The 115,343-nt window shown below is 43.6% G+C and carries 110 protein-coding genes, 1 other RNA gene and 3 pseudogenes (1 of these 114 running past the window's edge); 93 read left to right on the top strand and 21 right to left on the bottom strand.

Annotated elements, in window-relative coordinates; translation table 11 throughout:
* From BM049_RS07070 to pepF, 14 genes are all read left to right on the top strand, one after another.
* Positions 1-195, top strand: partial view of an ISLre2 family transposase gene (locus tag BM049_RS07070; RefSeq protein WP_091529876.1) — the final stretch only. 1,215 nt of this gene lie to the left of the window's left edge; the window shows 195 of its 1,410 coding nt (coding positions 1,216-1,410); its start codon lies off the left edge, out of view; the stop codon is at positions 193-195.
* Between the two features lie 232 nt (positions 196-427).
* Positions 428-772, top strand: a complete 345-nt coding sequence (locus BM049_RS07065; RefSeq protein WP_091486657.1) for a DNA replication initiation control protein YabA — start codon at positions 428-430, stop codon at positions 770-772.
* Between the two features lie 265 nt (positions 773-1,037).
* Positions 1,038-1,271: a glutaredoxin-like protein NrdH gene (gene nrdH / locus BM049_RS07060; RefSeq protein ID WP_091529875.1), complete on the top strand. Its 234-nt coding sequence runs from the start codon at positions 1,038-1,040 to the stop codon at positions 1,269-1,271.
* 3 nt (positions 1,272-1,274) lie between these two features.
* Complete coding sequence (gene nrdI, locus BM049_RS07055; RefSeq protein ID WP_091529874.1) at positions 1,275-1,658, top strand: class Ib ribonucleoside-diphosphate reductase assembly flavoprotein NrdI; 384 nt, start codon at positions 1,275-1,277, stop codon at positions 1,656-1,658.
* Entirely contained in the window at positions 1,633-3,819 is a 2,187-nt protein-coding gene (gene nrdE, locus BM049_RS07050; RefSeq protein ID WP_091529873.1) for a class 1b ribonucleoside-diphosphate reductase subunit alpha, read from the top strand. The genes nrdI and nrdE overlap by 26 nt, the downstream gene beginning before the upstream one ends.
* Positions 3,820-3,888: 69 nt before the next feature.
* Complete coding sequence (gene nrdF / locus BM049_RS07045; protein WP_091529913.1) at positions 3,889-4,851, top strand: class 1b ribonucleoside-diphosphate reductase subunit beta; 963 nt, start codon at positions 3,889-3,891, stop codon at positions 4,849-4,851.
* 134 nt (positions 4,852-4,985) lie between these two features.
* Positions 4,986-7,181 (top strand): anaerobic ribonucleoside-triphosphate reductase, encoded by a 2,196-nt coding sequence (gene nrdD, locus BM049_RS07040; protein WP_091529872.1) that lies wholly within the window; start codon positions 4,986-4,988, stop codon positions 7,179-7,181.
* A complete protein-coding gene (gene nrdG / locus BM049_RS07035; RefSeq protein WP_091529871.1) occupies positions 7,171-7,731 on the top strand; it encodes an anaerobic ribonucleoside-triphosphate reductase activating protein in 561 nt (186 codons plus the stop codon). The genes nrdD and nrdG overlap by 11 nt, the downstream gene beginning before the upstream one ends.
* An 879-nt stretch (positions 7,732-8,610) precedes the next feature.
* Positions 8,611-9,363 carry a tRNA1(Val) (adenine(37)-N6)-methyltransferase gene (locus tag BM049_RS07030; RefSeq protein ID WP_091529870.1) on the top strand — a complete coding sequence of 251 codons (753 nt, stop codon included), beginning with the start codon at positions 8,611-8,613 and terminating at the stop codon, positions 9,361-9,363.
* The gene (locus tag BM049_RS07025; RefSeq protein ID WP_091529869.1) at positions 9,356-9,703 is read left to right on the top strand and encodes a GIY-YIG nuclease family protein; all 348 of its coding nucleotides are present in this window, start codon (positions 9,356-9,358) and stop codon (positions 9,701-9,703) included. The genes BM049_RS07030 and BM049_RS07025 overlap by 8 nt, the downstream gene beginning before the upstream one ends.
* The gene (rsmI, locus tag BM049_RS07020) at positions 9,681-10,559 is read left to right on the top strand and encodes a 16S rRNA (cytidine(1402)-2'-O)-methyltransferase (RefSeq protein ID WP_091529911.1); all 879 of its coding nucleotides are present in this window, start codon (positions 9,681-9,683) and stop codon (positions 10,557-10,559) included. Before BM049_RS07025 ends, rsmI begins: the two co-directional genes overlap by 23 nt.
* A gap of 20 nt (positions 10,560-10,579) precedes the next feature.
* Positions 10,580-10,942: a hypothetical protein gene (locus BM049_RS07015; RefSeq protein ID WP_091529868.1), complete on the top strand. Its 363-nt coding sequence runs from the start codon at positions 10,580-10,582 to the stop codon at positions 10,940-10,942.
* Between the two features lie 71 nt (positions 10,943-11,013).
* Positions 11,014-11,964: an NAD(P)-dependent oxidoreductase gene (locus BM049_RS07010; protein ID WP_091529867.1), complete on the top strand. Its 951-nt coding sequence runs from the start codon at positions 11,014-11,016 to the stop codon at positions 11,962-11,964.
* A gap of 228 nt (positions 11,965-12,192) precedes the next feature.
* On the top strand, positions 12,193-13,995 hold the full coding sequence (gene pepF / locus BM049_RS07005) for an oligoendopeptidase F (protein WP_091529866.1): 1,803 nt from the start codon (positions 12,193-12,195) through the stop codon (positions 13,993-13,995).
* Positions 13,996-14,480: 485 nt separating this feature from the next.
* On the opposite strand, the gene BM049_RS12205 is transcribed toward pepF, so the two are convergent.
* Positions 14,481-14,663 carry a PspC domain-containing protein gene (locus BM049_RS12205; RefSeq protein ID WP_091529908.1) on the bottom strand — a complete coding sequence of 61 codons (183 nt, stop codon included), beginning with the start codon at positions 14,661-14,663 and terminating at the stop codon, positions 14,481-14,483.
* A gap of 30 nt (positions 14,664-14,693) precedes the next feature.
* On the bottom strand, positions 14,694-15,968 hold the full coding sequence (locus tag BM049_RS06995; RefSeq protein WP_091529865.1) for a BaiN/RdsA family NAD(P)/FAD-dependent oxidoreductase: 1,275 nt from the start codon (positions 15,966-15,968) through the stop codon (positions 14,694-14,696).
* A gap of 179 nt (positions 15,969-16,147) precedes the next feature.
* On the opposite strand from BM049_RS06995, the gene BM049_RS06990 reads away from it, so the two are divergent.
* The 22 genes from BM049_RS06990 (at position 16,148) to ssrA (ending at position 38,674) form a co-directional block, all read left to right on the top strand.
* The gene (locus tag BM049_RS06990; RefSeq protein ID WP_091529864.1) at positions 16,148-17,581 is read left to right on the top strand and encodes a 6-phospho-beta-glucosidase; all 1,434 of its coding nucleotides are present in this window, start codon (positions 16,148-16,150) and stop codon (positions 17,579-17,581) included.
* A 131-nt stretch (positions 17,582-17,712) separates the two neighbouring features.
* On the top strand, positions 17,713-18,900 hold the full coding sequence (locus tag BM049_RS06985; protein WP_177188627.1) for a GNAT family N-acetyltransferase: 1,188 nt from the start codon (positions 17,713-17,715) through the stop codon (positions 18,898-18,900).
* 174 nt (positions 18,901-19,074) lie between these two features.
* Positions 19,075-19,683, top strand: a complete 609-nt coding sequence (locus tag BM049_RS06980) for a DUF1819 family protein (protein WP_091529860.1) — start codon at positions 19,075-19,077, stop codon at positions 19,681-19,683.
* A 231-nt stretch (positions 19,684-19,914) separates the two neighbouring features.
* Positions 19,915-20,511 carry an ATP-dependent Clp endopeptidase proteolytic subunit ClpP gene (clpP, locus tag BM049_RS06975; RefSeq protein ID WP_091529859.1) on the top strand — a complete coding sequence of 199 codons (597 nt, stop codon included), beginning with the start codon at positions 19,915-19,917 and terminating at the stop codon, positions 20,509-20,511.
* Positions 20,512-20,664: 153 nt separating this feature from the next.
* The gene (locus BM049_RS06970; protein ID WP_091529857.1) at positions 20,665-21,201 is read left to right on the top strand and encodes a thioredoxin domain-containing protein; all 537 of its coding nucleotides are present in this window, start codon (positions 20,665-20,667) and stop codon (positions 21,199-21,201) included.
* A 157-nt stretch (positions 21,202-21,358) separates the two neighbouring features.
* Positions 21,359-22,393, top strand: coding sequence for a sugar-binding transcriptional regulator (locus BM049_RS06965; protein WP_091529855.1), 1,035 nt, complete (start codon positions 21,359-21,361; stop codon positions 22,391-22,393).
* 35 nt (positions 22,394-22,428) lie between these two features.
* Positions 22,429-23,421, top strand: a complete 993-nt coding sequence (gene gap, locus BM049_RS06960; protein WP_091529854.1) for a type I glyceraldehyde-3-phosphate dehydrogenase — start codon at positions 22,429-22,431, stop codon at positions 23,419-23,421.
* A gap of 220 nt (positions 23,422-23,641) precedes the next feature.
* Positions 23,642-24,829, top strand: a complete 1,188-nt coding sequence (locus tag BM049_RS06955) for a phosphoglycerate kinase (RefSeq protein ID WP_091529852.1) — start codon at positions 23,642-23,644, stop codon at positions 24,827-24,829.
* Positions 24,830-25,220: 391 nt separating this feature from the next.
* Complete coding sequence (gene tpiA / locus BM049_RS06950; protein ID WP_091529850.1) at positions 25,221-25,976, top strand: triose-phosphate isomerase; 756 nt, start codon at positions 25,221-25,223, stop codon at positions 25,974-25,976.
* Complete coding sequence (gpmI, locus tag BM049_RS06945) at positions 25,977-27,509, top strand: 2,3-bisphosphoglycerate-independent phosphoglycerate mutase (RefSeq protein WP_091529848.1); 1,533 nt, start codon at positions 25,977-25,979, stop codon at positions 27,507-27,509.
* A 109-nt stretch (positions 27,510-27,618) separates the two neighbouring features.
* Positions 27,619-28,920 carry a phosphopyruvate hydratase gene (eno, locus tag BM049_RS06940; RefSeq protein ID WP_091529846.1) on the top strand — a complete coding sequence of 434 codons (1,302 nt, stop codon included), beginning with the start codon at positions 27,619-27,621 and terminating at the stop codon, positions 28,918-28,920.
* A 195-nt stretch (positions 28,921-29,115) separates the two neighbouring features.
* Complete coding sequence (locus BM049_RS06935) at positions 29,116-29,589, top strand: immunoglobulin-like domain-containing protein (RefSeq protein WP_091529844.1); 474 nt, start codon at positions 29,116-29,118, stop codon at positions 29,587-29,589.
* A gap of 21 nt (positions 29,590-29,610) precedes the next feature.
* Positions 29,611-30,120, top strand: coding sequence for a cofactor assembly of complex C subunit B (locus tag BM049_RS06930; protein ID WP_091529843.1), 510 nt, complete (start codon positions 29,611-29,613; stop codon positions 30,118-30,120).
* A 71-nt stretch (positions 30,121-30,191) separates the two neighbouring features.
* Positions 30,192-30,422, top strand: coding sequence for a preprotein translocase subunit SecG (gene secG / locus BM049_RS06925; RefSeq protein ID WP_091486574.1), 231 nt, complete (start codon positions 30,192-30,194; stop codon positions 30,420-30,422).
* A gap of 292 nt (positions 30,423-30,714) precedes the next feature.
* The gene (locus BM049_RS06920) at positions 30,715-31,089 is read left to right on the top strand and encodes a hypothetical protein (protein WP_091529841.1); all 375 of its coding nucleotides are present in this window, start codon (positions 30,715-30,717) and stop codon (positions 31,087-31,089) included.
* A gap of 243 nt (positions 31,090-31,332) precedes the next feature.
* Positions 31,333-32,085 (top strand): alpha/beta hydrolase, encoded by a 753-nt coding sequence (locus BM049_RS06915; RefSeq protein ID WP_177188626.1) that lies wholly within the window; start codon positions 31,333-31,335, stop codon positions 32,083-32,085.
* Entirely contained in the window at positions 32,082-34,469 is a 2,388-nt protein-coding gene (gene rnr, locus BM049_RS06910) for a ribonuclease R (RefSeq protein WP_091529838.1), read from the top strand. The genes BM049_RS06915 and rnr overlap by 4 nt, the downstream gene beginning before the upstream one ends.
* A gap of 17 nt (positions 34,470-34,486) precedes the next feature.
* Positions 34,487-34,948 (top strand): SsrA-binding protein SmpB, encoded by a 462-nt coding sequence (smpB, locus tag BM049_RS06905; RefSeq protein WP_091486563.1) that lies wholly within the window; start codon positions 34,487-34,489, stop codon positions 34,946-34,948.
* A 169-nt stretch (positions 34,949-35,117) separates the two neighbouring features.
* Positions 35,118-35,798: a histidine phosphatase family protein gene (locus tag BM049_RS06900; RefSeq protein WP_091529836.1), complete on the top strand. Its 681-nt coding sequence runs from the start codon at positions 35,118-35,120 to the stop codon at positions 35,796-35,798.
* 262 nt (positions 35,799-36,060) lie between these two features.
* Positions 36,061-37,107 carry a PTS sugar transporter subunit IIC gene (locus BM049_RS06895; protein WP_091529835.1) on the top strand — a complete coding sequence of 349 codons (1,047 nt, stop codon included), beginning with the start codon at positions 36,061-36,063 and terminating at the stop codon, positions 37,105-37,107.
* A gap of 20 nt (positions 37,108-37,127) precedes the next feature.
* Positions 37,128-38,069 (top strand): 2-dehydropantoate 2-reductase, encoded by a 942-nt coding sequence (locus BM049_RS06890; protein ID WP_091529832.1) that lies wholly within the window; start codon positions 37,128-37,130, stop codon positions 38,067-38,069.
* Positions 38,070-38,305: 236 nt separating this feature from the next.
* Positions 38,306-38,674, top strand: a transfer-messenger RNA (tmRNA) gene (gene ssrA, locus BM049_RS06885).
* Positions 38,675-38,729: 55 nt separating this feature from the next.
* Here ssrA and BM049_RS06880 read toward each other — a convergent pair.
* Both BM049_RS06880 and BM049_RS06875 read right to left on the bottom strand, forming a co-directional pair.
* On the bottom strand, positions 38,730-38,987 hold the full coding sequence (locus tag BM049_RS06880) for a DUF2188 domain-containing protein (protein ID WP_091529830.1): 258 nt from the start codon (positions 38,985-38,987) through the stop codon (positions 38,730-38,732).
* A gap of 239 nt (positions 38,988-39,226) precedes the next feature.
* Positions 39,227-39,670: a PH domain-containing protein gene (locus BM049_RS06875; RefSeq protein ID WP_091529828.1), complete on the bottom strand. Its 444-nt coding sequence runs from the start codon at positions 39,668-39,670 to the stop codon at positions 39,227-39,229.
* A 282-nt stretch (positions 39,671-39,952) separates the two neighbouring features.
* Between BM049_RS06875 and BM049_RS12200 the strand changes: the two genes are divergently transcribed.
* From BM049_RS12200 to BM049_RS12100, 4 genes are all read left to right on the top strand, one after another.
* On the top strand, positions 39,953-40,123 hold the full coding sequence (locus BM049_RS12200) for a LamB/YcsF family protein (protein ID WP_091529825.1): 171 nt from the start codon (positions 39,953-39,955) through the stop codon (positions 40,121-40,123).
* Between the two features lie 36 nt (positions 40,124-40,159).
* Positions 40,160-40,939, top strand: coding sequence for a Cof-type HAD-IIB family hydrolase (locus BM049_RS06865; protein WP_091529823.1), 780 nt, complete (start codon positions 40,160-40,162; stop codon positions 40,937-40,939).
* 237 nt (positions 40,940-41,176) lie between these two features.
* On the top strand, positions 41,177-41,455 hold the full coding sequence (locus tag BM049_RS12105; protein ID WP_218147226.1) for a metal-dependent hydrolase: 279 nt from the start codon (positions 41,177-41,179) through the stop codon (positions 41,453-41,455).
* Positions 41,446-41,670, top strand: a complete 225-nt coding sequence (locus tag BM049_RS12100; RefSeq protein ID WP_218147228.1) for a metal-dependent hydrolase — start codon at positions 41,446-41,448, stop codon at positions 41,668-41,670. The genes BM049_RS12105 and BM049_RS12100 overlap by 10 nt, the downstream gene beginning before the upstream one ends.
* Before the next feature lie 87 nt (positions 41,671-41,757).
* Here the strand turns inward: BM049_RS12100 and BM049_RS06855 are convergent, their stop codons facing one another.
* Positions 41,758-42,123, bottom strand: a complete 366-nt coding sequence (locus BM049_RS06855) for a hypothetical protein (protein ID WP_091529820.1) — start codon at positions 42,121-42,123, stop codon at positions 41,758-41,760.
* Between the two features lie 923 nt (positions 42,124-43,046).
* Between BM049_RS06855 and BM049_RS06850 the strand changes: the two genes are divergently transcribed.
* Complete coding sequence (locus BM049_RS06850; protein ID WP_091529905.1) at positions 43,047-44,750, top strand: Na/Pi cotransporter family protein; 1,704 nt, start codon at positions 43,047-43,049, stop codon at positions 44,748-44,750.
* A 66-nt stretch (positions 44,751-44,816) separates the two neighbouring features.
* Here the strand turns inward: BM049_RS06850 and BM049_RS06845 are convergent, their stop codons facing one another.
* The gene (locus BM049_RS06845; RefSeq protein ID WP_091529819.1) at positions 44,817-45,713 is read right to left on the bottom strand and encodes a fumarylacetoacetate hydrolase family protein; all 897 of its coding nucleotides are present in this window, start codon (positions 45,711-45,713) and stop codon (positions 44,817-44,819) included.
* Positions 45,714-45,876: 163 nt separating this feature from the next.
* On the opposite strand from BM049_RS06845, the gene BM049_RS06840 reads away from it, so the two are divergent.
* The 12 genes from BM049_RS06840 to sufB all read left to right on the top strand — a co-directional run bounded on the left by BM049_RS06840 (position 45,877) and on the right by sufB (position 56,797).
* Positions 45,877-46,107 (top strand): DUF2969 family protein, encoded by a 231-nt coding sequence (locus BM049_RS06840; protein ID WP_091529816.1) that lies wholly within the window; start codon positions 45,877-45,879, stop codon positions 46,105-46,107.
* Positions 46,108-46,255: 148 nt separating this feature from the next.
* On the top strand, positions 46,256-47,302 hold the full coding sequence (locus tag BM049_RS06835; RefSeq protein WP_177188625.1) for a YihY/virulence factor BrkB family protein: 1,047 nt from the start codon (positions 46,256-46,258) through the stop codon (positions 47,300-47,302).
* A 103-nt stretch (positions 47,303-47,405) separates the two neighbouring features.
* A complete protein-coding gene (locus BM049_RS06830) occupies positions 47,406-47,759 on the top strand; it encodes an arsenate reductase family protein (protein WP_218147224.1) in 354 nt (117 codons plus the stop codon).
* Positions 47,760-47,772: 13 nt separating this feature from the next.
* Positions 47,773-48,150 carry a glycine cleavage system H family protein gene (locus tag BM049_RS06825; RefSeq protein WP_091529810.1) on the top strand — a complete coding sequence of 126 codons (378 nt, stop codon included), beginning with the start codon at positions 47,773-47,775 and terminating at the stop codon, positions 48,148-48,150.
* 225 nt (positions 48,151-48,375) lie between these two features.
* On the top strand, positions 48,376-48,669 hold the full coding sequence (locus BM049_RS06820; RefSeq protein WP_143079467.1) for a hypothetical protein: 294 nt from the start codon (positions 48,376-48,378) through the stop codon (positions 48,667-48,669).
* A gap of 202 nt (positions 48,670-48,871) precedes the next feature.
* Positions 48,872-49,666, top strand: a complete 795-nt coding sequence (locus BM049_RS06815) for an SDR family NAD(P)-dependent oxidoreductase (protein WP_091529804.1) — start codon at positions 48,872-48,874, stop codon at positions 49,664-49,666.
* 151 nt (positions 49,667-49,817) lie between these two features.
* Positions 49,818-51,263: a phospholipase D-like domain-containing protein gene (locus tag BM049_RS06810; RefSeq protein ID WP_091529803.1), complete on the top strand. Its 1,446-nt coding sequence runs from the start codon at positions 49,818-49,820 to the stop codon at positions 51,261-51,263.
* Positions 51,264-51,506: 243 nt separating this feature from the next.
* Positions 51,507-52,280, top strand: a complete 774-nt coding sequence (gene sufC / locus BM049_RS06805; protein ID WP_091529800.1) for a Fe-S cluster assembly ATPase SufC — start codon at positions 51,507-51,509, stop codon at positions 52,278-52,280.
* Positions 52,281-52,298: 18 nt separating this feature from the next.
* Positions 52,299-53,597, top strand: a complete 1,299-nt coding sequence (gene sufD, locus BM049_RS06800; RefSeq protein WP_091529798.1) for a Fe-S cluster assembly protein SufD — start codon at positions 52,299-52,301, stop codon at positions 53,595-53,597.
* The gene (locus BM049_RS06795; RefSeq protein WP_091529795.1) at positions 53,594-54,832 is read left to right on the top strand and encodes a cysteine desulfurase; all 1,239 of its coding nucleotides are present in this window, start codon (positions 53,594-53,596) and stop codon (positions 54,830-54,832) included. Before sufD ends, BM049_RS06795 begins: the two co-directional genes overlap by 4 nt.
* Positions 54,819-55,289: a Fe-S cluster assembly sulfur transfer protein SufU gene (gene sufU / locus BM049_RS06790; protein ID WP_091529793.1), complete on the top strand. Its 471-nt coding sequence runs from the start codon at positions 54,819-54,821 to the stop codon at positions 55,287-55,289. Before BM049_RS06795 ends, sufU begins: the two co-directional genes overlap by 14 nt.
* A gap of 113 nt (positions 55,290-55,402) precedes the next feature.
* Complete coding sequence (sufB, locus tag BM049_RS06785; protein WP_091529791.1) at positions 55,403-56,797, top strand: Fe-S cluster assembly protein SufB; 1,395 nt, start codon at positions 55,403-55,405, stop codon at positions 56,795-56,797.
* A gap of 361 nt (positions 56,798-57,158) precedes the next feature.
* Here sufB and BM049_RS06780 read toward each other — a convergent pair whose 3' ends face one another.
* Positions 57,159-58,028 (bottom strand): helix-turn-helix domain-containing protein, encoded by an 870-nt coding sequence (locus tag BM049_RS06780; protein ID WP_177188624.1) that lies wholly within the window; start codon positions 58,026-58,028, stop codon positions 57,159-57,161.
* A gap of 79 nt (positions 58,029-58,107) precedes the next feature.
* On the opposite strand from BM049_RS06780, the gene BM049_RS06775 reads away from it, so the two are divergent.
* The 3 genes and pseudogenes from BM049_RS06775 to BM049_RS06760 form a co-directional block, all read left to right on the top strand.
* Positions 58,108-58,287, top strand: coding sequence for a hypothetical protein (locus BM049_RS06775; RefSeq protein ID WP_091529786.1), 180 nt, complete (start codon positions 58,108-58,110; stop codon positions 58,285-58,287).
* Between the two features lie 857 nt (positions 58,288-59,144).
* Positions 59,145-60,002, top strand: coding sequence for a polymorphic toxin type 44 domain-containing protein (locus BM049_RS06765; protein ID WP_091529782.1), 858 nt, complete (start codon positions 59,145-59,147; stop codon positions 60,000-60,002).
* Between the two features lie 44 nt (positions 60,003-60,046).
* Positions 60,047-60,610 (top strand): annotated as a pseudogene (locus BM049_RS06760) (SufD family Fe-S cluster assembly protein); the annotation flags it as partial.
* Between the two features lie 267 nt (positions 60,611-60,877).
* Here the strand turns inward: BM049_RS06760 and BM049_RS06755 are convergent.
* Together BM049_RS06755 and BM049_RS12195 are read right to left on the bottom strand one after the other, a co-directional pair.
* Positions 60,878-61,447, bottom strand: a complete 570-nt coding sequence (locus BM049_RS06755; RefSeq protein ID WP_091529779.1) for an Rgg family transcriptional regulator — start codon at positions 61,445-61,447, stop codon at positions 60,878-60,880.
* Positions 61,448-61,478: 31 nt separating this feature from the next.
* On the bottom strand, positions 61,479-61,733 hold the full coding sequence (locus BM049_RS12195; RefSeq protein WP_091529777.1) for a helix-turn-helix domain-containing protein: 255 nt from the start codon (positions 61,731-61,733) through the stop codon (positions 61,479-61,481).
* 89 nt (positions 61,734-61,822) lie between these two features.
* Here BM049_RS12195 and BM049_RS06745 point away from each other — a divergent pair, with 89 nt between their 5' ends.
* From BM049_RS06745 to BM049_RS06710, 6 genes and pseudogenes are all read left to right on the top strand, one after another.
* Positions 61,823-62,002, top strand: coding sequence for a hypothetical protein (locus BM049_RS06745; protein WP_091529775.1), 180 nt, complete (start codon positions 61,823-61,825; stop codon positions 62,000-62,002).
* 466 nt (positions 62,003-62,468) lie between these two features.
* Positions 62,469-62,741 carry a class IIc cyclic bacteriocin gene (locus BM049_RS06740; RefSeq protein WP_091529772.1) on the top strand — a complete coding sequence of 91 codons (273 nt, stop codon included), beginning with the start codon at positions 62,469-62,471 and terminating at the stop codon, positions 62,739-62,741.
* Between the two features lie 826 nt (positions 62,742-63,567).
* Positions 63,568-64,257 (top strand): ABC transporter ATP-binding protein, encoded by a 690-nt coding sequence (locus tag BM049_RS06730; RefSeq protein ID WP_425426040.1) that lies wholly within the window; start codon positions 63,568-63,570, stop codon positions 64,255-64,257.
* Complete coding sequence (locus tag BM049_RS06725) at positions 64,254-64,892, top strand: ABC-2 transporter permease (RefSeq protein ID WP_091529764.1); 639 nt, start codon at positions 64,254-64,256, stop codon at positions 64,890-64,892. The genes BM049_RS06730 and BM049_RS06725 overlap by 4 nt, the downstream gene beginning before the upstream one ends.
* A 690-nt stretch (positions 64,893-65,582) precedes the next feature.
* A pseudogene (locus BM049_RS06715) lies at positions 65,583-65,930 on the top strand (SufD family Fe-S cluster assembly protein); the annotation flags it as partial.
* 209 nt (positions 65,931-66,139) lie between these two features.
* Positions 66,140-66,847, top strand: a complete 708-nt coding sequence (locus BM049_RS06710) for a fasciclin domain-containing protein (RefSeq protein WP_091529759.1) — start codon at positions 66,140-66,142, stop codon at positions 66,845-66,847.
* A gap of 477 nt (positions 66,848-67,324) precedes the next feature.
* Here the strand turns inward: BM049_RS06710 and BM049_RS12185 are convergent.
* Positions 67,325-67,531, bottom strand: a pseudogene (locus BM049_RS12185) (nuclease-related domain-containing protein); the annotation flags it as partial.
* A 300-nt stretch (positions 67,532-67,831) separates the two neighbouring features.
* Here BM049_RS12185 and BM049_RS06700 point away from each other — a divergent pair.
* The gene (locus tag BM049_RS06700) at positions 67,832-68,743 is read left to right on the top strand and encodes an EamA family transporter (RefSeq protein WP_091529753.1); all 912 of its coding nucleotides are present in this window, start codon (positions 67,832-67,834) and stop codon (positions 68,741-68,743) included.
* Between the two features lie 61 nt (positions 68,744-68,804).
* Here BM049_RS06700 and yghU read toward each other — a convergent pair whose 3' ends face one another.
* Together yghU and BM049_RS06690 are read right to left on the bottom strand one after the other, a co-directional pair.
* Entirely contained in the window at positions 68,805-69,590 is a 786-nt protein-coding gene (gene yghU, locus BM049_RS06695) for a glutathione-dependent disulfide-bond oxidoreductase (RefSeq protein WP_091529751.1), read from the bottom strand.
* Between the two features lie 104 nt (positions 69,591-69,694).
* Positions 69,695-70,099 (bottom strand): GNAT family N-acetyltransferase, encoded by a 405-nt coding sequence (locus tag BM049_RS06690; protein WP_281242205.1) that lies wholly within the window; start codon positions 70,097-70,099, stop codon positions 69,695-69,697.
* Positions 70,100-70,307: 208 nt separating this feature from the next.
* On the opposite strand from BM049_RS06690, the gene BM049_RS06685 reads away from it, so the two are divergent.
* The 3 genes from BM049_RS06685 to BM049_RS06675 all read left to right on the top strand — a co-directional run bounded on the left by BM049_RS06685 (position 70,308) and on the right by BM049_RS06675 (position 72,079).
* Positions 70,308-70,970, top strand: coding sequence for a YczE/YyaS/YitT family protein (locus BM049_RS06685; RefSeq protein ID WP_091529747.1), 663 nt, complete (start codon positions 70,308-70,310; stop codon positions 70,968-70,970).
* A 53-nt stretch (positions 70,971-71,023) separates the two neighbouring features.
* On the top strand, positions 71,024-71,824 hold the full coding sequence (locus BM049_RS06680) for an SDR family NAD(P)-dependent oxidoreductase (protein ID WP_091529745.1): 801 nt from the start codon (positions 71,024-71,026) through the stop codon (positions 71,822-71,824).
* A 69-nt stretch (positions 71,825-71,893) separates the two neighbouring features.
* Positions 71,894-72,079, top strand: coding sequence for a hypothetical protein (locus BM049_RS06675; protein ID WP_091529744.1), 186 nt, complete (start codon positions 71,894-71,896; stop codon positions 72,077-72,079).
* Positions 72,080-72,110: 31 nt separating this feature from the next.
* Here the strand turns inward: BM049_RS06675 and BM049_RS06670 are convergent, their stop codons facing one another.
* Positions 72,111-73,520 carry an aminotransferase-like domain-containing protein gene (locus BM049_RS06670; protein ID WP_091529741.1) on the bottom strand — a complete coding sequence of 470 codons (1,410 nt, stop codon included), beginning with the start codon at positions 73,518-73,520 and terminating at the stop codon, positions 72,111-72,113.
* 147 nt (positions 73,521-73,667) lie between these two features.
* Here BM049_RS06670 and pdxS point away from each other — a divergent pair, with 147 nt between their 5' ends.
* Complete coding sequence (gene pdxS, locus BM049_RS06665) at positions 73,668-74,558, top strand: pyridoxal 5'-phosphate synthase lyase subunit PdxS (protein WP_091529740.1); 891 nt, start codon at positions 73,668-73,670, stop codon at positions 74,556-74,558.
* Positions 74,552-75,154, top strand: a complete 603-nt coding sequence (gene pdxT, locus BM049_RS06660) for a pyridoxal 5'-phosphate synthase glutaminase subunit PdxT (protein WP_091529737.1) — start codon at positions 74,552-74,554, stop codon at positions 75,152-75,154. Before pdxS ends, pdxT begins: the two co-directional genes overlap by 7 nt.
* A gap of 84 nt (positions 75,155-75,238) precedes the next feature.
* Here pdxT and BM049_RS06655 read toward each other — a convergent pair whose 3' ends face one another.
* On the bottom strand, positions 75,239-75,970 hold the full coding sequence (locus BM049_RS06655; RefSeq protein WP_143079465.1) for a hypothetical protein: 732 nt from the start codon (positions 75,968-75,970) through the stop codon (positions 75,239-75,241).
* 45 nt (positions 75,971-76,015) lie between these two features.
* Between BM049_RS06655 and BM049_RS12095 the strand changes: the two genes are divergently transcribed.
* Positions 76,016-76,150 (top strand): hypothetical protein, encoded by a 135-nt coding sequence (locus BM049_RS12095; RefSeq protein ID WP_281242199.1) that lies wholly within the window; start codon positions 76,016-76,018, stop codon positions 76,148-76,150.
* Between the two features lie 37 nt (positions 76,151-76,187).
* Here the strand turns inward: BM049_RS12095 and BM049_RS11815 are convergent, their stop codons facing one another.
* Positions 76,188-76,364, bottom strand: a complete 177-nt coding sequence (locus BM049_RS11815; RefSeq protein WP_177188623.1) for a hypothetical protein — start codon at positions 76,362-76,364, stop codon at positions 76,188-76,190.
* 420 nt (positions 76,365-76,784) lie between these two features.
* Between BM049_RS11815 and BM049_RS06650 the strand changes: the two genes are divergently transcribed.
* Both BM049_RS06650 and BM049_RS06645 read left to right on the top strand, forming a co-directional pair.
* The gene (locus tag BM049_RS06650; RefSeq protein ID WP_091529735.1) at positions 76,785-78,029 is read left to right on the top strand and encodes a LysM peptidoglycan-binding domain-containing protein; all 1,245 of its coding nucleotides are present in this window, start codon (positions 76,785-76,787) and stop codon (positions 78,027-78,029) included.
* 1,169 nt (positions 78,030-79,198) lie between these two features.
* A complete protein-coding gene (locus BM049_RS06645; protein WP_091529729.1) occupies positions 79,199-80,002 on the top strand; it encodes an MBL fold metallo-hydrolase in 804 nt (267 codons plus the stop codon).
* A gap of 249 nt (positions 80,003-80,251) precedes the next feature.
* Here BM049_RS06645 and BM049_RS06640 read toward each other — a convergent pair whose 3' ends face one another.
* Positions 80,252-80,737, bottom strand: a complete 486-nt coding sequence (locus BM049_RS06640; protein WP_091529727.1) for an Lrp/AsnC family transcriptional regulator — start codon at positions 80,735-80,737, stop codon at positions 80,252-80,254.
* A gap of 268 nt (positions 80,738-81,005) precedes the next feature.
* On the opposite strand from BM049_RS06640, the gene BM049_RS06635 reads away from it, so the two are divergent.
* From BM049_RS06635 to BM049_RS06620, 4 genes are read left to right on the top strand one after another with little or no spacing between them, the layout of a single operon-like run.
* A complete protein-coding gene (locus tag BM049_RS06635; protein WP_177188622.1) occupies positions 81,006-82,484 on the top strand; it encodes a sodium:solute symporter family transporter in 1,479 nt (492 codons plus the stop codon).
* Between the two features lie 23 nt (positions 82,485-82,507).
* Complete coding sequence (gene argF, locus BM049_RS06630; RefSeq protein ID WP_091529722.1) at positions 82,508-83,554, top strand: ornithine carbamoyltransferase; 1,047 nt, start codon at positions 82,508-82,510, stop codon at positions 83,552-83,554.
* A 24-nt stretch (positions 83,555-83,578) separates the two neighbouring features.
* Positions 83,579-84,694, top strand: coding sequence for an agmatine deiminase (gene aguA / locus BM049_RS06625; protein WP_091529720.1), 1,116 nt, complete (start codon positions 83,579-83,581; stop codon positions 84,692-84,694).
* Between the two features lie 30 nt (positions 84,695-84,724).
* Positions 84,725-86,113 (top strand): APC family permease, encoded by a 1,389-nt coding sequence (locus tag BM049_RS06620; RefSeq protein ID WP_091529718.1) that lies wholly within the window; start codon positions 84,725-84,727, stop codon positions 86,111-86,113.
* Between the two features lie 153 nt (positions 86,114-86,266).
* On the opposite strand, the gene BM049_RS06615 is transcribed toward BM049_RS06620, so the two are convergent.
* On the bottom strand, positions 86,267-87,343 hold the full coding sequence (locus BM049_RS06615) for a glycoside hydrolase family 16 protein (RefSeq protein ID WP_091529716.1): 1,077 nt from the start codon (positions 87,341-87,343) through the stop codon (positions 86,267-86,269).
* Between the two features lie 223 nt (positions 87,344-87,566).
* Here BM049_RS06615 and BM049_RS06610 point away from each other — a divergent pair, with 223 nt between their 5' ends.
* The 14 genes from BM049_RS06610 to BM049_RS06540 all read left to right on the top strand — a co-directional run bounded on the left by BM049_RS06610 (position 87,567) and on the right by BM049_RS06540 (position 109,219).
* Positions 87,567-90,779, top strand: a complete 3,213-nt coding sequence (locus tag BM049_RS06610) for a hypothetical protein (protein WP_091529714.1) — start codon at positions 87,567-87,569, stop codon at positions 90,777-90,779.
* 15 nt (positions 90,780-90,794) lie between these two features.
* Positions 90,795-91,157 (top strand): response regulator, encoded by a 363-nt coding sequence (locus tag BM049_RS06605; protein ID WP_091529712.1) that lies wholly within the window; start codon positions 90,795-90,797, stop codon positions 91,155-91,157.
* Positions 91,150-94,365 carry an ATP-binding protein gene (locus BM049_RS06600; protein WP_091529709.1) on the top strand — a complete coding sequence of 1,072 codons (3,216 nt, stop codon included), beginning with the start codon at positions 91,150-91,152 and terminating at the stop codon, positions 94,363-94,365. Before BM049_RS06605 ends, BM049_RS06600 begins: the two co-directional genes overlap by 8 nt.
* Before the next feature lie 84 nt (positions 94,366-94,449).
* Complete coding sequence (locus BM049_RS06595) at positions 94,450-96,099, top strand: GGDEF domain-containing response regulator (protein ID WP_091529706.1); 1,650 nt, start codon at positions 94,450-94,452, stop codon at positions 96,097-96,099.
* Positions 96,100-96,203: 104 nt separating this feature from the next.
* The gene (locus BM049_RS06590) at positions 96,204-97,175 is read left to right on the top strand and encodes a HEAT repeat domain-containing protein (protein ID WP_177188621.1); all 972 of its coding nucleotides are present in this window, start codon (positions 96,204-96,206) and stop codon (positions 97,173-97,175) included.
* Positions 97,176-97,196: 21 nt separating this feature from the next.
* Entirely contained in the window at positions 97,197-98,642 is a 1,446-nt protein-coding gene (locus BM049_RS06585; protein WP_091529701.1) for a glycosyltransferase family 2 protein, read from the top strand.
* A gap of 394 nt (positions 98,643-99,036) precedes the next feature.
* Positions 99,037-100,023, top strand: coding sequence for a ring-cleaving dioxygenase (locus BM049_RS06580; protein WP_218147227.1), 987 nt, complete (start codon positions 99,037-99,039; stop codon positions 100,021-100,023).
* 241 nt (positions 100,024-100,264) lie between these two features.
* Entirely contained in the window at positions 100,265-101,443 is a 1,179-nt protein-coding gene (locus tag BM049_RS06575) for an SDR family oxidoreductase (protein ID WP_091529696.1), read from the top strand.
* 975 nt (positions 101,444-102,418) lie between these two features.
* Entirely contained in the window at positions 102,419-103,249 is an 831-nt protein-coding gene (locus BM049_RS06565; RefSeq protein ID WP_091529691.1) for a phosphate acyltransferase, read from the top strand.
* A 22-nt stretch (positions 103,250-103,271) separates the two neighbouring features.
* Positions 103,272-104,381 carry a butyrate kinase gene (buk, locus tag BM049_RS06560; protein ID WP_091529689.1) on the top strand — a complete coding sequence of 370 codons (1,110 nt, stop codon included), beginning with the start codon at positions 103,272-103,274 and terminating at the stop codon, positions 104,379-104,381.
* A complete protein-coding gene (gene lpdA, locus BM049_RS06555) occupies positions 104,372-105,787 on the top strand; it encodes a dihydrolipoyl dehydrogenase (RefSeq protein WP_091529686.1) in 1,416 nt (471 codons plus the stop codon). Before buk ends, lpdA begins: the two co-directional genes overlap by 10 nt.
* Positions 105,788-105,808: 21 nt before the next feature.
* Complete coding sequence (locus tag BM049_RS06550; protein WP_091529903.1) at positions 105,809-106,798, top strand: thiamine pyrophosphate-dependent dehydrogenase E1 component subunit alpha; 990 nt, start codon at positions 105,809-105,811, stop codon at positions 106,796-106,798.
* A 24-nt stretch (positions 106,799-106,822) separates the two neighbouring features.
* Positions 106,823-107,809 carry an alpha-ketoacid dehydrogenase subunit beta gene (locus BM049_RS06545; RefSeq protein WP_091529682.1) on the top strand — a complete coding sequence of 329 codons (987 nt, stop codon included), beginning with the start codon at positions 106,823-106,825 and terminating at the stop codon, positions 107,807-107,809.
* A 12-nt stretch (positions 107,810-107,821) separates the two neighbouring features.
* Positions 107,822-109,219: a dihydrolipoamide acetyltransferase family protein gene (locus BM049_RS06540; RefSeq protein ID WP_091529679.1), complete on the top strand. Its 1,398-nt coding sequence runs from the start codon at positions 107,822-107,824 to the stop codon at positions 109,217-109,219.
* 39 nt (positions 109,220-109,258) lie between these two features.
* Here the strand turns inward: BM049_RS06540 and BM049_RS06535 are convergent, their stop codons facing one another.
* On the bottom strand, positions 109,259-110,146 hold the full coding sequence (locus tag BM049_RS06535) for a LysR family transcriptional regulator (protein WP_091529677.1): 888 nt from the start codon (positions 110,144-110,146) through the stop codon (positions 109,259-109,261).
* A 144-nt stretch (positions 110,147-110,290) separates the two neighbouring features.
* On the opposite strand from BM049_RS06535, the gene BM049_RS06530 reads away from it, so the two are divergent.
* Positions 110,291-111,397, top strand: a complete 1,107-nt coding sequence (locus BM049_RS06530; protein WP_281242198.1) for a Leu/Phe/Val dehydrogenase — start codon at positions 110,291-110,293, stop codon at positions 111,395-111,397.
* 385 nt (positions 111,398-111,782) lie between these two features.
* Here the strand turns inward: BM049_RS06530 and BM049_RS06525 are convergent, their stop codons facing one another.
* Entirely contained in the window at positions 111,783-111,992 is a 210-nt protein-coding gene (locus BM049_RS06525) for a helix-turn-helix domain-containing protein (RefSeq protein WP_091529673.1), read from the bottom strand.
* A 15-nt stretch (positions 111,993-112,007) separates the two neighbouring features.
* The gene (locus BM049_RS06520) at positions 112,008-112,544 is read right to left on the bottom strand and encodes a DUF2975 domain-containing protein (protein WP_091529670.1); all 537 of its coding nucleotides are present in this window, start codon (positions 112,542-112,544) and stop codon (positions 112,008-112,010) included.
* Between the two features lie 166 nt (positions 112,545-112,710).
* Between BM049_RS06520 and pgeF the strand changes: the two genes are divergently transcribed.
* Complete coding sequence (gene pgeF / locus BM049_RS06515) at positions 112,711-113,433, top strand: peptidoglycan editing factor PgeF (protein WP_091529669.1); 723 nt, start codon at positions 112,711-112,713, stop codon at positions 113,431-113,433.
* Between the two features lie 48 nt (positions 113,434-113,481).
* Here pgeF and BM049_RS06510 read toward each other — a convergent pair whose 3' ends face one another.
* Complete coding sequence (locus tag BM049_RS06510) at positions 113,482-114,042, bottom strand: TetR family transcriptional regulator (RefSeq protein WP_091529666.1); 561 nt, start codon at positions 114,040-114,042, stop codon at positions 113,482-113,484.
* A gap of 181 nt (positions 114,043-114,223) precedes the next feature.
* On the opposite strand from BM049_RS06510, the gene BM049_RS06505 reads away from it, so the two are divergent.
* Positions 114,224-114,787 (top strand): NADPH-dependent FMN reductase, encoded by a 564-nt coding sequence (locus BM049_RS06505; RefSeq protein ID WP_091529663.1) that lies wholly within the window; start codon positions 114,224-114,226, stop codon positions 114,785-114,787.
* Positions 114,788-114,977: 190 nt separating this feature from the next.
* Positions 114,978-115,343: IS200/IS605 family transposase (tnpA, locus tag BM049_RS06500; protein WP_091529661.1), on the top strand; the 366-nt coding region annotated here is incomplete at its 3' end.

Genomic DNA, 115,343 nt, shown 5'->3' with positions numbered 1-115,343 from the left:
GGAACATTTCTCAAAGCCTTAACAGATAAAACACCTGAGCTTTTAGCGGAACTCCAGCCGGAGTTCAAAGGGGCTGTAAGAGCAGCCTTGAAGAAAAGTAAATACAGACCATCAATAGGTGTGAAAATTGGCAGAGTAGCTAATTATGGCTCCTCTTCAAGCCCAATGGGGCAATTACAGAAATTATTTAGTTAGAGAGAGATTTTAAGCTTTTAAAAGATACTAAGAACATGGTTCGAAGTGAAAAAATAAATAGTGTTTCAGATTTCTAGAATAAATTTCCGAGAATAACTTTACACATACGATATTGTGTTCATTTGGCTTTTTTATGGTAATCATGGTATGCTAGGTAAAGATGTAAGAGGACATTTCTTCGGTCCATGCATCACTAACAGATAAGCTAAGAAGAGTAAAGAAGTGGTGAAAAATGGATAAAAAAGAATTGCATGATACGTTTTCTGAGCTGGAGTCCCAAGCAGAAGCCACATTGAGTACGATCAAGAATATCAAAGAAGAATTATCTCATTTAACTGAAGAAAACAATGTGCTGCGAATGGAAAATCAACATCTCAGAGATCGCTTAGCAGAAATAATAAAACAGCAGTCGATCGAGAAGCAAATGACTGATTCAGGTATGACAAAGTCTCGCTTGAACCTTGAAAAAATATATGAAGACGGCTTTCATGTCTGTAATTTATTTTATGGCTCAAGAAGAGATGGCGATGAGCCTTGTGCATTTTGTCTGGAAGTTATCTACGGTGAACGAAGATAAATGAGCGCCAACTATTCGAAAAATTTAATTAGAACCCTTCCTTGATGCAGTATGACTGCAGTGTGAGGAAGGTTTTTTCTGTACCCAAAACACTATATGTTGTGCTTGTTATATATTATTTTGGCATATGTAGTGTGTTCCCCTTGATTTTGAAAATGACTGATGTAAAATAAGATTATCGAACAGGGAGATAGATCAGAAGGAAACTTACTGGAAACTGAAGACATCCTGTTGTCTCACAGCATGTATAACGGAGGTAATTATTATGGAAAAATCATCAGTGATCGTTTATTCAAAACCAAATTGTATGCAATGCCAGTTCACTAAAAAATATTTGGAGAACAAGGGGATACCCTTTGAAGAAAAAGATGTGGAACAGAATGGTGAAGCTATTGATGAAGTGAAAAAAATGGGGTTCAGTTCGCTCCCGGTTGTCATAGCAGAAGGCATTGAAGCTTTCAATGGTTTCAGACCCGATATACTGAACAGACTGGCTTAAAAAATGAAAGTGGTCTTTTTTACACTGACTGGTCAGACACGTAAATTTGTAGAGAAGTTAAAAATGGATGTGCTGGAATTAAATCCGGCAGATCCGTTTATTGAAATGAATGACCCTTTTATCATAGTGACCCCTACTTATGACAAAGAAGTCACTGAAATATGGGACGACTTTCTTGAAACCGGAGAGAATAGCCAATGGTTAAAAGGAGTCGCGGGCGGAGGAAACATAAACTTTGGTCAGCTGTACGTCTTCACGGCCAAAGATATCGCACAGGACTATAACGTGCCCTTGCTCCACCGATTCGAATTTCAGGGGAATGATGAGGACGTTTGGAAACTAAAGAAAGCGGTGAACGATCTTGGTATCGACAAGCACACTAAATGAAAAGTCAAAAGAAGTAACGTATTTTAAACTGAATAATGAAATCAACCGGCCTGTAGATAATCAGATCCCTCTGCACAAAGATCAGGAAGCGGTCCAGGCTTTTTTCAAAGAACATATCGAGCCAAACACTGTCCCTTTCGATAGTGTGAAAGCAAAACTGACTTACTTAATCACTCATGACTTTATCGAGAGGGGATTTATTGACAAGTATTCCGAAGCATTTCTCGATCAGTTATTTGAAGAGCTTTATGCCAGACAGTTCCGGTTCCGCTCGTTCATGGGCGCCTATAAGTTTTACACACAGTATGCGCTGAAAACCAACGACGGCAAGCAGTATCTGGAACGTTTTGAAGACCGGATCGCCTTTAATGCCTTGTATCTGGCAGATGGTGACGAGGAGCTGGCCAGTCATATTGCTGATGAGATCATCAACCAGCGTTATCAGCCGGCTACGCCGACATTCCTGAACGCCGGACGCAAGCGACGTGGCGAATTTGTTTCCTGTTTCCTGATCCAGACGATGGATGATATGAACAGTATCGGACGCACGATCAACTCGGCGCTTCAGCTGTCACGCATCGGCGGGGGTGTCGGGGTGAACCTGACGAATCTGAGAGCAGCGGGTGATCCGATCAAGCATATCGAGAATGCTTCAAGCGGCGTCCTGCCCGTCATGAAACTTTTAGAAGACAGTTTCAGCTATTCCAATCAGCTTGGCCAGCGTAATGGGGCCGGAGCAGTCTATTTGAACGTCTTCCATCCGGACATCCTGCATTTCTTATCAACCAAAAAAGAAAATGCAGATGAAAAAGTACGTGTCAAAACGCTGTCTTTAGGTCTTGTGGTACCCGATAAGTTTTACGAACTGGCTGCTCAAAACGAGGACATGTATCTTTTCAGTCCCTATGATGTCGAACGCCTCTACGGCAAGCCCTTTTCATATGTGGATATTTCCGGGGAATACGAGAAACTGGTTGCTGATCCGGAAATAAGAAAAACAAAAATCAATGCACGTGAACTTGAAAACGAAATCTCCAAGCTTCAGCAGGAATCCGGCTATCCTTATATCATCAATATCGACACAGCGAACCGGGAAAATCCAGTTCATGGCACAATAACGATGAGCAACTTATGCAGCGAGATCCTGCAGATCCAGGAACCTTCCGTCATCAAAGATAATCAGAAATATGAAGTGATGGGGACCGACATCAGCTGCAACTTAGGCTCAACGAATGTGGTCAACTTGATGAACACACCAGATTTTGAACAGTCGATCAGTACGATGGTCCGGGCGCTCACCTATGTGACTGACCATTCGAGTATCGATGCGGTGCCGACTGTGAAAAACGGGAATGACAAGTACCATACGATAGGTTTGGGCGCTATGGGGATGCACACGTTTTTTGCGTTGAATCAGATGCATTATGGTTCGCCGGAATCGATCGAATTCACGGATGTCTACTTCATGCTGCTGAATTACTACACATTGAAAGCCAGTAATGAGATGGCCAGAGAGAAACAGACGGTTTTTCATAACTTTGAAAAATCGGATTATGCATCAGGGAAGTACTTTGATACCTACACAGAAGAAACCTTCACATTTAAACACGAAAAAGTCGAGCGCCTGTTCAATGACCGCGGGATATCTGTTCCATCTAAAGAAGACTGGGTACAGCTGAAAAAAGACGTTCAAACACATGGTCTTTATCATCAGAACCGTCTGGCTGTTGCCCCGACGGGATCCATCAGTTACGTGAACGAAACGTCGGCCAGTCTGCATCCGATCACGCGTCTGGTAGAGGAACGTCAGGAAAAACTGACTGGGAAGACCTATTACCCGGCCCCCTACTTATCTAATGAAACGATGCCATATTACACCAGCGCCTATGACATGGATATGCGTAAAGTCATCGATGTCTACGCGGCGGCTCAAAAGCACGTGGACCAGGGGATGAGTCTGACACTCTTTATGCGTTCGGCGATCCCTGAAGGCTTGTATGAATGGAAAGAAGGGCGTACCAACAAACAGACGACTCGGGATCTGACGATTCTGAGACACTATGCCCATAAAAAAGGTGTGAAGTCGATTTACTATGTGCGGACCTTTACCGACGATGAAGAAGAAATCGGGGCCAACGCCTGTGAAAGCTGTACGATTTAACAGGAGAAATATTTGCGAGGAAAAGAAGAGGCTGAAACAGGTCTCTTCCTGAATGAAGGAGAATTAAGTATGACAGAAGCCTATAAAGCCATCAACTGGAATCGAATCGATGATATGATCGACAAACTGACATGGGAAAAGCTGGTGGAACAGTTCTGGACGGACACCCGGATCCCGCTTTCCAATGACTTGAGTGACTGGAACACGTTGCCGTTAAACGAACGGGAAATGATCGCCAAAGTATTTGGGGGGTTGACGCTCCTGGACACACTGCAGTCACAGGATGGGATCGAGGCCCTCAAGAAAAGCAGCCGGACTCAGCATGAAGAAGCCGTCTATAATAATATCGAATTCATGGAATCCATGCATGCCAAAAGCTACAGTGCGATTTTCAGTACGTTGAATACAAAAGCTGAAATCGACGAGATTTTTGAGTGGACGCACTCCAATCCGATGCTTCAGAAAAAAGCGCAGATCATCAACGGGATCTATCAGGACGGGACCGATCTGCAGAAGAAAGTGGCGAGTGTCCTGCTGGAGTCGTTTCTGTTCTATTCCGGCTTTTATGCTCCGCTTTATTATCTCGGAAACAGTAAGCTGACGAATGTCGCGGAGATCATCAAGCTGATCCTGCGGGATGAATCGGTCCATGGCACGTATATCGGATATAAGTTTCAGGTTGGCTATAATCAGCTGGATGAAACAGAACAGGAAGAGCTTAAGAACTGGGCTTATGACTTGCTGTTCCGACTCTACGAAAATGAAATAGAGTACACGGGTCATTTGTATGATGAAATCGGCTGGACGGACAGCGTCGGTATCTTTTTAAGATACAATGCCAACAAAGCGCTGCAGAACCTTGGCTTTGATCCCTTGTTCCCTGATACGGCACAAGATGTCGACCCGATCATCATGAACGGTATCTCGACAGGGACCAGCAATCACGATTTCTTCTCCCAAGTCGGGAATGGATATTTAGTGGGCATGGTCGAATCGATGGAAGACAGCGACTACGAGAAGTGGATGAGTTAAGCAGCATCAATGACGTTTACAGGCGTTTCTCTAAAGGGAAACGCTTGAAACTGATTTGAAGATGTACATATATTTTTTTGGATATACTTGTGAATGATTGAATAAGATAGGTTAAATCAGAGGAGGACATCAACATGCAGAACGTAAAAATGGAAAATGAAGGAACAGCAAAAGATTATGAGTTGTCAGCCGTAAAAAAACGGGACGGAAGAGTACAGACGTATGACCGCAGGAAAATCACAGAAGCCTTGTTTCAGGCTGTTCAGCAGCTGGATCTGGGTTTTTCATTCAGTGACTTGAAAGGAATCGCCCTGGAAGTCGAAAAGATCATTCTCAGCAATGATGATTCGGATATCGACACCCAAGCGATCGATTTTGTCGTTCTGGACGTTCTCAAGCAGCACGGCTTTCTGGACCTTGTCGAAGGATATATTCAACGCAGAGAAGACAAAGAGAAAAAGCGTGAGAGCAGGCGTGATGTAAATGCCATGATCGACAGCCTGCTGAAACAGGACAAAGCCATTGTCAATGAAAATGCCAATAAAGACAGTAAGGTCTTCAACACACAGCGTGATCTGACGGCAGGGATCGTGGGTAAAGCATTGGGTCTGAAACTGCTGCCTGCGCATGTCGCCAATGCTCATGAAAAAGGGGATATCCATTACCATGATCTGGATTACACCCCTTATTCTCCCATGAGCAACTGCTGTCTGATCGACTTTGAAAATATGTTTGAGAACGGCTTTCAGATCGGCAATGCGGAAGTTGATTCACCGCGGTCCATCCAGACGGCTACCGCTCAAACCGCTCAGATCATAGCGAATGTGGCTTCAAGTCAGTACGGCGGATGCAGCTTCGACCGGGTGGATGAAGTGCTGGCCCCTTATGCCGGATTGAACTATCAGAAACACTTGAAAACGGCACAGGAGTGGATCGAAGGCCAGGAGAAGCAGGAAGCTTTCGCCACTGAAAAGACGAAAAAAGATATCTATGATGCCATGCAGAGTCTGGAGTATGAAATCAATACGCTTTACACCAGTCAGGGACAGACGCCGTTCACCAGTTTAGGCTTCGGGCTGGGCAAAAGCTGGATCGAACGTGAAATCCAAAAAGCGATTCTGACGGTCCGTATCAAGGGACTGGGCAAAGAAAAACGGACAGCCATTTTCCCTAAACTGATTTTCACTCTGAAAAAAGACCTGAATCTGAATGCGGAAGATCCCAACTACGATATCAAACAGCTGGCACTGGAATGCTCCACTAAACGTATGTACCCCGATATCCTGAGCTACGATAAGATAGTGGATATCACAGGCAGCTTCAAGACGCCGATGGGCTGCCGCTCCTTCCTGCAGGGATGGAAGAACGAGCAAGGCGAAGATGTCTCTGTGGGGCGCATGAATCTCGGAGTCGTGACATTGAATATTCCGCGGATCGCGATGGAATCCAAGGGAGACATCGACCGGTTCAATGCCTTGCTGGAAGAACGTCTGTGTGTCTTGAAAGACGGCTTACTGTTCAAAGCAAACCGCGTGATGGAAGCTGAACCCGCAAACGCCCCTATTTTGTACATGCACGGGGCATTCGGTAAACGGCTGGCAAAAGAAGACGATGTGTCCGAGCTCTTTTTGAATAAACGCGCAACGGTCTCTTTGGGATATATCGGGCTCTATGAAGCAGCTACCGTATTTTACGGCAATGAGTGGGAAGACAAGGAAGAAGCGAAAGAGTTTACGCTGGACATCATGAAAACATTGAAAGGCTACGCAGATGAGTGGGGCCAGGAAAGCGGCCTGCATGTCAGTGTCTACTCCACGCCAAGCGAAAGTCTGACCGACCGTTTCTGCCAGCTGGACAGGGATAAATTCGGTGAAGTTTCTGATATAACGGACAAAGGTTACTACACGAACAGTTTCCATTATGATGTACGGAAAAACCCGACACCTTTTGAAAAAATCGACTTCGAGAAAGATTATGCTCAGTATACGGGTGGCGGCTTCATCCACTACTGTGAATACCCTAAACTGCAGACGAATCCCAAAGCACTGGAAGCTGTCTGGGATTATGCTTATGACCGCATTGGTTATCTTGGCACGAACACTCCGATCGATCACTGCTATGAATGTGGCTTTGAAGGAGAGTTCAATCCAACTGAAAATGGGTTTAAGTGTCCCCAGTGCGGCAATACCAATGCAGAAACCTGTGATGTGGTGAAGAGGACCTGCGGGTATCTGGGCAATCCTCAGAAACGGCCGATGGTCGACGGACGTCATAAAGAGATCTCATCTCGTACGAAACATATGAAGGGATCTGGTTTAGATGCCAGCTGATCCGATTGCGTGGACGTCCGAACGTTTCAGTAAAAATTATGTTGCTGACTATAAACCGTATAATTTTGTGGACGGCGAAGGGGTCAGGTGCAGTTTGTATGTCAGCGGCTGCCCCTTTGCCTGCAAAGGCTGTTACAATAAAGCCGCTCAAAACTTTTCTTATGGCAAACCGTATTCTGAAGCTCTGGAAGAACAAATTTTAGAGGACTTGAAAGCCGACTACTGCCAGGGGCTGACGCTGCTGGGTGGCGAACCATTTCTGAATACCGGTGTGACGGTTCCACTGTGCACGAAAATAAGGGAAGCTTTCGACGATGCCAAAGATATCTGGTCCTGGACAGGCTATACCTGGGAAGAACTGATGGCGGGCACAGAAGACAAGAAAGCATTGCTTCGTGTGATCGATGTTCTTGTTGACGGACGGTTCGAACAGGACAAAATGGATCTGAATCTTGCTTTTAGAGGAAGTGCCAACCAGCGGATCATTGACGTGAAACAGTCTTTAGCTTCCGGAGAAGTCATCCTCTGGAAAAACGGCGAGTATAAATGACCAGAGACTTCAAGAAGGTAGACTTCAATTCAGTCGCCTTCTTGAAGTCTTTTTTTAGTGATGACTGTCTTGTGAGGGAAAAGTCGACAAGCAGAACGAATAAGTTCCTTAAAACAGTCTGCTGAACGGGAATTCGGTAAGTTGGGAGAGAATAGGTGCATGTAACTGTCGAATATAGCCAAGTTCGACAAGTACAGTCAGAGAAATCTCATCTAATTGTCGAAGAGAGGCCCTGTTCGGTAACTAGGATAAAAGGAGCTGGGCGTACTTACCTAAGGGAGCCAGGTTCGACAGGTAGCATAAGAATAATCATATGTACTTACCGAACAAGTGGCAAGTTCGACAGTTAGGTATAAAAAAGTTCATTCAAACTACCGAATAACGCCAAGTTCGGTAGTTAGGGAGAAGAATCTTAGTGTAATGACCGAACAGGTAAGAGGGCAGCAAGCAGCATCGAGTCAAAATTATGTAAATATTGTATAGTACAGCAAAACGACTTCGTTCCTCTTACACTCAGACTGGAGCGTCCCATTTGCTTATCTCCCAGAAAATGGTATACTTGTAATTACGTTGAAAGTAAATATGAAGTATAATATAAACACGTTTTAAAGAAATTTATTCACACTGGCGCAACTATGGAGTTGTAAGGACACGATAGAGGTAGGGATCGGGTCGTATAAATGAGAAACTTAGTCATATTCATATGAATGGGAATAAAAAAGATTCACTTTAGAAATATTTATTTTTAATTATAGAAAGCCGCTCACTTGTGAGTGGCTTTTGTCAATTCTGCCGTCTTTTATATACATATCAGGATAAAACAGACGAGGATTTTTGGTATACTTAATCTAACGACAATAAAGGAAGCTAGGTATTATAATGGAGATTCAATTAAAAGGAGATGAACGCATCGACCAGCTGATGCAGTACGACCTGGAGATCATACAGAGCCCTTCAGTGTTTTCATTCTCGCTGGATGCCGTATTACTGGGTGACTTTGCAAAAGTACCGAAACATGACCGGGCTAGAGTGGTTGATTTATGTTCAGGAAACGGGGCAGTCGCCCTGATGCTGAGCCAGAAAACGAAGAGCAAAGTCATGGCCATGGAGCTGCAGGAACGTCTGGCCGACATGGCCGAGCGCAGTATCAAGCTCAACCACTTAACAGATCAAGTGGCAATGATCCACTCGGATGTTAACCATGCGACCGAACACATCAAAAAAGATTCAGTGGATGTTCTGACCTGTAACCCGCCGTATTTTACAGTCACGGAAAAGAGCCGGAAGAACCCCAATGCGCACTTGGCCATCGCGAGACACGAACTGCATCTAACGCTGAAAGAACTGATGACGGTATCTTCGGGCCTTCTGAAAACGAAAGGCAAAGCCTATTTTGTCCATCGACCCGAGCGTTTCCTGGAAATCATGGATGAGATGCGGGCAGCCGATCTGGCCCCCAAACGTATACGCTTTGTTTACCCGAAACCGGACAGAGAAGCGAACATGCTGCTGATCGAAGGCATTAAACAGGGAAAAGAAACAGGGCTGAAAATATTGCCGCCCCTGTTTGTTTTCGACGAGAATGGCGATTATTACCCGGAAGTGAGAAGGATGATCTACGGCAATGAGTGAAGCAAAGACGAGTTACTTTTACGTTTTACATTGTAAGGACGGAACGCTTTATGGTGGATATACGACAGACCTTTCCCGTAGACTGAAAGAACATAACGACGGCATAGGAGCCAAGTATACACGGCCTAAGAGACGGCGTCCGTTAAGAATGATTTATGCGGAAGCGTATGAAACGCGCAGTGAAGCAACCAAAGCAGAAGCGGCATTCAAAAAACAGGCACGCACACAGAAAAACCGATACCTGAAGGAACAAGGTGTGAAAACGCCATTTAAAAATCAGAGTGTGTGTGTCGTGAGAGAGGTGACGGGAAAACATGATCAAGACGCAGAAAAGTTTTGAACAAAAGAATCAGGGGACACTTTTCTTGGTTCCGACCCCTATAGGTAATCTGGAAGACATAACGTTCCGGGCCGTCAATATGTTAAAAGCGGTCGACCTGATCGCATCGGAAGATACGCGGAACACCCAGAAACTCCTGAATCACTTCAAAGTGGAGACCCCACAGACGAGTTTCCATGAACACAATTCAAAAGAACGGACACCGCAGCTGATCGAAAAAATCAAGGCTGGACAGTCGATCGCTCAAGTGAGTGATGCCGGCATGCCGTCCATAAGTGATCCTGGCGTGGATCTGGTGAGAGCAGCCGTAGATGCTGGCATAACGGTCGTGCCTCTGCCGGGACCTAACGCCGCACTGACAGCCTTGATCGCCTCGGGGTTATCACCTCAACCTTTCTACTTTCTGGGCTTTTTACCACGAAAGAAGAAAGACCTGACAGCTGAACTGGAAGAACTGAATAAACGAAAAGAGACCCTCGTTTTTTATGAATCACCACATCGCGTCAAGCAGGTGGTGGAGACCATGCAAGCTGTCTATGGTTCTGAGAGAAAAATCGTTCTGGCTCGGGAAGTCACGAAGCGCTTTGAAGAATTTATCCGCGGCACGATGGAGGAGGTCTGCGAATGGTTAAGTAATGAAAACATCCGTGGCGAATTTGTCATCATTGTAGAGGGTAATGAGCATGCAGAAACATTAGAAGATAAAGTGTGGGAAAGCTGGACGTTGAAAGAGCACGTGTCATTTGTCATGGAAAACGAGTCACTGCCCAGTAAAAAAGCAATCAAGGAAGTCGCACTACTTAGGGATATACCCAAGCGTGAGGTGTATGCCGCCTATCACGAACTAGAAAATTAACTAACGGGGAGGAATTTGAAATGAAAAACAGACGACTGATTTTGCCGATGCTTGCTTTAAGTCTAGGTCTGGCTGGCTGCCAGGATACCGAGGAAGATACAGGAACAGAAACACCGACGGAAGAAACTGCAGATGAAGAAGATTCAACGACAGATAGTGCCACTTCAGGGGTCAATGACGAGGAAGCCATGCCGACTGAAGGGGAACCGTCTGATCCGGACTACGTCTTATTAGAAGAGGCCAAAGATGAATACTACAGTGGAGATTTAGAGACCGCTGAAGAAAAACTGAATCAATTGCTGGGAAATGATTTATCCGGCAAAGAGCTGCTGGAAGCTGAGGCCGAAGATCTACTGGAAGAAATCAGTCAGCAGCTGGAGTGATTGGATGCTGGCGAATCCATCATCAGGGACAAACAGCAGAAGTAGAAGGTAAATCAAAGGAGAGATCGTGAGTGTCTGACAAGTTACTAAGCTACATCAAACTGACCGATGAACAGTGCAGTCAAGTAAAACAGATAGCCCCTTCGTATGAGATCATTGAATCTTTGAGTGAGGCTGACGATTTTACTGAAGTCAAAGCCATATACGGCTGGGATAAGGATGAAATGACTCAGCTGTTGAAGGGTCCGCAAAACGAACTCGAATGGGTCCAGTTATTGTCCGCCGGTGTCGATTACGTGGATCTGGAAAGACTCAATGAACTGGATGTGACCTTGACCAATGCCAGCGGGATCCATGGGAAGGGCATCACCGAATCGATTTTTGGCATGATTTTGAGTTACACACGAAAAATCGGTTATTCACTGATTAAACAGCGTCAGAGAAAGTGGGATCCGGCTCAAGAGTTATTCGAGCTGAGCGGAAAGACCATGCTTATCGTCGGCTCCGGAGCTATCGGGACCCAGACGGGTAAAGTGGCCCAGGCTTTCGGTATGAAAACGATCGGTGTGAACCGGAGCGGACAGCCGGTCGACTACATGGATGAGCTGGTAACACAGAACAAACTGGACGACGCCTTGCCGGAAGCCGATTTTGTCATCAACATTTTACCGCTGACGGATGAGACAGAGAATTTGTTCGATCTGAGTAAATTCAGAGTCATGAAAAGTTCTGCCGTGTTTGTAAACGTCGGACGCGGACAGACCGTGGTCACGAACGACCTGCTGAAAGCCCTGGATGAACAGTGGATCCAGTATGCGGCTCTGGATGTTGTGCATGAAGAACCGTTGCCGGAAGATCACCCTGTTTATAAACGGGAGGATGTTCTGCTGACGCCGCACATCGCCGGAGGACTGGAAGATTATGCCGCGAGTGTCTTCCCGATATTCATGGAGAATCTGCAGGCGTTTGCTAAGGGCGAAGCTCCTTCGAAAAATGTTGTGGATTACGAAGCCGGGTATTAACTGAATATGGTCAGAGGCCTCCTGAACTTTCTATAGTATGTTCAGGAGGCTTTATAACTCATTGTGATGATAAATCGATGATAAAACAACACGTATTTAACGAAATAAATATTAAAACACTCTCACATATCAAAGGTAATCATGCTATAATAATCCTAAGAGCAATTTTTTTTGCTGCTGATATGACACAACGTCATAAATCATTGTAAAGGTTAAGGGGAGAAAACTATGTCAGAAGAAATGAAAAAACGTGCAGACATTGCTGAAGAACTGAAGTGGGACTTGAGTGCCATTTTTCCTAGTCAGGAAGCTTTTGAAAAAGCACTTAAGGCGTTACCTGAAGAAGTAGACGCATTCGCAAACAAGTATGATGGGAATCTGACTGATGTCACTACTGTGGTAGAAGGGGTTAAAGATTACGAAGAGATTTTTGCAAAAGCCTCTCATTTGGGACAATACGGACGTCTGCCGGTATCAGTGGATATTACGGACAGTGAAGCCCAGCAACAGGCGCGCCACACATCAAACGTGCTGGCCGGTGTCAGTGCAAAAATGAGTTTCTTCCAGTCGCAAATGGAAGACTTGGATGAAGGGACATTGAATGCTGTTGTAGATATCGAGCCTGTTTATGCAGCGTATATCAGAAAAATCAAAAAGTCCAAATTAGCCAAGCTCGATCCAAAAGTAGAAGAAGCATTGGCGCAGCTTTCTCCTGTGTTTGAAGCACCGGCAGAAATCTTCGAACAGGCACGTTCGGCTGATGCAGACTACGGAACCTTTGAAGTGGAAGGCAAAGAATACCCACTCAGTTTCGTTTTATATGAAGAAGTGTACATGTACTCGGATGATCCCAAGATCCGTCGTGCGGCTTATGATAAATTCAGTGAAGTCTTAGGTCAGTATAAAAATGTGGTCGCCACAGGGTATTACACACAGCTTCAAAGCGAGAAGACGTTGGCTACGATGCGCGGGTACGATTCGATTTTCGACTATCTTTTAGAAGACCAGGAAGTCACGCAGGACTTGTACCATCGTCAGATCGACATGATCATGAACGACTTCGCGCCTGTGATGCGTAAATTCATTACACACCTGAAAGAGGTTCACGGTCTGGATAAAATGACCTATGCCGACTTGAAAGTGGATCTGGATCCGGACTATACGACCCCGGTAAGCATCGAAGAATCCAAAGATTTAGTCAAAGAAGCCATGGCTCCATTAGGTGAAGACTATGTCAACATGATCTTGCGTGCCTATCCTGAACGCTGGGTCGACTTTGCCCAGAACCACGGCAAACGTTCCGGTGCTTTCTGTTCAACGACTTATGGTAAACATCCATATGTCATGGTGTCTTACACAGGTGAGCTGACAGATGCCTATACTTTGTTCCACGAGTTCGGCCATGCCGGTCAGGGAATCTTGTCCAATGAAAACAACCCGCTGACTAGTGCCCGTCCGTCACTGTACCTCATTGAAGGACCATCGACATTCAACGAGCTGCTGCTGACTGATTATTTAAAAGATAAAGCAGACGATCCGCGTATGGAACGTAATGTGTTATCTAAAATGATTTCAAAAACCTACTTCCACAACTTCGTGACGCACCTCCTGGAAGCAGCCTATCAGCGTGAAGTGTACCGTCTGATCGATGAGGGCAAGAGTTTCGATGCCAACAAGTTGAGCGAACTGAAACGAAATGTACTGGAAGAGTTCTGGGGAGATTCTGTTGAACTGGAACCTGGTGCAGAATTGACTTGGATGCGTCAGATCCACTACTACATGGGGCTTTACCCATATACCTACTCAGCTGGTCTGACGATCGCCACTCAAGCCTTCCTCAAAATCAAGAGCGGCGAAGAAAGCGTGGACGGCTGGTTAGACTTCCTGGCTTTAGGCGGACAAAAAGTGCCTGCCGAAGCAACGAAAGTCGCCGGTGTCGACATCACGACCGATCAGCCCCTGACCGATACCATCAAGTATCTTGACGAGTCTGTCGACCGTATCATTGAACTGACAAGTCAGTTGTCATAGTTTATTGAATATAATGAAGAGTCTGGGATGTCTCAGACTCTTCATTTTTTTGTAGACAGGATTTGTTATATTTAACGAAACAACTGAATCCTTATATGCTTTGGCGTATTCGTCATGATTACATTCGCGTACAAACCGATGAACGTTAAGGTTCGGTTTATTCATACGGAAAGAAACTATGTATAGACCGAAAAGATACAAATTCGGTCTATTCCAGAGTGTATGCAAATCGAAAGAGTCGAACGTGATAGAAGTTCGGCTCTTTGGAATGAGAGAAGCGTTCGGATAGACCGAACGTCTGTAGATTCGGTGTATTTGATTGATTTAGACATCTGTATGAACCGAATTCTCTTATTCTTTGTAAAAAAAGATCAAGTATAAAAACACACGACGCTGAGGGAGAAGAAAGTCCAATTCAGGCTTTCCGTCTATCGGTTCAACGTCGTGCGTTTACTGTTCTATTCAAAGCTACCGGAAACAAGCGTCTACAGGGTTCGTTCACTTTCAGCCATCGTATTAGCGAGAATGGCGTAAATGATAACGTTGGCGGGCAAAAAGATAAAGATGAGCCGGACGGCAAAGGAGGATATTCCGAAAAAATCGGCGATGCCACCACAAACGCCGTGAATCGATTTGTCAGTCGAGGACTTTCTAAGTTTGTGCTCCATATTCAAGCTGTCCCTTCCAAAATAAGACTTTTATTTTAATGCCAAAGCCGACTCTGCGGCATGCATGCCGGCCACGCGTCCGGTAATGAAGGCGCCGGTGATGTTATAGCCGCCTGTATATCCGTTATAATCAAGGATCTCTCCAGTGAAATACAGATTTTTTTTCTTCTTGCTTTCCAGTGATTTCGGATTCACTTCTTTTGTGTGCACGCCGCCGCCGGTGACAAAGGCCTTTTCGATCGGCAGGGAACCGTGTACGTCAAAGCGGAAATCTTTCAAAAATGTAATGATTGCTTCGACTTCTTTAGGTGTGAGGGTCTTGAAGGCTTTGTCGCTGTCGATGGACTGACGTTCCAGGCCGAACAGGATGTAACGCTCAGGACCGAACTGTTTCAGAACATTTTTGATGCTCTTGTCGCCGTCGTTCTTTTTAAACTGAGCCATTTTTTGCTTCAATTCGCCTTCAGTCATATCAGGCAGCGAATCGATCGTCATCGTGGCTGCATCCGTCTTGTCGCGTTTCATCGTCTGAAGGACAAACATCGAACAGCGCAGCACGGCCGGACCGGAAATGCCTAAGTGAGTGAAGATCATGTCCATGCGGTGAGTCACGACCGATTTTTTCTTCTTATTCAACACGCTCAAATTGATATCACGTAAAGACAAGCCCTGCAGGACGCGTTCTTCAATAAAAGATTCCTGGGAAGTAATAGGCACTTCGGTCGGATACAATTCTTTGATCGTATGACCGGCTTTTTTAGCCCATTTGTAGCCGTCACCCGTCGAACCGGTTTTAGGCATGGCGCGGCCACCGGTAGACAGTATGACAGAAGTCGCTGAGAATTCTCTGCCGTCTATAAGTCTTACGCCCGTTACTTTCTCCTCGTCATACAGGACCGTCTCAACGGGAGCATCGACAAATAAATCAATGTTCAAGTCGTCGATGATCTGTTTCAGGGCATTCACGATGGTGCGCGATTTATCTGTCGTTGGAAACATCCGTCCGTGGTCCTCTTCTTTCAAGGCAATACCGCGTGAACGGAAAAAATTCATGATATCGTAGTTGTCGTACTGATAAAAGGCGCTGTATAAAAAGCGCCCGTTTCCGGGGATATGTCGGATGATTTCTTCTTTATCGCGGTTATTCGTAACATTACAGCGGCCGTTTCCTGTGACCAGGAGCTTCCGGCCGACGAATTTGTTCTTTTCAATAAGTCCAACAGTGGCGCCGTGTTCTGCTGCAGAGATCGCAGCCATCATTCCGCTCGTTCCGCCACCGATGACAAGGACATCATAGTGTGTCATCTCAATTTCCTCTTTCCTGATTACATAGTCTCAGTCACTTTACCATATTCAAGGTGAAGTGACTAGTTAACAAAAAGTGAAATAATTTTTAGAAACCGCTTGTATGTAATGGATTTCACTCTATAAACTGAAAGAGAAGAGAAAAAGAAATCAAAGCTTTTATTACAGGAGGAGAACGAATGGGACTTAGAAAAGATTTTTTATGGGGCGGAGCTACCGCCGCCAATCAGCTTGAAGGTGGCTATGATCAGGACGGAAGAGGACTGGCCAATGTCGATGTGGCTCCGGTCGGAGAGGATCGTCGAGCTATTATATCAGGAGAGAAAAAGCATCTTGATTTCGATGATGAACATTTCTATCCGGCCAAAGAAGCCATCGATCACTATAACCGATACAAAGAAGATATCGCCTTGTTTGGCGAAATGGGTTTCAAGACCTACCGTCTGTCGATTGCCTGGACGCGCATTTTTCCAAAAGGGGATGAAAAGGAACCCAATGAAGCAGGACTGAAATTTTATGAGGACTTATTCAAAGAATGTCACAAGTATGGCATCGAGCCACTCGTTACGATCACACACTTTGACTGTCCGATGCATCTGATCAAAGAGTACGGCGGCTGGCGCAACCGGAAAATGTTGGACTTTTATGAAAACTTGACCCGTACACTCTTTACGCGTTACAAAGGCCTGGTCAAATACTGGCTGACCTTTAATGAAATCAATATCATCCTTCACGCACCATTCATGGGCGCAGGCATCGTCTTTGAAGAAGGCGAAAATAAAAAAGAAGTGCTATACCGTGCTGCTCACCATGAACTGGTGGCAAGTGCAATGGCAACAAAAATCGCGCATGAAGTGGATCCGAAAAACCAGGTCGGATGTATGCTGGCAGCAGGGAAAAATTATCCCAACTCTCCGCGCCCGATCGATGTCCTGGCTGCCCAGCAGGCTGACAGACAAAACTACTTCTTCATCGACGTGCAGTCGCGCGGCGAATATCCGGCATATGCTTTGAAAGAACTGGAACGGGAAGGCATAGAGATTCCTTTTGAAGAAGGCGACAGAGAACTGCTGAAAGAACACACGGTCGACTTTATCTCATTCTCCTACTATTCAAGTCGTGTAGCTTCCGGAGATCCTGAAGTTAATGAAAAGACAGAAGGCAATATCTTTGCCTCGGTTAAAAATCCTTATCTGGAAGCGAGCGAATGGGGCTGGCAGATCGATCCCTTAGGCCTGCGCATCACGATGAACGACATCTATGACCGTTATCAGAAACCTCTCTTTATCGTGGAAAACGGCTTAGGCGCAATCGATAAACCCGACGAAAATGGGTATGTCGAAGACGACTACCGTATCGATTATCTGGCGTCACACATAAAAGCCATGAAAGAGGCTGTCGAACTGGACGGTGTCGATCTGATGGGCTATACCTCATGGGGCTGTATCGATCTGGTCAGTGCGGGGACAGGTGAGATGAAGAAGCGCTACGGCTTTATTTACGTCGACCGTGACAATAAAGGAAACGGTACGTTGGAGCGTACACCGAAAAAATCCTTCCACTGGTACAAGAAAGTCATTGAGACCAATGGTGAAGATCTAAGCAACGACTAAACAGATAACAAGTAACGACAAAAGGGTTTTCGTCCACGCACCGCTGGATGGAAACCTTTTTTCTATAAAACTAAAAAAAAGCTGTAAAAAAGGTTATAATGAAGACAAACAGCCATGCGAAGGAGAAAAATATGACGACGATCAGAAAATTGTCACAACAGGATTTGGAAGATGTTTATCGATTAAATGTTTATGCCTTCCAATTTGAAGATACAGAAGAGGCCCAGAAGAGAATGCGTCATGAATTTGACTATGGCTCAGCTTATGGTGCTTTTTCAGAGGATAAGCTGACCAGCTCGCTGATCGTCTATCCGTTTGAGGTGTATTATCACGGCAGCATGTTTAAAATGGGCGGAATAGGGAACGTGACCAGTTACCCAGAGGTAAGAGGACAAGGTTCAGTCCGTAGCCTTTTAGAAACAGCGCTGAGAGAAATGAAAGATAACGGTATATTGATTTCTTATCTGGCTCCATTTTCCTACAAATTCTATCGTAAATTCGGATACGAGATAGCGTTTGAAAGACGCCGGTACAAAATCGAATCTGGTGCATTCGGCTCGTTCGAGGCCCCTGAACAGCGTGTCGACCGTGTATTATGGGAGGATGAGAAAGAAGCGGTGAAAAGTATTTATCACCAGAAGATGAAACAAGCCATAGGTCCACTTAAAAGACATGACTGGGTATGGGAAAAGCGGATCATGTCTCCGGACAAGAAACGACTCGCCCTTTTTCGGGATGATGAAGGATGTCCTCAAGGATACGTCCTGTATGACTTCACTGGAGAAAATCGGAACGATTTTCAGATCAATGAATTGAATGCTTTGACAGGGACGGCTGAAAAGGCACTCTGGGATTTTATCGGCACGCACGCTTCGAGATCCGAGGCATTCAGCTACACCGGTCGTTCTGATCAGCGGCTGACCCATTTGTTTCATGAAGCAGACCTGGATCAGAAAATAACGTCCTACATGATGGCCCGTATCGTCGATATGGAGAACTTCCTGAAACAGTTTCCTTTCGATTCAGAAAAGAATCAGGATTTCTGGCTGGAAGTCACTGATGATACAGCAGAATGGAACAACAAACTGTTCAAGCTCTCTCTTGCCGGACAGGAAGTCAGCATTACAGTCTCAGAAAAACCTGAAGATGACTCCCGTTTTCTCAAAGCCAGTATCCAGACATGGACCCAGCTGTTCATGCAGTTCAAAACAGCTGAAGAACTGCAGTTTGAAGGCTCGCTGTCGGGATCCAAAGAATCAGCGCAAGCCCTGCAGGATCTTTTACCTCAAGGTGTCCCTGAGCTGCATGACTTCTTCTGATATAAACTGTCTCCTTCAGTTGGCATCGACCACTTGAAAAACAGTTCTTGGAACCTTGTGTCCTGAGCTGTTTTTTTCAGTTTGACCCAGAAGGCGAGCCTGCAAGAAATATGTGCCAGTGAACGATAAATGATAAACTGAACGTGGAAAAAATAACAGGAAGGCGGAAGAACCGTGACTGAAAACACTTATCTGACAACTTTAAATACTCGGGGATTTCTATATGAAGAAACACTGATCGTCGCCGGACTTCTGCATGAGGGAAAAACTTTTGAGGCTATCCTGGAAACACTGCTTGAAGAAAATCGTTTCCAGCTGCACAGCCAGGACCGGACGGTGCGCTTTTTCAATGAGATCCAAAAACGTCTGGAGCAAATGGACGTATATTTGTTCAATCAGTTTTTAGTGACAGATGCCGAGACGAGCAAAGCTATCCTCTTTTATGCCCTGCTGAAAAAAGATCAGCTGCTGTTTGAATGGATGCGGGAAGTGGTCTGGGATAAATTTCTGGTGCTGGACTGGCATCTGAGCAAAAAGGAAACGTCAGCGTTCATTGAAAAGAAGGCAAAAGAAAACGAGACAGTCGCTCAATGGACGACCGACACGAAACAACTGCTTGGAGAAGCGTATCACCGTGTCCTGAACACTGTCGGTATGGGAAAGACTGATGGGGATGATATCGAGCTCCAGCGCTTGAACATTGATCCTCACATCCGGCAATATATGATCGAGCGCAAAGAACAAAGGGTCGTGGAAGTCGTCTTGGGCGAACTGGCGGGATGAGTTTGAGGACTGTCAGATGAGGTTTTTACTGCTATTGTTATGACCAACTAAAAGGATATGACTCATCGTCATCTTTCTTTTTATCTGAAGTGGAAACAGTGTCGAATATTTTCAGGCGATCAGCAGCACGTATTTGACCTTCTTTGACCAATAGGGTATAATCATTTTAGATTCATTAAAAATACCATTTATGCTACACTTATTTAGAAAGCATTTTAAGGAGGAAGTTACATGAATTTAGTACCTACAGTTATTGAACAATCCCCGCGTGGTGAGCGTGCGTATGACATTTATTCACGTCTGTTAAAAGACCGCATCATCATGCTCGGCGGACCGATCGACGATCAAGTGGCGAACTCAGTCATTGCCCAGCTGTTATTCCTGGACGCACAAGATCCCGAGAAAGATATCTATCTTTACATCAATTCCCCAGGCGGTAGCGTCACAGCTGGACTGGCTATCTTTGATACGATGAACTTCATTAAAGCAGACGTTCAGACGATCGCTATCGGACTTGCCGCTTCAATGGGAAGTTTCCTGCTTGCAGCCGGTGTGAAAGGCAAGCGTTTTGCTTTGCCGAATTCTGAAATCATGATTCACCAGCCATTGGGTGGCGCGCAGGGTCAGGCAACGGAAATTGAAATTGCAGCTAAACATATCCTGAGAACCAGAGATCGCTTGAACCGTATCCTGGTCGAACGTACAGGACAGTCTATGGAAGTCATTGAACGCGACACAGACCGTGACTTCTTCATGACCGCTGATGAAGCAAAAGAATATGGTTTAGTGGATGAGATCATGGATACATCTGCGGACTTAACAAAATAATATCATCGACAGCGACCTGCTCATTCGAGGGGGTCGTTTTTGCATTTCTATACAGTTTATCATTTCTTCTATAAATCGTTTTACTGGTCATCGATTTATCCCCGGAGTATACTTAAGAAAGTGGAGAATTAGTGAAAGGAGTTTGATAAGGGATTGGATACGTCAGCGATTAAAACTGAAGAAGTGACAACAAAAGGAGGTCTGCTTATTGGAAACGACAAAGCACCTGTGAAAATTGTCGAGTTCATCAACTTAAGGTGTCCGTATTCCAGACAATGGTGGGAGGAATCCCTTCCTATACTAGATTCTTATGTGAAAGAAAACAAAGTGCAGCGGATCATCAAGCACTTTGACAAAGATTCGCCAGGTCTGAGGAAGGGGAATGTGCTGCATCGCTTTTTGGACCACAGCGATCCGGCTAAAGCTAAAGAGGATATCACCTTCTACTTTGCTCATTTAGACGAATGGGGCAGCTTGTCCGAAGATGACATCGCTGATTATGCAAAAGAGAAGCGACATGCTGTAGAACAGAATAATAAGGAACACACTGAAAACATAATAGAAGAAACTAAAAAAGCGCATATCACTTCAGTTCCTACGATCGTCATCCATGACACTGTTTTTGATGAAAGCATATCTGAAGAAGATTTAGATAAACGGATCAAGACGGAATTGGCTTATCAGGCGTGAAGCCAAGCGGCTGACAGGACGAAAAAAGTCCCATCATTTTGGTTTGATGGGTTGAATTCTGACCCGCTTGCTGTTATACTTTGAATGTATGCAAGACAAGTAAGAGTATCACATTCGAGTTTAATAAGTGATTTCAGGGAAAGGTGTTCGTACACGTATGCTGTCGGTAATCGAAAAAGTTGCACCAGGAACACTGCATATACTGAAGCAGCGCTATTACATTCTGAATCAGATACAGAAAGTTGGCCCCATTGGCCGTCGCGCATTAGCGAATCGCCTGGGGTTCACTGAACGTGTCTTGAGAAAAGAAGTGGAAGTCCTGCGCAGTCAGGGCTTGATCAAATCTTCTTCTCAGGGAATGGAATGCACGCCGACCGGTATTACCGTGTTTCATCAATTGGACAAACTTATGGGACAGCATGTTCAGTCGCAGGAGAAAGAAGCAAAACTGGCGAACAAACTGGGTATTCATCACTGTACTATTGTCATCGGTAATGCCGATGCAGATCTGTCCAGTGCCGGCGACATGGCACGAGCGGCTACAGAAGTGCTGGATTTTCTGCTTCCTGAAGGTGCGAGTACAATAGCTGTCATGGGTGGAACAACAATGGTCCGAGTTGCAGAAGCGATGGATGAGCAGATCGGATCGAACCGTGATTTGATGTTTGTACCGGCAAGGGGCGGACTCGGTGAATCGGTAGACATACAGGCCAACGTGATTGCTGAAAATATGGCAAAGCGTACGGGCGGCAAAAGCCGTGCGTTGTATGCGCCGGAACATGTCAGAAGCGAAACCTATTCGCTGCTGCTTGAAGAACCTGAAATCAAAGAGACGCTCGAATTAGTTGAAAATGCCTCTGTTGTTTTGTACAGTATAGGTAATGCCATCGATATGGCAGAACGAAGAGGAATGAACGAAGAAACGTTGACTGAACTCGAAAATTCCGAAGCAGTAGCCGAAGCATTTGGCGAGTTCATCAATCTGAACGGCGAGATCGTTTATAAATTGTCTCGAATCGGACTGCAGTCCTCGAAACTGCCAAGTATCCCGCATGTCATTGCTGTTGCCGGTGGTAAAAAGAAAGCCAAGGCAATTGAAGCACACATGAAAACTGCTCCTCCGCACACATGGTTAGTGACGGATGAAGCAGCCGCAAATGAGATTTTAAACGGGGGAAACCCTTTAAAATAAAAAATATTTTTTATTTCCAAGGAGGAAATTAGATTATGTCAGTAAAAGTAGCAATCAATGGTTTTGGACGTATTGGACGTTTAGCACTTCGTCGTATTTTAGAAAGTGGATCAGATTTAGAAGTCGTTGCAGTCAACGACTTGACAAGTAATGAAGACTTGGCTTATCTATTCAAATACGATACAGCTCAAGGTACTTTCCAAGGCGATGTAGAAGCTAAAGGTGATTCATTAGTAATCAAAGGTAATGAAATCAAAGCTTATTCTGAAAAAGACGCACGTAACCTTCCTTGGGGCGACTTAGGTATCGATATCGTTCTTGAATCAACTGGATTCTACGTATCTAAAGAAGCTTCTCAAGCTCACCTGGATGCAGGAGCTAAACGCGTTCTTATCTCAGCTCCAGCCAAAGGCGACCTTAAAACGATCGTATTCGGTGTTAACCATGAAGAAATCAGTTCAGACGACACAATCGTTTCAGCTGCTTCATGTACAACAAACTGCTTGGCACCTATGGTCAACGTATTAAACAACGAATTTGGTCTTGACCACGGATTGATGAGCACGATCCACGCTTATACTTCAACTCAGAGCCTGCAAGACTCACCAGGCGGACGTAAGAGCCGTGCCGGTGCAGCAAACGCAATCCCAGCTTCAACTGGTGCTGCTAAAGCCGTAGGTAAAGTTATTCCTGCAGTTGACGGTAAAGTTGACGGAACTGCTGTACGTGTTCCAACGATCACTGGTTCAATGGTTGAATTATATTCTGTATTGAACAAAGAAGTAACAGCAGAAGAAGTTAACGAAGCAATGAAAAAAGCTTCTTCAGACGCATACCTTTACAATGAAGACGAAATCGTATCTTCAGACATCATCGGTGTGCCTGCTGGATCGATCTTCGATGCGACTCAAACTAAAATCCAAGACGGTAAAAACGGCCAGTTAGTCAAGACTGTCGCTTGGTACGACAACGAGTACGGTTTCACTGGTAACATGGTTCGTACTTTAGAATACTTCGCTAACAAATAATAACCAGCGACACAGCATTCTAAAACATTCAACCAAACAGAAATAAATAAAGCGGGGGAGCAACTACTCTACTATTTAAGAGAACAGACAGATTAATGCGAAAGCAGTCAATCGAACATGTTCAATCAAATAGAGGGGATCGCGCTTCCCCCTTTTTTTGTGAAAATCTAAAATTTATATTATAAAGAAACTTTCAAATTCGAAAGGAATGATTCGACTTATGGCAAAGAAAACTGTAAAAGACCTCGATCTTAAAGGCAAAAAAGTATTAGTCCGTGCTGACTTCAACGTACCGATGAAAGACGGTAAGATCACGAACGACAACCGCATCCAGGCTGCTTTACCAACTTTGGAATATATTCTGGACCAAGGCGGAAAAGCGATCGTGTTTTCTCACCTGGGACGCGTGAAAACGGAAGATGATAAAGCAGGCTTGTCAATGAAACCTGTTTCTGAACGTTTAAGCGAGTTATTAGGCAAAGATGTGACCTTCGTTGCGGAAACACGCGGCGAAGAGCTTGAAAGTGCTGTGAACAATTTGAACGACGGCGAAATCATGATGTTTGAAAACACACGTTTCGAAGATGTCGATGGTAAAAAAGAAAGCAAAAACGACCCTGAATTAGGTAAATACTGGGCAAGCTTAGGCGATGTGTTCGTCAATGATGCCTTCGGTACAGCGCACCGTTCACATGCTTCAAATGTAGGGATCGCTTCAAACGTTGAATCTGCTGCTGGATTCTTAGTTGAAAAAGAAATCAACTTCATCGGTGGCGCCGTTGACGAACCGAAACGTCCTTTCGTTGCTATCTTAGGTGGAGCGAAAGTTTCAGATAAAATCGGCGTTATCGAAAACCTGATCGCTAAAGCTGACAAAGTTTTAGTTGGTGGCGGAATGACCTATACCTTCTACAAGGCATTAGGTAAAGACATCGGTAATTCTTTACTTGAAGAAGATAAAGTTGACTTGGCTAAAGAATTGATGGACAAGGCCGGCGACAAGCTTGTTTTACCTGTTGATTCAGTTGTTGCTTCTGAATTTTCTAATGATGTTCCGACTGAAGTCGTTGGCGAAAACATTCCTGAAGGTAAAATGGGTCTGGATATCGGACCGAAAACTGTGGAGCTTTTTGAGAACGAATTGAAGGGCGCAAAAACTGTGGTCTGGAACGGTCCTATGGGCGTTTTCGAAATGGACAACTTCGCTCAAGGAACGATCAAGGTCTGTGAAGCTCTAGCTAACTTAGATGATGCAACAACGATCATTGGCGGCGGCGACTCAGCCACAGCAGCACAGCAGTTAGGTTTCGAAGATGACTTCAGCCACATCTCAACAGGTGGCGGCGCATCACTTGAATACCTTGAAGGTAAAGAACTTCCAGGAATCGCAGCGATCTCTGATAAATAAGAAAAGCAATACAAGCCCGGTTTGATTCCTGTGAAAATTAGGAAATTTAGCCTGAATTGCTAGGAAACTGATTGCTTTAGCAATCTAGTTGAGTGTATGCGTCAGCTTGCATACTGCGCAATGGCTATATTTATCTATTTTCATCCGGAATCAGGCTTGGATTGCTGGACAAATAAAAAAAGCAATACAAGCTGGTTTGATTCTCATGAAAAATTGCTGTGATACCAGCATTTTAATGCGTAGAATCACAGTACCAGAGGAGCAAAGCGACTGTGGTTTCATTTAGAAAAGCAAGCCAGGTCAATTGCATTGGGGATCCTGGACATTTGGATCTTCAATCGATTGATCATGAACATAATAACGGAACAAACTACGAAAGAGGGATAAAAGAATGCGTAAACCTATTATTGCAGGAAACTGGAAAATGAATAAAACCTCCGTGGAAGCTGCTCAGTTTATCGACGATGTTAAAGGAAAAATTCCTTCTAACGATAAAGTCGATGCTGTTATCGGTGCACCAAGTATCTACCTTCAAAGCTTGGTTGACTTGACTGCAGATTCAGATTTAAAAATCGCAGCACAGAACAGCTTCTACGAAGACGAAGGTGCCTTTACTGGAGAAAACAGTCCTAAAGCACTCGCAGGCATAGGTGTCGAGTACGTGATCATCGGACACTCTGAGCGTCGTGAAATCTTCCATGAAACAGATGAAATGGTCAACAAAAAAGCGCACGCTATTTTCAGAAACGGCATGCTGCCGATCATCTGTGTGGGGGAAACACTTGAACAAAAAGAAGCTGGACAAACAAACGACTTAGTAGCTGGACAAGTCAAAGCTGCTTTAGAAGGTTTATCAGCAGATCAAGTGAAATCTCTAGTCATCGCTTACGAACCAATCTGGGCGATCGGTACAGGCAAAACAGCAACAGCTGAAGATGCCAACAATACGATCTCAGTCGTTCGTCAGACTGTTGCCGATGTTTATTCACAAGATGTAGCGGATGCTGTCCGTATCCAGTACGGTGGGTCAGTTAAACCGGCAAACATCAAAGAATTGATGTCACAGTCAGATATCGATGGCGCATTAGTCGGGGGAGCAAGCCTTGAAGCAGACTCGTTCTTACAATTACTGGAGGCGGCTGAATAAATGAGTAAAGCACCCGTAGCAATCATCATTCTGGACGGATTCGGATGGCGTGAAGAAGAATACGGTAATGCCGTAGCTCAAGCAAACAAGCCGAATTTCGATCGATACTGGAATGAGTACCCGCACAACACCATGCTGGCTTCCGGCTTAGCTGTCGGTTTGCCTGAAGGTCAGATGGGCAACTCAGAAGTCGGTCATACCAACATTGGTGCCGGCCGCGTGGTTTATCAGAGCATCACGCGCATCGACAAAGCGATCGAAGACAATGAATTCGAATCCAACGAAGCATTGAACAACGCGATCGATCATGTGAACGATAATGATTCTGCGCTGCATCTGTTTGGTCTTGTATCAGACGGCGGCGTGCACAGTCACCAGCGTCATCTGACTGCTCTCGTTGAAGCTGCCAAAGATAAAGGGGTAGACAACGTTTATATCCATGCCTTTACTGACGGCCGTGACGTGGCGCCTGATTCAGGTGTCCGCTTCATCGAAGAACTGCAGGACATCGTTAAAGATCTTGGCGTTGGCGAAATCGCAACGATCTCCGGTCGTTTCTATGCAATGGACCGTGACAACCGCTGGCCACGCATCAAAAAAGCTTACGATGCGATCTTCCACGGTGAAGGAAACAAAGCAACGGATCCTGTTCAGGCTATGAAAGACAGCTATGACAATGAAAAAATGGATGAGTTCGTTGAACCTGTCGTGATCGAAAAAGACGGGAAACCCGTTGCAACGGTCAAAGACAATGATGCGGTCATCTTCTTCAACTTCCGCCCAGACCGTGCGATCGAGTTGTCTCGCGCACTGACTGAAGACGACTTTGATGAATTCGACAGAGGCGACAGACCTGAAAACGTCAAGTTCGTCACGTTCACTCAATATACAGCGGACATGGATGCAGAAGTCATGTTCCCGCCGGTCTTCCTGAAAAACGTTTTGGGTCAAGTTTTAGCGGACAACGATAAGACACAGCTGCGTATTGCTGAAACTGAAAAATACCCGCACGTGACCTTCTTCATGAACGGGGGAACGAACGATGAGTTCCCTGGCGAAAACCGTATCCTTATTCCGTCACCTCAAGTAGAGACCTATGACTTGAAGCCGGAAATGAGTGCGTATGAAGTCACAGATGCCTTGCTGGAAGACGTCAAGAATGACAAACATGATGCGATTATCCTGAACTACGCTAACCCGGATATGGTTGGACACTCAGGCATGCTTGAACCAACGATCAAAGCGATCGAAGCCGTTGATGAAAACTTGGGCCGCTTTGTGGATCTGATCCATGAAAAAGGCGGAACAGCGATCATCTTTGCCGATCACGGCAATGCGGATACTGAACTGACACCTGAAGGGGAGCCACACACAGCCCATACAACGGTGCCTGTTCCTGTCATCGTGACGAAAAAAGGTGTCACTCTGCGCGGCGATGGAAAACTCGCTGACGTAGCGCCAACAATGCTCGATCTTCTGGGCATTGAAAAACCAGAAGAAATGACAGGCGAAAGCTTGATCCAGAAAGACTAATTGAATGATTTTAAATTGTTTTTTGAAAAAAGAACAAGTAAAATAAAACTACACCACCTGATACCCGGCGTTGAGTCGGGTACAGGACAAACAAAGGAGAGAATTATCAATGCCATTTATTACAGACGTAATTGCACGCGAAGTTTTAGACTCACGTGGTAACCCAACGATCGAAGTTGAAGTTTATACAGAATCAGGTGCTTTCGGGCGCGGTATGGTTCCTTCAGGTGCTTCTACTGGTGAACACGAAGCCGTAGAACTGCGTGACGGCGACAAAGACCGTTATTTAGGTAAAGGCGTAACGAAAGCTGTTGACAACGTCAACAACACGATTGCTGACGCTGTTATCGGCATGGACGTTCGCGACCAGATGGGTATCGACAAAGCGTTGATCGACCTGGACGGTACACCAAACAAAGGTAAATTAGGCGCAAATGCGATCTTAGGCGTATCTATCGCTGTTGCACGTGCAGCTGCCGACTACCTTGATCTTCCATTATACCGTTACCTTGGCGGAACAAACACAAAAGTACTGCCAACACCAATGATGAACATCATCAATGGCGGATCACACTCAGATGCACCTATCGCATTCCAGGAGTTCATGATCTTACCAGTTGGCGCACCAACATTTAAAGAAGCTCTGCGCTGGGGTGCTGAAATCTTCCACGCACTTAAAGCAATCCTGAAAGACCGCGGTCTAGAAACTTCAGTTGGTGACGAAGGTGGATTTGCTCCTCGCTTCAAAGGAACTGAAGACGGCGTAGAAACAATTCTTGAAGCCATCAAAAAAGTCGGTCTTGAACCTGGTAAAGATGTTTACCTTGGATTTGACTGTGCTGCTTCTGAATTCTACGAAGACGGCGTATACAACTACGCTAAATTCGAAGGCGAAAACGGTGCAAAACGCAACGCTGAACAGCAAGTAGACTACCTTGAAGAATTAGTCAACAAATACCCAATCATTTCTATTGAAGATGGTATGGACGAAAACGACTGGGACGGTTTCAAACTGTTGACAGATCGCTTAGGCGACAGAGTTCAATTAGTTGGAGATGACCTGTTCGTAACAAACACTGAGATCCTTGACCGTGGAATCAAAAACGGCGTAGGCAACTCAATTCTGATCAAAGTTAACCAGATCGGTACATTGACAGAAACATTCAATGCGATCGAAATGGCTAAAAAAGCTGGCTATACAGCCGTTGTTTCTCACCGTTCTGGTGAAACAGAAGATTCAACGATCTCTGACATCGCTGTTGCATTGAATGCCGGACAAATCAAAACAGGTTCATTAAGCCGTACAGACCGTATTGCTAAATACAACCAGTTACTAAGAATCGAACATCAACTAGGCGACTTGGCAGTATACGAAGGTTTACAAGCTTTCTATAACTTAGCTGACAAGTAATCTCGATCGATCAAACAGAACAGGCCGTGCTACATAAAGTAGTGCGGTCTGTTTTTTTGTCAAATAACCAATTAAAAATCCACTCCAAAAATTTATTCTTAATAAAGTGTATAAATGCGCTTACAACTGTGATAAGATTTTAGTGTACAAGAATTACAAATACATACTATCAAGAGTTGAATAAGAGGTGATGATATGATCAAATCGATTCTTTTCTTCGCGAGCATCATGCTGATTGTAGGCTTCAATGGAATGTCCGATGAACCTGTGCCTCATAATAGGATTACTGACAAAGACATAGTCGAAGAGACCATCATTTTTTCCTTTCAGGATACTAACCGTTTCAACAAGACAGATCTTGATCTGGGCGTTCCCAAACTGCAGCTAAAGAATGGAACGGTTAATGAGCTGAATACTGATTTCAGTTTGACCGTCGAGTATTACGATGAGGGGTGGACGGAGATAGATACCATCGATTATTACGTTAAAGATTATCCATACGCGTTACAAAGAGAAGAAAAGCTTACATATTCTCTTTTCACTGATCATTTTGACCAGCCTTTAGACAGTGGAAGGTACAGGCTGAAGCTGGACTATGCGCTCTTGGATGCAGCAGATAATGAGGAAGAAGAATACCAAATAGGCGCTGTTTTCTGGTTGAACAAGTAAACCTGAAGGAGGGGGAACCGTATGAACAGAAATTCTTTTCAGAGCACCTTGTTTCTCTTCATCCTGAGTCTGATCGGTTTGTTTTTATCGGGATGTCAAACAGCACGAATCAATACGGCAGTCACCCTGCCAGAGGATATTCACATGGGCCAAGGTGACGACCTGAATAATCAGATAGCGAGTTATTTTGAACGAGAATCGTATTCAAGTGAAGAAATAGATGAGATGTTTTATATTGTGGATAATCACTCGGAACAGACGATTGAAGTGAGTGAGTTTTATTTTGTTCAAAAGTGGGTAGATAAGGAATGGAAAACACTCGATAATAATGCGATCGATCAAATCGATCGGACTGTCCAGATTTCTCCAGGGGAAACGGCTGAGTTTATCTTCTGGCTATCGACGGAGTCCAGTGATATTGATGAAGGCACCTATCGCTTGTCCACGCACATGGCTTTTCTTGAAGAAGAGGAAGACAAGCAGGAAAGGAAACCATTTAATATTTTCATCCCCTTTGAAATAAATGAATAATGGGTGGAAAACTCACGCTACGTGTGCTATATTATAACGTAGGAGAATTGTCAGAAGGAGGTTACGTTTTAATGTACGATATATTACTTACAATCATGCTTATTCTATCAGTATTCATTATTATTGTTATCGCGATGCAGCCAACAAAAACACAAAGTGCATCCAATGCTTTCATGGGCGGTGCCAGTCAGCTGTTCGGAAAACAGAAAGCACGCGGATTTGAAGCCGTTCTGATCAAAACGACCGTAGTGAGTCTCATACTCTTTTTCGGTTTAGCATTTACTTTAAGCCAATTATTTTAGTCAACGAATGATTATCTAGTACTCTTGTTATCTTTAACTTACACGAGCGAAAGCTTCTGAAGTAAAGAAAACAAGAGTACTTTTTTATGCAAGGCATAGAAGGTTGAACGAGGTACAGCGTAATCATCTATGTTTAAAAAAGATTAAATCAAATCGGCTCAACATTAGTACTACTCGAATGCGAATGTCAGCGAGTATATCTAATGAGGATGCTATTCGTACTGCTCGGGCAAAAGTATGTCTGAGTACGTCAAATGCGGACGCCAATGGCATTACCCAAAGGAAAATGCCTGTGAGTACGTCGAATGCGGGTATCAATGGCATTACCCAAAGGAAAATGAAGCTGAGCACGTCGAATGAGAGCGCCATTAGCATTACTCAAAGGAAAATGCCTGTGAGTACGTCGAATGCAGGCATCAATGGCATCGCTCAAAGGAAAAAGTCTGTGAGCACGTCGAATGAGAGCGCCATTAGCATTACCCAAAGGAAAATGCCTGTGAGTACGTCAAATGCGGACGTCAATGGCATTACTCAAAGTAAAATGAAGCTGAGCACGTCGAATGAGAGCGCCATTAGCATTACTCAGAGGAAAATGCCTGTGAGTACGTCGAATGCGGACGACAATGACATCACTCAAAAGAGGATGAAGCTGAGTACGTCGATGTAGAAGCTACACAGGCAAGCTGAAATGTAAATCGCTGTGGATCTGCTGACATGGGTCCAGCATCGGTTGGATCATATTTAAATAATTCATGAGCTGGTCGAAGATCGAACCAATGAAACCAACAGACAATAACAGCGTTCTGCCTGAATGAGTTTGGTAAAGGGATATATACCCTAACTTGTGTTTCGGTATAAAATTGTCACAATTTAAGGTAAAATGGAAGAGAGTCTGAAGGAGGATTTTTTTATGAATAATCAATCATTATTTTATGAAAATGGCAAACGAGCCGTGCTATTGTTTCATGCCTTTACAAGTACACCCAAAGATGTACTCAGCTTGGGCAGAGCTTTAGAACGCGCCGACTATACAGTGTATGCGCCGGTTTTATCCGGGCACGGGACAGGCGATCTGGATGATCTCTTCGATTATTCGATCGAAGACTGGATGAAAGACGGAGAAGACGCCGTCGCCTTTTTAAGAAACAAAGGGTATGATGAAATCGCGGTCTTTGGCTTGTCACTGGGCGGTGTGGTGGCCACGCATTTATTACTGAATGAAAAAGCCGTTATCGGCGGAGGAACATTCTCGGCACCGGTCGTCACGCAATACGATAACCATGTTACCGACAGCTTTCTTCCATGGTACAAAAACGTTAAACGGGAAGAAGGCTATGACCGTGAAGAGCTTGCCGGGCTGATGACCAAGGCAGAAATCGAATTGAAAGAAATGTTTGAAGACTTAAAAGAACATGTTTCAGCTATGGAAGAAAAGTATCCGACCCTTGAGAAGAAAGTTTTTATCGGACAAGGTGAAAACGACGAACTGATCGAACCGGATACTGCCCGTATATTTAGAGAATCATTGAGTCAGGCTGAAGTATCCATCAATCTGTATGAGGATGGCGAACACGTTATTACAACCGGAAAAGTAGGGAAAGAACTGCAGACTCATGTCCTGACGTTCTTATCAACACTTGACTGGAATGGAGGAGACAAATGAGTAAAGAGAAAGACAAGGATTTAAAAGAAGAAAAGAAACGTAAAGAATTGAAAAAGAATATCATCGCATATATGAAAGAACAGAACGAAGAGGCGCTGGAGGTGAACGAAATCAGCGAAGGGCTGAACCGTTCCGGTGCTAAGGACTTCAAGAAACTGGTGAAAGCAATTGCTGAACTGGAAAGAGAAGACAAGGTCGTTCTTTTACAGAACGGGAAATTTAAATTAAAAGAAGGTTCAACGGCCATGACTGGGCGCTTCAGCGGGACTGACCGGGGATTCGGGTTTGTTACCATTGAAGAGTATGAACAGGATATCTTTATCCCGCCGAATGCGACGAAATCTGCCTTAAACGGGGATATCGTCAAAGTTAAAGTCACGCAGGAAGCCTTGCCGCATAAAGACAAAGGACCGGCCGGAGAAGTTATTGATATCGTTGAGCGCGGGACCGAGCATGTCTTTGGTGAATTTCATCCCTATAATGATGAAGAAGTAAAAGAAAAAGAACTCTATGGTTATGTTAAACCTAAAAATCAGAAAATGCTGGATCTCATCATTGAAATCGAGACAAAGGGTATCCGTCCGGTCGACGGCAGCATTGTTCAAGTCGAAGTCACCGACTTTGCCCATGACGGCGAAACCAATCATCTGAGGGGGATCGTGACGAAAACGCTTGGTCATAAAGACGAACCCGGCATCGAGATTTTGACGGTCGTTCATAAGTACGGTATCCCAAGCGAATTTCCTAAAGCTGTCACAGATGAAGCGGAAGAGGTACCGGATACCATTTCCGAAGATGACCTTAAAGGTCGTAAAGATCTGCGCGACGAAGTCATCATCACGATCGACGGTGCAGACGCCAAAGACTTGGATGATGCGATCCAGGTGAAACGACTGGAAAACGGCAACTACTATTTAGGCGTCCATATCGCCGATGTCAGCCATTATGTCACTGAAGACAGCGCGATGGACGAGGAGGCCTTTGAACGCGGCACAAGTGTGTATTTGACGGACCGCGTGGTTCCGATGCTGCCGCAGCGCCTGTCCAATGGCATCTGCTCGCTGCATCCGGATGTCGACCGTCTGACACTGAGCTGTGAGATGGAAATCGATCAGTCTGGTGAAGTCCTGGACTATACGATCTCTCCAAGTGTGATCAATAACCATTACCGCATGACCTATCAGGCTGTGAACGACATACTTGAAGAAGATGATCAGGAACGCAAAGAAGAGTACAATGAAATCGTTCCAATGCTCAAAGAAATGGAAACACTGCACAATATCCTTGAGGAAAAACGGGTGAGACGCGGATCCATCGACTTTGACACACGCGAAGCGAAGATCCAGGTCGACCCGACTGGTTTTCCTGTGGATATACTCTTGCGTGAACGCGGAGTAGGCGAGCGTCTGATCGAGTCCTTTATGCTGTCAGCGAACGAAACGGTTTCTGAACATTATGCCAAACAGGACCTGCCGATCTTATACCGTGTGCATGATAAGCCGGATGAAGGCAAAATGCAGCGATTCATTGAATTCGTCAGCGGTTTTGGCATCAATGTCAAAGGTCTGAAAGATTCTATCAGCCCTAAAAAACTTCAGAACATTCTGGATAAAGTAGATGGCACACCGGAAGAAGGCGTCATCAGTATGCTCTTGCTCCGATCCATGCAGCAGGCGAAATACGATGTCGTACCGATAGGTCACTATGGTCTGGCTGCTGAGTATTACTCTCACTTTACTTCACCGATCAGACGTTATCCGGACTTGATCCTGCATCGCCTGATCCACTATTATGATGAAGTGGGCAAAGGTCAGAAGGCGAAAAGTCGATGGAATGCCAAACTGCCGGAAATCGCCGAGCGCAGTTCCATGACCGAACGCCGCGCAGTGGATGCGGAACGGGAAACAGACGAAATGAAGAAAGCGGAATACATGTCCACGAAAATCGGTGAGAAATTCGAAGGCGTGGTCACATCCGTTACCAACTTCGGCCTGTTCGTCCAGCTTCCTAACTCCGTCGAAGGACTTGTCCACATTTCAAACATGAACGATGACTACTACGAATTCAACGAACGTGAACTGCTGCTCATCGGTCAGCGTACAGGGAATGTCTTCCGGATCGGCCAGTCGGTGGAAGTCGTTGTCACAAAAGCAGACAAGGAAACCTATGAAATCGACTTTGAACTAGTTGAAGACGAAGAAGCGAAAGCCAAGCGTGAGCATGAAAAAAAAGAAAGAAAAGCGCGTAAAGCACGCAAAAAAGGCAAAGGCGACAAGAAGCAACGTTTCAGAAAAGGAAAATCTAAGAAAGATGACGGCAAAAAAGGACCTAAAGGTAAAAAGGGACCTAAAGGACGTCGCAAAACGAAAAAACCTAAAAAATAAAGAAGAGGAGGAGTTTTATGCCAAAAGGAGAAGGTAAGCTGATTGCCCAGAATAGAAAAGCACGGTATGAGTATTCTATCCTTGATACTGTCGAGGCCGGTATCGTCCTGCAGGGAACAGAGATCAAATCGATCCGTGCCGGTCGGATCAACCTCAAAGATGGGTATGCGGGCATTCGTGACGGCGAAATTTGGTTATATAATGTGCATATTGCTCCCTTCGACAAGGGAAATCAGTTCAATCATGATCCAGTGAGAACACGAAAACTGCTCATGAAGAAAAAACAGATCGATAAACTTGTCGGAGAAGTGAAACAGGGCGGCGTTACGCTGATTCCTTTAAAAGTGTATATCAAGAATGGCTTTGCCAAAGTATTGATCGGCCTGGCCAAAGGGAAGAAACAGTATGACAAGCGGGAAACGATCAAGCGCCGTGATCAGGACCGTCAATTGAGACGGGCAGTAAAAGAGAACTATTAATAAGAAAAAACGTTATGGGCTGGAGCTCATAACGTTTTTTCTGTATCGACTAAGTGAAACAGGGTGTACGTTTCAAAAATTGCATACGTTTTAGACTGGCTATATTATCGCTAAACCTCCGGTAATTTGTTAGAATGAAAGAAGAAGATGAGTGAAGGAGAGGAAAAGTATGGCTAAAAAGGGTGTCACGATATATTTTGTCCGGCATGGCGAAACATATATGAACTATTATGGGCGCATGCAAGGCTGGTGTAATGCTCCACTGACGGATCACGGGAAAGAAGATGTCAGACGCTGCGGTCGAGGATTAAAAGATGTGAAGTTCAATGCCGTCTATACGAGTGACTTGTCCCGAACACAGGAGACAGCGCAGATTATCTTAGAAGAGAACGGCCAGATCGAAACGATGAATATGATTCAGATGCCGGAATTTAGAGAAGTTTTTTTTGGTTCGATGGAAGGTATGTACGGATCCGAGGCTTACGACAAAGTGAGAGACTATCTGGGTTATGAAACGAAGAAGGAAATGTTCAGAAACACAGATGTACCTGAACGAATGGATGCCTTTAGAGCCATCGATCCTGATAAACATGCGGAAGATTTCATGATGTTCTGGTCACGGGTAGAAAAAGGCCTGTTAAAACTGATCGATCGTCACCGGGATACCGGAGAAAAAATTCTGCTGGTGGCCCATGGGGGAACGATCCGCTATATTCTTCAGAACCTTATACCCGACATCGATGATTCGAGAAGTCTGTTGAATGCGAGTGTCTCTGTTGCCAAATATCAGGACGGTCTCTTCCATCTGGAACGCTATAATGATGTGTCGCATTTTAAAGATGCCGAATAAAAAGAATAGAGACACTTTATGAACTCTTGTACCCTGTTCAGGTGATCTGTAAATCAGAGAAGCCTGGACATTGGAACAAGAGTTTTTTTATATATGTTCATCCTTTAGGTATATTTTATTGAAAGGAATTACATAGTAACAATTATTAAATTAATGTTATTACATTTTCATGTAATTTTCTGAAAACCAAACAAATATTGTGATAAAATGAGCTTGTAATAAAAAATAACAAGCATAATTGCTTTAGATAAGGGGAAAAACAATGTTAACTAGAGAGCAATATACGTTTAAAGATTATGTAAATAAAGTGCTCGCCGGAACGGCAAGCGGAATCGTCATCGGGCTGATCGCTAATGCTATATTAGGAGGAATTTTTAAAGCACTCATACCGTATGGCACTATCTTTGAAACACTGGCATTAGTTGTGGGCACCATGCAATTTCTAACACCGGCTATTATCGGTGTTCTTGTAGGCATGCAGTTCAAGCTGAACGCTATGCAAAGTGTCATTATCGGTGCAGGAACGTTTTTAGGCTCCGGTGCCTATGCCGTGACTGACGCGGGTATTACTTTGGTCGGCATCGGTGATCTGGTCAACGTCATGCTGATTTCAGGACTGGCCGTCTTGGTCACACGCTATTTAGAAGGCAAGTTAGGATCGCTGAATCTGATTCTTCTTCCAATCATCGTCGGCGGTGGGATCGGTACGATCGGCTTATTGACTCTACCTTATGTCAGTTTAGTCACTACTACAATCGGTAACGGCATCAACACCTTCACTCAGCTGCAGCCTTTATTAATGGCCGTACTCATTTCAGTAGCATTTTCAATCATTATCATTTCACCGATTTCTACAGTTGCTATAGGTATCGCGATCGGAATTTCAGGTTTAGGTGCCGGAGCGGCCGCTGTGGGGATCACAGCATGTACAGCCGTCCTGGTAGTCGGATCTAAACGCGTCAATGAAAAAGGAACAACACTGGCCATTTTATTGGGAGCAATGAAAATGATGATGCCAAACCTCGTCAGACATCCTAGAATTGTCGTGCCTATTGTGATTAATGCTATTTTTGCAGGCGTCGGGGCTTATTTATTCAGCATCCACGGCTTACCCCAAACGGCTGGATTCGGTATCGTTGGGCTAGTTGGACCGATCCAAGCAATTAATATGGGATCTGCACTCTGGACGGTAATCATGGCTTACTTTGTTATTCCATTTGGCGGTGCGGTGCTTGTTGATGTATTATTAAACAAGATGCTGAAAATTTACGAACACGAAATTTTCAAATTCGTACCAGCAGCAAACTAGTATAAAAGGGGATTAGATTTATGAAAATAGCAATCGCAGGATCAGGTGCACTCGGATGTGGATTTGGTTACCACTTGCAAAAAAGTGGTGAAGAGGTCACCTTATTAGACAATTGGGCAGACCACATTCAAGTTGTTTCAGAAAATGGTTTAACGATAACAGTTAATGGCAAAGAAGATAATCTGAAAATGAACATGTGCAAGCCGCATGAACTGAATGAAGAAATGGATGCCATTTTTGTCTTCACAAAATCAATGGGACTAAAACCAATGATGGAAAGTATCGATCACATCATTGGTGCAGATACTAAAGTCATCTGTCTTCTGAATGGATTAGGACACTTGAAAACACTGGAACACTATGTAGATAAAAAGAATATCATAATGGGTACCACCGTTTGGACGGCCGGAATCGATGCTCCGGGAATCACACATTTTAATGGACAAGGCCCAGTAGAACTTCAAAATAGCGACCCAAGTGAAAAAGAGGGTGCCTTGGTCATTGTGGATATGCTCCAGAGAAGTGGCTTGAATGGCGTCTATAGTGACAATGTCAACTATACGACATGGCGTAAAGCATGTGTGAATGGGACGATGAATGCCTTGTGTGCCTTACTTGACACAACGATCGAAAAAGTATTCTCAACTTCAACGATCGACTCCATGCTGTCAGGGATCGTTACAGAGTTTGCAACAGTAGCCAGACTTCAGGATGACATCAAACTGGACGTCGAAGAGACGATCACTTACCTGAAAAATTTGGCAGACAAAGTAGGTGCTCACTATCCTTCGATGCACCAGGATCTCGCAAATAACAGACCGACAGAGATAGATTTTTTAAATGGCGCTGTGGCCGAAGCATCTAAACGATTCGGCGTTGAAGCCCCATACTGTCAGAAGGTCACTGATTTGATTCACGCGAAAGAAGATATCCTAGGTATTCCGTCTGCGTCGAATTCATAAATAATTAAATAAAAAATCGAAACCTGCACCGCGGATAACCCGGATGCAGGTTTTTGAATCTTTTTATAGAAAATAGGGACTAAAAGTTTGGAAAAGAGTTTGATATCACCATTTCAAGCAAAATGTAAACTTTGATAAAGCAAACAACTTACTAAAAATAAGCGAACGCACTTTTCTTTTTCAGATAGATGTGCTATAATAATTACAGAGTCAAGCCAGACTCTATCTAATATGTCGGGGTTGTTACGGATTCGACAGGCATAGATTGAGCTTGGGTTGCGTTCCGCAGGTGACGAGACTGCGTACCAACGTCACAGTTAAATATAACTGCAAACAACAATAACAACAACTACGCTTTAGCTGCGTAATAACAGCTTAGTGTGATCCGACCGGCATCGCCCATGTGCTCGGTATCGGGTCCTATAATAAGTGGGATACGCTTAGTCTTTCCGTCTGCAAGACTAAGAAGAGATCATCAGACTAGCGACGCATGATGCCTGTTTTACGGCTGATGCTGAGCGAACTTTCAAATAGTAGAACTATGAACGTAGATACTTGAGTGTCGATATGTCTGGACAGGGGTTCGACTCCCCTCAACTCCATACAATACAAAAAGAAGAGAAGTGCCATTTAACCGGCACTTCTCTTCTTTTTTCGTTATTACTGGTCAAAATCGATCTGGTCTTCGATTTGACCATCCTGACCATGTACGATCACTTTTGATTCAGCTTCTTCTGCTCTTTTCCTTGCTTCTTCTATCGCTTCTTCTTTATCATCTGTTTCAAAAATAGCTTCCCGTTCGCCTTCTTTTTTGACTTCCCAACGGGAATCGTCACCCGTCACGACATGGAAATGTGCGCTATCTGTTCCGGCTCTTTGATCGAAATAATTGCCTTGGTTATTATTCTGAGCTGCCATCGATTATTCTCCTTCCTTTTAATCTGACTGCCCTTAACTTCACATAAATCTATGTATCTGTCAAAACATATGAATTGCTGTTTTGTAAGCATCGTTAACGGTTAAAGAAATCTAGCTATACAGTAATCCAGAAAAACAGTCCCTCAAACTGAATCGCGCATTAAAGAGACGCATCCAGTTTAAAGGAACTGTTTACCGAAAATATCTGATTTTGACGAAAAAATCATCTTGTTATTAGATCAATTGTTGATGCGTTCGCGGTTTTTAACGCTGACATTCCCCAGTGTTCGGTAAAGTGGGGCAATATCTGTTTTCTTCGGAAATTCAAAAGTCTGTTCAGCTAGACGCTCGTTATTGGACTTCTGATAAGCATTTTCCAGATAAGTGATGGTCACTCCACTGTCATCAAAACCAGTACCGGCAGTTTCCATTTCTACATTAATAATAGAATCGATAAAGATGGATTTGAATGAGACTTTTTTACCTGTTGCACCTTGTTTGTCAATAAAAAGGATACGAAGCGTTGTAAAGACGAGATCGTCACGGACAAGACGATAGCCCATCATGATTTTTTCTCCGTCAAAGAGATAATCTGAGTATTCCTTCGTCAGTTCTTCAGGAGATTTTTCTGAGTGGTTGCCTAATGAACCTTGTATCATTGAGCTGAGATTAAATCCTTCCATTTTAACTCCTTCTTTCTATAGTCTTTGTTTAATTATACCACTATTTGGTAGTTATGAAAGCTCACAGCCATTGAAATGGAAAGGGGGCCTTCTGTCGGCTATATGTAGATGATCAGCAATAATGATGCAGGATACGATCCATAGTGTCGATCGACTTGATGCACGGATCTTCTAATCAATCCTGAGAATGAAAACTGCATCAAATAAGAGATAAGAGGCATTTAAAGATCCAGAAAGACGGGAGCTCAGCAGCACAGGTAACCGCATGACGCTCTTTACATCATGGCTGTCGAAGACTATAATCGAGCAAGGGGTACCTTTGAAGGGGAAATAAATCGCCTGCAGCCTAATACCATTTGTGTGCATGGCGATAACCCGAAAGCTGTCCAGTTTGCAAAAAGATTTCATAACGCTTTAAAAGAGCGGCGAATCGACGTATCAGCAGCAAGATAAGTAAGTAAATCAATTTTGAATAAAAGGGGAAAACAATTGAAACCAACCGCATTAGTATTTTTTGATTTAGATGGGACATTACTGAACGAAGAATCTTTAGTAGATGAAGAGGTCAAAGAGGCACTGGTCCAGCTCAAAGAAAAAGGAGCCGTTCCGTTCATTGCAACAGGACGCAGCCCGATAGAGATCCAGCATGTACTGGAGGAGACGGTGATCGATTCGTTCATCACGCTGAACGGCCAGTATATCCAGTATGAAGGGGAAGAAGTCTACCGTAATGTCATCCCTCAGACACTGGTCGACCGATTGAAGCAAATGACGCATGAACAGGATATGCCGCTGTCGCTTTATACTTCCGACAAGATCAGAGCCACCCGCTACAATGAGACATTAAAGAATGCCTATAATTTTATCCATGAAAACCCGCCGAAAATCGACGGCGGTCTCGATGGAAAGGAAGATATCCTGATGATGCTGGTCATCAATGACGATCCTACACTGGATCAGCCATATTTTGATGCTTTTCCGGAATTATCCTTTTATCGGAATACACCCTACAGCATCGACACCATTATTAAAGGCCACTCGAAAGCGACAGGTATCGACGCTCTGCTTAAGTCCATCGATATGGAAGATGTGCCTCTCTATGCCTTTGGCGACGGATCCAATGACATTGAAATGCTGGAACGCGCAGATTACAGTGTAGCCATGGGCAATGGTCTCGATGAAGTGAAGGAAATCGCAGATTATGTGACATCATCCAACACAGACGGCGGTTTGATCGAAGGGATGAAGCATTTCAAACTGATCGACTGATCTTATATAAAAAAGAGGCAGGGTGTCCTGCCTCTTTACCGTATCTTATAAAGTGAACGCTGATTTTTTCATCACTTCTTAAGATAAAGCTTAAAGATGAGAAGTTGCCGGGGTTATTCCTCCCACTTCTTAAGTTTAAGCCCAAACTCAAGAAGTGGAAGCAGGTAGCTCCGCCACTTGTTAAGATTGACCTGCACAGACACTAAATAATTAAAGAGTATGAATAAGGAGAAACGTATGCTTTACAAGACACATCTAGCCGTGACTTATGCGGCGACTTTACCGGTGCTTGCCTCAACAGGCTCGTTGACCGCTGGTAATATTATTGCACTAGGCATCGGTTCGATCCTGCCGGATATCGACCATCCGAAATCCTTTATCGGAAATCGGACCCGAGGCGTCAGTGACGGGATGGGAATGGTATTCGGTCATAGAGGGCTTGCCCATTCAGTGGCAGGGGTGATTTTCTTTCTGCTCACTGCTCACTTTCTGTTGACGTCCCTCCACTGCCGCTGAAGTGGGCTGACTGGTTCATCTTAGGCTATTTAGCACATCTGGTCGAAGATTCTTTTTCAAAAGCCGGAGTAGCATGGCTTCAGCCCCTATATAACAAACGAATACAGTTTGGGTTCAAACTGATATATTATCGGACGGGGAAGGTAAGTGAGAAAATTCTTTACATAACCGCTTGTGCCGGTCTATTCTATCAGGTGCTGCGACTCCTTGCTTAGAAAAGGTGCTTCATTGACCTGTATCAGTAACCAGTACCACAAAAAAACAGCCTGCTCCGACTCAGTCGGATGCAGGCTGTTTGTATTTTATGACGTTGGTTTATTCAGTTCTTCGATTTTTCCTTCGATCCCTTTTGGGTAATGCTGGAACAGCTGAGCAAGCAGCCTGGGATCCTGACTTGTAGTAGAAAGAAGTGCAGCGGCTTCTTGAATAAGCCGTGAGTGTTCAATAGAGCTTTTCTTTGCATCCGTCTCTTTATAACGAATGATCCCATCCAGAACCTCATGGTATTCACTTACAAATGATTTGAAATCTGAACTGTTTTCCAGTAATACAGACTTGATGGCCTGATTTTTTTCATGAAGACTAAGTGCATACTCTTGGGGGGTCATGCCGATCGACTTCGCATGTTGTCGGAAATCAGCTAATTCTTTCTCGATATGTTCTGTCACAGAATCACCTCTACTTACTGTAATCTTCTCGATAGAAAGACTCAGCAAGTTATTTTGATGCTACCAAGTATAGGGCTTCTGTAGAACAAAGTAAATATTTAGGCCGAAAGTTTCATAAATATACAATGAAATGTTCAAAACATAGTCACTAAGTGTTCGAATAACAGGGATTTTTTCCAGCAAAATGAATAAAGTAAAAAAAAGGGCACCGAAAATATTTTTAAATTCGTCCTATCAGTATTAGGTAGACTGACCAATATCGTTTCATTCAGGGGCTTGATAAGTAGCTGTTAAATAGAACGAAAAACGTGTTGCCGTTTAATCGCTTATGGCAGACAACAGACTATACTCCTGCAGTGAGCGAGTAAGGATAGTCCACATCACTTCGTTTTCTAAAGCATTGAAATAAGCGAAACATTATGAAGATATACGCTGCGGACCTAATTGTTGCAGAAGTCATTCCAGACACACCGACCTGTTTTAATTATTAATGTAGAGAAAAGATTAAGAGTGGGTTAATTTGTTACGGAAGTGTGAACAACGTGTAAAGGGCGTATGTATTTCTGATAAAGATAGTGAATAATATATCATTAAATGAAAGCGAATTAATTTGATCAGAATTGCTTTAAAAACGAATGTTACCCACCGCTTTAAATTGTTTTATTCGCAAATGAGGGAGTATCAAAGATACCTGTTTTTAAAACGCTTTCGTTTAAGCACTAAAGATGAATTTTTAAAGGATAGAAAACATTAAAATATTCTCATAAAAGAAAAAACCATTCAATTCTCTATCTATTACATTTATTATGGAAGTAGAGTGTCTGAGGTTGGCTAAGTAAGAACTGCTTTATTCAGGTAGTTGTCTCAGCATTTTAAAATCATATGAAAACTAAAATGGAGGGTTACGTGTGGACGTACAACAAATGATATTCATGTTCGCTGGTGGATTAGGTATATTCCTGTTCGGTTTGAAATTTATGGGAGATGGCCTGCAAAAATCTGCTGGGGACAGTTTACGCAGCATATTGAATCAGATGACTTCGACACCGATCCGTGCGATCATCGCCGGTATCGTAGTCACCGTCCTGATTCAAAGTAGTTCCGGGACGACCGTATTGGCCGTTGGACTGGTAAGTGCCGGCTTCATGAAACTTAAACAGGCTATTGGTGTCATCATGGGGGCCAATATAGGAACAACGATCACTGCTTTTATTATCGGTATCGATATAGGTGCCTATGCGTTGCCTATCATGGCTATCGGCGCATTTTTACTTTTCTTCTCAAAAAATATCACAGTCAACAGCGTCGGTCAGATCATCTTTGGATTCGGGGCCCTGTTTTATGGTCTCGAATTAATGGGTGATGGGATGTATCCGCTGCGTGAGGTTCAGGCTTTCAGAGATCTGATGATCGATATGGGCGAAACACCGATCCTTGGAGTTGGAGTAGGAACCGTGTTTACCTGGCTCGTACAAAGTTCCAGTGGGAGTATCGGTATCTTACAGGAGCTGTATTCTCAAGGGCAGATCGCTATCGAAGGGGCTTTGCCGGTCTTGTTCGGTAACAATATCGGAACCACGATTACTGCTGTCTTAGCGGCCATCGGGGCAAGTGTTGCAGCTAAGCGTACAGCAGCGTCACATATCATCTTTAATCTGGTCGGTACGTTTGCTGTTCTTCTGGTTATTGGACCATTTACGTCACTGATCGTAGCCATTACACCTATTTTTAATTTGAACCCGCCTATGCAGATCGCTGTGGCTCACGGGTTATTCAACGTCACGAACGTGCTGATTCAGATGTGGTTCATTGATTATCTGGCGAAGATCGTAACGAGGATCGTCCCAGGCGACGATGCCTTGATCGAATACGATGCATCGCACCTTGATTTTTCCATCATCACAACCGTTCCGTCTGTCGCATTGAACCAGGCGAAACTTGAGATCCAGCAGATGGGTGATTTCGTTCTTGAAGAGTACAAAGAAATGTTCAAGTACTATAAAAACCAGGACGATACTAGCCTGTCCAACACCCTGCAGCTGGAAGAAGTCGTTAATGATATCGATATGCGTCTGACTGAATATCTCATGCTCATCTCTGTCGAAGACTTGCCAGTGAAAAGTTCCACTGAGCATTCTCAGATGATGGATATCACGAAGTATCTGGAACGTATCGGTGACCACAGTGAGAATATCTTGAACAACATCAAAGAAGCCGCGCGTGCCCAGAAGAAACTGGCTAAAAAAGCCAATAAAGAACCGGAAAAAATCTTCTATGACGATGATTTGATTGCTTTGTTCAATCTGGTTGAACAGAACATTGCGGATGCAATCACATCCTTTACCCAAGACAGCTATTCATTAGCCGGCAAAGTAATCAAACGTGAAAAAGAAGTCAACCGTTTAGAAGAAGAGATCCGTAAGAAATACATCGAACGTTTAAACAGAGGCACTGGTCTGCCGTCTGATGGCATCCTGTTTGTTGATATCGTATCTAATCTGGAGAGAATGTCGGATCACTCAGTTAAGATCGCCAAACATTCATTAGGTATCCGTTATCCATTCCAGCAGGAGTCAAAACGTCCGCGTCACGTACGTAAAGTAGAAGAAGCTACAGAAGCGAAATAGTAGACTAAAAGAGGAAACGACAGAAAAATTGTCGTTTTCTCTTTTATCTACTCTAACAATGATGGGTTAAATGAAAGTATTGCTCAATGTACCCAGTGATTCGATCGAGATCTCTATTTGGTCTCCTGCTTTCAGCCATTTCTGCTTGTCTTTTGGCTGTTCTAGGATCACGCCTCTGGGGGTCCCGGTAAAGATCAGATCGCCGGGCTTCAGCGTCATGTATTGAGAAGCCTCACTTACTATTTTAGCGACGCTGAATAACATGTCGCTAGTAGAGCTGTTCTGCACCAGATTGCCGTTTCGTCTGGTTTCGATGGTTAAATCCTGGACCGATTTGATTTCATTTTTCGTGACCAGTGCCGGTCCGATGGGGGCGAAATGATCCATTGATTTTCCGATCAGCCATTGTGACGACTGGAACTGAAAGGCCCGTTCAGACAGGTCATTACCGACCGTGTACCCGAGAATGGCATCTTCCGCGTTCTTTTCACAGACATTATTGACCTCTTTGCCGATGACGATGACCAGTTCCGCTTCATAATCGGCATGCTGGGCATTGGCCTGAAGCGGGATAGTCTGCCGATGTGCAGCCAGAGTATTTGAGAATTTATTAAAAAAGACTGGAGAAGTCGGGACTTCCCCGCCCGTAGCCTTGATGTGCTCCACATAATTCATACCCACACAGAGGATTTTCTCCGGACGCATTATCAAAGGCAGATAAATCAGTTCTGAAGCAGGGATAAGGTAATTGTTTGTTTTCACACTTAAATTTTCTGCTCTGTCTAATGTCTCATCGATTTGGTTGATGCTGTGAGTACTGTTTTCCAGCAGGTCATCCATCGTATGCGGGACAGAAGTGTTCAGATGTCGGGATAGGCGAAGAATATCCAGTACGTCATTTTCCCATTCAAGCCCCAAGTGTTCTTCAGATGTTTCTCTTGTTTTGTAACGAACGAGTTTCATGATATAGTCCCCTTCTTAATAGTATTTCACTTAAAATTATAGATATACTAGAAGACGATAACAAAAATAACGCTTGTGATTAACCTGCTCTAAGTGATTCAGTCTTGCTCAACTGCCTGGTTTTTAGTACACTTATGAGACAGGAGAAACTGGAGGAATTCATATGGGAAAACGAAACAAGCACATTGAAGTGGAGATCAACGAAACTAAAAACAACACCGAGTCATTTACTGAATACGAACTTGTCGTCAGAAAAAAAGTTATTGGTAAACTGCAGCAGGAAGGCGACGGGTTAGTAAATGTCGAATTTAAATCCGGCAAGAAACGCACAGCCCGTTCAATAGATGAAGGGGTGCAGATGCTTATCGAAGAACATAACCTGCACGACGAGTAATTAAACCATGACATTGGAGACGGACCGCTTATTCCTGGATATCTGAGGATAGGCGGTTTTTTCTCTTTACAGTGCTTCTCGATAGGGATGGAACCCGCAATTATGCTATGATTAAATCAAGCAGATGGATAAGAGAGGATGTGTGCATGTGGATAAAGCAGAACAAGTTGAAGATAAGATCCCGCGTAAAGACAAACTCATTCGGTTTATAAAAATCGCCCAGTCAAACTGGCAAAGAGCGACCGTAAATCAGAGTGCCGCAGAAATGGCCTATTTTTTACTCTTGTCGCTATTCCCGTTATTGCTGGTCCTGGCTAATATCATTCCCCTGCTGCCGATAGACCCTGGTGAAGTACTCAGTATGACATCGGATTTTGTCCCTCAAGATATTTACAATGTCATCGAACCTATAATAAGGAACTATCTGGAAAGCGGAAGTGGCGGAGCAATCTCCTTCGGGTTACTGGCGGCATTATGGTCGGCCAGCCGGGTCATCAGTATTTTGAGGCGTGTTTTGGATGAAGTCTATGGCTCTGTCCCGACAAGTAACTTTATCATTGGGCGAATCGTTTCGCTGTTCACCATGATCGGTATCGTGCTGGTTATCGGTGCAGCTATTTTTGCTTTTGTATTTGGTGAACAGATCCTGCTGTTTATAGAAGAGACGATAGGGATGACCATCCCGTTCATTCAGCAGTTTCTGCTGCTTCGATGGGTCATCTTAGTGGTTATTCTCTTCCTGGTTTTTCTGATCGTTTACCGGATCGTGCCCAACCATCATTTGAAGATGAACTACTCTTATCAGGGAGCCATCTTTGCCACAATAGGCTGGGTCCTGCTGACACAGGGATTTTCAGTTTACTTAAACTTTGCCGGTGGAGATGCCGTGGCGAATGCCACATTCGGGGCCTTCATTGCCTTGATGATCTTTCTTTACCTTTCCAGCCTGATATTACTTTTAGGCGCGCTGATCAATGCCCTGATCTTTGAATGGCAGAACTACATGTCTGTACCGGAGTATGAAGCCAAGAAGCGCAACGAAAAACGACTTCAGGATTCGGACTGGACAGGTTACCCAAGCGAGGCAGAAACTACCCTGCTTAAACGCAGACTATATAAAGTCGGGAAACTGAAAGAAGGCGAAGTCAAAGAATTTGAAGAAAAAAACCCCGATATCAATGCAGATGAAGATTAATATATAAAAGAGTGAGTGCCGAAAAAGCCTCGCTCTTTTATTTTTGTGCTTAAATAAGCTATAATGAGAAAGACGCAAAAATGGACGACAGGGAGGAATTGCAGTGGACTTTTATTGTCATCCACGGTGCAGTACGTGTAAAAAAGCGCAGAAGTGGCTGGAAGAACGGGAGATTCCGTATACATTCATAAACTTGCTGGAAACATCTCCATCAAAAGAAACATGGGTCAAGATATTATCCGGGACAGACCGTACAGTGAAATCTTTTTTTAATACAAGCGGCAATGTTTACCGTGAAAATAATCTGAAAGAAAAAGTTCCAGGCATGAGTATCGAAGAAGCAGCTGAATGGCTGTCTACCAACGGGGTGGTCGTTAAACGTCCATTAGCGATGGACGGCGACAAACTCACCGTTGGCTTTAAAGAAGACACTTACGCTGAAGTATGGGCAAAATAAAGGAGAAATGAAAATGACAGTAAAATATCATCAGAATGGGATCTGGATCGAAAAAATGAATGACACGGATTACCGTATTGGTTTATCAGAAAAAGGGCAGGATGACGTTGGAGAAGTCATGTTTGCGGAAGTGTCTGAAAACAAAGGTCAGCTGGACAAAGGCGACGCCATCATCAACGTGGAAGGAGCCAAGGCTGTGACTGAGCTGACATTACCTTTTGCAGCCAAAGTCATTGAAAAACATACGGATTTGGAAGATGAGCCGGATCTGCTGAACAAAGAAGACAGAGACAAGAACTGGATCCTAACTGTTACAGACGTAGACCCTGCTGTCTGGGGGACACTGGATACAGAACTGATTTTTGATAAAGAAGAAAGCGAAGAACAATAAACGAAAAGAGCAGAGAAATCTGCTCTTTTTACTTTGTAGAGCCATATGAAAATGTTGCGAGGCGTTATGGCTCGCTCTCTTGGGCACTGAAAGGATGATCAATGTACTCCGAGAAATATGTAAGTGAGTGAGCGGAATGTATGTGCCATTGGACGTACTCGAGAAAAAAAGAGCGTGAGCACACCGAATGAAGGACTTATTGAGCGTACCCACGGATAAAAGAGCGTGAGCACACCGAATGAACGCTTCATTGAGCATACCCACGGAGAAAAGAGCGTGAGCACACCGAATGAACGCTTCATTGAGCGTACCCACGGAGAAAAGAGCATGAGTACACTGAATGAGCGCTTCATTGAGCGTACCCATGGCGAAAAGAGCGTGAGTACACTGATTGAAGGACTTATTGAACGTACCCATGGCGAAAAGGGCTTGAGCACACTGAATAAACGACTCATTAAATCATACTTCATGAAAAAATGTGTAGCACACCAAACGAAAGCCCGGTTAGCCTCTCACTAGCGCAAGTGTGTTCGGGTCATTTGATCAACTTTGAGTAATTCCCTTCGGATCTAATCAGGATTTATTGACTGTTCAAAAAATAGATGCGCTGACATGACAATAATGAAAGCGGTTAAAATATATGAAATCCTTTTTGATTCGACTATTATATATACTTACGCTGTAGTATAATGAGTAGAAAGATCAAAAGGGAGGAAAAACAATGAAAGTAAAAGAAAAGACACTGGTGGTTACGGGCGGTGGTTCCGGTATGGGCAGAGCACTGGTTCTCGAGCTTTTGCACAGAGGCGCACGGGTAGCCGCACTGGACATTAATGATGAGGCAGTATTGGAAACCGCCCGCCTGGCTCCCGATCATAGAGAAAGAATCTCTACACATGTCATTGATATCACTGATAAAGAGAAGATCGAAAGTCTGGTGGATGAAATCAAGCAAATCCATGGCAGTGTGGATGGGATCATCAATAATGCGGGAGTGATCCAGCCGTTTGTCGACGTCAATGATTTGGGATACGATAAAATCGAGCAGGTCATGAACATCAACTTTTACGGGACACTTTACATGGTAAAAAGTTTCCTGCCGGAATTGTTGAAGCGTCCGGAAGGTCATATCCTCAATGTCTCCAGTATGGGCGGTTTTCTTCCTGTTCCCGGCCAGTCGATATATGGCGCCTCAAAAGCGGCCGTGAAACTGATGACGGAAGGTCTCCATTCTGAACTGCTGGATACGAATGTCGGTGTGACCGCGGCCTTCCCGGGTGCGATCAAAACGAATATCATGAAAAACTCTAATGTGGTACGCGAAGCGAAAGCCGATGATTCAGGGAAAGAGCACAAGTTAACAAGTGCTTCAGATGCGGCGACATTCATGATCGATGCCATCGAAGCCAACCAGTACCACGTGATGGTCGGCAAGGATGCAAAAATGATGGATCGCATGGCCCGCCTCATGCCCAAAAAAGCAGCTGCGGTCATCGCGGAGAAGCTTAAAAAGTAAAGCGGCAGGTTGTCTGTTTGATTAAATAAAAAAAGGCCTCGATAATTCCTTGGGTGGATATATCGGGGCTTTGATTATCCTAAAAAGGATGTTATTATATCAGATATCCGTTACACTAGTAGAGTAAAAAGACTGGAATCGAGGATGTTAAATGAAACATAAAGAAGCCCTGATTAACATAATAAAAATACTTGGGAAGATTCTGGGGGTCTATGTCGTTTATGTGGTTGTTACAGTCATCATTTGGCCCGTATTGATGCCCACCCCTGAAAAGGTCGACGTTGAACCGGCCTTTATCGAGACGTCTGAAGAAGTGGCTCTGCTGGAATATGGTATAGAGGCTTTTGGCGCCCGACTTGATCTGATCGATTCAGCGGAAGAAACGCTCGACGTGGCTTATTATTATGCTAAAAAAGGGCAAAGTGTGGATCTTTTTCATGCCTATATGTTAGCTGCTGCAGACAGAGGCGTGAAAGTCAGGTACCTGCTGGACGGGGTTTCTCATGGAGTCAGGGGCGAGGAGAGAGACGTCATCTATGCCTTCAATGAACACCCGAACATCGAGTTCAAACTGCATGAACCGATCCCTAGAGTTTTGCTTGCTCCCTGGCGTATCAATAACCGGATGCATGATAAACTGCTCCTCGTCGATAATAAATATTCTGTAAACGGCGGGCGTAATATCAGTGACTTGTACTACGAGCGGACGAGTCAGGATATCGCCTATTCCCATGACCGGGATATTTTTCTGATGAAGACCCAGGAAGACGAGCCAGGGATCATCGATCAGCTGGGTGCCTATTATGAAGACTTGTTCGGCAGCGAGTACGCAGCCGATCTGGATGCCCGGTCACTCTTTGACTGGAACGGGGAGAAAGCCCGCCTGAAAACAGCTGAACTAAAACAGGTCTATATTGATCACCGTGAGGAAGTAAACGAGCGAGAACCTTCGACCTCGCTGGAAACCTGGACAAGCCGTACGATGCCCATCGAGAGTGGGTATCATGTTCATAATGAACTGACCCGCGGTTTCAAGCAGCCCTATGTCTGGAGTCATCTGCTGAAGCTGTCCAGTCAGGCAGAAAATCATCTTTATATTCAGAGTCCCTGGGTGATCCCAAACAGCCGGATGCGGGAAGAATTCAGAGACACAGATTTTCAGACTTCAGAAGGACTGATGCTGACGAACGGCATGTCGACGAACAACAATCCGATTGGACAGCTGGGGACAGAAAACAGGAAGTCCTTATTCATCGATTCCTTCCTGGATTATTATGAATACCAGCCGACAGAATCTTCTCTGCATACGAAAACGTGGGTATTCGATAAGGAAGTCAGCGCTGTCGGGTCCTATAACTTGGATGCCAGAAGTACGTACTTGAGCACTGAATCCATGGTCTTTTTAAAAAGTGAAGCCTTGGCAGAGCAGCTTCTGACTGAAGCAGAAGAGAGCTATCTTGAGAAAAGCCGACAGATCCATGCAGACGGGTCTGGATCTAATGGAGAAGAAACGGATGGCGAAACAGCCAGTTTGGCTCAGCGCCTTCTGACACCATTACTGCGACCGCTGGCCTGGCTGCTGGAAGATCTGATTTAGATCACCTGATTTAACAGAAATGATGATTAAGAAGGACTGTCACTTGAAAAACAGGGCAGTCCTTTTTAATAACGACTAATTTCTATCAAATAATAATTTATACAAACTGGAAAGCGTGATTTAGTCACAGTTATAATGATATTATAAGGAGAATGGGAATATTACCTTGAATAACATTCTCAATTAGACTAAAATAATACAAGTAAGTAAAAAATAAAATCACGTAGAAAAGGAAGGTACATAATGGCAGTTTTAGAAATCAAGAACCTACATGTATCCATTGAAGACAAAGAAATATTAAAAGGCGTCAACCTGAAAATGCAGACAGGCGAGATCCACGCGATCATGGGACCAAACGGAACAGGGAAATCAACTCTTTCAGCAGCGATCATGGGCCACCCGAGCTATGAAGTCACTGAAGGAGAAGTCCTTTTAGACGGCGAAAACATCCTGGAAATGGAAGTAGACGAGCGTGCACGTGCCGGTCTGTTTTTAGCTGTCCAGTACCCAAGTGAAATCGCCGGTATCTCAAATGCCGAATTTATGCGTGCGGCCATCAATTCCCGTCGTGACGAAGACAACAAAATGGGTGTTATGGAATTCCTTAAAAAACTGGATGAAAAAATGGCTCTATTAGATATGCCGGAAGAAATGGCTGAACGTTACTTGAACGAAGGCTTCTCTGGCGGAGAGAAAAAACGTAATGAAATTTTACAGTTGATGATGATCGAACCGACCTTTGCGATTTTAGACGAAATCGACTCAGGACTGGATATCGATGCTCTGCAGGTTGTTTCAAAAGGTGTCAATGAAATGCGCGGCGAAGACTTCGGTTCACTGATCATCACCCACTATCAGCGTCTTTTGAACTACATCACACCGGATGTCGTGCACATCATGATGGACGGACGTGTCGTGAAAACAGCCGGCGCAGAACTGGCCAAGCAGCTTGAAGCAGAAGGATATAAAGGTCTAATGGAAGAATTAGGACTAGACATCGAACTTGAAGAAGAATAAGTGTGGAGGAGGCATAACATGGAAACAAAAGTAAGTGAATATGCAGCGCATAAAGATGCTTTGACCGCCTTCTCTCATGGGTTACAGGAACCGGAGTGGATGCTGGAGATGCGTCTGGATGCCTTAGACAAAATCGACGAACTGGAACCGCCTGTTATCGAGCGTCTGCGCTACAACCGCTGGCCGCTTTGGCAAGTACCGAATCTGACCGGCGCACCATCAGCAATAGATATCGATCCATTCGAATTCATTCAGGATAAAGCTGAAGCAACCCGTGTGATTCAGACAGGCAACGACACGGTGATTGAAACACTGCCGGAATCTTTGAAAGAAAAAGGCGTCATCTTTACGGATCTTCATACCGCTTTGAGAGAACATCCAGAACTGGTTAAAGAGGCGTACATGACGACAGCAGTGAAACCTGACAAACACAAAATCGCCGCCTTCCATGCCGCATTCATGAACTCCGGGCTCTTTTTATATGTACCTAAAAATCTGGAAATCGACGAGCCATTCGAAGCCGTGTTTATCCAGAACAGTCTGGTCGATGATGCTTTCGTCAAGCACGTTTTAGTGTATGCGGACAGTAATTCTCGATTTAACTACGTTGAAAAGTTTTTGACTAAAGGCGACAAGAAAAACGCGGCAAACATTATTGTCGAAGTCGTCACCAAATCAGGCGCACAGGTCAAGTACAGTGCCGTGGACCAGTTGGGTGAGAACTCAACGGTTTACTTTGCCCGTAAAGGCTATACTTATCGTGACTCGCATATCGACTGGGCACTCGGTGTCATGAACGGCGGGAACGTCGTAGCTGACTTCGATACAGACTTAGTCGGCGAAGGATCAACGACTGACTTGAAAGCAGTCGGGATCAGCAGCGGCCGTCAAGTCCAGGTCATCGATTCTAAAGTTGAAAACTACGGCAACCATACGGAAGGCAATATCTTCCAGCACGGCGTTATCTTGGACCGTGCAACATTGACCTTTAACGGGATCGGTCATATCCTGAAAGGGGCCAAAGGGGCAGATGCCCAGCAGGAATCTCGTGTTTTGATGCTTTCTGACAAAGCGCGTGGCGATGCCAACCCGATCCTGTTGATCGATGAAAACGAAGTAACCGCCGGACACGCAGCCAGTGTGGGACGTGTCGATCCGGAAGAAATGTATTATTTGATGAGTCGCGGAATCGAAAAAGCTGAAGCAGAACGTTTAGTTATTCGTGGATTCTTGGGCAAAGTGATCCAGGCTATTCCGCTGAAAGGCGTTCGTGATGAATTAGTTGAAACAATCGAAAGGAAGCTGACTTCTAGATGACCATCCAAAGCGAAAAGTGGAGAGAGGATTTTCCGATTCTCCATCAAGTCGTCAACGATGAACCCTTAGTCTATTTGGACAATGCGGCGACGTCACAGAAACCGACCGCTGTTTTAGATGCATTGGAAGCATACTACCGCACGTCGAATGCGAATGTTCACCGCGGTGTGCATACACTGGCCGAACGGGCAACGACTCAGTATGAAAATGCCCGTGAAACCGTGCGACGTTTCATCAACGCGAATGAAACCGCCGAAGTGTTATTCACACGCGGCACAACGACCGGGCTGAACTGGCTGTCTCAAAGTCTAGGTGAAGCTGTCGTTGAACCGGGGGATGAGATCGTGATCTCTTATATGGAACATCACTCCAACATCATCCCGTGGCAGCAGCTGGCTAAGCGCAAGCAGGCGACGCTGAAATATATTGAACTGACGGAAGACGGTCAGCTCGATATGGACGATGCGCGTAAACAGATAACGGATAAAACAAAAATCGTGTCGCTGACGCATGTCTCAAATGTCCTGGGCGTTGTGAATCCGATCAGGGAAATTGCAGCACTCGTTCATGACAAGGGTGGCGTGATGGTGGTGGACGGTGCACAAGCCGCCCCCCATATGCCCGTTGACGTCCAAGCTTTGGATGCAGACTTCTATGCATTCAGCGGTCATAAGATGCTGGCTCCGACCGGGATCGGCGTCTTGTACGGCAAACGTAAATGGCTGGATAGAATCGAACCCGTTGAATTCGGGGGAGAAATGATCGACTTTGTGGGACTCGAGGACAGTACATGGAAAGAGCTTCCGTGGAAATTTGAGGCAGGCACGCCGAATATGGCCGGTGCGATCGGTCTGGCGAAAGCCATCGACTACTTGGAAAGTATAGGCATGCGTGAGATAATGGACCATGAACAAGAAATCGTAGACTATGTGATGCCAAAACTGGAACAAATCGAAGGACTGACCATCTTTGGGCCGAAAGATCCAAAAGACCGTACCGGTGTGATCGCCTTTAATATCGATGGTGTACACCCTCATGACGTAGCGACCGCTATGGACATGGAAGGAGTCGCCGTCAGAGCCGGTCACCACTGTGCCCAGCCTTTGATGAACTATTTATCTCAGCCGGCAACGGCACGTGCAAGCTTTTACTTGTATAATACGCTTGCCGATGCAGATAAATTTGTCGAAGCACTCATAGCCACAAAGGAGTTTTTCTCATATGGCCTTAACTAAACTAGATCAATTATACCGGGCAGTCATTCTTGACCACTCACAGAACCCGCGCAGACGCGGAGAACTGGATAAAGCCACCACAAAGATCGAACTGAAAAACCCGACCTGTGGCGATGTGATCCAGGTCCAGCTTGAAATTACAGATAATAATATCACAGATGTCCGTTTTGACGGCAGTGGCTGCACGATCTCCATGGCCAGCGCCAGCATGATGACAGATGCCATCTTAGGCAAGTCACTGGATGAAGCACTCACGTTATCAGCAGAGTTTTCAGGACTGGTTCAAGGGGAAGACCCTGAACATGAAGATGATTTAGGCGACGCCATGATGCTTTCTGGCGTAGCCAAGTTTCCCGCACGCATCAAGTGTGCGACCTTGTCCTGGAAAGCTCTGGAAAAAGCCCTGGCTGACAAAGACCAGACCGGTGTCGACGGACAACTAAAACATGACGACTAAAACTGAAAGTGCTTCTGGAATGAAAGAGTTTTAGAGGCAACCGAGGATCAGCAGTTAAAGCCATAACCAACGGACTTTACCTGCTTTTCTAAATGCAAGGAAGGGGAAAACACATGTCTCAAGTACCAGAGAAGAATGAATACCAATACGGCTTCCATGATGATGTGGAATCTGTTTATGACACGGGTAAAGGGTTGAACGAAGGCATTATTCGTGACATTTCCGCTCGAAAGGAAGAACCCGAGTGGATGCTGGACTACCGTCTGAAATCTTACGAACACTATAAATCCCGCCCGATGCCGGAGTGGGGCGCAGACCTGTCAGACGTCGACTTTGACAACTATACTTACTACCGAAAAGCCAGCGACAAGCCGGAACGCAGCTGGGACGATGTGCCGGAGAAAATCAAGGAAACCTTCGACCGTTTAGGTGTACCGGAAGCTGAACGACAATTTCTGGCCGGTTCAGGGGCTCAGTATGAATCCGAAGTGGTTTACCACAACATGAAAGAGGAATTCGAGAAACTGGGTATCGTCTTTACAGATACAGATACGGCCTTGAAAGAATATCCGGAGATCTTCAAAGAGCACTTTGGCACAGTGGTACCGCCGACGGACAACAAGCTTGCTGCACTGAATTCATCCGTATGGTCAGGTGGCACATTTATCTACGTCCCTAAAGGCGTTAAGTGTGACGTGCCGCTGCAGATGTACTTCCGTATCAACAATGAAATGATGGGACAGTTTGAACGTACCCTGATCGTTGTCGACGAGGGCGCAAGCGTTCATTACGTTGAAGGCTGTACCGCACCGACGTTCTCATCAAGCTCACTGCATGCCGCAGTGGTTGAGATCATCGTTAAAAAAGATGCCTACTGCCGTTACACGACCATCCAGAACTGGTCCGACAACGTCTATAACTTGGTTACAAAACGTGCGCATGCCGCAGAAGGCGCGACTGTCGAATGGATCGACGGCAACCTTGGTGCGAAAACGACCATGAAGTACCCAAGTATCCACTTGAACGGACGCGGCGCTCGCGGAACGACCATGTCGATCGCGATGGCCGGTGAAGGACAAGTGCAGGACACGGGGGCGAAAATGATCCACAACGCACCGAACACATCCAGCTCGATCGTATCTAAATCGATCGCCAAAGATGGCGGAGCCGTGAACTACCGTGGACAAGTCACCTTCGGCAGAGATTCAGCCGGATCGATTTCGCATATCGAGTGTGACACCATTATCATGGATGACCTGTCGAAATCCGACACCATTCCATTCAATGAGATCCACAACTCCAACGTGTCGCTTGAACACGAAGCGAAAGTATCAAAAATATCAGAAGAACAACTTTATTATCTCATGAGTAGAGGGCTTGACGAAGAAACCGCGACAGAAATGATTGTCATGGGATTCGTTGAACCGTTCACCAAAGAACTCCCAATGGAATACGCTGTTGAACTCAACCGTCTCATCAGTTATGAGATGGAAGGATCAGTGGGTTAATAATAAATCGGAAGCCTCGCATCGCTGCGAGGCTTTTTCCTGTAATAAAGAACTTTAATAAGGGAAAAAGACTGGCCAGTCTTTTTAGTGGCTAGTTCATATCAAATACTTGTAAGAACTGGTCTCAAAAGTGGTTTTGAGACCAGTTAATATCGCCCTTATTGTAGAACTAGTCACTAAAACAATATTGAGACTAGTTCATTGAGAAAAACTGAAAGAAGTGGTTCCAAAAGGCTTATTGAGACCAATTCTTTCTAGAAAACAAAGTAAACTGGTCACTAAATGAGTTTTGAGACCACTTCAACTTCATACTATTCTGGAACTGGTCACAAAGATAGTTAGGTCGCAAATTATTTTGCTATTACTGTTGATGCTTCTCTTTTTTATATTGAGAGACTTCTTTTTGCAATTCTTTTTTCAGCTTATCATTCTGCATGATTTCAAGAAGTTTGTATCCATTGTCATACCACTCTTCGGAACCAGTTTGACTGAGCAATTCCATTAATAATCCTTTGCGAACATAGCAAACGGCCAAATGCATAGTCAAATTTTTGGAAATACAAGAGGGAATCAATCTATCTACCTCATCCAGTGCTGCTTCATATCGTCCATTTTCTATTAAAAGAAGTAACAGATTCATTTGGATACTTATAGATAAATTATTAACACCTCTCAATTCTTTATATTTCTCTAATTGATTAACAGCTAATTGACCAATGGAAACGGCAGTATCGACAGGAAACAGATAAATTATATTGTTAATAATTTGAATATCGTAAAGATACCAATTGTCATGCTTTTCTAAACGTTCCCATATCGGTTTGATTTTCTCTTTAGCTGCTTTGAAAGCGTTCTTCTCTCCAATAAGGATTAAAGCATCATATATAGTTACAATTTCTAATTCACGAGTAGTCAGGTTCTCTTTTTGCTCGAGTTTGTTTTTATATTTTGTTATTAGTTCAGTGTCGTTAAATCTTAGGTTTCTCAACTTACTGATTTGGGAATGAGTGTGCTTTTTATAATCGTTCTTTATATACATAAACTCATCGACTGACATATCGAGACGACTGAGCAGCTCCACCATTTTCGAAAAAGAAATATCGATTTCTCCTTTTTCCACTTTCGAATAATTGGATTGGGACATTATATTATTACAGACTTGTGACTGAGTAAGACCGAGACTTAACCGTATATTCTTAAGCGTTTCTCCTATAGTATTTATTATTTCCATCTCCTTATATTCATATATAACTATTATAAAGAATATCATATTTTGCATGCTACAATATAATCAATAGGAGGTAAATTAGGTGAAAAAGATAATGGTGTTGTCAACATCTGTATTAATGTTCAACATATCTACTATAGAGAAAGAATATAATATACCGAGAGATCAATTTACAGAAGAAAAGAAAGAAGGAGAGAATGAAATGATTTTTCCAACTGGTGTATTTTTCCCAGGAGGTATTGAAGACGAAGAACTTCCATGAATTAATATTTAATTTCACTAGTGTTGCATTTAATTTGGATATTTATATAGAACAGGTGGGGGTAGTACGAACTGTTTACCTAAATATTTTCTGATTTACCTTATCAAAACATCACACGTAACAGTTGAAGGTTGACTTATAAATAAAATCATCTAAGATAGGATGTCATAAAATGAATATAACAAAAAAAACAAAGAACTTTTATACTATTTTCTTGCTGGCATAGCAATCTATTTTCTGATTTCTCTTAGTTTAAACTTAGCGGGAATAGAAATTACTAACTTAATAACTAGTATACTTGAGCAAATGTTTGATTAATTTCATGATATTAAAAAATATTCAAAATAACTATTATTTCGGCAGAGTAAACCTTACTGTTTTTAACAGTAGCACCAAATGAAAACGTTCTTGTTGAAAATAAAGCCGATTTATAAGGTTAGTAATATAGTGCACACTTATTATTTTCTTTATAAAATTTGAAGGTGAAAAATAAGTTAGTATGCCTCGATAACTAAAATATTTGAAAGGATATATAATATGTCTACTAAAAAAAGCTTGTATGTTCTATGTTTCATAGATTTAATCCTTATTGGAGTATATACTTTATATATTGTTATCCCTGAGGAGCTTTACCTAGGATATTATCCGATAGGTATCATACAAATTGTACTGATGATAGGAACTTTAATATCTTTAGTTATATATATCAAAAATTGGAAAATAAAATCCAAAAAGGGGAAATTAAAAAAGTTCCTTCTTATTATTGGTTATGTCATTTCTATTATATGGATGGTTTACAGTTTATTTATTTGGTATGCATTTTTACCAAGATAAAAAGATGAAAATGGAGGAATCTGATGAATTTTAAAAAGAGTTTTATTTTATTGAGCACTATCACTCTTTTAAGTCCAGTTTTATTGAGTGTAGATAATGTTTCTGCAAATGAGAAAGTTACCAATGAACAACAATACGTTGAAAGAGAGTCACAAAATCTTAATGATACATTCTTAGATGTTTACAATACTGCAAAAAAACTAAAAATAGAGGAAATACAAACGGATGAAGAAGCATATGCATTTCTTCTCCAAAACAAAAAATATATTTCTATTACTTCAAATGGTCAAATCAAGGAAGATTATAATGGGTATCCTATATTAGAATCCCTTTCCACTGAAGAAATAGAGACTATTAAAAACTTTGTATATAGAATGAATTCTTTAGTTGCAAATCAAGCCATTTCGATTGATCATGATCTGGTATTTAGTGTTGTGCAAAACATAGAGCCTGAATTTACCATGAGACCTCGGGCAATAGCAATAATAAACATAATGTATACTACTAGAAACAATAAAAATACTTTGAAGTCAGTATTTGATAATGCTCCTTTTGGGACAAGGCACGCGGTTGCCGGCTTGTATTTTGCCCAAAGAGTAAGAACAGGTGGAGTCTGGGATATGAAAGCACAATTAGGAACCAATACATCATATTATATTGATGATTTAGGAACAACAATGACGGGAGAGGCAATTGGCAATTTTCATTATGGATACGTAGGAAGAGCTGTTTTTAGTGGTGCTACTTTAAAAAGTTCTGCAGGAATGTATCAAGTTATTAGTGGAACTTCAAGTATTAAATACTACTCTTCTTTCTTTGATGACCCTAGAGATCAGGCTCAAATCCAAAGAGGAATCGATATGTATGATAGAGAACATTGAGAAAAAGTATATTGTAAAACCTCTTAGTTACTGAATGTGTCCATGCTGAAGGAGCGACTGTTGAATGGATCGACGGGAACCTTGGTGCCAAAACGACCATGAAATACCCAAGTATCCACTTGAACGGACGCGGCGCGCGTGGAACAACGATGTCTATCGCGATGGCTGGTGAAGGACAAGTCCAAGACACTGGGGCTAAAATGATCCACAACGCACTGAATACATCCAGCTCGATCGTTTCTAAATCGATCGCCAAAGATGGCGGAGCCGTGAACTACCGTGGACAAGTCACGTTCGGAAGAGATTCAGCCGGATCGATTTCACATATCGAGTGTGATACGATCATCATGGATGACCTGTCGAAATCAGACACCATCCCATTCAATGAGATCCACAACTCCAACGTGTCCCTCGAACACGAAGCAAAAGTATCCAAAATTTCCGAAGAACAACTTTACTATCTAATGAGTAGAGGACTCGACGAAGAAACCGCGACAGAAATGATCGTCATGGGATTCGTTGAACCGTTCACCAAAGAACTGCCAATGGAATATGCCGTTGAACTGAACCGTCTCATCAGTTATGAGATGGAAGGATCAGTGGGTTAATAAAAAATCGGAAGCCTCGCAGCGATGCGAGGCTTTTTCATATGAGGAAGAGCTTTAATACGGGAAAAAAGACTGATCAGTCTTTTTTGTGACGAGTTCATACCGAATAGTCGTACAAACTGGTCTCAAAAATGGTTTTGAGACCAGTTAATATCGTTCTGTTTGTAGAACTAGTCACTAAAACAATATTGAGACTAGTTGGTTTTGAAAAGCTGAAAGAAGTGGCTTCAAAAGATAGTAGGTAGCTAATTAATTTAGCCATTACTGTTAATGCTTCTCTTTTCTATATTGAGAGACTTCTTTCTGTAATTCTTTTTTCAGCTTATCATTTTGCATTATTTCAAGAAGTTTGTATCCATTTTCATACCATTCTTCAGAATCAGTTTGACTGAGCAAATCCATTAATAGTCCTTTGCGAACATAGCAAACGGCTAAATGCACGGTCAAATTTTTGGAAATACAAGAGGGGATCAATCTATCTACTTCATTCAGTGCTGTTTCATATCGTTCATTTTCTATCAACAGCAGCAACAGATTCATTTGAATACTAATAGATAAATTATTGACACCTCTCAATTCTTTATATTTTTCTAACTGATTAACAGCTAAATGGCCAATCGAGACAGCAGTATCAATAGGAAACAGATAAATTATATTATTAATAATTTGAATATCATAAAGATACCAGTTGTCATGTTTCTCTAAACGCTGCCATATGGTCTTGGCCTTTTCTTTAGCTGCTTCGAAATCGTTCTTTTCTCCAATAAGGATCAAAGAATCATATATAGCTAGAATTTCTAATTCACGAGGAGTCAGGTTCTCTTTTTGCTCGAGCATATTTTTATATTTTGTTATTAGTTCAGTGTCGTTAAATCTTAGATTTTTTCAACTTACTGATTTGGGAATGAGTGTGCTTTTTATAATCATTCTTTATATACATAAACTCATCGACTGACATGTCCAGACGATTGAGCAGCTCAACCATTTTAGAAAAAGAAATGTCGATTTCCCCTTTTTCAACTTTTGAATAATTGGATTGTGACATTATATTTCTACATACTTGTAACTGAGTAAAACCGAGACTTAGCCGTATGCTTTTGAGTGTTTCTCCTAGATTTTTTATTACTTACACCTCCTGATATTCATATATAACTATTATAAAGCATATTATATACTGCATGCTACAATATAATATACAAGGAGGTGGATTAGGTGAAAAAGATAATGCTGTTGTTGTCATCTGTATTAATGTTCAATATATCTACTATAGAGAAAGAATATAATATACCGAGAGGTCAATTTACAGAAGAAAAGAAAGATGGAGAGAATGAAATGCTTTTTCCAACCGGTGTATATTTCCCCGGAGGTATTGAAGACGAAGAACTTCCATAAATCTTTTTTTTTTTTTAATTCTTATATCAATATTAATACTTAAGAAGATCACACTATACCTTTTTGTCTTGTCAGCTAAATTATTCTTTGGCAAAAAAATGATTTAAGGATATCTAAAAATGCGTTTATAGTCATATTTGTTGTGTCTATATAATTGACAATAGCAACCTTAGTATTTGTGGTCATGAATATGTAATGGAAAAGTGGAACAATAGGTTAGATTATTTAAAGGTGAAAAATAAGTTAATAGTCTTCAATAACTAGATATGAATTATTCAGGCTTATATATTTAATTATAGAACAAACCATAAAATATATACAATGAGGAGTGAATATTTTGTCATTAATAATTAATATTCTAGTTTGGGATGTTATTGGAGGAACATATAGAATTTAAATTTATAAGGATTGCAATAATAAACTTAGTCGAAAAGCATAGAATCTTAATCTAAAGGAGGTGAGAATAATGATAAATCTTTCTAAATCAATACAATTAAACAAATTCGAAAAGATAGCTATGTTTGCAATCTTTTTCACCTTACTAGCTGCTGCAACAGCAAATATAATTTTTGTTGCTGATTTATTTGGGATATCTATTACTAGTGATATCGTAGGTCAAGTTTGGAATTATATAGAGGGAGGGACTGGTGTCGCTACTGCAATTTCATGGGCTTTAGGAGTTACAATACCAGCTTGGGCAGCACCTATTGTAGCCGCAATCGGTGTAGTCTCAGCTTGATTGGCTATTAAGGCTTTTGGAAATAACAATAGCTTTTTTTAGCAAGCATCTTAGCTATTCCCAACTTTATTAAATCTAATTAAGGTTGGGAATAGCTTTTTTACTAACTAATTTTTTCTTATAGGAGTGATTTATACTGAAGAACAGATTTAACAAAAAAATTTTAATTTTATTTGGTTTAGCAATTATTTCTGGGTTTATGTTAGGTTTAAGAGGAGAACATCATATAATTGACGTAACAGCCATTAATTCGATTAAACAATGGGACATGCTCAAATCAATAACATTGAATAATACCATTGCCTTTTTATTACTTTGTTGTGCTCTTATAATTGGGAAATCAATTATATATATGTTCTTCGGTATAAACGGATTTTTGATAGGTACAGTTTTAGGACGAGGTCGTAATTTCATTGCGATAATCCTATTAATTCCTCATGGAATATTAGAAATGGGCTCATATCTTTTCGTTGGAACTATTCTCTACTACCTTTTAACAGAAAACGAGAAAGGGGTAGTAATCTTAGAGAAAAAAAATATGTAAACCTGTTTTTATTGTCTTATGTTACCCTTATTATTTCTGTTCTAATTGAGGTGTTTATAACTCCACCACTAGTCGTCTGGTTTTCAACTTTATAAAAAATTATTAAGGAGATTTTATTTTATGAAAATGTTATCGCGTCTATTTATAATTATACTTATACTTTTAATGGGTTACTTTCTTATTTTTGACCGTAATAGTTCTATAATTTCATTACTTGGAATAACTATGATTTTTTCAACATTACTATTTAGTAAAATATTCAACAAAGAGGAGGAATGAGCTATCGAAACGGAAGTATTCTCGGTCTCAAATATTTGTAAAACACAAGGGGATTTTATACTAGATTCTGTTTCCTTGTTAGCAATGAAAAACGATATTATTGGATTGATTGGCGATAACGGAGCAGGTAAGACAACTTTTTTAAAAATTATTGCTCAATTAATTCCAATTGATTCTGGAGAGTCTAATTTACCTTTTCAAGAAAAGATTGGAGTTGTATTTGATCAACTCCCATTTCCAGGGAATTTATCAATTTACGAGTTAGAAGAAGTTCTGAAACGTTTGTTTACAGCCTGGGATCCGACACAATTTAGTTATTACATTCAATTGTTTAAGTTACCTATAGATACTCCTGTAAAGAATTTTTCGAAAGGAATGAGTATGAAATTAAATATAGCTGTCTCTTTATCTCACAGAGCACAGATTTTATTGCTAGATGAGTTGACCAGCGGATTGGATCCAATAGTACGAATTGATATCCTGAATCTCATTGAATCCTATGTAAAAGAAAATGGAGCTACTGTTGTTATGTCTACTCATATATTAGATGATATTGACAAGATTGCTACAAAGGTTGTACTGATGCATAATGGGAAATTTATTTTACAAAAAGAAATGAGAGATATACCAGATATGTACTATTTAGAAAAAAGCTTTAAAGAAATATTGGACAAGCAAGGTGAATATAATTGACAGGACTTCTATTAAAAGATTTATATGAACTTAAAAAACTTTGGCTTCAGCCTAAGTTTATTGTTACTAGCACCATTGTTATAATAGCAGGTCTGCTTTTTTTTAGTTCTAGTGCTATTCTAATTTCTATTTTTGTTTCTGTGTTTTTTATTAATACCATTCAAACTCTATTTGTAAATGATAAGAAAAGTGGATGGATTTTATTTGTCCAAACGACCAACATTTCTTCTTTTAAAATAATCTATGCTCGCTATTTATTGTCAATAATTGTGTGTCTAGCAACAACTCTGATAAACGCCAGTGTTAGCCTGATTCTTTGGTTCCTTTATAAGCATTTATCACTCAAAGAGTACCTAATTTTAGCGCTTATTTTTTTGACAGTCACACTTATTTATGTATTTATTATGATTCCTTTTTTTTATGCATTCGACGAAAATGGTTTGACAATTGGGGTTCTCTTATGTGTATTGATTGCTTTTTTAGCATCAAGAACTCCTGGCTTTAGTTCCCAAGCTATTACTTACTTACAGTCAATTACCACTAGTCAAATTACTTTAATCGGAGTAATTATGCTGGTTTTATTAGGAGCTCTATCATTCTTGAGCTCCATACTTGTTTTTCAGAAGAAAGGTTAGGTGAATTTAATATTGAGAAATAAAGCACTTTGGATTAGTTTATCTCTTATATTGATAACAACAACTTTTACAAGAATTTATTTAACCTTTCTTTATTCGCCGACAAGTTCTGATATATTAGAAGAATATTACAACCTTTCTTTACTTAATATTATTTTCTCATTAGCAACTTTAATAATTGTCTTTATCTCAATACTAGGTACATATGTGGTTTTAGTAATTTATAATCGCTTAGTTTTACATGGAGAAATATATTATTTGAAAGCAAAAACTTTAATATACAAAATATATATAATCGGTTTTTCATTATATAACACTTATTATATTATTTATTTATTAATAGCAAAAGAGATATGGGAAGGCCCTCAATTAAGTATATCAAGTATTATATTTTTCTTTTTACTAAGTATTGCACTCTACAAGACCTCAGTTTTTTTCAAAAAACCCGTTCATCGTTTACTCTTTTCGTTAATAATTTTCTTTATTAATAGTCTGTTTGCCATTTTTTCTCTATTAAATTCAGTTTAGAATCAATAGCGCTTTTCATAAAACTTACAAAAACTCCCAAACAATGTGTGCTTTATTGATGCTAGCTATGTTATTAATTAGTGTGAAGCCTTTTGGTGGGAACCTTCCACCAGTGGAGCAAAAAATGTTCAATATCTGGGATAGCCTATTTTTAAAGTAATAGGCGGAGCGGTGAACTACCGTGGACAAGTCACCTTCGGCAGAGATTCAGCCGGATCGATTTCGCATATCGAGTGTGACACCATTATCATGGATGACCTGTCGAAATCCGACACCATTCCATTCAATGAGATCCACAACTCCAACGTGTCGCTTGAACACGAAGCGAAAGTATCAAAAATATCAGAAGAACAACTTTATTATCTCATGAGTAGAGGGCTTGACGAAGAAACCGCGACAGAAATGATCGTCATGGGATTCGTTGAACCGTTCACCAAAGAACTCCTAATGGAATACGCCGTTGAACTGAACCGTCTCATCAGTTATGAGATGGAAGGATCAGTGGGTTAATAAAAAATCGGAAGCCTCGCAGAGATGCGAGGCTTTTTCCGTTATCATTAGTCTTTTTTGAGTCAGCTACTAAGAACTGTTAGGGTTGCTTCTTCGAGCCTATCAGTTGACTTCTAATATTCTTTTGATTACTATGATGGTGTAAAAAAGAAGTATTTGTTCACTATTGTCTTTTATTCTGTCTATTCTGTTAGAGAGGAAGGATTTTCATGAACAAAGAAGTATTAAAAAGATTACGATTGGGTGTTCTCTCTTTTTCAGCGCTAGCTTTATTTGCCGCCTGCGGGACCGATGACACGGACGACCCAGCAGTCGATGAAGACCCAGCTGTTGAAGAGCCGGCTGACGATGAAATGACTGACGATGAAATGACTGACGATGAAATGGCAGACGATGAAATGACCGATGACGAAATGGCAGACGACGAAATGGAAGATGATGATTTGGCAGGGGACTTGCCAGAGGAAGTACCAGATGACGAATTGGATGTTGTCGGTATTGCCCAAGGTGATGGTAATTTCAGTACTTTAGTTCTAGCTCTAGAAGAAGCCAATCTTGTTGAAACACTTCAAGGGGAAGGGCCGTTCACAGTATTTGCGCCGACGGATGATGCCTTTGAAACACTGTTAGGTGAACTGGACATCACTGCCGAAGAATTACTTGCACAACCAGATTTAGAACAGATTCTTACGTATCATGTTGTGCCCGGTAATGTTTTAGCCGCTGATTTAACAGATGGCATGACAGCAGAAACGGTTAATGGAGAAGAAGTGACTTTTGACTTGTCAGGAGATCCAATGGTAAATGAATCCACAATTATTACAACCGATATCGAAGCATCAAATGGTGTTGTACACGCGATCGATACCGTCCTGGTTCCTTCTGATTTTGAGCTACAAGAAGTAGAATCAGAATAAACAGCCTGAGCATTTTCCTGTTGGTTAATAGAGTATTCGGGAAATTTATGCTTAGGTGTTTTAAAGATAGATGTAATTTGTTATCGAAGATAAAAATTGCTCCTTCTGACTTTTGTCAGGGGGAGCGATTTTTTAATGAGAGCGAGAAATAATGGAGTATCTGCATATGAAAAAGGAAGACCTTCAATATGTGAAAACGACTGGTTCATCTCTGACAGAAAATCCTAAAATACAAAAGCTCTCAAAAGAAGGAAAAAAGACGTGCGACGGCACGTCGTTTCCTTTAATACCAGTGAAGTGAGATTTGATTTGAAAAAGGAATATAAACGGATCCGCCTTTGTGGCCCCATAAAGAAAGAACGCAGAGTTGACAAATACGAGATTCGGTACGATCGATAAAGCATGGTCCCATTGATTAACTAACTTTGTAAATACAGTTGTCGTGCGGTTCAACTGACCTGCTGGACTGACGATGTCCTAACCGGAATCCGTACAAAACTGTCCGGATAGATTGGTGTAATTACCTTCGTAATTTTTGATTTCATAAAGATAAATAGTATCCGAAGTCACAATTAGTGAGTCGATCTGAATCGGTGTGTTACCAATGACCAGCGATAGATCATTTAAGATGAAAGCATCACCAGTGAGTTGTTTCTCCGCTGAAGAATCAAAAGTCACTTCACCATCATAGCCTTTAGATAGCGTTTACAAGTACTGTTTTTCTCTATAAGGAAGAGTCATCCGACTGTCCAGTCATTCCAGTGCTGTCAGCACATCCGGTTTGTTTCTTTGTTTTTTAATAAGCATGTTGCACCTCCATACTATTACTAATTGCAATTAGAATTATTTCTCACTATATTCGTTGAAATAATTGGGAATTGGAAGTGTTCTGAAGAATTCGCAATACTTGATTTATCTTAAATGGTATACTTAAAACCGACTATCTAGACCACAAAATAAATAATCAGTTAAGTAGGAGGACTCATGTTTTATTTGTTTCTAGCCATTTTGTGCAGTGCGTCGATCGCGCTTATTTTTAAATACACAGAAAATACTGATACCAATCGCTATGTCATTACGAGTGCCAATTATTTTATCGCCTTTGTCACGAGTCTGATCATGATTATCTACAGAAGACTGCTGGACGGCGTTGTCCGGGAGCTGCCTTTTATAGATGATGTCGCATTATTCATTGGAAACGATCAGCATATCTTGTCCCCGTATTCCAGTATCATCTGGGGGATCCTGATCGGTGCAGTCGCCGGCGTGTTCTTTTTCCTGTCGTTCGTCTACTATCAGAAAAGTGTCAGAGACAATGGGGTAGGGATATCCGGGACGGTCGCGAAGCTAGGGATACTTATCCCGATGATTTTCTCAATAATTATTTGGAGAGAATTTCCGACGTCTGTTCAGTGGATAGGGATCATACTATCCTTAGTCTCGATCGTTGTGATCAATCTGTCTAAAAAGTCGGTCAAGACTTTCGATTTCAAACCGACCGTGCTGCTTCTGTTTATCTTTGGGGGCATGGCTGAGTTTTCCAACAAGATCTATCAGAAGTATGCCTTGAATGACTACAAAGACTTTTTTCTTTTCACGATATTTTTCGTCGCCTTTTTGATCAGTGTCTCGTACACAGTGAATAAGAAGGCGAAGGTCAAGCTGAGTGATATCCTGACTGGTTTTGCAGTGGGGATTCCGAATCTGTTTTCATCCTACTTTCTGATCCTGTCACTCGATACACTCAAGACCTCAGTGGCTTTTCCGATATACAGTGCCGGGAGTATCGTCCTGATCAATATAGGCGGCCTGCTCATTTACAGAGAAAAAATCGCACGTAAGAATCAGCTCGCCATTGTCATGACGATCATCGCACTCATACTGATCAATATCTAAAACAACTAAAAACGCGACGTGGCATTATCGGCACGTCGCGTTTTTGCTGTAACTATTATTCTTATTTTATATCCTTATAGTCTAATTCCAAAGCCCGTTTCACAGCAGGTCTTTCGCTGATGCGGTCAGCCCATTCTCTTAAGTTCGTGTACTCGTCAGCTTTCAAGAATGTTGCGGCATCGCCGTACAAGTCACCTTGAACGAGACGGCCGTACCATGGCCAGATCGCCATGTCGGCAATCGTGTACTCGTCGCCGTTGATGTAGTCTTTGTCAGCTAAGTGCCTATCTAGAAGGTCAAGCTGGCGTTTCGTTTCCATGGTGAAACGATTGATCGGATACTCCTGCTTCGTCGGAGCATAGCTGTAGAAGTGTCCGAAACCGCCACCGACATAAGGGGCAGCGCCTGTCTGCCAGAACAGCCAGTTCATCAGTTCCGTTCTTTCAACAAAGCTTTCTGGAATGAATGTCTGAAATTTTTCAGCCAGGTATAACAAGATGTGGACAGATTCAAAGACACGAATCGGTTCCTTGTACGAATGATCCATCATGGCCGGGATTTTTGAGTTGGGGTTTATGTTGACAAAGTCACTCCCGAACTGATCGCCTTCTCCGATATGGATCTTATATAAATCATACTCAGCATCCCTGACCCCGGCTTCTTTTAACTCTTCCAGCATGATGGCCACTTTCTGTCCGTTCGGTGTGCCTAATGAATAGACCTGGAACGACTTTTCTCCTACTGGAAGTTTCTGTTCAAATCGGCTGCCTGCCACAGGCTGGTTACCAAACGTGTGTTTTTCTTCTTTATTCCACTCCCATACTTCAGGTACTTCATAGTCTGACATAGTATCCGCTCCTTATGTGTTATATATTCAGTATACTGATTTATATTTTTTATAACAAGAATACTGTCACCCTGATACTTATTGGAAGGGGTTCGGAGACAGATCTAATCTGAACCATTTTCATACTTTTCTCTTAGCAAGCCCTTTGCTAAGCTGTCATAGTAATTCCCTTTGATGTAATACTCCTGTATTTTCTTGCCTTCGACTTCGAAGCCTACTTTTTGATAGATATGAACGGCTTTTTTATTGAAACCCATCACATCAAGGGTGATTTTATTCAGGTTCAGCTGACAGAACCCGTAATCGACAACTCTTCTAACAACTTCTTCAGCATGACCTTTTCCCTGACTGTTCTGATCCAGCATGGTCGCAAACACAGCTGTCCGGGGAAGCGAGGTGATTTGAAAGAGACTGGTATAGCCAATTTTTTCATCATCACCATAAGCGATGAATGGTCTAAGCGAATCATCTTTTTGGCGTTCATCGAAAGAAGAAGTGAATTTTTTTATTGGTATACGGCTCGCTGAACCAGTAATCCATAATGTCAGGATTTTTCATCAGTGAAAGCAGGTAGTCGATATCTTCTTTTTCTGTCAGTCGTAAATATACATTACACTAAAGTTGTTTTGTCGAACATCAAGTGTGAACTAGGGGGACAGATGTGCTAAACTGATTGTGACTGAATAATATGAATGAATTGGTGTGGAGATGAATTTAATGAAAAATTATAAAGGGTATGCGCTGCTGTCGATTTTTTCGACTGCCGTGGCTTTAGCCATCACATTTATGCTGAAAGCGGCTGTAGGCGTCGGCGCTTTTGATGCCGCTACCCAATCGTTGTCCTTACTGTCTGGCATACGGATCGGGACCATTGCGATGATACTGAACTTGTCCTTTGTACTTGGGCAGTTCATCATTTTGAAAAAAGATTTCGGGTTCACCCGTTTTCTCCAGATTCCTTTAAGTATACTGATAGGGATATTGGTCAACTTTTTCTATTATGATCTGTTTGGATTTGTAGCAATAAGTAACTATGCAATAGCTATGCTGATCTATGTCCTGGCATTGGTTTTGGCGAGTTTTTCTGTCAGTATGGTCATGACGCTGGATCTTGTGACTTTTCCAATAGAAAGTTTCTGTCTGACCTTGACGAAGAAAGTACCGCTGAAATTTGCTGTGATCAGACAGATCGCTGATATCCTGTTTATTGCTGTTTCGTTATCCTTGACCTTCATGTTTGGCCTGACTCCAGCAGTCCGCGAAGGGACCGTTATCGGTATGCTGATTTTCAGCCCGATGATGGGATTTTTCATCAGTAAAGTCCATCCTGTCTTGTCGAAAAACGGGATCATTGAAAAAGAGGCATGTAGGCAGCAATGATAATCACTGATGTCGATGTGTTGGACCATTTCAACTAACTAAGGAGGAAGATTATGTCTGTATTTTCATCTAACGTTTTCACAGGGAAACATGCGCTGGTCACTGGAGCGACCGGCGGGATCGGTTATGAAACGGCGAAAGTGCTGACGGCCATGGGTGCCGATGTGACGATCACGGGAAGAAAAGAAGATGTGTTGAACCAGCTGAAAGGAGACATTCAAAGTGAGCAGCCGTATGCGAAAGTCGTATCGGTTGTGGCTGATTTAGCTGAAGCTTCTGACAGAGAAAAGCTGGTTCAGACGGCGCAGGAAAAACTGGGGCCGATCTCTTTATTAGTCAATTCTGCCGGTATTTCGGGAGGCAGTGTAGTGGAAGAGCTGACTCAGGACGTGCTGGAGCGCATTATGCATTTGAATTATACAGTTCCGATCATGCTTTCCCAGCAGATCTATAAAACAATGAAGGAAAATCAGGAAGGCGCCATTGTAAACGTCTCGTCTCTGTCTGGTTTGAGAGGAACCTATGCCGGGACTGCCTATGTCGGATCCAAGTTTGCACTCAACGGCTTTACTCAGTCTTTCGCTCTGGAAGCTATCGAACATAACGTCCGTGTCAATGCGGTCTGCCCGGGTTATGTCGATACAGAAATGGGAAGAGATGGTATCCGCAGGAAAGGTGAACGTGAAAACCGCAGCTTTGAAGAACAGTTTGAGACCGAAAGCAGGAACTTGCCGTCTGGACGTATATCTACGCCAAAAGAAGTCGCCAACACGATAGCTTTCTTACTTTCAGATGCGGCAGAAAATATTGTCGGAGAAGCTGTTAAAATTTCCGGCGGCTCTGTGATGCGCTGATCTGTCTAAAAGCTTTTCGTTCTTTGGTGATAATTTTGTCTGTTATACTAAAAAATAAAGGAGTCTGTTATGGATAAAAAACAACTGGAAGCTGAATTGTCTGAAAAAAAGAAGGAACTGGAAGCAGCGCGTAAACATTACAATGAAGAGGAAGACTCTAAAGCTGGCCCTTATGCTGAAGTGGAATACAAAGAAGAAATCAGGCGACTGGAGATAGAAGTCAGTTCACTTGAAAATAAATTAAAAGACCTCTAAAGAGGTCTTTTTTATTTGATTTATCTAAGAACTATTCTAAAAAATCTTCCCTGAAATTAACAAAACTCAAACGAAACCCGTTCATCTGATCGCCGAATTTCTGTCCTTCCGACACAATAATGTTCTTTTCAAGCAGCTTCCTCAGTATGTCATCCACTTCTTCTTTCGTTTTATCCGGGAACCGGCAGTACAAATGGAAGCCGCCTTTTGCCGGTTGAAAGTCAATCTCATCTCCAAATTCGGCTCGCAGCCATTTTTCCATGCTGCGGGCTCTTTTTTGTAATTCGGTCGTGATTTTATCCTGATGCTCGTCTATCTCGGTGCGCAGGAAATGGTCCGCCATGAACTGTGGGAGAAAACTCAACTCTGAATCGGTTTGAAGACGGATAGCCGCCAGTTCTTTCAGTATAGTTGGAGGACCGATCATCCAGCCGATCCGCAGATGATGACCGGCTAGTTTTGACAAAGTCCCAAGGTAAATGACCTGCTGCTGCCGATCCCTTTTTTTCAAAGGACTATTCTCGACAGAGGAGTCAAAAGATAAGCCACCATAGGCATCATCTTCAACGACGGGAATGCGCTTCATCAGGCAGTAGTCGAGAATCTCCGATTTTCTCTTAGCACTCATAACCAATCCGGTCGGGTTCTGAAAAATAGGATTCAGAAATACCATCTTGAGTGGGTGGTTGACGGATGCTTCCTGTAATCCTTTAACAGTCATGCCTTCTGCATCCATAGGAATAGGCACGATACGAAGCCCCGCTGCCTGAAAAAGTCTCAGTGAATAAAAGTAGGAGGGCGCTTCGATCCCAACAGCATCCCCCGGTTTCAATAAGCCTTGAGAAATGAGAAACAGGGCATTCTGAGTTCCGGAAGTGATCATGATCTCTTCCAAAGGCACAGTCATGTCATATGTTTTTTTTAGATACGACTGCACACTTTCCCTTAAAGAATGAATGCCGGTGTTCCGTGGGGTCTGTTCTTTTTCCTGCTGGACCAGTTCTTTCCAGGACAACTGAGGCGCCTTCAGTTCCGGCAGCAAGTCAGCCGACAGCACACCTCTAGAGAGATCCAGGATCTCCTCCGACTTTTGTGCCCGCACTTTATCTGCGGCCAGTTCATATGCACTCTTTCTTTTGATAGTTTCATTAGTCAACGAAGTTCCCCAATTGATCAGCGGCTTTGTCTGCAGCCCCCATTTATCCGGATTCACATAGGTGCCGCTGCCTTTTTTTCTAATGAGCACGCCTTGGGCAGTCAGTTCCTCCATGGCCCGGATCACCGTGGACCGGTTCACATCCAGTGCGTCAGCCAGTTTTCGTTCAGATGGCAGACGCGTACCGGGCGCCAGTTCACCGGACTTGATTTTTTCTTCTGTTAAAAGCATGATCTCCTGATACAGCGGCAGGGAACCATCCTGACTGATAACCCACTTATCCATGGAATAATCTCTCCTTATATTCTTTTCATTAGTGTACCATAAAATTGGATGGGTGGGATATAGTCCAATTGGTTGTAGGGTCCAGAAGCTATCTTTTGTATACTTATAACCAGCAAGAGTCAAACACACATTCAGGAGGAAGTAAATATGAGTAATAGAAAAGTAGGAAGCGATAGAGTAAAGCGCGGCATGGCAGAAATGCAAAAAGGCGGCGTCATCATGGACGTGGTCAATGCCGAACAGGCAAAAATCGCAGAAGCGGCAGGCGCCGTTGCAGTCATGGCTTTGGAGCGCGTCCCGTCTGATATCCGTCAAGCCGGGGGCGTCGCACGCATGGCCAACCCTAAAATCATCGAAGAAGTTATGAATGCCGTCAGTATCCCGGTCATGGCGAAAGCCCGTATCGGTCATATCTCAGAAGCGCGCATACTGGAATCGATGGGAGTAGACTATATCGATGAAAGTGAAGTCCTGACTCCGGCTGATGAAGAATTCCATATATTGAAATCCGATTATGTCGTCCCGTTTGTCTGCGGCTGTCGTGATCTCGGTGAAGCCTTACGAAGAATAGGCGAAGGGGCATCGATGCTCCGTACAAAAGGTGAGCCAGGGACCGGAAATATCGTCGAAGCGGTGCGTCATATCCGTAAAGTGAATGGTCAGATCGCCGTGCTGTCATCCATGTCTAACGATGAACTGATGACCTTTGCCAGAGACCTCGGTGCGCCTTACGAATTAGTGAAAGAAGTGAAAGAAAAGGGTAAACTTCCTGTTGTCAACTTTGCGGCAGGCGGCGTGGCTACGCCGGCCGATGCGGCCCTGATGATGAGCCTGGGTGCAGATGGCGTGTTTGTCGGTTCAGGGATCTTTAAATCAGATACACCGGAAAAATTTGCCCGTGCCATCGTCCGAGCTACCACAAACTATGAAGATTATGAATTACTGGCCGAACTATCCAAGGATCTGGGCGAGCCGATGAAAGGGATCGAGATCAGCCATATAGGTGAGAAAGAAAGGATGCAAGAGCGCGGATGGTAAGAATAGATAAAACAGTCGGTGTCCTGGATGTCCAGGGCGCAGTCAGAGAACACCTGCTGGCACTTAAAACACTGGGGATCAAGGCCGTCTCTGTCAAACGTCCGGAAGATTTTGATGGACTGGATGGATTGATCATCCCCGGCGGTGAATCCACAGCGATCGGCCGACTGATCCGCGAGCAGGGACTGGAAGACCGTCTGCGTGCCTTTCACAAAGCGGGGAAGGGGATATTCGGGACCTGTGCGGGCCTGATCCTCTGCAGTACCGATGAAAGTCATAAAACGAATGATCTGCGTCTGGGCTTTATCGATATGGAAGTGGAACGGAACGGCTTCGGCAGACAAGTGGCCAGCTTCGAAATGCCGCTCAAATTCGAAGGCATCGATCAGGAAGTTGAAGCGGTCTTTATCCGTGCCCCTTATATCCAGTCTGTCGGACCCGGTGTCAAAGTGCTGGCTGCTGTCGATGACAAGATCGTCGCCGCCGAACACGAGAACGTCCTGGTCACAGCGCATCATCCTGAACTGACTGAGGACTATGCGGTCCTGAATTATTTCCTGGATAAGTTTGTTGATGGATCGGAAGTTGCAGCGTAATATAAAATGTCAGAACAGTAAAAAGCCTTGGAAACGTTGATCCCAACGTTTCCAAGGCTTTTTTTATGGAATGGACTCAAACACTTAGTCCATAGAATCCATAATCTCTTCCTGGATATTATACTCTGTAAAATCTGTCTCGTCGGTAATGACTTCCCCGTCACTGGTTTGAATAATGATACGTGGGTGAGTATCGCCGTCTGAGTAATCCGAATGAAGATAGAGTTGTCGGTAGAAGCTGTCCAGAAAAGCAGCAAGAAAGCGGTCGGTCATATCAGCATACTCTGAGTCATCATGATTGGTTAAAGTGATCTCGATCGTGTCACCTGAGAAGTCGACATTATTGATCGTCACATCCATTTCCTCATCTTCTTCATAACTTTCGTTAAAGCTGCGCTGCAGTTCGGAGAGACTGGCGTCAAACTCTCTCCGAGTCAAATGGACATCATCCCAGTTCATTTCTTCAAAATCCTGATCCATGATGATACTCAGGTCGACTGCCTGATCTGTACGCGCTTCATCTTCTGCCGATTCAGAGTCTCCATCCGTTTCTTCATCAGACATATCATCTTCGGTTTCCGTATCGTCACCAGTATTGCCTGCATTCGTTTCTTCATCTGAGGTTTCTGGCCCCTCTTGAGCTTCTTCTGTCTCACTCTCTGTTTCCGTTTCATTACCTATATCCTCAGTATCGGTTTCGCCCCCTTCGTCCAGATCGGTCACTTCTTCTGTCTCGGGTTCGGTCGTTTCGTCTGCGGCACCACATGCACCAAGCAGCAGCGTACCTGCAATCATTAGTACCAATCGTTTGCGCATGATATATATACCTCCCCTGATTTGAAAAAAATCGGTGAAAATGGAATGGATGTATTACCGTATGTTCAGAATGACTTGATCATTTTCAGTAATGAAGCAACTCATAATAGTCAGGCACAGGAGAAGGGAATCGATCGTGATCGGTCCGTCATTTTCCTGATTCGTTTCGTCTTGGTCTGAATCGCTGCCCGTTCTCATGGCGTCTTCCGGTTCATTCTCAGTTATGCCAGCCTTCCTCTGTTAAGCCTTTTTCATCGGCCACTGTCTCTATCATGACATTTACTTCATCATCAGCCTCTCCATAAGTATCTGGAATAGGCGTCTCACGCTCAGTATCACATGCCCCAAGCAGCAAGGTGCTCAACATGAATAGGCCTAAAAGTATTTTTTTCAAAGGGATCCCTCCTTTTTGTTCACGAAATAATAATTGAAGGAGAAGCGGTTTCTATAGTTCAAGATCTGAAGGACATCGGAAGCAGGTCGCTGAAAGCGTGCGGATAAGAGGGCTGGCCAATAGTGAATAGCTGTTATTAAAGGTAAATAAATGGGGGTTTTTACAGTTTAATCTTCTCATATTTATAGGGGTTTGTAAAAAGTAAGCCTTCATTCATAGGACATGAATACCGTATCACTTGTCACTTTAATCATTGTGTTGTTATTATTAAATTAACGATTAGGGGATGAAAAAGCTATGAATATATCAAACGAATCCGGTCGACAAGAAAGAGATTTGAGAAAATGAGGTGAAGCAAACAGTAAATGATCGTTTTGAACAGTGACCATTGATCCAGACTATTTGAAAGCGAGGAGAAGAATGAAAAGGCATATAAAAAGAAACGTTTATACACTGGTAACATCCACAGCGGTCGCCGGGATGTTGTCTGTTTCAACACCTGTTTCAGCAGCTGAGACCTATACCGTTCAGTCAGGAGACACGTTATCTGTGATTGCGCGGGACTACGGGACAACCGTTGACAGCTTGGCTTCCGCTAACAGTATTTCAAATCCAGACTATATTGTCACCGGACAGACTTTAACGATACCAGGAACGAGCGGTGAAAGCGGCAGTGACAGTAACGGCAGTAATGAAGGCACATCTTCCACCAGCTATACCGTTCAGTCAGGGGACACGTTATCCGTGATCGCACGTAACTACGGGACGACAGTGGCTGCACTGGTTTCTGCCAATACTATCTCTAACCCGGATCTGATCTATGTCGGGCAGACTCTGGAGATACCGGGAACGGACGGTGGCAGCGACAGCGGAGACAGTGGCGGCGATTCTGGCCCGGACCAGACACCATCCGGCACAACCTATACCGTCCAGTCGGGCGACACATTGTCAGCCATAGCGCGTGACTACGGAACAACTGTGGATCCCCTGGTTTCTGCTAACAACATTTCAAATCCGAACCTGATCTACGTCGGACAAGTTCTGGATATACCGGGGACAAGCAGTGGAGACTCTGATTCAGGAGATTCGGACACAAGTGGCTTCCCTACCTCACCGAGTCAAGTTTCGGCGCCGACCTATATCGATGATATCCTGATCGTCAATAAAGGGATTCCTCTGCCTGAGGATTATGCACCGGGTGAAAATTCATATGCCAGAGCCGAATTTGAGAACATGAAAGATGACGCTGCGGCTGAAGGCATCACACTGACAGCATTCTCGACCTATCGCAGCTTTGATTATCAGGAAAGTCTTTACAATAACTATGTAGCTGAAGACGGACAGGCAGCCGCTGACACCTATTCTGCCAGACCCGGACACAGTGAACATCAGACTGGGATGGCCTTTGATATCGGCGGTTCAGACCCGGCCTATTATACGTCAGAAGCCTTCGCAGACAGACCTGCCGGCATGTGGCTGGCTGAAAATGCCCATGAGTATGGCTTCATCCTCCGTTACCCAAAAGACAAAGAACACATTACCGGCTATCAGTTCGAACCATGGCAGTACCGATTCGTTGGACGCGAAGATGCACAGGCCATTCATGACAGCGGATTGACACTGGATGAATACCTTGATGCGGTTTATCCGGATTACGGGTATTGATAGTCAGATAAGAAGTGAATCGGTTATATTTATAAGCGATAATTCTGATCTCATAAAAACAGCAGTTTAAACAGGAGCTGTGACAAAAGCTTTTTCAAGTCTGAATCCAGCAACTGCTCGCATAGACCTGCCGTCAAACCCAGTATTTTATTTCTTGGATTTGACGGTAGGTTTTTCTATATTGTGCTTTTACAGTTTTTTCTTCATGTATTTTGCTTTTTCCAAGATAAGTAACCAGAAGAACATCACCAGATGTGTAAGTGCTGATGAGTCATAGCTTGGTCTGGAGTAGAATGTGGCGTTACCTTCGTTAGTATGCAGAACTTCATTCTATGAAAAGAGCCATATCACCGATAAGCGCGCGATATACGGTGATCGAGACTCAAGGATATAGCAGAATTATCAAAACTCACAAGTTACTACTGAACTCTTTTTCAACCGGCTGAATTCTCTTTCGTTCATAAGCAGGTCTAATTAAATTAAGTAGTGTCCACTGAACTTTCTTTGTTTAATGAGAGATCCGTATAATCCCTTTTTCTATCATGTCGATATGTTTATTTTGTCGGGTGGTCACTATTTAGGTCGTGTAGTGACTACTCAGGTCCCTGATTATTTTGGGCAGGAACGTAAACGGGTCTCTATGGACTGCTCACTTCCAATCATTCACTGGCTGGTCACTATCAGCCTATTCTATTGCCATCTCAAGTGTCAAACAAGAATGGGCAGTCCCAACATCCACCTTTTAGTGACGACTCACTTGTTTTTTTTCTGCAGTGGACACTATTAGATTTTTTTGTTTTAAATGAGGCTCTATCATTGATAGGCGGTCACTTTATTCTTCTGATTGTTAGTTTGATAAAATTCAAACCGGAAAGAATGCCAAATAAACCTTAAGTCAAAAACCTCTCAGTGGTGGGAGGTTTTTGTTTAAAAGTGACGATGGACTCACCTTTGATAAAATCAGGATATAAAATTTTCAACGAAACGTGGTACACTTAAAATAATTGATCCCGGCAATAAAAAAAACGATGTTCATATCCCGTCTTAGTTAATGCAACCGACTTGACTTCACAAAGTAACAGGGTGTCTTTCTACTGAAATTGATTTTCTCTATGAGGCCATAATTCTTGACCGGAACACGATGATTGAGCAAGAAAAGGAGTACAATAATGCTGCACTTTCAAAAAAACAACCTCACTGTATTTCAAAGTTCACTATACAAAACAACGTCCGCAGTCATCCAGTCTGAAAAGGGCATCGTTCTGACCGATCCAACCTGGCTGCCGCATGAAATCGATGAGATAAAGCAATACATAAATGAACATAGAGGGGACCGTCAGCTTTACATTATCTATACCCACAGCGATTTTGATCATATCATCGGTGCCGGGGCATTTCCGGAAGCGGCGGTCATTGCTTCAGAAGAATTTCAGATGAATACAGAAAAGGAAATGATCCTAAAAAAAATTCACGATTTTGATCAGGAATATTATATCGAACGTGAATATGTTTCGGAATATCCGACCGTTGATAGAGTCATCAAAGGGGACGGTGAAAAGCTGATACTTGGTGATATGACCTTGACCTTTTACAAGGCACCGGGACACACGGATGATGGCTTGTTTACAGTTGTGGAACCCTTTGGGCTCTTATTATCCGGCGATTATCTATCAGATGTCGAGTTTCCATTCATTACGAGCAGCTATCTGGACTACGTGAAAACCGTAGATAAGGCACAATGGATAATAGATCACCATACAATTAATATCCATGTGCCTGGACACGGGAACGTCACGGATAATAAAAAAGAAATACATGACCGGATCGAATTTTCAGAATCTTACCTGAAAAGGCTCATACGGGGTGACAGTACGCTGGAACAGGAGTTGAAAGACACCTTTCGCTTTTATGAAGGGATGAGAGCCAGTCATACTAAAAATTATGAACATGTCAAAAGGGAAACTGATGCTTGAATCTCTGCCTGTTCAACGCAGGCATGTCTGCAGATAGAGTACCACATAAAATCCCTTACAGTTATCTCAGTTGCATCAAAAGGGCCTTGAAGTCAATTAACTTCAAGGCCCTTTTGATGCAATAGTGTGAGTACAGATGAGTTCGGCAAACAAGACAAGTGTCTTGATATTTTTCTGAGAGCAGACTCTTGAGCTCTGCTGAGCAAGATAACCTGCTTTTCAAAGTGGTCTGAAGTAAAGATATCACCCTTACTCCTCTTTAAAATCTTCCTTCACTGGCAGCCATTCGTCAATGTTGTAAATGATCTTGGGGATGATGAAGTAGTTGATCACTTCGACACCAGCAGTTTCCGGTAGTGTTTTGTTGATGAAATCATACATGTTTTCATTATCTAAAAAACGTGTTTCAATAGATAGATTCGCTTTGCCCCAGCCAGTGGCTATATAGCAGACATTGGGATCCGCCTTGCATTCCTCTACGAAATCGTCATAGACAGCTTCGTCAACTTTCAGATTGATATCCGCAATGGCATTATATCCGAAACTGCTCGGATCGACAATGGTGGTGATCCGAAGGGTATTGTCCTGAATCAGTTTTTCGATCCTTCTTCGCACTGTACGCTCATTGACATCGATTTTTCTGGCTATTTTTGCGACAGATTTTCTAGCATCTTTAGAAAGTTCCTGAATAATTTTATAGTCGGTCTGATCATAGTTCTTCTCTTTTTTTGCCATAATCGCGTTCTCAGGCAGACAAACTGAGAACTATCCTCCTTTACATGAAGTAAGCTCACCCCAATAATAGCATGAAATGAATGGGTAAAACAAATAATATTACACGAAATAACACTTTAAATGTCCGATTATGACATATTGTATAGAAAAATAGACAAAGTAATTGCTGAAATTACAACTTATTAGTTGACTTTTTGACTTTTTATGAATAAAATCAAGTTAAGAAGTTGTGAAAACGCGAACAATATTTAAAGGAGGGAGTTAAATTGTGTCTTTCAACAATGCTGTCCCATTAGCGATCATCATTCTCTTTGTCGGCAGTTTGATTGCTGTTGGCAAGATTGCCAGTAAACGGGTAAAGAATACAGAGGACTATCTGGTTGCCAGTAGAGGGGCGCCTTTATTTCTGGTCGTGGGGACTGTGTTTGCCACGTTCTGGGGTGGAGGTACAGTCATCGGAGGAACAGGAGCTGCGTTTCAGGAGGGGCTTTATGGAGTGATAGAAGATCCGTTTGCTGCCGGTTTGTCTCTGATCATCATCGGCCTGTTTTTTGTGAAAACACTGAGAAGTTTAAAAATTAATTCCATAGGCGAAATTTATACACATCGGTTTGGAAGCGCTACCGGATATATTGCTTCTGCTGTAATGATTCCCACATTCGTCATCTGGACAGCAGTGCAGTTGCTGGCTGTCGGTAAAATCCTTTCGGTTTTATTCGATTTGAATTTCTATCTGAGCTATGTCATTGCGCTGGTGGCAGTGGTTTCTTTCACCTATATGGGCGGTCTGTTAGCTGTCATTTGGACAGATTTCATTCAAATGATCATTATTTTTATCGGACTGATATTGCTTCTGGTGATCGGCTACAATGCAGCTGGAGGAATAGATAATATTGCAGCTCATACACCTGAAGATTTTTGGCGGTTTGTCCCTGCTGAGCAGGGACTGATGCCTTGGGTGACATATGTCTCCATGTGGGCTGGTATGGCCTTGGGTAACATTCCCAGTCCGGATATAGCACAACGTGCATTGATGGCAAAAGATGCTAAAACTGCTCAAAAAGGAATGATCATATCGGGGAGCATGTATTGGACGTTTGGTCTCATTCCGGTATTCTTGGCTTTGATCGGACATACGCTGATCAGCAGCGGGGTCGTCGACGGCAGTTTGATTGCGCAGGACAGTGAATTACTGATTCCGTTTTTAGCTAGAGAGTTATTGAATCCGGTACTTCTCGGTATTTTCGTTGCTTCACTGATCGGTGCGGTTTTATCAAGTGCCAGTACTTCTCTGTTTGCCACTGCGGTCATCTTTTCGAATGATATCATCTACCCTATTTTTCTGAAAAACAAACCACAGCATAATGTGGATCAGGATTACTTACTAAGGATCACACGCTATTGCGTTATTCTAACCGGTACTTTAGCAGCACTGATCGGGTTATTGAGTTCAAACATTTACGATATGACTGTTTTTGCCTTCACATTGCAGTTCGGTGTCCTGTTTTTCCCCTTCATTGTAGCATTGAAAGCAAAGTGGGCCACATCGTATGGCGTCATGGCGGGGATGATCGGGGGACTGCTGGTAAATGTACTGGGAGGTATCATGCAGGGGACGATTATTCCGGAACCGTGGGAATTTTTCACTCTGGTCCCACCGCTTGTCAACATCCTGCTTATTGTGGTTGTTTCGATCATTACCAGGAAGAAAGATCAGTCCAGACCATTAGAGGAATTATACATTTAAAACATATAAAAGGAGCGATCGATATGAAAATACCATCATCCAGTGCCACAGATTTAAACAAAAAAGAGTTAAAACACATGCTCACCATGAACGATTTCACTAAAGCTGAAATAGACAGCATGCTTGAACTGATGACCTTACTGAAAGATGCCAGAAGAGATAACGCCATTCCCGAATTGTTTAAAAATAAAACAGTGGGGATGATTTTTGAAGCCGGCTCGACACGTACACGCGTTTCGTTTGAAGCAGCTGCGACACTGCTGGGGGGCCATGCGATTTTTCTATCCAAATCAGATATTCATCTGGGGTCAAAAGAAACCGTTGAGGATACGGCCAGAGTGTTGTCCCGCATGTGCGATCTTATAGTAGCCCGCACAAACAGTGGGGAAACGACTCAAAAACTGACGGAAGCGGCAACGGTCCCAGTAATCAACGGGCTCGATACGGTGTATCACCCAACTCAGATGTTAGCAGATATCTTTACCATGATGGAACACTTACCGGAAGGGAAAACACTCACCGATCTGACCGTTGCCTTTATGGGTGATGCCACTGATGTCTGCCGTTCCCTGCTGCTGACCTGTACGAAATACGGCATCGGATTCAAACAGATCGGACCAAAAAAGTATCACATGGAAGAGGAATGGCTGAGAATGGCTGATGAAAACTGCAAGAATTCGGGTGCGCATTATGAGATCACCGAAGATATCAGCAAAGTTTCAGAATGTGAAGTCGTCTACGGGGACAGCTTCTACTGGACTACCCAAATGGATGAAAAAGAGGAACGTCTCGCAGCATTCATGCCTGATTATGTCATTACAGAAAAATTGATGCATAGGGCTGCTCCTGGGGCAATGCTGCTCCATTGCCTGCCGGCCAATGACAAGGAAGAGGTTACCAGGGAGGCTCTGGAAGGGGATTACAGTGTCGCTTTTGATCAAGCGGAAAATCGCCTGACTGCTCAGATGGCGATTCTCGTTTACTTCACTCACCGCTATACAAAGGAGCCCTCGAAAGAGCTTGCAGATAAACATCAGCATAACATCCGATCCTTCATGGAAAACCTTTAAAAACTGAAGAAAGGAGGAAAGCCAATGGTAAAACGATTGTCAGGAACGCCTAAAAAAGAGGGATTCAGGATGCCGGGTGAATTTGAACCGCATGCAGGCTGCTGGATGATCTGGCCGGAACGGACAGACAACTGGCGGCTGGGAGGGAAGCCGGCACAAAGAGTGTTCGCTGAAGTGGCTAATACAATAGTGGAATATGAAAAGGTAACGATGTGTGTCTCCCCCAGTCAATTTGAAAATGCCCGGGATATGCTGAAAGAACACGTACGGGTCGTGGAGATGTCTGTAAATGACTCCTGGATGCGCGACAGCGGGCCGACTTTTGTGAAAAATAAGGACGGAGAAGTCAGAGGTGTGGACTGGCGTTTTAATGCCTGGGGAGGATTGGTGGACGGTTTGTATTTCCCTTGGGACAAAGACGATCAAGTGGCACGAAAGGTCTGCGAAATAGAAAATATCGACTACTATTCACTGGAAGACTTCATCCTGGAAGGGGGTTCCATCCATACTGATGGAGAGGGGACCGTTATCGTAACAGAAGAATGTCTGCTCCATGAAAGCAGAAACCCCAAGCTGGACAAAGAAGAAATCGAAACTAAATTAAAAGAGTATTTGGGAGCAGAGAAAGTTCTGTGGATTCCTGAAGGGATATATCTTGATGAAACAAATGGTCATGTGGATAATATCATTCATTACTGTGCTCCAGGCGTCATCGTGCTTGCCTGGACGGATGATGAGGAGGATCCGCAATATCCGAGGTCTAAACGAGCCCTAGATTATTTATCAAACGAAACAGATGCCAGAGGCAGAAAATTGGTGGTGCACAAACTTCATATCCCCCATGAGGTCCTGATCACTAAAGAAGAAAGCGAAGGCGTCGACAAGATCGACGGCACCTTGCCCAGACAGGAAGGAGACCGCCAGGCTGCGTCATACGCGAACTTTTACATTGCAAACGACGCTGTTATCCTTCCGTTGTTCAACGATGAAAAATATGACCAGAATGCTAAAGATGTACTGAGTGAAGTGTTCCCGGATAGAGAAGTACGCGGGATCTATGCTCGGGAAATACTTTTAGGCGGCGGGAATATCCACTGCATCACTCAGCAGCAACCGTTAGCTGAGGATATTAATGAGTGATAAGGAAAATCAAATGGAGAGGTGAGATAAATGGAAGAAAAAATAGGCGAAAATATTATCGCCGAGGAAAATGTTGCAAAAGTTAGTCTCTTTAAGATGGTCACTTTTACCGTGACGGGAATCGTTGTACTGGACACATTCGTTGCTCCGGCAGCATTGGGAGCTTCGTCGATCACCGTCTGGCTGCTCACAGCTATTCTGTTTTTCATCCCTTACGGACTCATCAATGCGGAACTCGGAGCCACGTATCCTGAAGATGGAGGCATTTATGCGTGGGTCAACAGGGCATTCGGTCCGTTTCAAGCGAGTCTGGTGGCCTGGTATTATTGGGTCAATGTAGCTTTCTGGATGCCGGCGGTATTCATAGCGTTCAGTGCCTGGTTCTCGATGGCTTATATTCCGGCGATGAGTAATTTTGCCGCAGCCGCTTTAGCGGTAGCGATGTGCTGGCTTATCGTATTCATCGGTATCCGAGGGGTGGATTTAAGTATCACAGTCACGAATATCGCAGCGATTCTGAAAGTCAGTGTTCTGATCGTTTTCGGGATAATGGGTGTGATGTATGCTTTTCAGAACGGTCTGGCTAATGACTTTTCACTGTCCAGTTTTGCTTTGAACTTGAATTTTGATACCATCGCATACAGTTCAGCAATCGTCTATAATTTGCTGGGGTTTGAACTGATAAGCGCGATCGCTTCAAAAGTGGATAAACCTGAAAAAAACATTCCCAAAATGACGATTTTTGCGGGGATATTGATTGCTGCAATGTACATTATCGGGACCTTTGGTGTGTTAGCTGCCATTCCAGCCGCATCGGTAGATCCACTTGACGGTTTCTTTTATGCTCTGGAAGAATTGTCCACTGTCTTTGGACCGGCTTCCGGCGTCGTCTTTAATGTCACAATGATCGTTGCATTGTTTACGTTAGTATCTAATATGATCTCGTGGACACTCGGAGGAGTAGAAGTGCTTGATGAAGCTGAGTTCACTAAGCACACCAAGATTTTGGGTCACCGGAATAAAAAATTCAATACCCCTGATTACTCTTATATCTTAATGGGGATTATTTCGACTTTGCTCATTGTCCTGAACTTTGCATTAAGTGGTAGTGCCAATGATGCCTTCTGGACGATCCTTTCCTTCAGTTTCCTTATTTTCTTCTTACCTTATTTATGGCTGTTTCCAACAGTCGTTAAATTGAGAAAAGTGGATAAAGATATTGCAAGACCGTATGAAATTCCATTTGGAAAGTTCGGCTTATATTTCTCAAGCATCATCGGTTTTCTGTTCATCGCTCTCGGGATAGTATTACTCTTCTTCACGGGTGAGGGCTGGGATCCTTTATACCACCTTACACTCATAATCGGCACGCTCCTTACCACGCTGTATGGTGTGTACTTGTACCGTAAAAGTGTATAAACTGAACAAATAGCATAAACTAAAAAAGGGGTAGACTCTATGATCAGAGTCTACCCCTTTTTCAAATATATAAGCAGACGTCTGAATGAGAAGGGTAACAGGACTTAATGTAAACCAGCTGTATCCTTTTTCCAATAGAATCCTTGCAGACAGTCAATACCTGATCCATTCAATGTACAATTTCTGGTCTTCTTCTGGTGCAAGGCCATCCAGCCATTCGGGGAACCATGTATTGACCATCAGGTGCATCGGTTCCATCGTGAAACCATGGTCCCAGCTCTGCACCTTAGTATCATCGATGTAAAAACTCACGCGATCAGGGTAGTGATCGATCCGGTAGCGGTGGAAACCGGCGGTGGGATCGAAAGCTAAAGAGGTTTTGTTCTCATGCTGAGTCATCCCTTCATGGTAGGAGGTAAAGAGCACGTTTGATTCTGGCTGATTGAAGATCTCTATATCGATTTCATGATGGAAATCGGGAGCCTTGTAAAGGAAAAAGCCGGTTATTGACGAAGGAGCATCGGGGAGTTTCATACTGACTTCATATGAACCGAAATGTCTGAGAGCGGTCGTCTGGATCTCGCCGCCTTCTAAGGTGTTCGCAGGTATGCGTATGGTTAAACGGTCACTGGAGACAGCGACGTGTCCATTTTTCAGGAGAGTCCGTCCCAGCTGGCCGTTCCTGCTGTACCATTCTTTATCATCAAACGTCTGGAAATGTTCGATGTCATTATAAAGACGAAAGGCATCTGTTTTTCTCAGCTTAGCCAGCCGGACAGCATCTTTTGTAATGGGATCACTGTCCCACAAAGAAAAAACAGCTGTATACGGGCCGCTTGTGAGGTCATCCGGAACACTCGCTTCTAATAAATAGGCAAGTGGAAAGGTTACGGCCCCACCAGGTTCAGGGGTTACTTCAGCAAGAGGAAAATCTGTTGTGTTCCCCAACGGACTGACGATGCTGAATCCGAGCCAGAGTGTGCGTGCAAGTGAGGGGGCGGCGGCTATCTCTACGGACACGTTCAAAGGGGTCTCTTTCGTATATACATTGGAGTGAAAGGTCACAGCTGTTATGGCATATGAAGAGGCCTGAAGTGTGTCATTGGTCAGTACAGGCGTATTCAATGAGTCAAAAGCATTGAAATATAGGAAAATAATAAATAGAAGGACGGGTATGAAGAACAGAAGCCTTTTGTGTATGCGGGTCCGTCTAGTAAGATGATGGGACATGAGTAGTCACCTCCGAAACAAAAATATACATAATCCGTGAATGTTTGTTCATGTATTTGTGATACAATAAATGATAACACAGCAGGTTTACACGGGTGTCTCTTTAAAAAATAAGTTAAAATCTGTAGCTGTCCATCTAGTTTAACACATTATCTCTTTGTGTATAAATGGATGGGCCGGAAAGAGCCCGACCCCTAATGACAGGCATAAAGGATGAACGCAAGTGAAAAAGAAACTTACATATATAGGCATCGCATTCGGACTACTGCTCCTTTTTTTACCCTACATAGCTTGGCAGCTTGATTCAGGTCGAGCGCTTGATGTACTCATCATGGATAAAACAGTTCCCGACCAGACTTATAGGGAGCATAAAGGCATAACGTGGGCATTGAACCATTATAAATACATAAAGAGTGACCAGACGGCTTATGATTTAACACATGACTATACGGGGTTTCATCCTCTTGAAGAAAACCAGTATGACGTTTCATCCCTCCCTGTAGAAGAAAAAGACTTGATCTACATGGCAGATACATATGGAGTATACGAAAATGAGTTTTACGATCTGACCGAGGGAGAGACACGGTCTGGTCTGATATACGGGGGCCTGACTGCTGAAGAACTCGCGTATGTAGAAGAAGAGATGTATGCCAGTCAGACGCCTTTAATTGCCGAGTTCAACAGTTTCGCCAGTCCAACAACGTCTGAAGTGCAGGATCGTTTCACCTCAATTTTAGGAATAAACTGGAACGGCTGGACTGCCCGCTATTTCAATGAACTGGATCCTGAACTGAACAGTGAGATCCCATTATGGATCCTGGAGAACTATGAGCAGCAGACTCAGGAAACTTGGGGATCGAGTGGCCCTGGCCTCGTTTTTGTGAAGAATGACGAGCATATTCTTGTCCTGGAAGAAGGACAGGACTTTGAAGGGGAAGGCGTGCGTTTTGATTTTACCAGTCAAGGGCAAGCTTTTTTTGGCATGTCTCTTTCCTCACAGTATGGGTACTGGTTCGATATTGTGGAGGCCGAGGCTGCGGATGTATTAGCCACTTATTCCTTGGGATTGACTGAAAAGGGAAGCAAACGCCTGAGTGAATATGATATTGAAAATATGATCCCGGCCGTCACGCGGAATACAGTATCAGGGACCCCGGCCTATTATTTTGCCGGTGATTTTGCTGATATGGCTGCTACGCCTTCTTTCTATAAATACAAAGGGATGGACTGGCTGTACAGGATGATGAGCTGGGCACAGCTGAAGGGGACAAACGCCTTTTATTATCGGGCGTACCTGCCGATGATGCATACGATCTTACAGGAAACCCATGAAGGAAAAAGCCTGAAGAATAAAGAGGATCAGGCAAGCTTGATGTATGAAGAGGAAGAATTAGCCTATCCCACCCGTGTGAATGACACTGCTTTTGAGGTCTACAGCAGCGGAAAATGGGAAGAGGTGGAGATCCAGGGTGTGAATATGGGGATTGCCAAGCCGGGTTCATGGCCAGGAGAGACGGCGATTACTTATGAAGAATACGCACGCTGGCTGACTCAGATAAGCGACATGGGCGCCAATGTGATCCGTGTCTATACGATCCACCCGCCGGAATTTTATAAAGCGCTGTGGATGCACAACCAGCAGACGGATTCGCCGCTGTACCTTGTCCATGGGGTCTGGATAAATGAAGAAAACCTTGTTTCTACACTGGACGCTTATTCTTCTTCCAATATTGATCCGTTCGAAAACGAAATAAGAGATGCAGTCGATGTGGTTCACGGGAATATTAATCTAAATCCTGAATCCGGACATGCATCCGGAGAATACGCCTACGACATTTCCCCTTATATTATGGGCTACATATTAGGCATTGAATGGTACCCCAGGATGGTTGAAGAGACGAACACCCTTCATGAGAGCCAAGAAGAATTCACGGGAGAATATTTCACTACGAAAGAGGCGAATGCCTTTGAAAAGTGGCTCGCACAACGGATGGAATATTTAACGGATTATGAAGCAAGCATGTATGGGACGATGCATCCTATCAGCTTCACCAACTGGCCGACCACCGATCTGCTCGATCATCCTGCAGAGCCATTGGCTGAAGAGGATAGAGTCAGTGTCGATCCGAACACGATACATGCCACAGATCGGCTGAAGACCGGCTATTTTGCGAGCTATCATGTTTACCCTTATTATCCGGACTTTCTGAATTACGAACAAGCGTATTTGGATTTCATAGACCACCGAGGAGAAAAGAACAGTTATGCGGGCTATCTGAACGATCTGATACAGGCCCATCGCATGCCGGTCGTTATTGCAGAATTTGGTGTCCCCTCATCCAGAGGAATGACTCACGAGAACCCGTACGGCTGGAATCAGGGATTTCATTCGGAAAAAGAACAGGGAGCAATCGACGTGCGCCTGTTTGAAGACATCAGACATCAGGGCGCAGCAGGTGGGATACTGTTCACCTGGCAGGATGAATGGTTTAAACGGACTTGGAATACAATGAAGCTGGATGATCCAGACCGGCGTCCGTACTGGTCCAATATGCAGACCAATGAGCAGCACTTTGGCTTGCTGAGCTTTGAAACACACAAAAAACCGCTTGATGGCAGCCGGGACAAGTGGCAGGCCGAAGAAATATCGGCAGAAAAAGAAGACGGACTGCTCCATAGTATATCCGCCAGTCATGATGAGGCTTACCTTTACTTTATGATCGACTATGATCCGCAAAAATGGACCAGCGAAACGGATGTGACTATTCTTCTGGATACGATCGACCAGCAGGGGAATATCGACGTGCCTTTTATAGCTGATCAGACTTTTTCTGAAGGAATAGATTTTGTCATTGAACTTTCAGCGTCTAACGAAAGCAGAGTCTGGATAGACAAATATTATGATCCCTTCCATTTCCAGTTCAGTTATGCGCTGGAGGATACGGCCGGCAGTCAGAAGGTCGAAAAAAACAGCGGCCAGTTCCATACGATCAAGTTACCTTTGTCTATGCCAATGGACATTCCTTCAACAGGAGAACACGTTCCCTTTCAGTATTACGAAACGGGTGTATTGAAAGAGGGTATCGGTAGTCCTGAAAGTGAAGAGTATGATTCGCTGGCAGATTATATATTCAATAGGGATTCAGGAATACTGGAGGTACGCATCCCATGGCTCATGCTTAATGTCAAGAATCCCAGCCAGAAAGAAATCATGGGGGACATACAGTCTGAAGGGTTAAGTGCATCAGATTATATAGAAGCTGTAGAGTACTCAGTAGTGACTACAGAAAATAGCCGCACGACGGATCAGCTTCCAGAAAAGAACGCAAAAGATGCCGAAATGGTGGCTTATACATGGGAAAACTGGGATCAGCCCGTCTATGAAGAAAGATTGAAAGAATCATATAAAATAATCAAGGAGTATCTAAATGAGTGATATGGAGGTGCACATATGAAAAATGTGCTGGTAGTGGATGATGAAATGGTGTTGAGAATGCTGATCGTCGATAGTCTGGAAGATTTAAATATTACGATCGATGAAGCCGAGAGCGGTCTGGAAGCCTTGAGTATGATCAGCGGAAAAAAATACGATGTGATCATTCTGGATTATATGATGCCGGAGCTTACAGGACTAGAAATGCTTGAGAAAGCAGACAAGGAAATGTTGAGGGAAACAGTTATTGTCATGCTGACGGCGAAAACTCAGGAAAAAGACCAGCAGCAGGCTAAATCAGCGGGTGTCGACGTTTTTATGAAAAAACCGTTCAGTCCAATGGAGCTTTACCGATTAGTGGAGGATTTGACAAATGAGTGACAAGACTTATCGGCCGATCAAAATCAAACGGAAATTTTACAGGATGGCGGCACTGCTTTTATCTGTTATCGTTCTCATTACTACTCTCGGTATTATCACCCTGCTCAATGTACAGTCTACAATAGATGAACGCTATGAAGAAACCACGATGAAGTTTAATGCGATCAATGATTTGGAGGACAATCTAACGCAAGTACTTTTTAGAGCGAGAGGGTATTATGCTTTTCAGGATCAGATGGAACTGAACTTGCTATACGAAAATTTAGAAGAATTCAGAGACAGCATCGATCATTTTCAATCTCTTTCTCTTACTGATGAAGAAGAGGAATTAAATACGATCCTATCTGACTTTTATACAAACTATACGAACACACTGCTTCCCTCAGCAATAAGTTATGTCGAAGCAGACGATTATGAATCGCTCAGGGCCTTATCAAGTGGAGGGACGAACGAAGACATCAACCGGTTTCTCCAGTATACCCGCGGCTTCAATGATGAGAGCCAGCTGGAAAGAGATGAAATATATGCTGATACGCTTCTGCTGATCAACCGATTCACTACCGGTTTCATTATTTTAGGTCTTGTCAGTTTCGGTCTGTTTGTCTTTGTGATCAGCAGATTGCTGAAAGAGATCATTTTTCCGCTTGAAATGCTGATCTCGGCGACATTAAATCTAAAAAAAGGGAAAAAGCTGGAACTGAAATCAGATTTTCAGCTACAGGAGCTGCAGATGCTGGCTCAGTCGTTTGAAGATATGGCGACTGAGGTTCAGGATAAAGAGGATGAGCTGACTGCACAAAATGAAGAACTGCTGTCCCAGCAGGATGAACTCGAATATAACCAGAACCAGCTTGAAGCGTACGTGACCGAAATCGAGCATATCAACAAAGCCTTGAATCAGTCTGCCTTGTTATGTATCACTAATGATGAGGGGATCATCATTAATGTAAACGATATGTTCTGCAGAACGTCGAAGTATAAAGAAGATGAGCTCGTTGGGAATACCACACGGATCTTAAAAAGTGGGCATCAGGATAAGGCCTTTTATGAAACAATGTGGCACACGATCAGCAAGGGAAAGATATGGACAGGTAAAATAAGAAACGAAGCAAAAGATGGCTCCTGTTATTGGCTCAATGCTACGATCGTCCCTTTTCTGAATGAAAAAGGTAAGGCCTACCGTTATATCCTGATCGGGATCGACATCACGGAAAACAAGCGAAACGAACACGCATTGAAAGAGCTGCTGGAACAAACACAGAAAGCAAAAGAAAAGACAGAAAAATACAGTAACCTGAACAAAGAGTTGACCGCGACGGTAAACAGAGATGAATTTTTGAATCGGGTATTCGGTTACTTTAGAGTGGCCTTTGATTTTGACAAGGGTATTCTTGTAAGTCCGAATCAGAAACAGTTTGCTGAAAAGGGACTGACTGAAAATCATGCCAGGCAGTTTTTATCCGATGCCTATCTGAATGACATTGTGATACGTCTGCAGGATGAACGCTTTTATATTGTCAAACGGGAAGCAAATGAGTCGGAAATCGGTATAGCTGAAGGGAAGGTATACAGTTACGACCTGTATGCCTCAGTGAAAGATGAACATGGGAATATTGCCCTCATTTTCGCCCTGACGCGCATCGGAAATGTATTTGCAGATGAAGAAATCTCAGAGATCCTTATTCTTATGGGACAGCTGAGCATTGCTCTAAGCAGGATAGACATTTATGAAGATGTCCAGAGAGAAAGAAGTTTGAATGAAAGTATCGTGCAGAATGTCACGGAAGGCCTGCAGCTGGTTTCGCTGGACGGCGATCTACTGCAGGCTAATGACAAGCTGCTTCAGATGATAGGTATGGAAAGCTACAGGGACAACAAAATCGTCTCGAAAGACATCTGGATACAGGATTTTGCAAAAAAATGTCAGGAGTCAGCAGAAATCAGGGCCTTTTTTGAACAGGCCATCGATTCGGAGTATTCTGATATCAGTTCGATCCGCTGTCAGCTGGATGATGAGACAACCCGGCACCTTCAGATATATACATCCCCAGTCTTTATCGATGAGGCTAAAACAGGAACGATTTTCATGTACCGGGACATCACGAGAGAATATGAAATCGATGTGATGAAATCTGAACTCGTCAGTACAGTCAGTCATGAGCTGCGGACCCCCTTGTCAAGCGTGCTTGGGTTTACTGAAATGCTTCTGATGAAAGAACTGAAACCGGAAAAGCAGAAAAGATATCTTGAGACGATATTTAAAGAAGCCAAACGACTGACTAATTTGATCAATGATTTTCTGGATGTCCAGAGAATCGAATCGGGTAAACAGGAATATGAAATGAAAGAGGTCAATCTGAACAAGACGATCATGGAAGTCATAGATACATTCAAGCATGAAAAAAACAACCCTATCTACCTGGAAGACTCAGCTTCCTTTACCCATGTAATGGCAGACAGAGAACGGCTGATTCAGCTGCTGACAAATATCATCAGCAATGCCGTTAAGTTTTCACCTGAGGGCGGAAAAGTAGCGGTGAAAATCTACAATGAGAATGGAAAAATCGTTGTCAGCATCAGTGACCAGGGAATCGGTATTCCTAAAGCAGACATAGGAACGATATTTACGAAGTTTAAACGTGTAGATAACAGCGCGAGCAAAAAAATCGGAGGCACTGGACTTGGTCTTGCTATAAGTAAAGGGATCATTGAAGCGCATCAGGGAGATATATGGATCGATTCTCAGGAAAACCACGGGACCACCGTTTTCTTCTCCCTGCCTGTCCTGCATGCGCCGACGGATCAGATGCAGTCTGCCAAACCTGAAGGTGTCTTTCCTGAATCTAAAGGTACTGTCCTTTTAATCGAAGATGATATCAGTCTGGCGATGATGTTGTCCGAATCGTTAAAGTTCAATGGTTTCAATGTCATCCATTACCTGAACAGCAGGAATGTTTCCAGCATTGCACAGGAAAGAACTCTGACTGCGATCGTCGTAGATCTGATGCTGGAAGATGGCATGACGGGATGGGATCTGATCGAAGAAATACAGAGCGGCGAAACGACCCGTACGATCCCGGTCATCGTATCCTCGGCTATCGATAAAAAAGCAGATGCACTCGACCGTTATCAGATCCATGATTATTTAGTCAAACCCTATTCTCCGGAAATACTTTCAGAGATCTTGCTGAAACTGATCGAAGATTAAACATGCCTGTAATCAGCAGTTCTCTGAAAGATGAATCGCGTTTCAACTGGAACGTCAGCGTCATGAAAAGTGAGGAGTGACAGTGTGAATCAAGAAAAATTAAAGGAAATCATCAAGAAAAGTCAGCGGAAATTTTTAATAGAAAAAAACGAACAAATGACACATATTTCTAGGAACCTCATTAGCTTTTTAAGTAATGAGAGTGATGAAGATTACGAAGCGTTGTACCAGTTCTATCATCGCGTGAAAGGGACCGCAGGCACTCTGGAATTGGATGGCATATCTTCTGCAGCTGAAGAAGTCGAAACGCTTTTGTTGAACGAAAAAGATCGTCTGGCAAGTCATCCCGACTATTTTTCTGCTTTGATCAAAGGAACAGGGAGTCTACTGTTCCGTATCGAGCAGCAGTTAAGTGAGGTGCTGATCAGTGCGGGTGATGTCACGGTGCCGGAAGGTTCAAAAAAACACACGAAGTCTTCCGGAACGATTCTTGTGGTGGATGATGACGTCTCCATGCTAGCTTTCTTAGAAGACTTACTTAAGGATCAGGGGTATGAAGTGCTGGTCACCCATAGCGGGAACGATGCTTTAGAGTATATGAAAAATGAAAAAATCGATCTTGCACTGATCGATATCGTGATGCCGGAAAAATCCGGGTTCGATATCTATGAAGAAATCGTACAGATGAAAACGGACACCACTATTATTTTCTTGACGGGGCTGAACATAAAAGAGGTAAGATACGAAGCGCTGCGAACAGGTGCCGAAACGATCTACCAGAAACCCGTCGATCCGAACGAATTGCTTGCACACATAAATGGTACCTTCAAAAAAAGACAGATAACTAAACAGCAGCAGAACCTGGATGAACTGACCGGAGTCTTTACCCGTAAACATTTTGTGCATAGATTCGAACAGGAGAAAGAACGATTTATCAGGAACGGTGACGTCTTTTCAGTGGCTTTTACGGACCTGGACCATTTCAAAGCGATCAATGATACACATGGTCATCTTTATGGGGATCGTGTTTTAATAGAATTTGTAAAAACGATTAAAAGAAATATGGATGACAAGTGCGAAGTGTTCAGGTTCGGCGGGGATGAGTTTCTGATTTTGCTCCCGCAGACAAGCGGGGTGGAAGCTAAAACGGTCATCGATGACATTCGACTGGATCTGCTGTCGAACGTTTTCTATACATCTGATGATAAAGTGGATCTCACTCTTTCCTTCAGCTCAGGTATAGCTGAATTCAAAAACAAGAGCCAAACAAAAACCACCTTACTCGAAGCAGCTGACAAAGCTTTATATATTGCCAAGGAAAAAGGGAAAAACAGGGTCATTCTGCAAAGTGAAACATTACGTGTCGCTAAAAATAAAATACTCGTTGTGGATGATGAGCAATTGCTGACGAATATCATCAAAACCCGGCTTGGTTATCTAGGTTACGATGTCGACTATGCAAAGGATGGACAAGAAGCACTGGATAGACTTAGCCAGCGCGCATATGATCTCGTCCTGCTGGATATCATGCTCCCCAAAGTGACGGGCATCGAAGTACTGAAAAAAATAAAAGGAGTCAGTTTGAACGCAGAGCCTAAGATAATCATGATTTCAGGGAAACACAGTGAAGCGTCTGTCATGGAGAGTTTGAAACTGGGAGCTGACGATTTCTTCGAAAAGCCCTTCTCCCTGGATGTTCTGGAACATAAGATCAAAAAAATACTAACGACTTAGAGGTATGATGTAAAATGTTGAGAGAGGTTATCTGGACTATATTGGTCATGTTGTTTTATGTTGATTTGGTGATGTTCATTTTTCTGCTGTTAAAGAAAGGTGTAATGAAGTACATCAGGAATAAGAAAAGGCAGATCAGGAAGACATATGAAAATGAATTCCTTCGGTTTATTACCCAAGGCGGCGATAAGTTGTCTATCGAGCCCGGATCATACTTGGAGAAGAAGGTCCTGCAAGCTTTGATCATTGATTACAATTCATTTATTTCGGGATCGAATCAGACCCTCCTCCTGGAAAAGATCGGTAAGGAGTCGATGATAAATAAGGTCGAGCGTTATTTGAAAAGTACGAATAGATGGAAAAATAAGACAGGGACATACTTAGCCGGAGAATACGACTTAAAGAAATTGGAACCCTTGCTGCTGAAACAGCTTTACACCTCCGATAATGAATTATTCTTTATCACAGCTAGAAGTCTGATAAAAATAAACAACAAAACCTATTTGAAAGAAATATTAAGAAAATCAGCTGAACAGTCATGGATGAGTAAGAACAACACCCTTTCACTCCTTGAACTCATCGAAGGGGATATTGAAGAGATCCTTCTGGAGATCATGGAAACTGAAGATATGTTTCTGCAGGTCATTGCACTGGAAGAAAGTGGAAAAAGACACTACCAGAAAAGTGTCGGGTGGATAGAAAAAATGAGTCAGTCTCCGGAAAAAGAACTGAGGATCGCCGCTCTAAAAGCAAGTGACCGACTTGGCAATACAGGGGAGTCGTCCTATTTAGCCAGACTGATGTCTTTAAAAAATGATCCGGAATGGGAAGTAAGAGCATTTTTAGCTAAATTTCTAAAAAAAGTCAACAGCGATCAGGCTGTAAATATACTGATGGAATTCATGAGAGATGAGAATTGGTATGTTCGCCATAATGCTGCTGAATCGCTCTTTTATTTGGATGAAAAAGGTCATGCAGCTTTGAAGGCCCTGCTGCATGCAGAGGATCCCTTTGCCAGTGATGCGGCACGTGCCGTTTTGCAGAGAGAGGCCTTATACAAAGAGACGACCGGATAGACTATTATTTAGGAGAGGATCATGGACTTTTTTACAGAAATTTTAATAAACAGTATCGAGCATTTTAATCGTTTCGTTTTATATTATATGATTTTCATTAATGCCATTTATACGCTGCTCTTCGTTGTTTCCATTCGTGCGCTGTATGTTGACCGACAGAAAAAGAAATACTGGTCCTATGAAGAAATGACAGCTTCCAGCTATACGCCTCCCTTATCTATCGTTGTACCGAGTTACAACGAAGAAAAGACGATAGTGGATAATGCGAAAGCACTATTGAGTCTGGAATACAGTGAATTTCAGCTGATCATAGTCAATGATGGCTCGAAAGACAGAACGCTGGAACAGCTGATTTATGAATTTAAATTAAAAAAAATAGATATGCCCTACAGAAGAAAATTGAAGACTAAAGATATCAGAGGCATTTATCTCTCGGCCTTATTTGAAAATATCATCATCATCGATAAAGAGAACGGCGGGAAAGCAGATGCTTTGAATGCGGGGATCAATGTTGCGGAATATCCGATAATCACAGCCATCGATGCCGATTCGATCATTGAAAGGGATTCATTATCCAAAGTCATCAGACCTTTTGTTGAAGATCCGACAGTTATTGTTTCGGGGGGAGTGGTCAGACCAGTGAACGATTCTATTGTGGATAAAGGCTTTATTGAATCAGTGAAGTTAAGCACCAGCAATCTGGTGCGTTTCCAGACGGTGGAATACTTGAGAGCTTTTTTGTTCGGCAGACTGGGTCTGGGCAACCTCAATGCCTTGATGATCGTATCCGGGGCTTTTGGTGTATTCAAAAAAAGTGTCGTCATAGAAGCTGGAGGCTACACTGAGGATACGATTGGTGAAGATATGGAATTGATCGTTAAAATACATCGAAGAATGCGTGAAAATAAAACCCCATATAAAATTGTGTTCGTACCTGATCCGGTATGCTGGACCCAAGTCCCTGAAAAAGTGAGCGTACTGAAAAGTCAGCGTAAACGCTGGCACAAAGGTTTAATGGACAGTATGCTGAATCATAGAAAAATGCTGTTAAACCCTAAATTCAAGATCGTAGGCATGCTGGCGATGCCGTATTACTTTTTTGTCGAGATGCTGGGCGCCGTCGTCGAAATAATCGGCTATGTCACATTTTTAGTGTCATTCTGGCTGGGGATCATCAGTCTGGAATTCTTCCTGCTTTTCCTTGCGGTATCTGTTCTATATGGTATCTTTTTATCCAGCAGCGCTATTATGCTTGATGAATATAATTTTTCGAAGTATGAGAACATTTCTGAATATCTGGTGCTGATCGCTTTCAGTGTGCTGGAAAATTTCGGGTACCGTCAATTAAATGCCTGGTGGAGGTTCATAGCTTTCTTTGAGTACAGGCGGCATAATAAAACCTGGGGCGAAATGTCACGGACCGCGTTCAGTCCTCAAAAAAGTGAGTCAGAGGAGATGAACGGCTAGCGCTTCCTTTTTCTGAGACTGAGCCGATAATTGAAAGAGGTCTTTATCTTGATGGATTGGTGTGTGCTCCCCCAGTTATAAATAAGCTGGGAGCTTTATTTTAGCCGAGCAGAAATCCTGACCGGTCAGTTATTTTTTTATCATCGGTGATTTTTAATGCGCTGTATAACAGAGACGGTCACTATAAACTCCTGAGAAGAGTTATAGTGACTTTTTTTGTCTGTATATTGTTCTTGTTTTGAGCTTATTGCTCTTGGAACATTTTGAACCGATAGTTCGACTAAGCAATAAAGGCCGGCAAAGATAGCGAATGTTTGACTAAGTCTAGTGTATACGCTATAATTATCTCGAATTCGAAATGAAAACCAAAGGCAGACTTATCAGGAGGAACTAAATTATGAAGCAATTAAAAGGGATCCATCATGTAACGGCTATCACCAGCAGTGCCGAAAAAATTTATGACTTTTTTACACATGTATTGGGCGTGCGACTAGTCAAGAAAACAGTCAATCAGGACGACATTCAAACCTATCATTTATTCTTTGCGGATGACACAGGCAGTGCGGGGACAGACATGACCTTCTTCGATTTTCCTGGCATACAAAAAGGTGTTCACGGGAATGACGAAATCGCACGGACGAGTTTCCGCGTACCGTCAGATGCTGCACTCAATTACTGGGTCAAGCGGTTCGACCGTCTGGAAGTCAAGCACGAAGACGTTCAGGTACAGTTCGGCAAGAAAGTCCTGCCTTTTGTCGACTTTGATGATCAGAACTATCAGCTGATTTCTGACGAGAACAATGAGGGTGTAGAGTCAGGCACGCCATGGCAGAACGGACCGATCCCCTTGGAATTCGCGATCACTGGGCTGGGCCGCATGTTCCTGCGCTATCAGGATCTGGACTACATTAAAGCCGTGCTGGAACAGGTCTATGACATGAAGCAGATCGCTTCAGAAGATGATCTGTATCTCTTTGAAATGGGCGAGGGCGGCAATGGTGCAGAAGTGGTCGTGGAACATAACACGGAGCTAGAACGTCATCAGCAGGGATACGGAACTGTTCACCATTTGGCTTTTCGTGTAGAGGATAAAGACGATCTCGAAAACTGGAAAGAAAAATATCAGGCCGTCAAACTGCCTCATTCAGGTTACGTGAACCGGTTTTACTTCGGCTCGCTTTATGCGCGGGTGACTGCCGGCATACTGGTCGAACTGGCAACTGAGGGGCCAGGGTTTATGGAAGATGAACCGTATGAAACACTGGGTGAAAAACTGTCACTGCCACCGTTTCTCGAACCTCAGCGTGAGATCATCGAAAATGAAGTCCGGCACATCGATACAGTTAGAAGCACTAAAACCTTTGAAAAAGAGTATGAATAACGGATCGATCAAGACAATGGAGATAAACCGAAATTGACTGATAAACCCCAATAAGAGACTATGTGCAGTATGGCAGTCTCATATTGGGGTTTTTAGTTCGGAGACTGCGGTGGATGACAGACACAGAGGTTCATTGTTTAGGCTGTATGATTTGAGGATTCTGCCCTGGATACTTTAAAATTAAACATGTAAGCAGTTCAGATAAAAGTTTAGTCATGAATTAATAAGGAGGAAAAATATTATGCAGTGCGAAATCAAAGACAGAAAACCGTTAAACAGTCTATCGTTGAAGCTGAAGAAAGTGAAAGATCAGGTCGTCGTCATTACAGGTGCCACAAGCGGTATTGGACTTGTTACGGCACGCATGGCTGCTGATAAAGGAGCAAAGCTCGTTTTGGCAGGGCGTGAAAAAGCAGCACTGGAAACATTAACAGACGAACTGAGCGAAAAAACGGAAGCCGTCTATTTTGAAATGGATGTATCAAAAGAAGAAGAAGTAAAACAGCTGGCCGAAAAAGCGGTCGAAGCCTTTGGCGGTTTTGATACCTGGGTGAACAATGCGGCAGTCGCCATATACGGACACCTGACTGATATCCCGATCGTTGATGCCCGTGAGCTGTTTGAAATCAATTATTGGGGGACCGTTTACGGATCACTGGCAGCGATCGATCATTTCAGAGAGAAAGAAACAGCTGGCGCACTGATCAATATGGGCAGTGTACTTGGCAACCGGACTTTCCCGATACAGGGAACCTATTCGTCATCCAAGTTTGCCGTGCACAGTTTCACGGATGCCTTGAGAATGGAGGCGGAAAAGGAACATCTGCCGGTCGTTGTGACCCAGATCCATCCGGCGCGGGTAGATACGCCTTATCCAACACATGCTGCCAGTTATATCGATAAAGCCCCGTCTCATGACGGCATGATGTATCCGCCGGAAAGCGTGGCGACATCTATTCTTTACGCTGCTGAACATCCGGTAAGGGACATGTATGTCGGTGGTCAGTCGAAAGTGATGAGCTTGATGGGGGCTTTACTGCCACGCTTGACCGACCGTTATCTTGAAAAATCGATCTACAGTACTAATTATGACGAGTCGGGTGATGCAGAGTCACCGCTTCAGAGTACATTGTACGGAGAAGGCGAGCAGCTGAATGAAAGAGGTGACAGCAGTGGCAGGACGCGTAAAGGAAGCTGGATGGTCAAAGCTAAAAAGCACCCTCTGCTGTTTCTAGTGCCATTGACTATTGTTGGTGTGACGAGTTTATCGTTCCTGCTGTTTTCCGGAAAGAAAAAAACTAAAGCACAAAAAATCAAAGAAGCGTATCGTATGAAAAAGACCAAGGTGATGTTCAAGCATCCTAAACAAGCGTGGAAGTATGGAAAAATGAAAAGAAAAATCAGTCATTTAAGTCATTGATCCACAACTCGATATGAAGAGCTGGAAGTTTTACTAAGCATATACCCGGTCGAAAAAGAAGAAGATCGGCTTAAAATAATCATCAAGCAGAACACCGTCGAATATCCTATATTTGACGGTGTTCTGCTTTGTATATCTCTCCAATCGATGCTGGAACATTATTTTTTTCCCGTACATGTAAATCAGGCCATAAGACTCTACTCGCCTAGTACAAATAAGACCCTTATTTTTTAGTCCAATTAAAATCCTTTCTCCAGGTCGCCCATGTATTAACGACTTCATCATGATCATTCGTCATTTTACACATGACTGTCTGGTAGTGTCCGCTGGCGAAAAGTTTAGGATGGGTGGTCACTAAAAGGTGAATGTTCTGTCTATCCGATCTTAATTGACTCTCCGGTTGGCGATAGAATCAGCTGATAGTGACCAGTCAGCTTAGTTTCTTAGACGGGCATTCCACAGAATACCATTCACCTTCCATCCCAGAATAATTTAACCCTTGAGTAGTCACTACAGGGCTCAAAAAGTGACTACCCGATGAAATCAGTCGATCGACTTGGCATAAAAATTGATTTTACGTACTGCTCATCAAGTTGAAGAGGTCGGGTGGACTCAACTAAGTTTGTTTAGACCGGCTGATCAGTAAAAGCCGATCCGAAAGGGCAATCAAATGACTTAAGTGGATAATAAGCGAGTACTGGTCGTGGTAGACGTTCCACTCAACCTTCTACATATCGGAAATGGCATAAATCATAACTAAAAGCTATAAATTAATTTATTAATGATAACAAAAGAAAGTTAGTCGATATTAAAGATAATCCCTTTCTTATACTTTAAATTAAGAGGTCAGCTCGGGACTGGAGCTTTTTTACTTATAAATAAAATTTATACCTCTATTTATATAAAGTATTTGCTAAATCTGTAATATCAGGTAAACTTAAATAAAGCGCTTACAAATAATAGGGAGTGGAAACTATGCCAACAGTAGCGGTAGCCGGAGGGGCTAGAGAAGAAATTCTGGAACTGGCGAGACTCAGCCAGATCGAATTCAAAGACAGTGTGAAATTTAAACTTTTCGACACAGAACCCGACATCGATCATGAAGGCACCTGGGAATACATACAGTGTGACAGCGAGGAAGAAATGGTCCGACAGACTGTTGAAGCTGTCGTCAGTAAGGAAGCCGATATTCTGCTGAAAGGCGGCATCCAGACGCACACCTTATTGAAAGAAGTGTTAAAAAAAGAACATGATCTGAAAACGCAGGAACTGCTGTCACATGTAGCCTTAGTCAAACTGCCCGCCCTGGACAGACAGATCCTTTTAACGGATGCGGGAATGAATATCACTCCGACAGAAGACCAGCTGGAACTGATCATCGAAAATGTTCTGAACGTAGGGAAAGCCATTGGTCTGACACATCCGAAAGTCTCCCTGATCAGTGCGGCAGAAAACTATAACCCCAAAATGCCGTCTTCTGTACTAGCCAGGGAAATAACAGGGCGCTTCAAAGATAATGAAGAGGCTACTGTATACGGACCGCTGTCTCTTGATTTGTCCTTATCAAAAACAGCGGTGGCACACAAAAAATTTGAAGGGCCGATTCAAGGCGACGCAGATATCCTGGTCGTTCCAAACATCGATGTCGGGAACGTCCTCTACAAATCCTTCCTTCTCTTTGGAGAAGCGATCATGGGCGGAACGATTGTCGGGACAAAAGTGCCGATCGTTCTGACGTCACGCAGCGATGAGGTCCAGAGTAAATTGTACGCATTGAAATTTGCTTTGATGCAGATAACAGAATAGGAAAGGCAATAGGAGGTCATTTATGAAAAAACTGATATTAGTCATCAATCCGGGGTCAACATCCATGAAGGTAGCTTTGTACAATGAAAAAGATGTGGTAGCGACAGACACCATCCGTCACACCAATGAAGAACTGGCTCAGTTTGAGAGGATCATTGATCAGAAAGAATTTAGAAATAAACTTATTTTAGGTTTTATGGAATCTGAGGGAGTCCAACCTGAGGATCTAGTGGCCGTTGTAGGGCGGGGGGGACTGTTGAAACCGATCCCGGGCGGGACGTACCTTGTTGAAGAAGAAATGCTCCAGGATCTGCGGGAGGAAAAATACAACACGCATGCATCAAACTTGGGGGCGATCCTGGCCAATGAGATCGCCGAGCTGGCGGGTATCAGTGCCTATATCGTTGATCCGGTCGTCGTCGATGAACTGGACGAGGTTGCGCGGGTGTCGGGCCTTAAGGGGATCGAACGCCGCAGCGTGGTCCACGCCCTGAATCAGAAGGCTGTGGCAAGGAAAATACTTCGTCAAAAGGATAAAATGTATGAAAGCAGCAATGTGATCGTCGCTCATTTAGGCGGTGGAGCCAGTATCGGTGCCCATCAAAACGGCAAGATGATCGATGTTGTCAACGGACTGGACGGTGAAGGCCCCTTCACACCGGAACGCACAGGCAGTCTGCCTCTTTATGATTTTGCGAAAATGATTCTGGATGAGGAGCTCGATCTGGATCAGATCAAAAAGCGGCTTGCCGGTCAGGGCGGGATGAAGTCATACCTGAACGAGATCGATATAAGAAACGTGCTTGAAATGATAAACAGTGGTAACCAGGAAGCAGAGCTCATCCTCCAAGCGATGACCTATCAGGTGGCCAAGGCGATCGGCGAAATGGCCACAGTGCTCAAAGGAAATGTCGACTTTATCATCCTGACTGGCGGAGCCACTTATGGTGAATTAATTGTGAAGCATATCAAAGAGCGCGTGTCATGGATCGCTCCGGTCGAAGTCATGCCGGGCGAGATGGAAATGGATGCCCTGCATGAAGGGGTCATGCGTGTGCTGAATAAGGAAGAAGAACCGAAACGATACAGCGAGATAAACGAGAGAGGAAACGAGGGGATTAGATGGCGATAGAAACTGAACTCCTGATATTAGGCGGAGGGACAGGCGGATATGTCGCGGCGATCCAGGCTGCGAAAGCGGGCATGGATGTCGTGCTCATTGAACAGGGCAAGCTGGGGGGCACCTGCCTGCATTGGGGATGCATTCCCACAAAAGCACTGCTTAGAAGTGCGGAAGTCATGGAAACCCTGAAGGCGGCTGGTAAATATGGTGTAGACGTCAGTGACGCGGCTCAAGTCAACTTCACCAAGGTCAATGAGCGGAAACAGGCCATTGTAGACCAGCTGCACCAGGGCGTACAGGGACTGATGAAGAAAAACAAAATCAAAGTCGTCCATGGCAAAGGGGCAGTATTAGGTCCGTCGATCTTCTCGCCGGTGTCCGGTGCTGTGGCGGTGACCTTTGATGATGAAGACAAGGAAGAAGAAATTTATGTTTCAAAGAAACTGATCATTGCGACCGGATCCAGTCCGGCGACCCTGCCGCATTTACCGCTGGATGAAGAAACGATTTTGTCTTCCAATGGCATGCTGCAGCTGGAAGAACTGCCGGAATCCATCGCCATTATCGGCGGCGGTGTGATCGGTGTCGAATGGGCATCATTGCTGCACGGGCTGGGCGTGGATGTGACGATTTTTGAAGCCCTCGACCGGCTCGTCGTCAATGAAAGCAAGACCATTTCAAAAGCCCTCAAGAAACAGTTTGAAAAGCGTGGCATCAAGGTTGAACTCAGCCAGCTCGTTGAAGGTGTTGATAAAACGAATGGGAAAGTCAAGATATCTGTAAAAGGAAAAGACTCACCGTTGGACTTTGATAAAGTCATGGTCGCGATCGGCAGAAAACCGAACGTGGAGGGGATCGGACTCCAAAACACTTCGGTCAAATACGATGCTAAAGGCATACAAGTGAATGATCATTTTCAGACCACAGAAAGTCATATTTATGCCATCGGCGACTGCATCGATACGCTGCAGCTGGCTCATGTGGCCATGAAAGAAGGCGAACTGGCCGTCGAACATATGATCAAGGAAACGAGCGAACCGATCAATTATCTGAATGTCCCGCGCTGTACGTATACGAACCCTGAAATCGCAAGTGTGGGCTATACGAAAGAAACGCTGCCGGAAGGCAAAAAAGTCAAAATGGGGACCTTCCACTTCAACGGGATCGGTAAAGCGCTGATCCACGGAGGCTCTGACGGTTTTGTGGAAGTGATGAGAGACGAGGAAACGGATGACCTGATCGGCGTGTCCATCATCGGCCCGCATGCAACGGATCTGATTTCAGAAGTCAGTACGGCAATCTATATGAATGCCACTCCTCTGGAGATCGGTGAAGCGATCCATCCGCATCCGACACTGTCTGAAGCGATCATGGAAGCCTCTTTAGATGTCTATAAACGAGCAGTTCATAAATAAGAAAGTGAGTGTGAACAGATGATGAAAAAACTGAAAGAATCAGGATTAAGTAAAGAAGAAATCATCCAGGCTTATCGTCACGTACTAATGGGACGGCGTCTGGACGAACGTCTCTGGCAGCTGACGCGTATCGGCAAGACCTCCTTCAATATCTCTGGACAGGGACATGAAGTGGGACAAGTGGCGATGGCGATGGCTTTCGAGCATGAGAAAGACTATTTCCTGCCTTATTACCGTGACATGACCCCCTGCCTGGTCTGGGGCATGACGCCCAAGGATATCATGCTGGGGTCGCTCGGGAAAGAAGACGATCCTTCTTCACACGGACGCCAGATGCCAAACCATTACGGTTCAAAAGAACACAATATCATTTCACATTCCTCCACAGTCAGCACGCAGTACACCGTAGCAACGGGTGTGGCCTATGGAGCTCAGCTTGCTAAAAAAGACTATGTGACGCTGACCACAACAGGCGAAGGCTCAGCCAATCAGGGCGAAGTGCAGGAAGCGATGAACTTTGCCGGTGTCAAAAAACTGCCGCTGATTTTCGTGATCGAGAACAACGGCTATGCGATCTCTGTTGGAAGAGACGAACAGTACGCCAGTGAGAAGCTGTCAGACCGCGGACCGGCATTTGGCATGACCGGGATACAGGTCAACGGGAACGACTTTGTCGAATCCTATCTCGCCTTTAAAAAAGTCGTGGAAGATGCGCGCAAGGGGTTTGGACCGGCACTGATCGAAATGATGGTCACGCGTCTGACTTCGCATTCCGCAGATGATGACCATTCAGTCTACCGTTCAAAAGAGGATATTGAAAACCTGAAGAAAAACGACGGTCTGCTCCTGTTTGAAAAACAGCTGATCGATGAAGGCTATCTGACTCGTGAACAGATGAAAGAAATCGATGCGGAACTGAAAAAAGAGATCAATCAGGCCACAGATGAAGCAGAAGCTATGCCTGATCCAAAAGCTGAGGACATACTCAAAGCAGTCTATGCAGATAAATAAACGAAGAAAGGATGCGTAAGGCCTATGGCAATGATGACATACTTAGAAGCGATTCATCAAGGAATCGAAGAAGAAATGGCACGTGATGAAAATGTCGTGATTTTCGGCGAAGATGTCGGAGGTGTAAAGGGCGGGGTCTTTGGGGTGACCAAAGGATTAGCCGAAAAATTCGGAGATGACCGCTGTTTCAATACACCGCTGACGGAAGGACTGATCGGTGGACTGGCGGTCGGACTGGGCACAGTGGGATACCGGGCGATCGGTGAATTTCAGTTCGCTGACTACCTGCTTCCGGCCGTGAACCAGTTGATTTCTGAAGCCAGCCGGATGCGTTACCGTACGCAGGGCGACTGGACAGCACCGATCACATTCCGTGCACCCTATGGCGGCGGCGTGCGGGGGGGATTATACCACTCGCAGTCGACGGAAAAAGTTCTGTTTGGTCAACCGGGGCTCCGGATCGTGACCCCGTCTTCACCGCGTGATGCAAAAGGCTTGATCAAAGCTGCGATCCGCTGTGATGATCCCGTCGTGTTTTATGAACACAAGCGCTTATACCGTCTGCTTAAAGAGGATGTACCGGAAGATGACTATATCGTACCGATCGACAAGGCCAATGTCGTCAGAGAAGGGGATGACATCACCGTGATCGGCTACGGCATGGTCCTGAATCACGCCCTTAAGGCCGCTGAAACCTTGAGTAAAGAAGGCTACGAGGCGGAAGTCGTGGATGTCCGGTCCATCTATCCTTTAGACAAAGAGACCTTAGTCAAGGCAGCGAAGAAAACAGGGAAAGTGCTGCTGGTCACTGAAGATAATCTGGAAGGCAGTGTCATGAGCGAAATCTCCGCGATCATTGCGGAAGAAGCCCTGTTCGACTTGGATTCTCCGATCAGACGTCTGGCCGGTCCGGATTCACCAAGCATGCCGTATGCACTTCCGCTGGAACGTGAGTTTTTAGTCAGTGAAGAAAAAGTGCTGAAGGCTATGCGTGAACTTGCAGAGTTTTAAGGAGGAAAGGGAATGAGTACAAAGATAATCGAAATGCCTCATTTGGGTGAAAGCGTCACGGAAGCATCGATCGCGGTGTGGCTGGTTTCTGAAGGGGACAAAATTGAGAAATACGATCCCATCGCAGAAGCCGTTTCAGACAAGGTGACGACGGAGATACCCTCGAATTATTCGGGTATCGTCAAGGAATTTCTGATCGAACTGGATACAGATGTCGAAATCGGGACACCGATCGTTAAAATAGAAACAGAAGACGCCGGTGCTGATGAGGTCGAGTCCGAACAGCCCGTGGGTGCGGAAGCTCCGTCTGATCCCGAAAAAAAGGAAGAAATGACCGAACATATCAACGAAGAAATCGATAAAGAAGCCGATAAACGGCCGATGGAAAGAGAAACGACAGAAACAAAACAAGAGAGTGCTGCTTCACGATCAGTTCCTTCGACTGATAAGAATACACGCTACTCGCCGGCAGTCGTGCGAATCGCTCAAGAACGCGGTATCGACTTGAACCAGGTCGAAGGATCCGGCAAACACGGGCGCATCACGCGAAAAGATGTCCAGAACTTTGATGTGGATAGTCAAGGCAAGCAGAATACCGCAAGACAGACCGTGTCAAATGGCGACTTGCCAAAAGCTTCATTAGCCGTTCAAAAAGGACTGAAGAAAAAAGCAGAGCAGGCAAGTGCTGAACCGGTCTCTTATACATCAAGTGGAGACGAAGTGGTGCAGGCTGACGGTATCCGTAAAGCAATCGCCAAGAAAATGGTGCAGAGTGCCACAGAAATCCCCCATGCGTGGCTGATGGTGGAGGCAGATGTCTCGAATATCGTCAAGCTGAGAAACAAAACGAAGGAACAGTTCAAGAAACAGGAAGGTGTAACCTTGTCTTACTTCCCGTTCTTTGTCAAAGCCGTGGTTCAGGCACTCAAAAAGCATCCGATCATGAACGCGTCCTGGGACAACGGGAATATCGTTTACCATAAAGACATCAATATATCTGTAGCTGTGGCAACAGATGAACATCTATTTGTCCCTGTGATCCACAATACCGACAACTATTCGATCAGCGGCTTGTCCAAGGAAATCAGCCGGCTGGCAACACTCGCCAGGGACGGCAAACTGAGCAGCCAGGATATTCAGGGCGGCACGATGACCGTGAACAATACGGGCAGCTTTGGATCTGTCCAGTCCATGGGCATCATCAATCATCCGCAGGCAGCCATCCTCCAGGTGGAAAGTATCACCAAGCGCTTCGTGCCGACAGAGGACGGCGGATTCAAAGCAGCCGACATCATCAACCTGTGTTTATCGATCGATCACCGTATCATCGACGGACTACAGGCCGGACGCTTCCTGAAAGACGTAAAAGAGAATCTGCAGCGATTTACGGATGAATCGGATTTATACTAAAAGACTGTTTCGCTTTAAAAGCGAAACAGTCGGTCAGCCCTAATTCTTTTTGATCTCAGCGATCAAATCATTGATGGCTTTGGTCGGGGCCTTGCTTTTCTTCAGGGCGACGCCGATGGCATAATAATCGTTCTTATCCTGAAGCGGTATCCATTTCAAGCCGTCCAGAGCGCCGATCGCCTTGTATTCGATCGGAAGCAGACAGATAGAGTCGAGAGATTTCAAGCTGTAGAGCAGAACCTGCAGATCATCATGCTGCATGACGATATGCGGTTCAAAGCCTAAATGACGGCTCCGGTCCAGAAGCATCTGACCGAGCATGAAGTTTTCGTTCAGGGTCGAGAAACGCTGCTCTTTCAGGTCTTCAAACGTCACTTCTTCTTTAAAAGAGAGCGGGTTGCTTTCCGGCACAACGACGTGCACGTTATAGCCTTTGGTCGATGTATTGAGGGCTTCGATCGAAATGGCGTTCGACTGGGTATTCGGAAAAGATACCAGACCGATATCCAGCTCGTCGCTGGCCAGCATCTCCTGGATTTTACGTGACCCGTTCTGAGTGATGATCAAGTCGACATTCTGATGGGTCGCGATAAAACTGGAGATCTGCTGCATATACTGGACAGCAAATAAGATCGTCAGGCCCAACCGGATCACTTCTTTCGAATCGGATTTCATATGCTGGATGCGGTTGACGAGCGTATCAAAATCATTGACGATCTTTTCGCCCCGATTATATAGGAGCTTGCCTGACTGAGTTAGATTATAACTCTTGTCATGCTGATCAAAAAGGCGGGTATTGAGTTCGGCTTCCATTTTTTTTAAGGTAAAAGATAAGGTGGGCTGAGTAACGAAGAGATTACGGGCCGCCTGTGACAGGTTTCTTGTGTTGGCGATTTCTATAAAATATTTCAGCTGCTTAATATCCACTGTGATCATCCTTCAAATTAATATAGTCATTCTTTAATTATACAACAGATAAAGTGTAAGCGGTTAAATCAGCAGGAATATTAAGTGACTTCTCATTTTACAACTGGATATAACAAATATAAATTAGAGAGAAAGGAAGTTATAATGATGGAGATTTTCAAAAGTATGGGAGCATACGATTATGAACAACTTGTCTTTATGCATGATGAAGAGACAGGGCTGAAAGCCATCACCTGTATTCATGATACGACTCTGGGGCCAAGTCTTGGCGGGACCCGATACTGGACCTATGAAAAAGAAGAAGATGCCATTGAAGATGCGATGAGACTGGCGCGTGGCATGACCTATAAAGCGGCAGCCAGCGGATTACCGCTTGGCGGAGGTAAGACAGTCATTATGAAAGACCCTGAAAACCAGGTGAGTCAGGAAGCATTGTTCAGAGCCTTCGGACGCTTCGTTGAAGGGCTGAACGGCCGTTACATAACAGCGGCAGACGTTGGTACAACGACAGTGGAAATGGACTATATTTATCAGGAAACGAACTATGTTGCCGGAACTGGACTCAAACCGGGGACATCCGGCAACCCGTCACCTTCTACAGCACATGGGGTGTATGTCGGGATGAAGGCGGCTGCTAAAAAAGCATTCGGGACAGATTCTCTGGAAGGAAAGACCATCATTATCGAGGGTGTCGGGAAAGTCGGCTATCTGCTGGCAGAAGCGGCACTCGAAGAAGGGGCGAAAGTCTGTGCGACGGATATTTTCAACGGACCAAAAGAACGCGCCAGAGAGCTTGGCTGCGATATCGTCGATCCAGATGAAATGTTCGATATGCAGGCAGATATCTATGCCCCGTGTGCGTTAGGGGCCTCGATCAATGATGACAGTCTTGAGAAAATCAAAAAAGCAGGCATCAAAGTGATCGCCGGTGCAGCCAACAACCAGCTGGCTGAACCGCGTCATGGGGATAAACTCGAAGAGATGGGACTGGTCTATGCACCTGACTATATCCTGAATGCAGGCGGACTGATCCAGGTTGCTGATGAATTCAACGGTGGTTACAATGCAGCACGTGCACGCATGTCCGTCGACCGCATCTATGACCAGATCGAAAAAGTGTTCGAGATCGCTGAACGTGACGGCATCCCGACCTATAAAGCTGCCAATTCTCTGGCGGAAGAACGCATCAAAGCCATCAGAAACACACGAAGCATCTTTACACAAAACGGCAAGTCGATCATCAAGCGTTAAAAAGTTTGAAAAGCTCCGTTCCTTGATTTCTGGAGCGGGGCTTTAACCATTAGAGATTTATTCTGCGAGTTGTTTAAGAGGATATGAGTTTAATTCACAGGGCCTGCATCTGTCTGAACTTGATATAGTAACCACTTTGTCGAGTTTGACTCTAAAATGATAGACTGAATGGCAGTTAGCAGAGTAATAATCGAGCACAGAGAACTGAGCGATGTGCGCACTTAAGCAGAATGTCGCTTGAGTCTAGTTTAATGGTACCCGAGAATACTGCAATCGATATAATAGAAGCAAAGAACCCTCCGTCTCAACAGCCGAAGGGTTTACTTTCAGAATAATGAAGAATAAACTTCAGGGCAAGTATATTCGATCCAATCAATATCTAAATCTACTCTTCTTTCTCGTACTCCAGTATATCCCCCGGCTGACAATCCAGTGCTTCGCAGATGGCTGCCAAAGTCGAGAAACGAACGGCGACAGCTTTTCCGGTTTTTAACTTTGATAAATTGACGTTGGAAACGCCGACTTCTTCAGCTAAGTCTTTGAGCAGCATTTTTCTGTCCGCCATCACGCGGTCCAGTCTCACTACGATAGGCATACAACTCGTCCTCCTTTAAACCGTATCATCGGCTAACTCCTGCAGGCTGATGCCATATTTCAGGATCTCACTCACGATATAGAGGATCAGACCGACCATGAATGCAGAAGACAAGTCGATAATGAAGAAAAAGCCTTCATCAGCGCTTAAGTTAACGATCAAAGAGTATAAGAGAGGGAGAAGTATATCGGCGACAATTAAAATAATGCTGATCCATTTTACCGATTCAGCGAATCCATAAGTAAAAGGGGTTTCACCACGGACCAGTCTGTCAAACAAGAAACTACCTTTAAATAAGATGTAACTGCTTAAGGCTAAGAAGACTGGTGCAATAAGAAAAGCGCCGAATCTGAAATCCGCTTCAGTTACACGGGAGTCGGAAAAGTGGAGTAGGGGAGAGTCGGAAAAAGCGATATCAACGGTGGCGGAATCCGTTTCCAGGAAAAAGTAAAAGACCACGATCAATAGTAAAGCGGCGATCGAAAGGACCCCAAATCCTTTGAACAGAAGAGATAATAAACGACTGACTTGACGAAATCTATTGACATTCATATGATTCACTCCTTAGTTTTATTTAAAGCAAGCATACACCGAAAATATATAATAGTCAACAATAAATTATCGATAAAAGTAAATTTATTTATCCTAAATGTAAATTTTATCAATGGTCAATGATATGCTATAATGGAGCAAAATTATTATAAAGGATGAGCATAAAATGCATTCTAAATTATTGGACAAACATGGTCTGAAGAATAAAATAGCCGGTTCAGAATTCAACTTCAGATATCAGAAAGCTGGAAATAAAATTGTCGAAGACGTTGACCGACTCTTAACGGAGATGAATATCGGGCCAAAAGAAATTTACACAGGTCAGCAGATGCATACCGATCATGTCGAGGTAGTGGATGGGAGAAATGGTGAAGCCTTCGTATACGGAAAAACCTTTAAAGAAACCGATGGGCTGATCACTGCTGAGCCGAATGTTGCACTACTCATCAAGTATGCGGACTGCACACCGATCGTTCTATTCGATCCCAAAAAACGTGTCCAGGCTGCAGTTCATTCGGGCTGGCGTGGCACAGTGAAACAAATTTCAGTCAAAGCTATCGAGAAGATGGAAGAGGCTTTTGGCTGTAATAGACAAGACTTGCTTGTTTACGTCGGACCGTCCATCGACCAGGACAATTACGAAGTGGGGACGGAAGTGTATGAGGCATTCAGCGAGGTTAGAAATCGTGACGATTTTTTCAAATCGCACGGTGAAAAGTATAAAATGAGTATGACCGATGCAAACGTATCTATCCTTCTTGAAGCAGGAATCAAAGCAGAGAATATGGAAGTGGAGCGGACATCGACCTATACAAGCGAAGCGCTGCATTCATCCAGAGGAGAAGGACCGGAGTATCAGCTGAACGGCTTGCTGACGATGATCAAGTGAAGATGTATGAAAAAACACTGGGACCATGAGTCTCAGTGTTTTGTCGTATTAGAGCGCTTCGATTCCGCACATCACAAAAGGCAGCAGTGAAGCGATGTATTCTTCAGGTTCTTCGGCTGTATCGGATTCCACCCAGTCCTGGCTCATGCTTCTGACTGTGGCAGTCAGCCATTTGGCAAGCTTGACTATAAGGTCGGCGTTAATTGCGGCGTCCATATCAATCAGTTTTCTGGAAAAGATATTGACCAGTTCAAGCTTTATGATCGCATCGATCGTCTCTTTTTCTTCCTGCCCAGAAATGTTGCTGACTGAGGTTTTAAAACGAGTGAGAGAAAGAAAGACGGTTTGGATGGTTTCTTCAATAGATAGACTGTCTTTCTGTTTGTCACATCCTAGATTCAGGTGAAGCTTTTCTTCTACGACTTTTTCCAGTAAATCATACTTATCTAAAAAGTGGCGGTAAAACGTTGCGCGGTTGATCGTGGCTTCCTCAGTAATATCCTTGACAGAAATATCTGAAAAAGATTTTGACTGGGAAAGTTTAATGAAAGCATCTGTGATCAATTTCCGAGTACGCAACACGCGTGGATCGGTTTTCGTCTCCATCATGGTTGATCCTCCTCCTTACAAAAGGAATAGTTTAATAATCAATACTTAATAAGTGTTACTTAAGCAACACTTATACTATACTGTTGGTTTATCTTTTAGTCAAGCTGACCTATAATAAGTACTGTAGTCGGCTTACTTAAAGTTAGTTGACGAACGCATAGAAAACAGGAGGAATTATATTATGGTCAAATTAGGAGTTATAACAGGAAGTTCACGTGATGCACGTGTAAACAAGCAAGTCGCAGAGTATGTTTTGGAAAAAGCGAAGAATGTTGAAGGGGCAGAATTCGAACTTGTCGATATCAAAGAATTTGACTTACCGCTATTCAACGAAGCAATGCCGCCTGCTATGGCAAACAAGAATTACGATAAAGAAGAAAACAATCGCTGGTCCGAAAAAATCGATGCATTGGATGGGTTCATTTTTGTCACACCAGAATACAACAACGCAATCACACCATCATTAAAAAATGCGATCGACTATTTAGGCCCTGAGTGGGGAAATAAAGCCGCCGGTATCGTAGCCTACGGTTCAACTTTAGGTGTAGCTGCTCAGCTGAGTCTGCGTCACATCTTGTCCAATGCTAACGTAGCGACTGTGGGACCGGCTGGGGCTTTCAGCTTGTTTACTGACTTCGAAGAGATGACGACATTCCGTCCATCAGAAGTGCATAACGCGACGATTCAATCGGTTCTGGAAACAACCGCTGCATGGAGCAAAGGACTAAAATCTACACGCGTTTGATTAATAGTCAAATAATTAAGTGGATCGAGCAGGATAATCCTGCTCGGTCCTTTTTTTGTACGTTTTGAAAACCCCTGGCTATGCCGGGGGTTCCGGAGAGCTTTTAGCGTGGGGTCAAAAAAGCCTCCCTTCGTGATAAGATAAAGTTGGTTTCCCGACCACTTACACTTATCAGAAGAGGAGGCGTCCCATGAAGGACAAGAACAGTTTAGCACATACACAATGGAGATGTAAGTATCATATTGTGTTCGCGCCAAAATATAGAAGACAAATAATATACGGAAAGTACAAGCAAAGCATTGGGAAAATAGTGAGAGAATTATGCGAACGAAAGGATGTGGAGATTCATGAAGCCAATGCCTGTAAAGATCATATTCATATGTTAGTAAGTATCCCTCCAAAGCTTAGCGTGTCGCAATTTATGGGCTATTTAAAAGGAAAGAGCAGCTTAATGATTTTTGATCGGCATGCCAACCTGAAATATAGATATGGCAATAGAAAGTTTTGGTGTCGCGGCTATTTCGTTGATACAGTCGGAAGAAATAAAAAACAAATA

The sequence above is a fragment of the Alkalibacterium subtropicum genome, assembly GCF_900112455.1.
GTDB classification, from domain to species: domain Bacteria; phylum Bacillota; class Bacilli; order Lactobacillales; family Carnobacteriaceae_A; genus Alkalibacterium; species Alkalibacterium subtropicum.
This window is presented reverse-complemented; position numbering and strand designations above follow the sequence as displayed.

Excerpts from the sequence above, each read along its gene's own strand:
- BM049_RS07065 (WP_091486657.1), top strand. The coding sequence starts at position 428 with ATGGATAAAAAAGAATTGCATGATACGTTTTCTGAGCTGGAGTCCCAA.
- nrdH (WP_091529875.1), top strand. The coding sequence starts at position 1,038 with ATGGAAAAATCATCAGTGATCGTTTATTCAAAACCAAATTGTATGCAA.
- nrdI (WP_091529874.1), top strand. The coding sequence starts at position 1,275 with ATGAAAGTGGTCTTTTTTACACTGACTGGTCAGACACGTAAATTTGTA.
- nrdF (WP_091529913.1), top strand. The coding sequence starts at position 3,889 with ATGACAGAAGCCTATAAAGCCATCAACTGGAATCGAATCGATGATATG.
- nrdD (WP_091529872.1), top strand. The coding sequence starts at position 4,986 with ATGCAGAACGTAAAAATGGAAAATGAAGGAACAGCAAAAGATTATGAG.
- nrdG (WP_091529871.1), top strand. The coding sequence starts at position 7,171 with ATGCCAGCTGATCCGATTGCGTGGACGTCCGAACGTTTCAGTAAAAAT.
- BM049_RS07030 (WP_091529870.1), top strand. The coding sequence starts at position 8,611 with ATGGAGATTCAATTAAAAGGAGATGAACGCATCGACCAGCTGATGCAG.
- BM049_RS07025 (WP_091529869.1), top strand. The coding sequence starts at position 9,356 with ATGAGTGAAGCAAAGACGAGTTACTTTTACGTTTTACATTGTAAGGAC.
- BM049_RS07015 (WP_091529868.1), top strand. The coding sequence starts at position 10,580 with ATGAAAAACAGACGACTGATTTTGCCGATGCTTGCTTTAAGTCTAGGT.
- pepF (WP_091529866.1), top strand. The coding sequence starts at position 12,193 with ATGTCAGAAGAAATGAAAAAACGTGCAGACATTGCTGAAGAACTGAAG.
- BM049_RS12205 (WP_091529908.1), bottom strand. The coding sequence starts at position 14,663 with ATGGAGCACAAACTTAGAAAGTCCTCGACTGACAAATCGATTCACGGC.
- BM049_RS06995 (WP_091529865.1), bottom strand. The coding sequence starts at position 15,968 with ATGACACACTATGATGTCCTTGTCATCGGTGGCGGAACGAGCGGAATG.
- BM049_RS06990 (WP_091529864.1), top strand. The coding sequence starts at position 16,148 with ATGGGACTTAGAAAAGATTTTTTATGGGGCGGAGCTACCGCCGCCAAT.
- BM049_RS06985 (WP_177188627.1), top strand. The coding sequence starts at position 17,713 with ATGACGACGATCAGAAAATTGTCACAACAGGATTTGGAAGATGTTTAT.
- clpP (WP_091529859.1), top strand. The coding sequence starts at position 19,915 with ATGAATTTAGTACCTACAGTTATTGAACAATCCCCGCGTGGTGAGCGT.
- BM049_RS06965 (WP_091529855.1), top strand. The coding sequence starts at position 21,359 with ATGCTGTCGGTAATCGAAAAAGTTGCACCAGGAACACTGCATATACTG.
- gap (WP_091529854.1), top strand. The coding sequence starts at position 22,429 with ATGTCAGTAAAAGTAGCAATCAATGGTTTTGGACGTATTGGACGTTTA.
- BM049_RS06955 (WP_091529852.1), top strand. The coding sequence starts at position 23,642 with ATGGCAAAGAAAACTGTAAAAGACCTCGATCTTAAAGGCAAAAAAGTA.
- tpiA (WP_091529850.1), top strand. The coding sequence starts at position 25,221 with ATGCGTAAACCTATTATTGCAGGAAACTGGAAAATGAATAAAACCTCC.
- gpmI (WP_091529848.1), top strand. The coding sequence starts at position 25,977 with ATGAGTAAAGCACCCGTAGCAATCATCATTCTGGACGGATTCGGATGG.
- eno (WP_091529846.1), top strand. The coding sequence starts at position 27,619 with ATGCCATTTATTACAGACGTAATTGCACGCGAAGTTTTAGACTCACGT.
- BM049_RS06935 (WP_091529844.1), top strand. The coding sequence starts at position 29,116 with ATGATCAAATCGATTCTTTTCTTCGCGAGCATCATGCTGATTGTAGGC.
- BM049_RS06930 (WP_091529843.1), top strand. The coding sequence starts at position 29,611 with ATGAACAGAAATTCTTTTCAGAGCACCTTGTTTCTCTTCATCCTGAGT.
- secG (WP_091486574.1), top strand. The coding sequence starts at position 30,192 with ATGTACGATATATTACTTACAATCATGCTTATTCTATCAGTATTCATT.
- BM049_RS06915 (WP_177188626.1), top strand. The coding sequence starts at position 31,333 with ATGAATAATCAATCATTATTTTATGAAAATGGCAAACGAGCCGTGCTA.
- rnr (WP_091529838.1), top strand. The coding sequence starts at position 32,082 with ATGAGTAAAGAGAAAGACAAGGATTTAAAAGAAGAAAAGAAACGTAAA.
- smpB (WP_091486563.1), top strand. The coding sequence starts at position 34,487 with ATGCCAAAAGGAGAAGGTAAGCTGATTGCCCAGAATAGAAAAGCACGG.
- BM049_RS06900 (WP_091529836.1), top strand. The coding sequence starts at position 35,118 with ATGGCTAAAAAGGGTGTCACGATATATTTTGTCCGGCATGGCGAAACA.
- BM049_RS06895 (WP_091529835.1), top strand. The coding sequence starts at position 36,061 with ATGTTAACTAGAGAGCAATATACGTTTAAAGATTATGTAAATAAAGTG.
- BM049_RS06890 (WP_091529832.1), top strand. The coding sequence starts at position 37,128 with ATGAAAATAGCAATCGCAGGATCAGGTGCACTCGGATGTGGATTTGGT.
- BM049_RS06880 (WP_091529830.1), bottom strand. The coding sequence starts at position 38,987 with ATGGCAGCTCAGAATAATAACCAAGGCAATTATTTCGATCAAAGAGCC.
- BM049_RS06875 (WP_091529828.1), bottom strand. The coding sequence starts at position 39,670 with ATGGAAGGATTTAATCTCAGCTCAATGATACAAGGTTCATTAGGCAAC.
- BM049_RS12200 (WP_091529825.1), top strand. The coding sequence starts at position 39,953 with ATGGCTGTCGAAGACTATAATCGAGCAAGGGGTACCTTTGAAGGGGAA.
- BM049_RS12105 (WP_218147226.1), top strand. The coding sequence starts at position 41,177 with ATGCTTTACAAGACACATCTAGCCGTGACTTATGCGGCGACTTTACCG.
- BM049_RS06850 (WP_091529905.1), top strand. The coding sequence starts at position 43,047 with ATGATATTCATGTTCGCTGGTGGATTAGGTATATTCCTGTTCGGTTTG.
- BM049_RS06845 (WP_091529819.1), bottom strand. The coding sequence starts at position 45,713 with ATGAAACTCGTTCGTTACAAAACAAGAGAAACATCTGAAGAACACTTG.
- BM049_RS06840 (WP_091529816.1), top strand. The coding sequence starts at position 45,877 with ATGGGAAAACGAAACAAGCACATTGAAGTGGAGATCAACGAAACTAAA.
- BM049_RS06825 (WP_091529810.1), top strand. The coding sequence starts at position 47,773 with ATGACAGTAAAATATCATCAGAATGGGATCTGGATCGAAAAAATGAAT.
- BM049_RS06815 (WP_091529804.1), top strand. The coding sequence starts at position 48,872 with ATGAAAGTAAAAGAAAAGACACTGGTGGTTACGGGCGGTGGTTCCGGT.
- BM049_RS06810 (WP_091529803.1), top strand. The coding sequence starts at position 49,818 with ATGAAACATAAAGAAGCCCTGATTAACATAATAAAAATACTTGGGAAG.
- sufC (WP_091529800.1), top strand. The coding sequence starts at position 51,507 with ATGGCAGTTTTAGAAATCAAGAACCTACATGTATCCATTGAAGACAAA.
- sufD (WP_091529798.1), top strand. The coding sequence starts at position 52,299 with ATGGAAACAAAAGTAAGTGAATATGCAGCGCATAAAGATGCTTTGACC.
- BM049_RS06795 (WP_091529795.1), top strand. The coding sequence starts at position 53,594 with ATGACCATCCAAAGCGAAAAGTGGAGAGAGGATTTTCCGATTCTCCAT.
- sufU (WP_091529793.1), top strand. The coding sequence starts at position 54,819 with ATGGCCTTAACTAAACTAGATCAATTATACCGGGCAGTCATTCTTGAC.
- sufB (WP_091529791.1), top strand. The coding sequence starts at position 55,403 with ATGTCTCAAGTACCAGAGAAGAATGAATACCAATACGGCTTCCATGAT.
- BM049_RS06780 (WP_177188624.1), bottom strand. The coding sequence starts at position 58,028 with ATGGAAATAATAAATACTATAGGAGAAACGCTTAAGAATATACGGTTA.
- BM049_RS06765 (WP_091529782.1), top strand. The coding sequence starts at position 59,145 with ATGAATTTTAAAAAGAGTTTTATTTTATTGAGCACTATCACTCTTTTA.
- BM049_RS06755 (WP_091529779.1), bottom strand. The coding sequence starts at position 61,447 with ATGCTCGAGCAAAAAGAGAACCTGACTCCTCGTGAATTAGAAATTCTA.
- BM049_RS06740 (WP_091529772.1), top strand. The coding sequence starts at position 62,469 with ATGATAAATCTTTCTAAATCAATACAATTAAACAAATTCGAAAAGATA.
- BM049_RS06710 (WP_091529759.1), top strand. The coding sequence starts at position 66,140 with ATGAACAAAGAAGTATTAAAAAGATTACGATTGGGTGTTCTCTCTTTT.
- BM049_RS06700 (WP_091529753.1), top strand. The coding sequence starts at position 67,832 with ATGTTTTATTTGTTTCTAGCCATTTTGTGCAGTGCGTCGATCGCGCTT.
- yghU (WP_091529751.1), bottom strand. The coding sequence starts at position 69,590 with ATGTCAGACTATGAAGTACCTGAAGTATGGGAGTGGAATAAAGAAGAA.
- BM049_RS06685 (WP_091529747.1), top strand. The coding sequence starts at position 70,308 with ATGAAAAATTATAAAGGGTATGCGCTGCTGTCGATTTTTTCGACTGCC.
- BM049_RS06680 (WP_091529745.1), top strand. The coding sequence starts at position 71,024 with ATGTCTGTATTTTCATCTAACGTTTTCACAGGGAAACATGCGCTGGTC.
- BM049_RS06675 (WP_091529744.1), top strand. The coding sequence starts at position 71,894 with ATGGATAAAAAACAACTGGAAGCTGAATTGTCTGAAAAAAAGAAGGAA.
- BM049_RS06670 (WP_091529741.1), bottom strand. The coding sequence starts at position 73,520 with ATGGATAAGTGGGTTATCAGTCAGGATGGTTCCCTGCCGCTGTATCAG.
- pdxS (WP_091529740.1), top strand. The coding sequence starts at position 73,668 with ATGAGTAATAGAAAAGTAGGAAGCGATAGAGTAAAGCGCGGCATGGCA.
- pdxT (WP_091529737.1), top strand. The coding sequence starts at position 74,552 with ATGGTAAGAATAGATAAAACAGTCGGTGTCCTGGATGTCCAGGGCGCA.
- BM049_RS06655 (WP_143079465.1), bottom strand. The coding sequence starts at position 75,970 with ATGCGCAAACGATTGGTACTAATGATTGCAGGTACGCTGCTGCTTGGT.
- BM049_RS12095 (WP_281242199.1), top strand. The coding sequence starts at position 76,016 with ATGGATGTATTACCGTATGTTCAGAATGACTTGATCATTTTCAGTAAT.
- BM049_RS06650 (WP_091529735.1), top strand. The coding sequence starts at position 76,785 with ATGAAAAGGCATATAAAAAGAAACGTTTATACACTGGTAACATCCACA.
- BM049_RS06645 (WP_091529729.1), top strand. The coding sequence starts at position 79,199 with ATGCTGCACTTTCAAAAAAACAACCTCACTGTATTTCAAAGTTCACTA.
- BM049_RS06640 (WP_091529727.1), bottom strand. The coding sequence starts at position 80,737 with ATGGCAAAAAAAGAGAAGAACTATGATCAGACCGACTATAAAATTATT.
- argF (WP_091529722.1), top strand. The coding sequence starts at position 82,508 with ATGAAAATACCATCATCCAGTGCCACAGATTTAAACAAAAAAGAGTTA.
- aguA (WP_091529720.1), top strand. The coding sequence starts at position 83,579 with ATGGTAAAACGATTGTCAGGAACGCCTAAAAAAGAGGGATTCAGGATG.
- BM049_RS06620 (WP_091529718.1), top strand. The coding sequence starts at position 84,725 with ATGGAAGAAAAAATAGGCGAAAATATTATCGCCGAGGAAAATGTTGCA.
- BM049_RS06615 (WP_091529716.1), bottom strand. The coding sequence starts at position 87,343 with ATGTCCCATCATCTTACTAGACGGACCCGCATACACAAAAGGCTTCTG.
- BM049_RS06605 (WP_091529712.1), top strand. The coding sequence starts at position 90,795 with ATGAAAAATGTGCTGGTAGTGGATGATGAAATGGTGTTGAGAATGCTG.
- BM049_RS06600 (WP_091529709.1), top strand. The coding sequence starts at position 91,150 with ATGAGTGACAAGACTTATCGGCCGATCAAAATCAAACGGAAATTTTAC.
- BM049_RS06590 (WP_177188621.1), top strand. The coding sequence starts at position 96,204 with ATGAAGTACATCAGGAATAAGAAAAGGCAGATCAGGAAGACATATGAA.
- BM049_RS06585 (WP_091529701.1), top strand. The coding sequence starts at position 97,197 with ATGGACTTTTTTACAGAAATTTTAATAAACAGTATCGAGCATTTTAAT.
- BM049_RS06575 (WP_091529696.1), top strand. The coding sequence starts at position 100,265 with ATGCAGTGCGAAATCAAAGACAGAAAACCGTTAAACAGTCTATCGTTG.
- BM049_RS06565 (WP_091529691.1), top strand. The coding sequence starts at position 102,419 with ATGCCAACAGTAGCGGTAGCCGGAGGGGCTAGAGAAGAAATTCTGGAA.
- buk (WP_091529689.1), top strand. The coding sequence starts at position 103,272 with ATGAAAAAACTGATATTAGTCATCAATCCGGGGTCAACATCCATGAAG.
- lpdA (WP_091529686.1), top strand. The coding sequence starts at position 104,372 with ATGGCGATAGAAACTGAACTCCTGATATTAGGCGGAGGGACAGGCGGA.
- BM049_RS06550 (WP_091529903.1), top strand. The coding sequence starts at position 105,809 with ATGAAAAAACTGAAAGAATCAGGATTAAGTAAAGAAGAAATCATCCAG.
- BM049_RS06545 (WP_091529682.1), top strand. The coding sequence starts at position 106,823 with ATGGCAATGATGACATACTTAGAAGCGATTCATCAAGGAATCGAAGAA.
- BM049_RS06540 (WP_091529679.1), top strand. The coding sequence starts at position 107,822 with ATGAGTACAAAGATAATCGAAATGCCTCATTTGGGTGAAAGCGTCACG.
- BM049_RS06530 (WP_281242198.1), top strand. The coding sequence starts at position 110,291 with ATGATGGAGATTTTCAAAAGTATGGGAGCATACGATTATGAACAACTT.
- BM049_RS06525 (WP_091529673.1), bottom strand. The coding sequence starts at position 111,992 with ATGCCTATCGTAGTGAGACTGGACCGCGTGATGGCGGACAGAAAAATG.
- BM049_RS06520 (WP_091529670.1), bottom strand. The coding sequence starts at position 112,544 with ATGAATGTCAATAGATTTCGTCAAGTCAGTCGTTTATTATCTCTTCTG.
- pgeF (WP_091529669.1), top strand. The coding sequence starts at position 112,711 with ATGCATTCTAAATTATTGGACAAACATGGTCTGAAGAATAAAATAGCC.
- BM049_RS06510 (WP_091529666.1), bottom strand. The coding sequence starts at position 114,042 with ATGATGGAGACGAAAACCGATCCACGCGTGTTGCGTACTCGGAAATTG.
- BM049_RS06505 (WP_091529663.1), top strand. The coding sequence starts at position 114,224 with ATGGTCAAATTAGGAGTTATAACAGGAAGTTCACGTGATGCACGTGTA.